Here is a 110829-nt window from a genome sequence, read left to right as displayed (position 1 = left end):
CCGCCCAGCTTGGTCACCATCTTGGTGGTCTCTTCCTCCAGCGACTGGCCGAAGGCGTAGTCGGCGGTGATGAAGTACCAGTTCTTCTTGCCCTGCTCGACCAGCGCGCGGCCGGTGCCGGCGGCCATGGCGTAATTGTCGTAGGCCCATTGGAAGCCGTAGGGGCTGCATTGCGCGCCGGTCAGCGCGGTGGCGCCGGGACCGGACATCAGGAAGATGCGCTTCTTCTCCTTGGTGATCCCCTGCACGGCGAGCGCCGCCGCCGAGTTCGGCACGTCGGCGATGACGTCGACGTTGCCGGTGTCGACCCACTCGCGCGCCTTGCTGGCGGCGATGTCGGCCTTGTTCTGGTGGTCGGCGACGACGATCTCGATGGGCGCGCCGGCGACCTTGCCGCCGAACTCCTCCGCCGCCATGCGCGCGGCGATGGCCGAGCCCTCGCCGGCCAGATCGGCGTAGATGCCCGACCGGTCGTTCAGCACGCCGATGCGGACGACGTCGTTCGACACCTGGGCCTGGGCCGCGGTGCCGGCGAGCGTGAGCAGCGCGGTGCCGGCGAGAAGAAGGGTGCGCATGGATGGTCTCTCCCTCTGGATTCTTCTGAGTGTGCGGGCGTGGTTTTGTTGTTCTTGGTGAAGCGCCGGAGCGGCGCCGCCCCTGCCCGGCGGGCAGGAAGCGGCGCCGCTCCGGCCGGCTTGCAAGGGCGGGCGGCCGGACGCCTCGAACGTTGGTTGCCTCACACGCCGAGATAGGTGTGGAGCTTGTCCATGTTGGCGTGGAGCTGGTCGTTGGGGATCATGTCGACGACATGCCCCTCCTCCATCACGTAATGGCGGTCGGCGATGGTGGCGGCGAAGCGGAAGTTCTGCTCGACCAGCACGATGGTGAAGCCGCGCTGCTTCAAGGCCCGCACCGCCACGCCGATCTGCTCGATGATCACCGGGGCCAGACCCTCGGTCGGCTCGTCGAGCAGGATCAGGTTCGCACCCGTGCGCAGGATGCGGGCGATCGCCAGCATCTGCTGCTCGCCGCCCGACAGCCGCGTGCCCTGCGTCGAGCCGCGCCCCTTCAGGTTGGGGAACAGCTCGTAGATCTGCTCCACCGTCATCCCGCCGTCCTTGATGACCGGCGGCAGCGTCAGGTTCTCGTCGACGCTGAGCGAGGAGAAGATGCCGCGCTCCTCCGGCACATAGCCGATGCCCAGGCGCGGGATCCGGTGCGGGGCCATGCCGATCAGCTCGGTGCCCTGGAAGCGGATCGAGCCGGTGCGCTTGGCCATGATGCCCATGATCGCGCGCATGGTCGAGGTCTTGCCGGCGCCGTTGCGCCCGAGCAGCGTCACCACCTCGCCCTGGCGGACCTCCAGCGAGACGCCGTGCAGCACGTGGCTCTCGCCGTAGAAGCCGTGCAGGTCGCGGACCTCCAGCATGGCGGTCCCGACCTGGTTGGTCTTGCTCTGCATCCCGTCAGGCATGTCCGGTCCCCATATACGCTTCCATGACCTGGGCGTTCTTCGACACCACCTCGTAGGGCCCCTCGGCGAGGATCTCGCCGCGCCGCAGCACGGTGATGGTGTCCGACAGATGCGCCACGACCGAGAGGTTGTGCTCGACCATCAGCACGGTGCGGTCGGCGGCGACGCGCTTGATCAGCGCGGCGGTGCCCTCGATGTCCTCGTGGCCCATGCCGGCCAGCGGCTCGTCGAGCAGCATGACCTCCGGGTCGAGGGCAAGCGTGGTGGCGATCTCCAGGGCGCGCTTGCGGCCGTAGGGCAGCTCGGCGGCCAGATGGTGCGCCCAGGGCGTCAGGTTGACGTCCTCGATCAGTTGCAGGGCGCGGCCGTGCAGGTCGTGCAGGCTGGCCTCCGACTTCCAGAAATGGAAGCTGGTGCCGAGCGGGCGCTGCAAGGCGACGCGGACATTCTCCAGCACGCTGAGGTGCGGGAAGACGGCCGAGATCTGGAAGGAGCGGACCAGCCCCATCAGCGCGATGTCGGCCGGCTTGGTCCGGGTGATGTCCTTCCCCTTGTAGAGGATCTGGCCGCGCGTCGGCGTCAGGAACTTGGTGAGCAGGTTGAACACCGTGCTCTTGCCGGCGCCGTTCGGGCCGATCAGCGCGTGGATGGTCCCCCGCCTCACTTGCAGGTTTACCTCCTTCACGGCCACGAAGCCCTTGAACTCCTTCGTCAGGCCACGCGCTTCCAGGATGATGTCGTCGGTCATCGGCGGTGCGATCCCCTCCCTGTCGTCCTTGTGGTTCCCGGCCGTTCCCGGTGGGACGTTTCACCGGCCTTCGTAAGCACGAGGCGTGCCAACAAACGGCGTTCGTGACGGAATGCTTGGGATTCCTGCCTTCCGTTCGCCGGACAGCCATTCGGCCTAATCCGTTTGTTCACGGAAGTGTCGGATTACCAGACACTCTGTCCAACGAACATGCCAAGATTCCCGACACTTCACAAGAGGTTGTCGAAAGACCGAACTGTTGAAAAAGCCAATGGTAACATACCCGTATTGGTTGGTGGCCGACCGCTGACCAGCGAAATGTGCGCCGCACAACGATGGGAGATTCGCACGAAGGTGCTCCTTGCCGACCTTGCCGGCGCTCTGGTGGCCTGCGTCATCCCGGCGCTGGCGATTCCCGCGCAGCGGGGCCGGAAAAGGCCGCCGGCGCGATGACGGCGCCGCGCGCGGTCATCGCAACCGCCTTCCCGGCGGCCCACGGCCTGCGTCTCCGCCGCGTCGCAAGGACGGGCTGAGCCGCCACGGGCGATCACGCTTGCAAAACCCCACCGCCGCTGCGAATGTGGCGGACCGACGGTGCCGTGGCGCCCGCAAGGCGTCGGGGATAATAGGGAATGCGGTTCGGAACCCGTTTCGGGATCCCATGCCGCGGCTGCCCCCGCAACTGTGTGCGGCGAGTTCCACTTCGAGAAAGCCACTGTCCCTCGGGCCGGGAAGGCGGAAGACGGAACGACGACCCGCGAGCCAGGAAACCTGCCGCCGGATCATGAACACCCTATCCAGCCCCGCCGGGTGTGGCGGGAGAATAAGGACAGCGAGAGCATGAGCACCCCTTCGATCCGGACCGCGTCCGCGCGAAACGCCGCCGCCACCTCGGCCCGCACCGCCGTCGCCGCCTTTGCCGCGATGCTGCTGGGCAGCTTCCTGCTGTACGGCGTCGGCTTCGCGCAGCCGCAGCAGATCCACGACGCGGCCCACGACGCCCGTCACTCCTTCGCCTTCCCCTGCCACTGAGTCCGACTCATGGCTCTGATTCGGCGGCTGTTCACAGCCGCCCTGGTCGCGGGCGTGCTCTCCGGCACGGCCGCTTCCGTCGTTCAGCAGGCGACCACCGTCCCGCTGATCCTGGAAGCCGAGAAGTATGAGGTGGTGACGCCTCCCCCGGCCGCCGCAACCGCGACGACCGCCGCTCCGGCAGCATCGGACCACGCCGCCCACGGCGCGCCCGTCCGTCAGCTCGGCGAGGCCGTTCCCGAATCGGCCGAGGAGGCGTTCCAGCGCCTGTGGCTGACCGTCGCCTCCAACCTGCTGACCGGCGTCGGCTACGCGCTGCTGCTCGCCGGCGTCATGCTGCTGGTGGGCGAGCGGGTGGACGCGCGGCGCGGCCTGCTGTGGGGCGTCGGCGGATTCGTCGCCTTCGCGCTGTCGCCCTCCTTCGGCCTGCCGCCGGAACTGCCGGGCATGGCCGGGGCCGATCTGGAGGCCCGCCAGCTCTGGTGGCTGGCGGCGGCGCTGTGCGCCGGCGGCGGCCTGCTCGCCGTCGCCTTCGCCCGCAATCGGGCGCTGGTCGCGGCCGGCGTCGTCCTCGCCGCCCTGCCGCATCTGGTCGGCGCGCCGCATCCCGAATCGCCGGAAGGCGCCTTCCCGCCCGAGCTGGCGGCGCATTTCGTGGCGGTTTCGCTGGGCGGCGCCGCGCTGTTCTGGGCGCTGCTGGGCGCCGTGTGCGGCGCGATGATGAGCCGGGTCGTCGGCTCGGCCGACGACGGCGACGCGTAAGGAAGACCGAACCATGTCCGCCACCCTCAGGGCGGCGGCCGGCAAGACGCCGGCCACCGTCATCACCGGCTTTCTCGGCGCCGGCAAGACCACGCTGATCCGTGGCCTGCTGGAGCGCGCCGGGGGCCGCCGCCTCGCGCTGATCATCAACGAGTTCGGCGACGTCGGCATCGACGGCGACATCCTGCGCGCCTGCGGCAACCCGACCTGCACCGAGGACGACGTCATCGAACTGGCGAACGGTTGCCTGTGCTGCACCGTCGCCGACGATTTCGTCCCGGCCATCGAGAAGCTGCTGGCCCGCCCGGATCCGCCCGAGCACATCGTCATCGAAACCAGCGGCCTCGCCCTGCCCAAGCCGTTGGTCCAGGCCTTCCACTGGCCGGCGATCAAGTCGCGGGTGACGGTGGACGGCGTGATCGCCGTGGTCGACGCCGCCGCCGCGGCCGAGGGGCGTTTCGCGCCCGATCCGGCGGCGCTGGCGGCCCAGCGCGACACCGCCGGCACGGTCGACCACGAGACGCCGATCGAGGAGGTCTTCGAGGACCAGCTGCTCTGCGCCGACCTGATCGTCGTCAACAAGACCGATCTGGTCGGGGCCGACGATCTCGTCCGCGTCGAGGGGATCATCCGCGAGGCGCTGAACCGCGACGCCAAGCTGGTGCGGGCATCGCAGGGGGCGGTCGACCCGCTGGTGCTGCTCGGCGTCGGCGCGGCGGTCGAGGACGACCTCGCCAACCGCCCGAGCCATCACGACGACGAGGACGGCCACGACCACGACGACTTCACCAGCTTCGTCGTCGAGCTGCCGGCGCAGCCCGACCCGGCCGCGCTGGCGAGGACGCTGGAGGAGGTCGCCGGCCTGCACGGCGTGCTGCGGCTGAAGGGCTTCGTCGACGTGCCCGGCAAGCCGATGCGCCTGCTGGTGCAGGGGGTCGGCACGCGGGTGCAGACCCATTACGACCGTCTGTGGAAGCCCGGCGAGGAGCGCCGCAGCCGTCTGGTGGTGATCGGCGAGACCGGCCTGGACCGCGACGCCGTGACCCGCGCGATCGCCGGGTAGCGTCCCATCCCCCTCCCGTCCCGGGAGAGGGTGGCCCGCAGGGCCGGGTGAGGGGCGATCGGGCGTGGAGCGCGTCCCGCCCTCACCCTCCCCGCTTCGCGGGTCCCTTCCCTCTCCCGGGGCGGGAGAGGGCATCACGCCTGGACATGTGTGGCAACCGATGCATCTGCTCGCCGCCCGTCAGGACGACCTCGACGCCGGCCCCCAGGCCGAGGATCTGGGGCAGTCGGCGGCCGACCTCGTCGTGCTGTCCTTTTCCGACAGCGACCTGACCGCGCTCGCCGCCGCGTGGCGGGCGAACCGCGACCGCCTGCCGTCCCTGCGGCTGGCCAACCTGAACCGCCTGGGGCATCCGCTGTCGGTCGATCTCCACGCCGATTCGGTCATCGCCGGGGCCAAGCTGGTGGTGCTGCGGCTGCTCGGCGGCAGCGGCTACTGGCGCTACGGGCTGGACCGCGTCGCCGCCGTCTGCCGGGAGCGCGGCGTCGCCCTGGCCGTCCTGCCGGGCGATTCGCGGCCCGATCCCAACCTCGACGGCTTCGGCACCGTTCCGGCCGAGGCCGCGCAGCGGCTGTGGCGCTTCTTCTGCGAGGGCGGGCCGGACAACAACGCCAGCCTGCTCGCCTACGCCGCAACCCTGGCCGGCCGGCCGCTGCCCTGGAGCGAGCCCGCGCCGGTTCCCCGATTCGGCGCTTATGACGGCTGGCGCGGAGTCGTACCCGACGGTGCCCCGGTGGCGGGGGCCCCGGTGGTGGCGGCCCCGGTGGCGGCGGTGGTGTTCTACCGCTCGCACCTGCTGGCCGGCGATCTGGCGCCGGTGCGGGCGCTGTGCGAGGCGCTGGCCGAACGCGGCATCGCCCCGCTGCCGCTGTTCGTGTCCAGCCTGAAGGAGCCGGACTGCGCCGCCTGGATGCGGGCCACCCTGACCGCACGCGACGTGGCGCTGGTCGTCAACACCACCGGATTTTCGGCCGCGCGCGAGGACGGCTCGCCGCTGGAGGCCAACGGCACGCCGGTGCTCCAGGCCATCCTGTCGACCACGCCGGAGGAGGGCTGGCGCGCCTCGACGCGCGGCCTCGCCCCCTCCGACCTCGCCATGAACGTCGTGCTGCCGGAGATGGACGGCCGCATCATCGCCCGCGCCGTCGCCTTCAAGGCGGCCGGCGAGCCCGACCCCGACCTGCAATTCGCCGCCCCCGTCCTGCGTCCGCTGCCCGACCGGGTGGCCGCCACCGCCGACCTCGCCGCCGCCTGGGTGCGGCTGGCGCGGACACCGCGCGGCGGACGGCGGGTCGCCCTGGTGCTCTCCGACTATCCCGGTCCCGGCGGCGGCATCGGCCACGCGGTCGGGCTCGACAGCCCGGCGAGCGCCGTGGCGATGCTGGCCCGCATGGCCGCCGAGGGCTACGCCCTGACCGATCTGCCACCCGACGGCGCCGCGCTGATGGAGACGCTGACCGGCCCGCCCGCCGCGACGCTGACGCTCGCCGCGTATGACCGGCTCGCCCCCGTCGGCGCGCGGGCGCGCATCGCCGCCGTCTGGGGCGAGCCGGATGCCGACCCGGCGCTGCGCGACGGGGCGTTCGCGTTCCGGCTCCGGCGCTGCGGCAACGCCCTGGTCGCCGTGCAGCCCAGCCGGGGCCACGGTCCGCTGACCACCGCCCAGCACCACGACCCGGACACGCCGCCCAGCCACGGCTATCTCGCCTTCCACCTCTGGCTCCGCCATGTGGCCGGCATCCACGCCCTGGTGCAGATCGGCGCGCACGGCACGCTGGAGTGGCTGCCCGGCAAGGCCGTCGCCCTGTCGGCGGACTGCTGGCCCGAGATCGTCGGCGGCGCCCTGCCGCTGCTCTACCCCTTCATCGTCAACAACCCCGGCGAGGGGGTGCAGGCGCGGCGCCGCTCGGCCGCCGTGCTGATCGGCCACCTCACGCCGCCGCCGGTCGAGGCCGGGCTGCACGGCGACCTCGCCGGGCTGGAAACCGCCATCGACGAGTATTCGCAGGCGACCGCGCTCGACCCGCGCCGGCTGGGTCTGCTGCGCCAGACGATCCTCGATCTGGCGTGGCGGTCGGGGGTGGCGGACGACTGCAACCTGCGCCCCGACGACGATCCCGACGCCATCCTCAGCCGGCTCGACGCCCATCTCTGCGACATCAAGGAGATGCAGATCCGCGACGGGCTGCACGTCTTCGGGGCCAGCCCGGCCGGCGAGCGGCGCGACCGGCTGACCGCCGCCGTCGCCCGCAACGCCGAGGCGGCGGAGGTGGCGCGGAACCTCGATGCCTGCGGCGAGGCGGAGATGCGGGCGCTGCTCGCCGGGCTCGACGGCCGCTTCGTCGCTCCCGGTCCCGGCGGCTCCCCGGCGCGCGGGCGGGCCGACACGCTGCCGACCGGGCGGAACCTCTACGCGCTCGACCCGCGCGGGGTGCCGACGCCGACCGCCTGGACGCTCGGCTGGCAGGCGGCCGACGCGCTGATCACCCGCTACCTCCAGGACCATGGCGACTGGCCGAAACGGCTGGTCGTCGATTGCTGGGGCACGCCGGCCATGCGCACCGGCGGCGACGAACTGGCGCAGGCGCTGGCCCTGCTCGGCGTGCGCCCGCTGTGGGAGAACGGCTCGGGCCGCGTCACCGGCTACGAGATCATGCCGGCCGGCGTGCTCGGCCGCCCGCGCGTGGACGTGACGCTGCGGATCTCCGGCCTGTTCCGCGACGTGTTCCCGCAGCAGATCGCTCTGTTCGACCAGGCGGTGCGCGCCGTCGCCGGGCTGGACGAGGACGGGGCCGCCAACCCGCTGGCGGCGTCCGCCCGCGCCGAGGCGGAGGCGCTGGCCTCGTCCGGCACCCCGCCCGACGAAGCCCGCCGCTGGGCGACGGCGCGGGTGTTCGGCTCGGCTCCCGGAGTCTACGGCACCGCCCTGCCGGGAATGATCGCGCGCGGCGACTGGACGGCGCGGGCCGATTTCGGCGCCGCCTATCTCGACGGCGGCTGCCACGCCTACGGCGCCGGGCTGGAGGGCGAGCCCCTGCCCGCCCTGTTCCGCCGCCGGGTCGGCGGGGCCGACGCGCTGGTCCACCACCAGGACCAGCGCGAGCACGACGTCCTCTCCACCGACGGTTTCATGCAGTATGAGGGGGGCTTCGCCGCCGCCGCCGCGTCGCTGGAGGCGGCGGAGCCGGCGCTCTACCATCTGGACAGTTCCGACCCGGAGACGCTCGCCGTCCGCACGCTGGCCGAGGAGATCGCCCGCACCCTGCGCGGACGGGCGGCGAACCCGCGCTGGATCGCCGGCATGATGCGGCACGGCTACCGGGGGGCGGCGGAGATGGCGGCGGGCGTCGACACGCTGTTCGCCTTCGCCGCGACCACCGACGCGGTGCGCTCGGCCCATTTCGACCTGCTGTTCGACGCCTATGTCGAGGACGCCGCCGTCTGGGACTTTTTGACCCATGCCAACCCGGCGGCCTCCCGGCACATTCTCGCGCGCATGGGCGAGGCGCTCGACCGTGGCCTGTGGCACCCGCGCCGCAACTCCACGGCCGAGGATCCGCGCCTGCGCCGGGAGAGAGCCGCATGACCAGCACCGTTCGGAGCACCGTTCCAACCCCTGTTTCCCCCCGCAACCCGCCGCGCCGCCGCGGCACCTGTCCGGGCGTCCTCGCCCCGATGGAGGTCGGCGACGGGTTCCTGCTGCGCGTGCGCGTCCCGGCCGGCGTTCTGCCGGCGGAGCACGCGCGGCGCATCGCGGCGCTGGGGGCGGAGCATGGCAACGGCCTGATCGACCTCAGCCATCGCGGCAACCTGCAACTGCGCGGCGTTCCGGCGCGCGGGCTGGAGCCGGTGACGGACGCGCTGCGGGCGATGGGCTACGTCGCGGACGACGCCGTCAGCGAGGCGGTGCGCAACGTGCTGTGCGCCCCGGCCGCCGGGCTGGACGGTACGGCGCCGATGGACGCGCGGCCGGTGGCCCGCGCGCTCGACGCGCGGTTGGCCGGGGACGCGGCGCTGCACCGGCTGCCGCCGAAATTCGGCTGGCTGGTCTGCGGCGGCGGGATCGCGCATCTGGCGTCGAGCGGCACCGACGTGCGCTTCGACGCGGTGGACGGCGAGCGCCTGCGGGTGTCGCTGGGCGGCACGCTGGCCGAGGCCGTGCCGCTGGGGCTGTGCCGGGCGGAGGAGGTGGCCGACGTGGCGTCGGCGCTCGGACGCGCCTTCCTGGAGCTGCGGGCCACCCTGCCGGAGCCGCCGCGCCGGATGGCCGGTCTGGTTGCGGCGGTCGGCGTTGAACCGTTCCGCGCACGCCTCTCCCCCCTGCTTCTCCCTCTCCCCCCCGGGGAGAGGGTCGGGGTGAGGGGGACGCACCTCATGGAGATCTTCGGTTGCGCCGAACCCCCTCATCCCGACCTTCTCCCGGGGGGGAAGAAGGAGCATGACGCGTGGCTGACGGTCGCCTTCCCGTTCGGCCGTCTGACCTGCGCCGCCCTGTCCGCGCTGTCCGATCTCACGCACGAAATCCGCCTCACCCCCTGGCGCGCCCTGCTGCTGGTCCGCCCGGCTCCCGAGGCCGCCGCCCAGGCCGCGGCGCTCGGCGCCATCCTCACGCCCGCCGACCGGCGGCTGAAGCTGACGGCGTGCAGCGGCCTGCGCGGCTGCGACGTCGGCACCACCGACACCCACACCACGGCGCTGGCCATCGCCGACCGCGCAGGCCCCTTGCTGGACCGGGTGCGGATGGTGCATGTGTCGGGCTGCGCCAAGGGCTGCGCCCATCCGGGGGCGGCCGATGTCACGCTCACCGCGCGTGACGGCGTGTACGACGTCGCCCTGAACGCCAAACCCGGCGCCGCTTCCCGGCACGCCGGCCTGTCACCCGACGACGCGGTCGCCTGCGTCGCCGGCCTGTCCCCCGAGGAGTTGCCCGGTGCCTGAGCCGCTCTACGACTACATCCGCGACGGAGCGGCCATCTACCGCCAGTCCTTCGCCACCATCCGGGCGGAGGCCGACCTGTCGGCCCTGCCCGACGACCTGAAGCCGGTGGCGGTCCGCGTGATCCACGCCTGCGGCATGGTGGACGCGGCGCAGGATCTGATGTTCTCCCCCGACGTCGGCACGGCCGCCCGCGAGGCTCTGCGCGCCGGCGCCGCGATCCTCTGCGACAGCGAGATGGTCGCCCACGGCGTCACCCGCGCCCGGCTGCCGGCCGGCAACCCGGTGGTCTGCACGCTGCGCGACCCCGCCGTTCCCGATCTGGCGAAGGCGGTCGCCAACACCCGCTCCGCCGCGGCGCTCGACCTGTGGGGCGACCGGCTGGCCGGGTCGGTGGTCGCCATCGGCAACGCGCCGACGGCGCTCTTCCGCCTGCTGGAGATGATCGCGGCCGGCGCCCCGAAGCCGGCGGCGATCCTGGGATTCCCGGTCGGCTTCGTCGGCGCGCTGGAAAGCAAGGAGGCGCTGGCCGGAAACCCGTTCGGCATTCCCCATCTGGCGATCCGCGGACGGCGCGGCGGCAGCGCCATGGCGGCGGCGGCGGTCAACGCCCTGGCGAGCGACGTGGAATGAGCGGCGGAACCGTCACCCCCGGCCGGCTCTACGGCGTCGGCGTCGGTCCCGGCGATCCGGAGCTGATGACGCTGAAGGCCGTGCGCACCATCGGCGCCTGCCCGGTCGTCGCCTATTTCTGCAAGCGCGGCACCAAGGGCCACGCCCGCCGCATCGCCGACCACGCCATCGTCGACGGGCAGGTCGAGCTGCCGATGGTCTATCCGGTGACGGTCGAACTGCCGCCGGACCATCCGGACTACGGCCGCCAGATCGAGGCCTTCTTCGACGAGTCCGCCGAGCGCATCGCCGGGCATCTCGCCGCCGGCCGCTCGGTGGCGGCGCTGAACGAGGGGGATCCGTTCTTCTACGGCTCCTTCATGCATCTGTTCCTGCGCCTGTCCACCCGCTTCCCGACCGAGGTGGTTCCCGGCGTCACCAGCATGGTGTGCAGCGCCTCGCTGCTGCCGCGCCCGCTGATGCTGCGCGACGACGTGCTGTCGGTCATCCCCGGCACGCTGGACGAGGAGGCGCTGGTCCGCGCGCTCACCGCCGCCGACGCCTGCGTGGTGATGAAGCTCGGCCAGAACCTGCCCAAGGTGCGCCGCGCCATCGCCGCCGCCGGCCTGGCGGAACGCGCCTGGTACGTCGAGCGCGCCAGCATGGAGGAGCAGCGCTTCATGCCCTTCCTGGAGGCGCCGGACAGCGCGCCCTACTTCTCGCAGATCGTCATTCCGGGCGACGGGCATCGCGGTGGAAAAGCGGGAGGCGGGGCGGCGGAATGACCGGCTGGCTGAAGGTGGTCGGGCTCGGTCCCGGCCCGGAGGATTGGCTGACGCCGGAGGCCCGGCGCGATCTGGCCGAGGCGACCGACCTCGTCGGCTATTTCCCCTATGTCGAGCGCGTGCCGCCGGGGCCGCAGGTGCGCCACGCCTCGGACAACCGGGTCGAGCTGGACCGCGCCCGCTTCGCGCTGGATCTGGCGGCGCAGGGCCGGCGGGTCGCGGTGGTGTCGGGCGGCGACCCCGGCATCTTCGCCATGGCGGCGGCGGTGTTCGAGGCGCTGGACGATCCCGGCGCCCCGGCGGCGTGGCGGGACGTGCCGCTGGCGGTCGATCCCGGCCTGTCGGCGATGCAGGCGGCGGCGGCGCGGGCCGGGGCGCCGCTCGGGCATGATTTCTGCGCGATCTCGCTGTCCGACAACCTGAAACCGTGGGAGGTGGTGCTGAAGCGCCTGCGGCTGGCGGCCGAGGCGGATTTCGTCATCGCGCTCTACAACCCGATCTCGCGCGCCCGGCCCTGGCAGTTGGGCGCCGCCTTCGACGCTCTTCGGGAGATCCGCGCTCCGGAAACCCCCATCGTGCTGGGCCGCGCCATCGGCCGCCCCGACGAGGCGCTGACGGTGACGAGCCTGGGAACGGTGGATCCGGCGCAGGCCGACATGCGGACGCTGGTGATCATCGGCGCCTCCCACACCCGGCTGGTGGCGCGCGCCGACGGCCAGCCCTGGGTCTACACGCCCCGCCATTACCGGGGGTGAGGATGGAGACCTCGATTCCCGCGAGGGAAGGTTCAGCCCATCGCCTCCAGCCACGCCACCGCCGCATCGACGTCGCGCAGCTCCTCCACGCCGTTGCCCGGCGGGCGCCCGACCATCACGACGGTCAGGCCCAGCCGCCGCGCGGCCTCCAGCTTGGCGTCGGTGGCGCTGCCGCCGCTGTTCTTGCTGACGATGGTGGCGACGGCGTGCTCCCGCATGAGGGCGATCTCGCCCTCATGCGTGAAGGGGCCGCGGTCGAGGATCAGCGTCGCGCGCGGCAGGGCCGGCATCGGTTCCGGCGGGTCGACGGCGCGGATCAGATAACGCCGGTCGGGCGCCGCCTCGAAGGCCGCGACCTCCTGCCGGCCGATGGTGAGGAACACGGTGCCGTCCATCCCCGGATCGGGATCACGCACCGCCTCGGCCGCCGCCGCCATGTCGGGCACGCCGATCCAGCGGTCGCCCGGCCCCGCCGTCCAGGGCGCGCGGGTCAGAACGCGCAGCGGCACCCCGGCCCGCGCGCAGGCCGCCGCCGCGTTGGCGGAGATTTGGTCGGCGAAGGGGTGGGTGGCGTCGATCACCGCCTGGACGCCGGCCTCGCCCAGATGGGCCGCCAGCCCCTCGACACCGCCGAAGCCGCCGATGCGGGTCGGCAGCGGCGGCAGCACCGGATTCCTGGTGCGCCCGGCCAGCGACACCGCCGCGTCGATGCCGGGATGCCCGGCCAGCCGCCGCGCCAACGCGGTCGCCTCCGTCGTTCCGCCGAGTATCAGGACCTTGAGCACCGTTTCCCCCCTCATCCGGACCGCCGCCATGCTCCTTCGGAGCACCGCCATGGATAGCACACCGCCACCGCCCTGGCTGTCCCCCTGGCTGTCGGTCGTCGGGCTGGGCGAGGATGGCTGGGACGGGCTGCCGCCCGCCGCCCGCGCGCTGGTCGAGCGCGCCGAATGGCTGGTCGGCGGCGCCCGCCACCTGTCCCTGGCGCCCGCCGTCGCCGGGCAGGAGCGGATGGCGTGGCCCTCGCCGCTGACCGACGCCTTTCCGGCGCTGCTGGCCCGGCGCGGCCGGCCGGTCTGCGTGCTGGCGAGCGGCGACCCCTCCTGGTACGGAATCGGCGCCACCCTGTCGCGGATCGTCCCGGCGATCGAAATGACCGTCCTGCCCGCCCCTTCCGCCTTCAGCCTCGCCGCCGCCCGGCTGGGCTGGCCGTTGCAGGAGGCGGCCTGCCTGACGGTCCATGGCCGCCCGCTGGAGCTGGCGATCCCGCATCTCCTGCCCGGCGCCCGCCTGCTGCTCCTGTCCTGGGACGGCACCACCCCGGCGAAGCTGGCGGCCCTGCTGCGGGCGCGCGGCTTCGGCGCCTCCCGACTGACCGCGCTGGAGGCGATGGGCGGCCCGCGCGAATCCCGCACCGCCGCCACGGCCGAATCCTGGAGCGTCGAGCGCGTCGCCGACCTCAACACGCTGGCGGTGGAGTGCGTCGCCGCCCCCGGCGCCCGCATCCTGCCCCGCGCGCCCGGCCTGCCCGACGACTGGTTCGCCCATGACGGCCAGATCACCAAGCGCGAGGTGCGCGCCGTCACCCTGTCGGCGCTGGCGCCGCGCCGGGGCGAGCTGCTGTGGGACGTCGGCGCCGGCTCCGGCTCGATCGGCATCGAATGGATGCTGGCCGACCCGGCCAACCGCGCCGTCGCCGTCGAGCATCGCGAGGAGCGCGTCGCCCGCATCCTCGCCAACGCCGCCGCCTTCGGCGTGCCGGGGCTGGAGGTCGCGCGCGGCAAGGCGCCCGACGCGCTGGCCGGCCTGCCGGCGCCGGACGCGGTGTTCATCGGCGGCGGCGTCACCGGCGCGGGCGTGCTCGACCGCTGCTGGGACGCGCTGAGGCCCGGCGGCCGGCTGGTCGCCAACGCGGTCACGCTGGAAAGCGAGGCGGTGCTGTTCGACGCCCACAAGCGCCTGGGCGGCGAGCTGTCGCAGATCGCCGTGAGCCGGGCAAGTCCGGTCGGCGGCTTCAGGGGCTGGAGACCGTCGATGCCGGTCACGCTGTGGCGGGTGGAGAAGCCATGATCGTCGTCGGTCTGGGCTGCCGCCGGGGCTGCGGCTGGGAAGAGATCGCCGGCCTCGCCGCCGCCGCCTTCGACGAGGCCGGGCTCGACGGCGGCGCCCGCGCGTCCGCCCGGCTGGCGGCCCCGGCGCTGAAGCGGGACGAGCCCGGCATCGCCGAGGCCGCGCGCGCGCTCGGCCTGCCGCTCGACTTCGTCGGGGAGGAGGCGATGCTCGACGCGCAGCCGCGCGTCCACACCCGCTCCGCCACCGTGCTGGCGGCGGTCGGGCTCGCCTCCGTGGCGGAGGCCGCGGCGCTGGCCGCCGCCGGACCGGACGCGCGGCTGATCCTGCCGCGCCGCTCCAGCCCCCGCGCCACCGTCGCCATCGCCGCACTTCCCGCCGTCATTGCCGCCCTTCCCGCAGCCGACGCCGTTCCGGAGACCCGCTCATGACCGTCCATTTCATCGGCGCCGGGCCGGGCGCGCCCGACCTGCTGACCCTGCGCGGGCGCGACCTCATCGCCGCCTGCCCGGTCTGCCTCTACGCCGGCTCCCTGGTGCCGAGGGAGATCATCGCCCACGCCCCGCCGGGCGCCAGGATCGTCGACACCGCGCCGATGACGCTCGACGGGATCGTCGCCGAGTTCCAGGCGGCGCACGCCGCCGGACAGGACGTGGCGCGGCTGCATTCGGGCGACCTGTCGGTCTACAGCGCGCTCGGCGAGCAGACCCGCGCGCTGCGGGAACTCGGCATCCCCTACACGATCACGCCAGGGGTGCCGGCCTTCGCGGCGGCGGCGGCGGCGCTCGGGCGGGAGCTGACCCTGCCGGAGGTCAGCCAGACGCTGATCCTCACCCGCACCGGCGGCCGCGCCTCGGCCATGCCGGCCAACGAGACGCTGGAGGTGCTGGGCGCCTCGGGCGGAACGCTGGCGGTCCATCTGTCGATCCACGTCATCGGGCAGGTGGTCGAACGGCTGACCCCGCTCTACGGCGCCGACTGTCCGGCGGCGGTGGTCTACCGCGCGAGCTGGCCCGACGAGCGGGTGCTGGAGGGCACGCTGGCCGACATCGCCGCCAAGGTGGCGGCCGCGCCGATGGAGCGCACCGCCCTGATCCTGGTCGGGCCGGCGCTGGCGACCGAGGATTTCCGGTGCAGTGCGCTCTACGACGGCAGCCACGTCCGCCGCTACCGGGGGTTGGGCGAGTGAGGACGATCACCGGGAGGCTTTTCCCTCTCCCGCCCCGGGGCGGGAGAGGGACATCACCACCCCTTGGCCTCGCCCACGATGTGTCCCTGCCGGTCGGTGACCAGAACCTCGACCGCCACCGGGGCGCCCTCCAGCGTGTCGAGCGCCGCCTTGCGCGCCAGTTCGGCCACCCGGTCGCCGAGCGGCAGGCCGGCGGCCTGCGCCATGCCCAGCGCATGGGCCGCCGTGTTGGCGCCGCGCGCCCGCGCGACCAGTTCCGGGCCGGCCCCCAGTTCCGCCAGCCGCTCCGCCAGCCAGTCGAGATCGACGCCGCCGCGCTTGGAGTGCAGATCCATCAGCCCGCGCGCCAGCTTGCCGAACTTGGCGAAGCCGCCGCACAGGGTCAGCCGCGCGACCGGGTGGCGGCGCAGGTACTTCAGCGTCCCGCCGGCGAAGTCGCCCATGTCGATCAGCGCCTGCTCGGAAAAGCCGTGGCGCGCCGTCGCCGCCTTCTCCGAGACGTCGCCGGTGCAGGCCGCCACATGGGTCAGCCCGGCGGCCCGCGCCACGTCGATCCCCCTCTGGATCGAGGCGATCCAGGCCGCGCAGGAATAGGGCACCACGATCCCCGTCGTCCCCAGGATCGACAGCCCGCCAAGGATGCCCAGCCGCCCGTTCATCGTGCGCCTGGCCAGGATCTCGCCGTTCTCCACCCCGATCTCGACGACCAGATCGGCCGGCCGGCCGGCGGCCTCGGCAACCGCCGTCACCGCCGCGCGGATCATCGCGCGCGGCACCGGGTTGATCGCCGGCTCGCCCACCGGCAACGGCAGGCCGGGCAGCGTCACCGTGCCGACCCCCGGCCCGGCGCGGAAGGCCACGCCGCTTCCCGCCGGCCCGCGCCACACCCGCGCGCGGACCAGCGCGCCGTGCGTCACGTCCGGGTCGTCGCCGGCGTCCTTCACCACCCCGGCCGCCGCCCAGGGGCCGTCGCCGCCCTCGCCGCGCGCCGTCCAGGCGAGCGCGAAGGCCGGCGTCTGGCCGCCCGGCAGCATCACCGTCACCGGATCGGGAAACTCCCCGCCGAACAGGGCCGCCGTCGCCGCCGTCGCGGCGGCGGTGGCGCAGGTCCCGGTCGTCCAGCCGCGCCGCAAGGGTGTAGGATCCTCGCCCGCGCCCTTCTCCCCGCCTTCCCCGTCGCCTGAGCCTCGAGTCCCGTCCATGCCCACCGAGCAGTGTCTGCCCGACTCCCTACTGGTTCCCTTCACCCCCGGCAGCGTCTGGCTGGCCGGCGCCGGCCCCGGCGATCCCGGCCTGCTGACCCTGCTGGCGCTGCAAGGTCTAAGGCAAGCCGACGTCATCGTCCACGACGCGCTGGTCGGTGAACGGATCCTGGAGCTGGCGTCGAGGACGGCAAGGCTGGAATTCGCCGGCAAGCGCGGCGGCCGGCCCTCGGCCCACCAGGACGACATCACCGGCCGCCTGATCGAGCTGGCGAAGGAGGGGCACCGGGTGCTGCGGCTGAAGGGCGGCGACCCCTTCGTCTTCGGGCGCGGCGGCGAGGAGGCCCAGGCGCTGGCCGAGGAGGGCATCCCCTTCCGCATCGTGCCGGGCATCACGGCGGGCATCGCCGGCCCGGCCTACGCCGGCATCCCGGCGACCCACCGCAGCGCCAACCAGGCGGTGATCCTGGCGACCGGCCATTCGCTGGGCGGCGGGCCGGACTGGCGGGCGCTGGCGGCGACCGGCGCGCCGCTGATCCTCTACATGGCCTGGAAGGCGCTGCCGGCCATCGCCGCCGAGCTGACGGCGGGCGGCTTGGCCCCCGACACGCCGGTCGGCGTGGTGACGGAGGCGACCACCCCCAACCAGAAGACGCTGGTGACGAGCCTGGGATCCTGCGTCGCCGATCTGGCGGCGAGCGGGCTGGAGCCGCCGGCCATCATCGTCATCGGCGAGGTGGTGCGGCTGCGCCCGGCGCTGGACTGGCTGCCGCGCCATGGCTGAGGGGGATGGGATGGCCCACGGGGGCGGGGCGAGGGGGCTGATCGTCGCGGCGCCGGCCTCGGGCACCGGCAAGACCACGGTGACGCTGGGTCTGCTGGTGGCGCTGCGCGGGCGCGGCCTGCGCGTCGGCGCGGTGAAGTCCGGGCCGGACTACATCGACCCGGCCTTCCACCAAGCGGCCACCGGGCGCCCCAGCGTCAACCTCGACACATGGGCGATGGGGCCGGATCTGCTCGACGGGCTGGCCGCCCGCGCCGGACGTGGCACCGACCTGCTGGTCTGCGAGGCGCTGATGGGGCTGTTCGACGGCGTCGCCGGGATCGGCGCCACCGGCACCGGCTCGACCGCCGAGATCGCCGCGCGCACCGGCTGGCCGGTGCTGCTGGTGGTCAACGCCAAGGGCCAGTCGCAGTCGGCCGCCGCCCTGGTCAAGGGCTTCGCGACCTACCGCGACGACGTGCGGATCGGCGGGGTCGTGCTGAACAACGTCGGCAGCCCGCGCCACACCGCGCTGGCCGGCGGCGCCATCGAGGCGCTCGGCATTCCGGTCCTGGGTTCCCTGCCCCGCTCGCCCGACATCGTGCTGCCGGAGCGCCACCTCGGCCTGATCCAGGCCGGCGAGACCGAGGGGCTGGCCGAACGGCTGGCGGCGCTCGGCCGCTTCGTCGCCGCCCATGTCGACATCGACCGGGTGGCGGGGCTGGCGGCCCCGTCGCTGGCCGGGGCGGGCAGCGACGCGCCGGCCATGCCGCCGCTCGGCCAGCGGATCGCCATCGCCCGCGACGCCGCCTTCACCTTCGCGTACCCGCATCTGCTCGACGGCTGGCGCGCCGCCGGGGCCGAGATCCGGACCTTCTCCCCGCTGGCCGACGAGCCGCCGCCGGAGGACGCCGACGCGGTCTATCTGCCCGGCGGCTATCCCGAGCTGCACGCCGGCCGCCTCGCCGCCGCCGGCCGCTTCCGCGCCGGGCTGGTCGCGGCGGCGGCGGTCAAGCCGGTCTATGGCGAGTGCGGTGGCTACATGGCGATGGGGGAGACGCTGGAGGACGCCGACGGGGTGGTCCATGCGATGGCCGGGCTGCTGGGGGTGCGCACCTCATTCGCCAAGCGGCGGCTGCATCTGGGCTACCGGCGGGCGACGCTGCTCGCCGACGGGCCGCTGGGGCCGGCGGGCACGGTGCTGATGGGGCACGAGTTCCATTACGCCTCCACGATCACGCGCGGCGACGACGAACCGCTGGTGACGGCGCGCTCGGCCGACGGCGGGGATCTGGGCGCGCTCGGCGGGCGGCGCGGCCACGCGATGGGGTCGTTCTTCCATCTGATCGCACGGGGGTGAGCATGGACGGCGGCTTCACCGGGCCCTTCACCGGGCCCTTCACCGGGCCCTTCACCGGGGTGGAGCGCGAGGCGCTCTACAAGGCGATCTTCTCGCGGCGCGACGTGCGCGGCCAGTTCCGCCCCGACCCGGTGCCGGAGGAGGTCCTGCGGCGCATCCTGCTGGCGGCCCACCACGCGCCGTCGGTCGGCTTCATGCAGCCCTGGAACTTCATCGTCGTCACCGATCCCGACGTGAAGGCGCGCATCCACGCCGACTTCGCCCAGGCCAACGAGGAAGCCGCCGCGCTGTTCGACGGCGAGCGCCGCGCCCTCTACAGCCGGCTGAAGCTGGAGGGCATCCGCGACGCGCCGGTCAACCTCTGCGTCACCTGCGACCGCGAGCGCTCGGGCCCGGTGGTGCTCGGCCGCACCCACATGCCGGCGATGGATCTCTACAGCTGCGTCTGCGCCGTGCAGAATCTCTGGCTCGCCGCGCGGGCCGAGGGGCTGGGGGTCGGCTGGGTCAGCATCCTGCACGAGCAGGCGCTGAAGGCGACGCTGGGAATTCCCGAACGGATCGTCCCCATCGCCTATCTCTGCATCGGCCATGTCAGCCATTTCGAGCCGGCGCCGGAGCTGGAGACCAAGGGATGGCGGCGCCGGCTGGAGCTGGACGAGCTGGTCTTCCGCGACCGCTGGGAGCGGCGCTGATTCTGCGGCCTGGACGGAGAATCCGGGCAAAGAAAAAGGGCCGCGGGAGAACCCGCGGCCCTGAAGTCTAGGGAGGAAACGCCCCGAGAATGGGCAAGGGCAGGATATGCTGCGCCGCACACTAAGTGGTATTACCATTGCTGAATGGGAGCTTTGCGCCCCATGCATGGCAAGGGGCCTTCATATGCGTACCCCACAAACCGTTCCGTCGCTGTCGCAAAAGCGTGATCCTTCCGACCTTCCGAATCGGCTTTCAATCCGGTAATATCGTCCCACCAAACGGTGTCGAATGTTGCGAAGCGGCAACCGGACCGGACGGCAGCCGCGTTTCACAACGGCACGGAAGCGTCGCATGATGGACGAGCGGTATCTGCGGGCGGTGCGCGACGCGCTGGTGCGGCACCAGCAGTGGCTGCTCCGCGACCCCGCCGGCCAGGGCCGCCGCGCCGACCTCAGCTTCCACGACCTGACCGGGCTTGGCCTGAACCGCATCAATCTGTCCGTCGCCAAGCTGACCGGCGCCCGCCTGACCCGCGCCCGGCTGGTCGGCACGGTGCTGAGCCGGGCCGACCTCTACGGCGCCGACCTGTCCAAGGCCGACCTCAGCGGCGCCCAGTTGCAGAGCGCCGACCTGCGCGGCGCGCGGGTGGACGGCGCCAAGCTTCAGAACGCCAACCTCCAGGGCGCCGACCTGCGGCGCGGCATGGTGCTGGAGGGCGGCGAGTTCCGCGCCGCCGGCAACTCCGACGGGGCGACGACCTTCGTCGGCTGCTCGATGACCCGCGCGGTGCTGACCAGTTGCCGCATGGCGCAGTGCGATTTCTCCGGCAGCGACCTGTCGGGGGCCGACTTCACCGACAGCGACCTCAGCGGCGCCATCCTGATCGGCGCCGACCTGTCCGACGCGACGATGCGGCGCGCCACGCTGGACGGCGTGCTGATGTGCGGCGCCCGGCTGAACGAGGAGCTGCGGACGGCGCTGGAGCGCAAGGGCATCGACGTCGACGGCACCGGCGCCACCACCACCGCCGCCCGCATGTCGGAGCTGATCTCCGCCCACCAGCTCTGGGTCGACAAGGGCGGCAAGGGCGGCGAGCGGATCGAGTTGCAGCGCGTCGACCTGCGCGGCTACTCCTTTGCAAACCAGCTCCTGTGCGGGTCGGTGATGCGGTTCTGCGGGCTGCGCGGGGCCGATTTCTCCGGCGCCCGGCTGATGATGGCGGATCTGTCCTACAGCGACCTGCGCGACGCCGACTTCACCAGCGCCGACCTGTCCGGCTGCAACCTGGAGGGCGCCAACCTGACCGGCGCCAAGCTGTGGCGGACCCGGCTGCGCGAGGTCGATCTCAGCGGCGACGGCACCCGCCTGTGGCCGACGAACCTCTCCCGCGCCCGGCTGACCGGCGCCGACCTGCGGGACGCCAGCCTCGCCGGGGTGCTGCTGCGCGGCACCGACCTGACGGCCATCAAGACCAGCTTCGCGACCCTGAAGGGCGCCGACCTCACCGGCGTGCTCGGGCAGCAGGCGGTGGCGCAGCCGGCCTGATCCGGCCGGGTCCCGTCACTCGGCCGGCTGCCGGTCCTCGACATAGCCCTTGCGGCGCTGCTCCTCGTACCAGCTCCGGTGATGCTCGATGGCCCAGTTCTCGTCGACCTCACCGCTGCCCATGGCGTCGAAGGCGCCCTCCATGCCGACGGTGCCGATGTAGATGTGACCGATGATGGCGGCGATCAGCAGGGCCGCCAGCAGGCCGTGGATGACGTGAAGGATCTGCATCCCGCCGATGCCGACGCCGGTGAAGGGCACCATCAGCCAATAGCCCGTCACCGCCATCGCCGCCCCGCCGAGCACCACCGTCCAGAACACCCCCTTCTGTCCGGCGTTGAAGCGGCCGGCGTCGGGGTGATGGCCGTTCCTCGACATCAGCCCGCCCATGCATTTCAACCACACCCAGTCGGCCCGGTTGGGAATGTTGTCGCGCGCCCACAGGGCGACGATCAGCAGCAGCCCGACGATGAAGGGGACGCTGACGAAATTGTGGATCGACTTCGAGGTCTCGGCGAGGCTGGTGAAGGCCGGATGGCCGATCAGCGGAATCAGCAGCGTCCGCCCGAAGGTCAGCACCACCCCGGTCAGCGCCATCGTCAGGAAGCTGACCGCCGTCGTCCAGTGGGCGAAACGGTCGAGCCCGTTGAAGCGCAGCACCTGCCGGCCCGACCAGCCGGCCGAGATGCGGATCTTGCCCCGGTAGAGGTAGAACAGCGCCAGCACGACCACCATGCCCAGCGCCAGCCCGCCGACCACCAGCTTCAGCGTGTGGGAGCGGAAGCTCCGCCATTCGCGCCCCTCCGGCTGGATCAGCACGGCGGAGCGCGCGTCGGGGATGCTGACCCGGCCGATCAATTGATCGGTCTGCGGCGTGTAGAGCGGCACCTGCTCCTTCGAGGTCGGCGAGGCCGGGCCGGGGGTCTGGTAGAGCTGGGCGCCGGCCTGGGTGAAAGCGACCGGCGTCAGCAGGACGGCCAGCAGGAGAAGGCGGAGGATCCTGCGCATGGTGGTGGTCTCCCGGATAGTCTCTTGGCCCCGCCCCGACCCTCCGCCGCGAGAGCGGAGGGGGGCCGTCTCCGCTACGCCCCGCCCGTGCTCGGCCCGCCCGGCGCGAAGGGGCTGCCGCGATCGTGCTGGCCATAGGCCACCGACCAGCCGGCGGCGCCCGAGCCGTAGCCGCGCCGCGCCGACCGTTCCTGGTAGATGTCGGCCAGCACCTCGCCGTCGCCGGCCATCAGCGCGCGGGTCGAGCACATCTCGGCGCAAAGCGGCAGCTTGCCCTCGGCCAGCCGGTTGGAGCCGTATTTCTGGTACTCCTCGACGCTGCCGTCGGCTTCCGGGCCGCCGGCGCAGAAGGTGCATTTGTCCATCTTGCCGCGGCTGCCGAAATTGGTGGTCTGCGGGTATTGCGGCGCCCCGAACGGACAGGCGTAGAAGCAGTAGCCGCAGCCGATGCACAGATCCTTGCTGTGCAGCACCACCCCGTCGGCCGTCTGGATGAAACAGTCGACCGGGCAGACCGCCGCGCAGGGCGGGTCGTTGCAATGCATGCAGGCCATCGAGATGGAGCGCTCGCCCGGCACCCCGTCGTCCAGCGTCACGACGCGGCGGCGGTTGATGCCCCAGGGGACCTCATGCTCGTTCTTGCAGGCGGTGACGCAGGCGTTGCACTCGATGCAGCGCTCCGCGTCGCACAGGAATTTCATCCGGGCCATGGCGATCCTCTCTCCTCCCCGTCACGCCGGCTCGACGCGGCACAGCGTGACCTTGGTCTCCTGCATGAAGGTCACCGGGTCGTAGCCGTAGGTCGTCACCCCGTTGACCGGCTCGCCCAGAACGATCGGATCGGTGTCCGGCGGGTAGTTGCGCCGCAGGCTGTCGCCCTGCCACTGGCCCGAGAAATGGAAGGGCATGAACACGGTGCCCGTCCCCACCCGGTCGGTCACCAGCGCCCGCACCTTGGCGCGGCCGGCGTTCTCCGGCCCGTGCACCCAGATCCAGGATCCGTCCCTGATCCCCAGCCGCTCGGCGTCCTTGCGGTTGATCTCGGCGAACATGCTCTGCTGCAACTCGGCCAGCCACGGGTTGGAGCGCGTCTCCTCGCCGCCGCCCTCGTACTCGACCAGCCGGCCGGAGGTCAGGACCATCGGGAACTTGCCGCGCAGGTCGCTCTCCGCCGCCTTGAACTGGAGCGAGCGGGCGAGCTGCACCAGCCGGAAGTCGCGTCGGTCCTCGATGGCGGGATAGGCCTTCACCAGATCGGGGCGCGGGGAATAGATCGGCTCGCGGTGGACCGGCACCGGGTCGGGCAGGCTCCAGGCGACGGCGCGGGCCTTGGCGTTGCCGTAGGGCACGCAGCCATGCTTCAGCGCCACGCGGATGATTCCCATGGACAGGTCGGTCTGCCAGCTCACCTCGTCGGTCTTGCCGCCGCCGACCGCCTCGACGACGCGCATCTCCTCGGGCGTCAGATCCTTGTCCCAGCCCAGCTTCCTCAGCACCGCCATGGTGAATTCGGGATAGCCGTCCTCGATCTCCGACCCCTTGGGGTAGGAGCCGTCGGCCAGCAGCGACACGCCGTTGCGCTCCACCCCGAAGCGGGCGCGGAAGCCGCCGCCGCCGTCCATCACCGACTTGGAGGTGTCGTAGAGGATCGCGGAGCCGGGGTGGCGGATCTCCGGATGGCCCCAGCAGGGCCAGGGCAGCCCGTAATAATCCCCGGCGCAGGGGCCGCTGGTGGCCCGCATGGTGATCTTGTCGAAATCGGCCTGATGCTTCATGTGCATCTTCAGCCGCTCCGGCGACTGGCCGGTGGCGCCGATGGCGAGGCAGCCGCGATTCATCTCGCGCAGGATGTCCTCGGGCACCGGGCGGGTTTCTTCGACCGTGATGTGCTTGAACATCTCGTCCGCGAAGCCGAGCTTGCGGGCGAGCAGATACATGATCGTGTAGTCGTCCTTCGATTCGAAGATCGGCTCCACCACCTTCTCGCCCCACTGCATCGAGCGGTTGGAGCAGGTGCGCGAGCCGTCCGTCTCGAACTGGGTGCAGGTCGGCAGGATGTAGGTTCCGTCGCGCCGCTCCTTGATGGCGGCGAAGGTCGTCGGGTGCGGGTCGGCGATCACCAGCAGGCTGAGCTTCTCCAGCCCCTTGATCATCTCCGGCATGCGGGTGACGGTGTTGCCGCCATGGCCGAAGCAGACCATGGCGCGCAAGGGGCTCGGCTGGTCGATCTGGTCCGGCCGGGCCAGCACGGCGTCGAACCAGCGGGTCGTCGGGATGCCCTTGGCCTCCATCAGATCCTTCGATCCGAAGCGGCCCTTCAGATAGTCGTAATCGACGTCCCAGACCCGGCCGAAATGCTTCCACGCCCCCTCGGCCAGCCCGTAATAGGCCGGCAGGGTGGTGACGTCCAAACCGAAGTCGGTGGCGCCCTGCACGTTGCAGTGGCCGCGGTAGATGTTGGCGCCGCCGCCCTCGACGCCGATGTTGCCGAGCGCCAGTTGCAGGATCGACAGCGCCCGGACGTTGGCGGTGCCGACCGTGTGCTGGGTGATGCCCATGCACCAGATGACGGTGCTCGGCTTGTTCCTCGCGATGGCCTCAGCCACCCGGCGGACCTGGGAGCCGGGGACGCCGGTCACCCGCTCGACCTCCTCGGGAGTCCATTTCCTCACCTCGGCGCGGATCTCGTCCATGCCGTAGACGCGCTGGCGGATGTACTCCTTGTCCTCCCAGCCATTCTCGAAGATGTGCCAGAGCAGCCCCCAGGCGATCGGGATGTCGGTGCCGGGGCGGATGCGGACATATTCGGTGGCGTGGGCGGCGGTGCGGGTGAAGCGCGGGTCGATGACGATGAAGGGCGCGCGGTTGTGCTCCTTGCCGCGCAGCATGTGCTGGAGCGAGACGGGGTGCGCCTCGGCCGGGTTGCCGCCGACGATCAGCAGGGCCTTGGAATTCTGGATGTCGTTGTAGCTGTTGGTCATGGCGCCGTAGCCCCACGTGTTCGCCACCCCGGCGACCGTGGTCGAATGGCAGATGCGCGCCTGATGGTCGACGTTGTTGGTGCCCCAGAAGGCCGCCAGCTTGCGGTAGAGATAGGCCCCCTCGTTGGAGAATTTCGCCGAGCCGAGCCAGAACACCGCGTCGGGGCCCGACGCCTGCCGGATCTCCAGCAGCCTGGTCCCGATCTCCTCGATCGCCTGGTCCCAGGACAGGCGCTTCCACTCGCCGTCGACCAGCTTCAGCGGGTATTTGACCCGGCGCGTGCCCTTGGTCAGCTCGCGGACCGAGGCGCCCTTGGCGCAGTGGGTGCCCTGGTTGATCGGGCTTTCCCAGCCGGGTTCCTGGCCGACCCAGACGCCGTTCTGCACCTCGGCGATCACCGTGCAGCCGACCGAGCAGTGGGTGCAGACGTTCTTGCGCGTCACCAGCTCGACATCGGGCAGGACGGGGCCGGCCTCGCTGCGGCGGATCATCGCGGCGGGCAGCGCGCCGATGGCGGCGATCCCGCCGGCGGCGAGGCCCGAGCGGCGCAGGAAGCCGCGCCGGCTGACGCCGGACTCCAGGTTTCCCGCCCCGTTGAAATCGCCGGACAGCGCCCGCAGCAGCGACCCGCGCGGCGCCTTTCCGGAGGAGCGTTTCACGAGCATGGCGGCGGCCCTCCCCCGACTCATCACAGGCGGTTCAGCGCGTAGAAGCGCTTGACGTGATCGGTCTCGCGATACCGCGCCTTGACCTGATCCCGCGGGGACTCGGCCGCCTGCGCGGTGCCGTGGGGCATCACGGTGGCCGCCGCCGCTCCGGCGGCGCCCAGCCCCAGGCTCTTCAGGAGGTCGCGGCGCTCCAGGCCCGCTTTCTGGCGCGGCCCCGCCTTTTGGCCCGGTTCTTCCGGCTTCATGGTTCGGCTCCCTCAAGCATCGCGAAGGCGTTGGATTCGATCGACAGGAACAGCCGCCCGATGGTTCCGACCGGACGGTAAAGGCTGGCGGATTCGGCTTTTTCGAGATCGCCGAAGAAGCGCTCGGCCCAGGGGAGGATGTGGCTGGCGAACATGTGCCGCTGCACCGCGTCGTCGGCGCCGTCGAGCACCAGCGCGGCCATGAGGTCGCACAGGCCGGCGATGTGGTCCTCCGGCTCCGACACGCCGGGGGCACGCTCGAAACCCAGCGCCTGGAGGTCGGCGCGCAGCGCCGCGAGCGGCCGGTCGCTGAGGAAGCCGGTGCGGTAGTAGGAGGCGTAGGGCACCAGCTCGCCCTGGACGACGCCGATGAACAGCGCGTTGAACTCCCGCTCGGCCGTCTCCGCGTCGCCGGCCCCCGCGCGCGCCGCCAGGGCGTCGAAGGCATCGCCAAGCGGCGTTCCGTCGCCTTGCAGGCCGGCGAGCAGGGCCAGCAGGCCGGCGTCCGGCGGTCTGGCCAGGGTCAGCGCCAGCAAACGGTAAACGTGGGCGCGCAGCCGGTCGGCCTCGTCCCCTACCGTCGCGTCATCATCCAGATCAAGGGCCGGAACCGTCATCGGCTGTCCGCGTGCAACTCGGCTGAACCAGGGAAACAACCCAAGCGAAGGATGGTTTCGCCGGCCGGCCGGGGTCATCCGGAAGCGAAGGCTACCCCGACCGCGCGGGCCTCCTTCCATAGTATAATTTACCGTCCCCCTCCCCCGGTGGCTGAATGGCTCGGACAAACGCGCTGGGCCGGAACCTTGACCGGCCTGCCACTTCGAGAGGAACGGCCCAATGCTCCACCAGGCACTCGACACGCTTCAGAAGCAAATCGCGCTCCGCCCCCGCTACGACAACTATATCGGCGGACAGTGGGTGGCCCCGGTGGACGGCCAATACTTCACGAACCTGACCCCGATCACCGGCAAGCCGCTGTGCGAGATCGCCCGCTCGACCGCCGCCGACGTCGAGCTGGCGCTGGACGCCGCCCACAAGGCCAAGGACGCCTGGGGCCGCACCTCGCCCACCGAGCGCTCGAACATCCTGCTGAAGATCGCCGACCGGATCGAGGAGCGGCTGGAGATCATCGCGCTGGCCGAGACGCTGGACAACGGCAAGCCGATCCGCGAGACCCGCGCCGCCGACATCCCGCTCGCCATCGACCATTTCCGCTATTACGCCGGCTGCATCCGCGCCCAGGAAGGCTCGATCGCCGAGATCGACCACACCACCTACGCCTACCACTTCCATGAGCCGCTGGGCGTCGTCGGCCAGATCATTCCCTGGAACTTCCCGCTGCTGATGGCCGCCTGGAAGCTGGCCCCGGCGCTCGCCGCCGGCAACTGCGTCGTGCTGAAGCCGGCCGAGCAGACCCCGATGGCGATCCTGGTGCTGGCCGAGATGATCGGCGACCTGCTGCCGGCCGGCGTGCTGAACATCGTCAACGGCTTCGGCATCGAGGCCGGCAAGCCGCTGGCGACCAACAAGCGCATCTCGAAGATCGCCTTCACCGGCGAGACCTCGACCGGCCGCCTGATCCTGCAATACGCGTCGGAGAACATCATCCCCTCGACGGTCGAGCTGGGCGGCAAGTCGCCGAACATCTTCTTCGAGGACGTGATGGCGGCGGACGACGAGTTCCTCGACAAGGCGCTCGAAGGCTTCGCGATGTTCGCGCTGAACCAGGGCGAGGTCTGCACCTGCCCGAGCCGCGTGCTGATCCAGAAGTCGATCTACGACCGCTTCATCAAGCTGGCGGTCGAGCGCGTCGCCAAGATCACCCAGGGCCACCCGCTCGACGGCGCCACCATGATCGGCGCCCAGGCCTCGCAGGAGCAGCTCGAGAAGATCCTCTCCTACATCGAGATCGGCAAGGCCGAGGGCGCCAAGGTGCTGATCGGCGGCGGCCGCGCCCATCTCGGCGGCGAGCTTGAGGGCGGCTACTACGTGCAGCCGACCATCCTCGAGGGCCACAACAAGATGCGCATCTTCCAGGAGGAGATCTTCGGGCCGGTGGTCGCCGTCACGACCTTCGAGACCGAGGAGGAGGCGCTCGCCATCGCCAACGACAGCGAATTCGGTCTCGGCGCCGGCGTGTGGACCCGCGACGGCAACCGCGCCTTCCGCATGGGCCGCGGCATCCAGGCCGGCCGCGTCTGGACCAACTGCTACCACCTGTATCCGGCCCACGCCGCCTTCGGTGGCTACAAGAAGTCGGGTATCGGCCGCGAGACGCACAAGATGATGCTCGATCACTACCAGCAGACCAAGAACCTGCTGGTCAGCTACAGCCCGAAAGCACTCGGCTTCTTCTGAGTGTGCTCCTCCCTATCGGGCAGAACTGGGCCGGGGGTGCGAACCCCCGGCCTTTTTTCTTGACGATCCCTGGAGAACGGTGATGACCGACCGCGTGACCGCCACCCCCGAGGCGCTCGCCCTGCTCGACCGGCTGTCGGCGAAGCACGGGCCGCTGCTGCTGCATCTGTCGGGCGGCTGCTGCGACGGCACGGCGCCGCTCTGCCTGCCGCTCGGGGAATTCCGCATGGGCGGGGGCGACCTCTGCCTCGGCGCGGTCGGCGGCACGCCCTTCTGCATGGCCGACGGCACCTTCGCCTATTGGGAGCACAGCCAGGTGATCCTCGACGTCATCCAGGCGCGCGGCGGCGGTTTTTCCCTGGAGGCGCCGGACGGCGTGCGCTTCACCGTGCGGGCCAGGCTGTTCAGCGACGAGGAATTGCCGCATCTGTTGCCCCCGGTCCCGGCCGGCACGCTCGCCGTTCCCCATTAGGAGCCCGAATTCGACGATGGTCGCACTCACCCGCTCGCGCAACGGGCTTGCCCACCGCCATCCCTGGAGTACGCTGGCCGGAGAGAATCTGCGGACGGAAGGGGCCGCCATGTCCGAACCCAGTCCAGCCCCCCGGCCCGGCGACGGGATGCCGCGCGCGATGTCGCACGCCGAGCGCCCGGCCGACGCGGCGCGCGAGCTGCGCGAGGGGCTGGGCGACACCCCGCTGGAGATGGTCGTCGTCTTCTGCGCGCCCCATTACGACCTGACCGCGCTGGCCGACGCGCTGGCCGTGCAGTTCGGCACCGTCCCCGTCATCGGCTGCACCACGGCGGGCGAGATCGGCCCCGGCGGCTACAGCGTCGGCGCGGTGGTGGCGGTCGGCTTCCCGTCGGAGGATTTCACCGTCGTCACCGCGCTGGTCGACCATGTCGACCGTTTCGAGATCGCCGACAGCACGGTGATCGCCCGCTCGCTGCTGACCCGGCGCGACCGGGCGCTGGCGGCGCGGCCGGTGCCGATGGGCGAGACCGGCAGCTTTGCCATGCTGCTGATCGACGGCCTGTCGATGAGCGAGGAAACCGTCGTCAGCGCCCTGCACAACGCGATGATCGACATCCCGCTGTTCGGCGCCTCGGCCGGCGACGACATGCATTTCGAGCGCACCTTCGTCCTGCACGAGGGCGCCTTCCACCCCAACGCGGCGGTGGTCGCGCTGTTCACCACGACGCGCCCCTTCACCGTCTTCCGCACCCAGCATTTCGTCAGCTCGGACCGCAAGATGGTGGTGACCGGCGCCGACCCGCAGCGTCGCATCGTCACCGAGATCAACGCCGAACCGGCGGGCCGCGAATACGCCCGGCTGGTCGGGCTGGAGGGGGAGCCGCTGACGCCGATGATCTTCGCCTCGCACCCCGTCGTGGTGCGGGTCGGCGGCCAGTACCATGTCCGCTCGATCCAGAAGGTCAACGACGACGAGAGCCTGACCTTCTTCTGCGCCATCGACGAGGGGATCGTGCTGACGGTGGCGGAAGGGGTGGATCCGGTCGCCAACTTCGACGCGCTGATGGACGGCATTGAATCGGAGGTCGGGCCGCCCGACCTGATCCTTGGGTGCGACTGCATCCTGCGCCGGCTGGAGATGGAACAGCGCCAGCTCGGCGCCGTCATGGCGGAACGCCTGACGCGGCACCGGGTCGTCGGGTTCTGCGCCTACGGCGAACAGGTGAACGGGATGCACGTCAACCAGACCTTCACCGGCGTGGCGATCGGGGGACGCTGACCATGAGCCGCGAGAGCGACCGCATCGCCGAGCTGGAGCGCGAGAACGCCAAGCTCCAGCGCATCAACAAGGTGCTGATGGACCGCGTCGAACGGTCGATGGATTTCCAGGGCGGCGCCTTCTCGCTGTTCCAGACCGCCATCGTGCTGGAGCAGAAGATCCGCGAGCGCACGCTGGAACTCGAACGCGCGCTCCACAAGCTGGAGGACAGCAACCGCGACATCGCGCGCGCCAAGGAGCTGGCGGAGACCATGCGGACCCGCCTGTTCGAGGCCATCGAGTCGGTGAACGAGGGCTTCGCCCTGTTCGACTCCTCCGACCGGCTGGTGCTGTGCAACCGCAAATACTTGTCCTACTGGCCGGCGGTGGCCCCGCGCATCCAGGCCGGCATCCGCTTCGGCGAGCTGGCCGCCATGGTGGCGGAGGCGCGCGCGGTGATCGAGCCGCCGCCCGACCTCTGGCTGAAGGAACGGCTGGACCACCGCCACGACCTGAACGGCGTCTTCATCAACCGGCTGGCCGACGGGCGCTGGGTGCAGGTGAACGAGCGGCGCACCCGCGACGGCGGCATCGTCGGCGTCTACACCGACATCACCGACATCAAGCAGGCCGAGGAGAGGCGACGCGAATCCGAGCGGGCCGAGAAGACCGGCCTGATGCTGCTGAACGACCAGCTTCACCAGGCCAAGGCGGAGGCCGAGCAGGCCAACCTGTCCAAGACCCGCTTCATCGCGGCGGCCAGCCATGATCTGCTGCAACCGCTGAACGCCGCCCGCCTGTTCGTCTCGGCGCTCGCCGACCTGGAGAAGACCGGCAGCGTCGGCGAACTGGTCGAGAACATCGACGTGGCGCTCGCCTCGGTCGAGGATCTGCTGTCGGCGCTGCTCGACATCTCCAAGCTCGACGCCGGGGCGGTGACGCCGGAGGTCAGCGACTTTCCGCTGCGCGGCATCCTGGCACCGCTCGCCACCGAATACGCGGCGGTCGCGGCGGAGCGCGGCATCGCGCTGCGGGTGGTCGGATCGGGCGCGGTGGTGCGCAGCGACATGCGGCTCCTGCGGCGGATCGTGCAGAATTTCCTGTCCAACGCGCTGCGCTACGTCCGCAGCGGCCGGGTGGTGGTCGGCTGCCGCCGCTGCGCCGAGGGGGTGCGGATCGAGGTGTGGGACAACGGCCCCGGCATCCCGCCCGACAAGCTCGCCGAAATCTTCCAGGAGTTCCGCCGCCTCGACACGCCGGTCGTCCATGGCCGCGACCGTGGCATGGGGCTGGGGCTGGCCATCGTCGAGCGCGTCGCCCGCATGCTGAACCACCCGATCACCGTGCGGTCGGAGCCCGGACGCGGCTCGGTCTTCGCCGTTACCGTGCCGCGCGGCACCGAACGCCGCGCCGCCCGTCCGCCGAGCGCCGCCGCCGTGCGGCCGCTGACCGACCGGCTGGCCGGCACCTCGGTGCTGGTGCTCGACAACGAGCCGGCCGTGGTGGCGGGGATGGAGGCGCTGCTGCGCGGCTGGTCCTGCGCGGTGGTCTCGGCGACCTCGGGCGAGCAGGCGCTGGCGCTGCTGTCGGGCATGCCGCGGCCGCCGGACCTGCTGATCGCCGACTACCACCTCGACGACGGCGCCCTTGGTGTGAACGAGGTGGCCCGGCTGCGGGCGGCCTGCGGACGCATCCTGCCGGCGGTGATCGTCACCGCCAACCGTACCCCCGAGCTGGCCGACGAGGCCAAGGCCGCCGGCTGCCTCGTGCTGAACAAGCCGGTGAAGCCGGCGCAGCTCCGCGCGGTGATGTCCGGCCTGGTCGGGTGACGCTTCGGCCGCCTCGCTGTTGTCGGCTGCATGACCGACCTTTTCACCGACCCCGCCGCGCTGCGTGCCAAGGCGCTTGAGATCCACCGGCTGCTGTGCAGGATCCACGGCTGCCCGGTGCCCTATTTCCACAGCCTGGATCCGCTCAGCGAGCTGGTGTCCTCGCTGCTGTCGCACCGGACGCGCAACGCCGCGTCGGGCGCCGCCTTCAAGGCGCTGCGCAAGCGCTGGCCGGGCCAGCCACTGGGGGACCAGTCATCGGGGGGCCAGTCGGCAACGGATTGGGCGGCGGTGCGCGACGCGCCGACGACGGAGGTCGAGGCGGTCATCGCCGGGGTGACATGGCCGGAGCAGAAAGCGCCGCGCATCCAGGCCATCCTGCGCCGCATCACCGAACGCACCGGCGGCCTGTCCCTCGACATCCTGAACGGGCTGTCCGTTCCCGAGGCCCGCGCGTGGCTGGAGGAGCTGCCGGGCGTCGGGCCGAAGACCAGCGCGGCCGTCCTCAGCTTCTCCACCCTGCGCCGGGCCGCCCTTCCGGTGGACAGCCATCACCACCGGGTGGCGGTGCGCACCGGCCTGATCCCGGCCTCGCTGGCGGTCGGTCCGTCCCACGCCGTGCTCGCCGCGCAATTGCCGCCGGACTGGGACGCCCAGCGGGTCTACGACAACCATGAGGTCATGATGCTGCACGGGCAGCGCTGCTGCTATCACCGCGACCCGGCCTGCGACCGCTGCGTGCTGCTGGATCTCTGCCCGACCGGGCAGGCCCGCCGGGAACCGGAGCGGGCGCGGGCGTGAAGCCTCGTCACGCGGTCAGCGCCATGCCCCCGGCGCGCGCGAAGGCGCCCATCACCATCGCCTCGGCCGCGTCGGCCGACAGCGGCCGGGAGATCAGGTAGCCTTGCAGGCAGTTGCAGCCGGCCTCGGCCAGCCAGCGCTGCTGCTCGACCGTCTCCACCCCCTCGGCGACGGTGGACAGGAACAGCCGCTGCGCCAGCCCGATGACGGTGGAGGCGATGTCCGGCGCGTGCGGCAGGTCGGTGACGAAGCTGCGGTCGATCTTCAGCACGTCGACCGGCAATTGCCGCAGATAGGCCAGCGAGGAATAGCCGGTGCCGAAATCGTCGATGGCGATCCGCACCCCCAGCGCCCGCAGGCGGTTCAGCGTCGGCAGATGGTGGCGGACGTCCTTCATGATGACGGTCTCGGTGATCTCGATCTCCAGCAGCTCCGGCCGGGTGCCGTGGCGGGCCAGCGTCGCCTCGACCAGTTCGGCGAAGGCCGGGTCGGCGAGCTGCCGGGCGGAGACGTTGACCGCGATCGGAACCGGCCCGTGGTCGAGCGCCCAGCGCGCCGCCGTGCGGCAGGATTCGTCGAGCACCCAGGCGCCGATGTCGATGATCAGGCCGGTGTCCTCGGCGACCGGGATGAACTCCATCGGCGGGACCATCGCCCCCTCGTGACGCCAGCGGATCAGCGCCTCGAATCCGGTCAGCCGGCTGTCGTTGGCGTCGATCTTCGGCTGGTAGACCAGTTCGAAGGCGCGCTGCGCCGTCGCCTCGCGCAGGCTGGCCTCCAGCCGCAGGCGGGCCAGGGCACGGTCGGTCATGTCGCGGGTGTAGAAGACGAACCGCCCGCCGCCGTCGGCCTTGGCCACCTGCATGGCGGCGTCGGCCATCCGCATCAGCCCCTGCCCGTCGGCCCCGTTCTCCGGGTAGAGCGCGATGCCGACGCTGGCGCCGATGTGGACGCGGTGCTCCTCGACCAGGGTCACGCCGGCCAGGGAATCGAGCAGCCGCCCGGCCACCGCCGCCGCCTCGTCGGAGTCGGCGACCCGCTCCAGCACGATCATGAACTCGTCGCCGCCCAGCCGGGCCACGGTGTCGGAGCGCCGCACCGTCTCGCTCAGCCGATCCGCCACCCGACAGAGCAGCGCGTCGCCGACCGTGTGGCCCAGGCTGTCGTTGATGCGCTTGAAACGATCGAGATCGACGTAGAGCAGCGCCAGCCGCCCGCGCGACCGCCCGGCCAGCGCGATGGCGTGCGACAGCCGGTCGATCAGCAGGGCCCGGTTCGCCAGCCCGGTCAGGGTGCAGCGCGTCGCCATCCGCCGCAGTTCGGCGTGCTCGCGCTCAAGCTGGCTCAGCGTCTCGTTGAAGCGGGCGACGACGTAGCCCAGCTCGTCGTCGGCGTGGCCGCGCGGCATCGGCAGCGGCTGGCTGTGCGGCCGCTCCGGGTCGATCCGCGCCACCGCGTGGCCGATGCGGACCAGCGGCCGGGTCAGCAGCCGGTGGAACACCACCGCCATCGCCAAGCCGATCATCAGGTTGCGCAGCAGGCCGACGAGCAGCGTGCGCGCCGCGTAGTCGAGGAAGCCGTCGGCGGCCTCCGCCGTGTCCACGCCGATGCGCAGATGGGCGAAGGGCTGGCGGCCACGCCGGGTGTCGAGCGGATACAGCGCGCGCGCCACCACGGGTTCGTCGACGAACAGCATGGCCTGGGCGGTGCGCTGGACGAGGGTCTGTTCGGTCGGCGGGCGGGTGCGCCGGCTCGTCACCGTGCCGTTGTCGAGCCGGATCTCGGCCCAGGCGGCGGTGCGCACCGCCAGGATGCCGTCGAGCACCTGTTCGCCCAGGTTGCGGTCGAGCGTCCAGGCCGCCGTGGTGGCGGCGCCATCCATCAGCATGGCGACCTCGCCGATCCGGTCGAGCGCGATGGCGCGCTCGCGGGTCGCGGTCCAGGCAAACTCGACCGCCGTGATGGCGAAGCCGATCACGAAGGCGGCGAGGATCGCGTGGATCGCCTGCTTCAGCGTGAGGCTGCGCAGGAGGGAGATCGCCATCGGGTCGCACCTTGATCGAGGGAAATCGGGGTCGAGGGAAATCGGGATCGGGGGATGCCGGGAAGCCGGCCCGAAACGCCGGCAGCCTCCTGGAGAGGTTGTGGCAAATTGCAGCATAATGGGACGGCCGGTGACTCCGACGCTGCGGTTCCATGAAACTTTTGTTAACGCGTCCGCCCGCCGTCCGGTCACAAGTGCGTGAGCGGGGTCGCCCCGGTCCTGGGAAACGGACAAGACCGACCAATATGATGGGCCAATCCGCCAACGATCCCATCAGGAGAGGCCCCGGCATGACCGGCACCGACAAGACCCAGCCCCACAAGTCCGACGTCGACTGGAAGCAGGAGCTGTCGCCGACGCAGTACCGCGTCCTGCGCGAGCACGGCACCGAGCGCCCCGGCTCCAGCCCGCTGAACGACGAGAAGCGCTCCGGCACCTTCCTGTGCGCCGGCTGCGGACAGCCGCTCTACAGCAGCGCCACCAAGTACGAGAGCGGGTCGGGCTGGCCCAGCTTCTGGGAGCCGCTGCCGGGGGCCGTCGCCACCTCGACCGATTACAAGCTGGCCTACCCGCGCACCGAGGTGCATTGCGCCCGCTGCGAGGGGCATCTCGGCCATGTGTTCGAGGACGGGCCGCAGCCGACCGGCCTGCGCTATTGCATGAACGGCGCGGCGATGAGCTTCGCGCCGCGCGGCGAAGAGTAGAACGGCGCGACCAGAGAGTCGCGGGCGTCGCGGCGTGAGCACGGAAAGACGAAGGCCATGACGCGAATGCGACCGCGTGTCGTCCCCGTCATGGCCACACTCCGAAAACGGTCCGCGCTCCCCGGATTTCATCAAAAATTACAACCCGGACACACGCCCCCGATGCTATGATCCGGCCGGGGCGGTCGCGGTGTCCGGCGCCCCGGAAAGAGCATCCGTCGCAGCGGCAAGTGGGGGCGGCAGGTGGGCGAATGGTGATTTCCGGCGAATTCCTGGGCATGCTGCTTCTGATCACCAGCGCCGCCGCCCTCGGCCTGTCCATCGTCATCGACGTCGGCCGCGTCAGCGCGGAGAAGACGCGCGAGGCGATGAACCAGCGCCTCTACGACAAGAGGCGCGCGGCCCTCGCCGAATGGCGGCAGAAGAGCGAGCGCAAGCGCGGCGAGCTCATCGACCAGCAGGCCCGCTTCACCGAGTTCAACGCCCGCCGCCAGAAGGCGCTGACCGAGCTGCGGGCCCTCGAATACGCCAAGATCGAACTGGTCCACGAGCTGGGCGAGCCCGAGGGGAACAACGACATCTATTGGGCGCAGGTCGTGCCGGCGCCGAACTTCGCGGAGCTCGACCGCAAGGACATCGTGTTCTCCCGCCAGATCTGGGAATTCCGCAACGTCGCCCACATCTCCGCCGCGTCGGCCGACCAGGCGCACGCGATCGTCCGCGGCAGCTTCGGTCCGCGCAACGGCCTCGCGGTCTCGCCCGTCGTGCCCCTGGCGCTCGCCCCCGATCCCGAGGCGGAGGCCGTTCCCGCATGACCGGGATGATGCTGTACATCGCGTTGGGACTGATGGTGCTGACCGTCCTGTCCAACCGCTATTGGCGCCGCCAGCTCGTGCTGACGCGCATCGCCATGAGCAAGCTGAAGGACAAGGTCGACGACGCCGGCAAGGAGCTGACCGACGCCGCCGCCGACCACGCGCATCTCGCCCAGCAGCACGCCGACATGGAGAAGCGCGTCCAGAAGGCCGAGGTCGATCTCCAGGCCGCCCTCCAGGAACTCGACCAGAAGAAGGTGGCGCCGCTCGACCGCTACTTCATCTTCGACCGGCTGGAACCGCGCCCCGGCCGCTTCTGGGAGGTGGCGGTGCGCCACAGCGCGGCGGGGATGCATCTCGGCGACATGCGCGGCTTCCGCGGCTGGTCCGGCATCCGCCGCTACATCCTGATCGCCGACAGCGAGCGCGACGCGCGCGACCGGGCGTCGTCGCGCTTCCCCCGCAAGGTCGGATTCGAGGTGGTCGAGGTGGCCGGCTGCCGGGTGAACGGCCTGTCGGTCAGCCGCATCGCCGAACTCAGCACCTTCCGCAAACCCGGCAAGGACGAGGAGGACGGCGCCGCCAAGGCGCCGCGCAAGGCGTCGGTCGCCCGGTCCTGACCCCGTATGCAAGTCTCGAAACGGTCACGCCGATTTCCGCTGTTTTTCCGTCGGTTATAATGCTTCCCTGCGGAGGCGTGTCGGCTGGGACGGAAACGGGGTTCGCCGGGGATGGATGCTGTCGGTCGATCGGGGGCGCTGCCGGTCATCGCGAGCCTGCTGCTGTTGGGTCTGTTCACCGCCGCCGGGTTGTCGGCCCTGCCCCTGCGCGGGGCGCCGCCCAGCCTGTTCTTCACCCCGGCGGTCCCGGACCCGCTGCCCGCCCTGTCCGGCGGCATCCCGGTCCTGACCCTGCGGGCCGACCGCACGACGATCCGCTCCGGCTACGCCACCCGCGAGTCCACCGGCCAGCCCGGCGGACGCCTCCGCGTCACGCTCTACGACCCCTACGAGCCGCTGCTCGCCCAGGCGAGCGAGGGCGTGCTGTTCTCCGCCGACCTGCGGACGCTGTGGATGCTCGCCACCGACGAGGAGCGGACCCGGCTGCGCGAGGGGTTCACCGAACTGGCCCAGTCGCTGCGCCGGTCGGCCGACGCCATCCTGCATTCGCCGGAGTTCAACGCCGACTACCGCCCGGCCCTCCAGGAGGCCGCGCGCAACGCCATCGAGGCGGCGTGGCGGTCGCCGCGCACCCGCGCCGCCTATGACGAGATGATGCGCGGGGCCGAGCCGGTGCTGCGCGACACCGCGCTGCGGGAGATCCGGCCGATCCTGCTGCGCCGGGTCGACGGGCTGATCTGGGACACCGTGCAGGCCAACATCGGCACCGTCCTCGACGTGTTCAACGCCCGCCCCTGGAACACCGCGCCGATCGAGCAGGCGCTGGAGGGGGCGTTGCGCGACATCCGCGACCAGGGCGTGATGGAGCGCATGGTCGCCAGCATCTTCGAGACCCGCCAGACCAAGGCGTTCCTCCAGGTCTTCGCCGGCACCACGATGGACATGCTGGCCGCCGACCGGACGGTCGAGAGCACGCTGGTCCGGCTGGCCACCGACCCGCGCATGACCGCCTACCTGACCCCGATGGCCCAGCCGGCCAACGCCCTGTCGCTGGCCGCGCCCCGCATCCTGTTCGGGGTGCGCGACGGCAGCGACCTGAACGCCATGGCGGCCTACACCTTCAACGGCCTGATCGCCGGACGTCCCGGCCCGGTGGTGATCCTGATGAGCCCCCAGCAACGCGACGAGATGCTGCGCCTCGATTCCCGCGCGCCCAAGCTTCTGGTGCGGAGCCTCACGCCGTGACGCCGATGGCCTCCGACGACATCCTCATCGAGAATCTCACCATCGACCGCCCCGGCGGCGGCCGCGTGCTGAACGACACGACGCTGCGCATCCGGGCCGGCGAGGTGGTGCTGCTGATCGGCCCCAGCGGCGGCGGCAAATCCACGCTGGTCAAGCTGCTCGGCGGCCTTCTGGAGGTCGGCGAGGGAGGCTGGACGGTGGGTGGGCGCCTGCGCCACGGCGACCGCGGCATCGACCTCGCCACCGAGCGCAGCGACATCGGCGGCATCGTCTTCCAGGAACACGCGCTGTTCGACGACCTGTCGGCGATGGAGAATCTGCGCATCGCCGCCGACCACGCGCCGGGCCGCCACCCGGCCCCGATGGGCGACGCCCAGGGGCTGCTGGCCGACATCGGGCCGGACAAGCGCATCGCGTCGTGCAGCGGCGGCCAGCGCCAGCGCCTCGCCATCGCCCGCACCGTGCTGGCCGACCGCCCGGTCCTGCTGTTCGACGAGCCGAACTCCGGCCTCGACGTCGTGTCGGCCCGCCGGCTGGGCGAGCTGATCCGCGGCCTGTGCCGGGGCATGGGCAAGCCGGCGCTGATCGTCGCCCATCATGTGAAGGATCTGCTGCCGATCGCCGACCGCGTGCTGCTGCTCGACACACGCGGCCGCCGGCTGGTCGAGGTGCCGCCCGACGCCGATCTGGTGGAAGCCGAGCTGCTGAAGACCGACAGCGGCGACGCCATCCCGGCCGCCGCCATCCGGCCCCAGGGCCAACCGCCGGCCGCCGTCGCGGGCAACCCCTGGCCGGCGACCATCCGCCGACGGTCGCGGGCGCACTGGTTCCTGCGCTATCTCGCCGAGTATTTCTGGGCGCTCTGCGTCTCCCCCCTGATGCTGATCTACATGGGGATGGGGGCGCTGATCATGGGCTTCGTGTCCATGTGGTTCGGCTTCAACTACAATTCCTTCGGCGGTTTCCTGAAGTCGGTGCTGCACGACGAGACGCTGACCGGGGTCGGGCTGGTGCAGGGCACCATCGCGGTGCCCTTGATCAGCAGCATCCTGTTCGTCGCCCGCAACAACGCCATCATCGCCGCCGACATCGGCAACCGGGTGCTGTCCTCGCAGTTCAAGGCGATGGAGAATCTGCGCATCCCGGCGCGCGGCTACATCTTCACCGCCATCATCCTGAACATGGTGGTGGGCTCCGGCCTGCTGCTGCTGGTGTCGCTGGCGGTGGCGAGCTGGGGGTCGATGGAGACGTGGCACCTGCTGTTCCCCCAGCAGCACCGCGAGCTGTGGCAGGAGCATTTCTTCCGCAAGCTGCTGACCGAAGGGCTGACGCCGTCGCCGAAGATGGGCTGGGTGCTGCTGAAGGTGGCGCTCAGCGGGCTGCTGGCCGGGGCGATCGCCATCGCCATCGGGATGGGGCGCAAGGATTCGGTCATCGCCATCAACACGGCCATCGCGCAATCGATCATCGCCGGCGTGACCGTGACGCTGCTGGTCCATGCGCTGGTGTCGGTGCTGACGCTGACCTTCTGAAACCGTGGCGGAGGCGCCCGGACCAGGACGTTATGCGACGCCGCATACGGCCTTGCCGGGTTTTCTCTTCGGATGTACTTACAATGGGCCAGTCGAGCGAGGTGATGCATGTCGGGTGACCAGGATTCCTCCACACCGAACACGGTCTCCCAGGCCGTTTCCCCATCGGCGTCCGCATCCGGCACGGGCTATCGCGCCGCCGGCGGAACCACGACGATGGCGGCGGTGGCGCTGGTCGCCGCCATCACCTCGGCCTTCTGGGCGCCGCCGCTCTTCAAATTCATGCACCTGCGCACGCCGGCCGCCACCGCCCAGGCCCGGCAGGACGTCGAGATCGGCCGCCTGAACCAGTCGGTCGCCGATCTCGAACGCAAGCTGGCGGACACCAGCGCCACGCTGGCCAGGGCCCAGCAGGACGCCGCCGCGGCCAAGGCCGCGCAGTCCGCCGCCGAGACGCGGGTCGGTCTGGTCGCCCTGGTGCAGCTCCAGTCGGCGTTGCGCCGCCCCGGCCCCTTCGACGTCGAGCTGGCGCTGGCCCGTGCCTCCAACCCGGACCTCGGCGCTCTGGAGCCGGCGCTGGCGGCGGTGGAGAAATACGCCGCGACCGGCATCCTGGTCGGCTCGCAACTCCGCCAGGAGTTCCGCGACCTCGCCGACGAGCTGGGCCGCCGCGACTTCAAGGTGATTCCGGTCGCCTGGATCAACTCCCTGCTCGGCCGCCCGGCGCCCGGAGAGGAACCGCAGAGCGTCGTGCCGCCGATCGAGCGCGCCTCCGTCGTCGCCGACCGGGTCAAGGAGCGGCTGGCCGGCGGCGACCTCGACGCGGCGGTCCACGAGCTTTCGCCGCTCAGCGGCGAGGCCGCCGCCCTCGTCGAAAGCTGGGTTCAGGAGGCCCGCGCCCGCATCGCCGCCGACGCCGCCATCGCGAAGCTGGCCGACCGCATCGGCGGCAAGCTGGCCCGCCCGTGAGGCTGCGGCCGCTCCTCGCCACCGGCCTGCTGGCGCTGACGGGCTTCGCCGTCCCCGCGGCGGCCGAGGGTGTGTCCGTGCCGGCGGAAGCCCCGCCCCACTCCGCCGCGCCGGTACCGGCCGGCGGCATCCTCGACGGCTACAGCCGCTTCATGTTCGACGCCAACCGGGCTTTGTACGCCAGGCTGGACCAGGCGTCGGCATGGTGGTCGGGCACGCCGGCGGGGGCGGCGAATCCTCCCGCCGCCCCCGCCGCCGGGAGCGGCGGACTCGGCAACGTCGTCGCCAACCTCGTCAACGAGCCGGTCACCGCCGTCACCGCGCTGGCGGTCGGCGAGTTCGGCGGCAGCTGGCGGTCCGTGGAACGCTTCGCCATCAACAGCACGGCGGGCGTGCTCGGCTATTACGACACGGCGACGGCCTGGGGGTACGAATCCACCCACACCGACCCCGGCCTCAGCCTGTGCAAGGCCGGGGTCGGCGAGGGTCCCTATCTCGTCCTGCCCTTCATCGGCCCGCGCACGATGCGCGACGCGGTGTCGGACGTGGTGCTGACCAACGCGGTGCTGTGGATCGCGGCGGGCAGCCTGTTCGGCACCGGGGCCAGCGTGCAGACCATCGTCATCGCCGAATCGGTGGAGGTGGTCGCCGACATCGTCGCCACCCGCCAGATCGACCCGCAGGCCAAGGCCCTCGGCTTCACCGACTACGACGCCACGCGCGACCGCTACCTGGCCCAGCGCCGCGCCCGCTGCGCCGCCCTGCGCGGCGCGGCCGCCAGCCAATCCTGAGCGTGCGCTACTCCACCTCGGCCTGGAACAGATACCCCATGCCGTGGACCGTCACGATCCGCGTCGGTTCCGCCGGATCGGGCTCGACGACCCGGCGCAGGCGGCGGACCAGACGGTCGATGGAGCGGTCGTAGGGCACGCTGTCGCCGCGCAGGGTCAGATCCAGCAGGTCGTCGCGGGTCAGGACCCGGCCGGGATTCCCGACGAAGGCGGCCAGAAGTTCGAACTCGGCCGAGGTCAGGCGCATCTCCTCCCCCGCCGGGTCGCGCAGGCGCCGCTTGTCGAGGTGCAGTTCCCACCCCTCGAACCGCTTCACCCGGCCGGTGGGCGCCGCGGCCGGCTTGGCGGCGACACGGCGCAGCAGGCTGCGGGTGCGGGCCAGGATCTCGCGCGGCTCGAACGGCTTGGTGATGTAATCGTCGGCGCCCAGTTCCAGCCCGACGATGCGGTCCATCCGGTCGGAGCGGCCGGTGATCAGAATGATGCCGATGTTGGAACTCGCCCGCAGCTCGCGCGTCACCATCAGCCCGTCCTTGCCGGGCAGACGGATGTCGAGCAGCAGCAGGTCGATCCGCCCGCGCGCCAGCAGGGCCGACAACTGGTCGCCGTCGCGGGCCAGCATCACGCGGTAGCCCTCGCCCTCCAGATAGGATTTCAGGGTTTCGCGGGTGATGGGGTCGTCGTCGACAACGGCGATCGTGTGCATCGTCCCCCACGGCTGCGGCATGGCCGGCCGGGGGTCCGGCGCCGATGGCCGGGCGCCGGTGGCCCGGCTGAGAAATTATCGGGTCGCCGGTGCCGGCACAACCCGTTCGTGTCCTCCGCAAGGCGGGACGGATTGTCGGCGTCCGGCGCTGTTCCGCATGGTGACAATTCCGCCCCACTGGACAATTCGGGCGGAGAATGTCATCTTTGTATCCATGACAAGTTGGACACCGGATCTGAACGGCCGCAGCGGCCCGCTGTACCGCGCCATCGCCGACGCGCTCGCCGAGGGCATCGCGGACGGCTCGCTCGCCGTGGGCACCCGGCTGCCGACCCACCGCGACCTCGCTTTCCGGCTTGGCGTCACCGTCGGCACCGTCACCCGCGCCTACGCCGAGGCGGAAAAGCGCAGCCTGATCGGCGGCGAGGTCGGGCGCGGCACCTTCGTGCAGGGACAGCGGCCGCCCGCCGCTCCGTTGCCGCTGAGCTGGACTCCCCCGTCCGTTCCCGGCGGGACGGGGCCGATCAACATGACGACGATCCGGCCCGAGCACGCGGTCGCCGTCCAGTCCCTGGGCACAACGCTGAACGCCATCGCCGCGTCGGGACAGGCGGCTGACCTGCTGGGCTACGCGCCGCACGCCGGCCTGCCCCACCACCGGGCCGCCGGAGCGGCGTGGCTGGAACGTCAGCACCGGGTGTCGACGACCGCCGGTTCGGTCCTGATGACCACCGGAGCGCAGAACGCCATGGCGGTGGCGCTCGCCGCCGTGGCGCGGCCGGGCGACGTCATCCTCGCCGAGCGGCTGACCAACATCGGCTTCAAGACCCTGGCCGGAACCCTCGGCTACCATCTGGAAGGCGTCGCCCTCGACGAGCACGGGATCATGCCCGACGCCTTCGACAGCGCCTGCCGCCGGTTGGGGCCGAAGGCGCTGTATCTGGTGCCGACCATCCATAATCCGACCGCCGTGGTGATGCCGCAGGCGCGCCGGGCCGAGATCGCGGCGATCGCGCGGCGCTATGGCGTCATTCTGATCGAGGACGACGTGTTCGGCTTCATGGTGCCCGACGCGATGCCGATCCAGACCATCGCGCCGGACATCACCATCTATGTGACCAGCCTGTCGAAAAGCGTGTCGGCCGGCCTGCGGATCGGCTACGCGGTGGTCCCGCCCGATCTACAGCCGCGCGTCGAGGCGGCGATCCGATCGCTGCAATACTCCGCCCCCACCCTGCCGGCGGAGGTGGCGTCGCGCTGGATCCAGGACGGCACCGCCGACCGCGTCGCCGAAACGCAGCGCGTCGAGGATCTGGCCCGACAGCGCCTCGCCCGCTCGATCCTGCCGGTGGAGACGGTCTACGGCCACCCGGCGGCGCAGCATCTCTGGCTGGTCCTGCCGGAACCGTGGCGGCGCGAGGATTTCGTTCTGGAGACCCGGCGGCGCGGCGTGATCGTCACCGGAGCCGACGCCTTCGCGGTCGGCCGGGCCAGCGCGCCGCACGCGGTGCGCGTCGGCCTGTGCATGCCCGGCACCCGCGACGAGGCGGCGCGCGGCCTGCGCGCCATCGCCGATTCGCTGGAGGCGCCGGCCTCGGCGATGATGTCCATCGTCTGAGCGGACAGCCGGACGGAACGGCGGATACGGAACGGTCCCCGCCCAGGGTCGGGACGGGGACTGTCCGGGCGATCAGGCGGCGACCTTCTCGACCTGCCCGTCAAGGCCCATCAGCAGAAGCTCGACCTCCAGATCCGGGTGGCGCTCCGTCACCATCGCCTTCAGCCTGGCCAGATACTGGCCATGCACGTCGGCTTCCTTGGCCGCGTCGCCCTTCAGATCCAGGCCGAGGAACACCTTGTAGGCGCCGCAGTCGCGGTGGTCCATGACGACCAGCTTCTTGATGTGGTGCAGGTCCTTGGCCACCGCGACATGGTCCCAGAAGGCCTCGCCCCAGCTCGGCTTCTTGTCGGTCAGGGCGCCCAGGCTGGCGCCGGCCAGCACGATGTGGTCGTAATTGGCCTGGAGGTTGCGCGACTGCATGTAGCTGGCGACATGCCCCATCAGGCGGTAGTCCATGCAGGACAGCAGCAGCGTGTCGACGCCGCCGCCGGCCCGCGCCACGCCCGGCATCACCGGCGCCAGCAGCGACACGCCGGCACCCAGCGCCGCCAGCTTCAGGAACGAACGCCGCGAATTCCGCTCGCCTTGGCAGCAGCCCTGCCCATGCTCTTGATCCATGCTCGACACCCCTTCCGTCAACGCGTCGGTGACTTCCCGTCGCATCATCGCAGGGAGCAGGAAAATTTCAATATCGCGGCTTATACGAAGCGAAAAAGCAATAAAAACTTAAGAGAGAGCGACACAATCGGAACAGCCCCGTTTACGCTTGCTGCTCGGAACGGGGCGGGGGGAGCGGATCGGGGAACGGCCGCGAAACGAAACGGGCCGCCCCCGCGAGGGGACGGCCCGTCTCATGACATGGCGGCGTGCCGGTCGTCAGCCGGGCGTGCTGCTCGTCGCCGGGGTGCCGCTCGAACCCGTGGTGCTGGTTGCGGGCGGCGGCGAAGCGCTCGCGCTGTGACTTGGCGAACAATCCGCGTTGGCGATCCCCGCCGTCAGGAGAGCGGCGAGACCGAACAGGGCGGCAACGACCGGACTTGCTCCATGAGACATTGGATCACCTCCTTTCTGAAATGTTGCGACACGGCAGAGATTGCCACAGCGGCGCGCTGGGTCAATCCCCCTCTCCCAAACGAACAGGAGGGGGCTGGAGAGCCGGGCCGTCAGCCCTGCGTTTCCAGCAGGCCGCTCATCGTCGCGAACAGCTCCGACTTGGCCTCGAATCCGACGCCCGGCAGGTCGGGCAGGCGGACGCGCCCGTCCTCCACCGCGATGCCGTCGGCGAAGCCGCAGAAGGGCTTGAAGACGTCCGGGTAGGATTCGTTGCCGCCCAGATGCAGGCCGGCGGCGATGTTCAGCGACATCTGGTGGCCGCCGTGCGGCACCACCCGGCGGCTCGACCAGCCATGCTCGGCGAGCATGTCGAGCGTCCGCAAATACTCGACGAGCCCGTAGCTGAGCGCGCAGTCGAACTGCAACCAGTCGCGGTCGGGCCGCATCCCGCCATGGCGGATCAGGTTGCGGGCGTCCTGGTGGGAGAACAGATTCTCGCCGGTCGCCATCGGGCCGTCGTAATGGTTGGCCAGCTCGGCCTGGAGCGCGTAGTCGAGCGGGTCGCCGGCCTCCTCGTACCAGAACAGGCCATAGGGCTTCAGCGCCTCGGCGTAGGCGACGGCGGTCTTCAGGTCGAAGCGGCCGTTGGCGTCGACGCAGAGGTTGGCGCCCTCGCCCACCACCTCCAGCACGGCGTCGATGCGGCGCAGATCCTCGTCCAGCCCGTTGCCGATCTTCATCTTCACGACCTTGTAGCCACGGTCGCGGTAGCTGCGCATCTCGTCCTGGAGCGCCTTGGTGTCCTTGCCGGGGTAGTAGTAGCCGCCGGCCGCGTAGACCCACACGCTGTCGTCGGCCACCCCGCCGCGGTAGCGGTCGGCCAGCAGCCGGTAGAGCGGCTTGCCGGCGATCTTCGCCACGGCGTCCCACACCGCCATGTCGATGGTGCCGACGGCGACCGAGCGCTCGCCATGGCCGCCCGGCTTCTCGTTGGTCATCAGCCGCGCCCAGATGCGGAACGGGTCGAGGTTCCCGCCCGACTCGTCGAGCAGGCTGTCGGCCGGCGCGCTCATCAGGCGCGGGATGAAGCGCTCGCGCAGCAGCCCGCCGGCGGCATAGCGCCCGTTGGAGTTGAAGCCGTAGCCGATCACCGGCTTGCCGTCGCGCACCACGTCGGTCACCACCGCGACGACGCTGCACGTCATCTGGCTGAAGTCGATGTAGGCGTTGGCGATGTCGGACTTGATGCCGGCGGTCTTCTCGCGGATCTCGACGATGCGCATGGCGGTTCCCTGGGGCTGGCGGTGGAGAGCGGTGATGGCAGTTGCCACACTCTAGGGATGGACGGCCCCGCCCGGCCAATGCCAGAGTCGGAACGCGTTATGTCCGTTCGGCATGGTGATGGAACTTTCCTGGCTCGACGATTTCCTGGCGCTGGTCGACAGCGGCAACTTCTCCCGCGCGGCGGAGGCCCGCCACCTGACCCAGCCGGCCTTCAGCCGCCGCATCCGCGCGCTGGAGGACTGGGTGGGAACGCCCCTGTTCGACCGCGCCGGCCAGCCGGTGGCGCTGACCGAGGCCGGACGGCGCTTCCGCCCCTTCGCCGACGAGACGGCGCGCCGCCTGCTCCAGGGCCGCGAGGAGGCGCGGCTCGCCGCCCAGACGGAGGCCGCGACCCTGCGCTTCGCCGCCACCCACGCGCTGTCGCTGACCTTCTTCCCGCATTGGCTGCGGACGCTCGAATCGCGGGCGCGGCTGGGCGCGATCACGCTGGCGTCGGACAGCCTGGAGGCCTGCGAGCGCATCATGCTGGCCGGGCAGGCGCAATTCCTGCTGTGCCACGCGCACGCCCAGTCGGCCGCCGCCGGACGACTCGACGCCGACGCCTTCCGCTCGGTGGTGGTCGGGTCGGACCGGCTGGTCCCGGTGACCGCTCCCGACGGCGTGGGCGCGCCGCGTCACCGCCTGCCGGGCGGCGACTCGGCGCCGCTGCCGCATCTCTCCTACAGCCGCGAATCGGGCATGGGCCGCATCCTGGAGGCGGTGCGGGCGTCGTCGCCGGTGCCGGCGGTGCTGGACACGGTGTTCACCTCGCACCTCGCGGCGGTGCTGCGGACGCTGGCGCGCGACGGGCGGGGCGTGGCCTGGCTGCCGGAAAGCCTGATCGCCGAGGATCTCGGGCGCGGCGCGCTGGTGCCGGCCGGGGAACCGCACTGGAGCGTTCCCGTGCAGATCCGCCTGATCCGCCCCCGCTCGCGCCAGAGCAAGGCCGCCGAGAATTTCTGGACCCTGGCGGTGGAGGCGGCGCTGTGGCGCAACGCCGATCCAGCCGCCGACAGCGCTCCGGTTGCCCATCCAGAGCCGGTTGCCGAAAAAGAGTTGTGATCGTTGCGGTTCCCGGTGAAACGGCGGTTGACAAACCGGAAAACCGACGTTCAGGGAGTCGATTTCGGTGGCGCTTCCCCTTTCGATCGGGCAAAATTTGCCTATTGAAAAAATCAGGGCTGCCCCGGCAGCCGGAGGAAGCATCATGGGCGTCAGCGGCATCGGCGGTATCGGCGGCTACCAGCAGCCCTACACCACCCCGCTCAGCAGCGGTCCAGCGGCCGCGCAGCGGTCGACCTCCCCCGTGGAGACCGCGCAGGAGGAGGAGGCGGAACGCACCCGCCGCACCCAGGAGGCGCAGACCAGCACCCAGAGCGGCTCCTCGGGCGGCAACACGACGCCGACGCGCGGCCAGAACCTGAACATCACGGTCTGATCGGCAGGGATCCGTTTCCAGCGCTCTGCCGGGGACCGGCGGCGACCACCGACAACCACCACAATGGCCAAGGCGGGAGGCACCGATGGACATCCGCAGCGTTTCCGGCGCATCGGCAAGCCGGCCGGCGGCTTCCCAGACGCCCGAGGCCGTGGTGGAAACCGCCGACCGGGCGGAGTCCGACTCGCCCTCCCCCGCCATCACCGGCGCCAAGACCAGCGGCGTCGGCGGCTACATCAGCCCCTTCCTGCGCTACGACCAGGGGGCGCGGGTCGCCGTTCTGCTGTTCCGCGACATCGACACCGGCGAAACCCAGGACCAGATCCCCTCCCAGCGCGTGGTCGAGGAATACCGCCGCACCGCCGGCCGTCTGTCGCCGTCCACCGAGAGCGACGGCCACATGGCGACCAATGCGGGGGCAGCCGATGCGGGAGGGGCGGGCCGCGATGGAGCCGCATCCGCTTTCGGGACTGGAGGCACGGGAACCGGCACGGCGGCGAGCCGCGGAATATCCTTCGCCTCGTTCGGTGCGTCCGCTTCCGCCGGCGCCAGCCTGGGAATCTCCGGGACCGGCGGCTCCGCCCCCGGTCCTGCGGCTTCCGGCGCCGTCCCGCCGCCGCTGGCGGGAGGCGGCGGGGGAACGGCCTCGCCGGGCGGTCTGGTTTCGGTGACGGTGTAGGCGAACCGCCCGGCTCTGCATAAGAGCGCCTGACAGAAGCTTGGGTCGTCTCTGGACTCGTCATCCCCGCGAAGGCGGGGATCCAGAGTTATCCGAGCGGAACCCATGGGAAAAGCCTGGATCCCCGCCTTCGCGGGGAGGACGGTTCCATTGGGCACCGATGGCGAAAACGGAATTCTGTTCGGCGCTCTGAGTCGGCCCGGAAAAAAACCCGGCCGTGCGACCGCTCACCCCCGCGTGGCCCCCTCGGAGGGCTGCTCGGATGCCGCGATGGCGGCCTTTTCCTGCTCGACAACCTCCAGAATGCGGCGCAGCGCGGCGGCCGAGATCGGCGACTCCATGGTCAGGCTGTCGGCGAACTTGCGCAGGGCGCCGATGCTGCGGCGCTTGACGACGTGATCCTCGTCACCGTCCCGGATGGGCTCGACCACCGGCCCCTTGTAGAAGCTGCCGCGAAAACCCCATTGCCGCCGGCCGTCGGCCCGCCATTCGGTTCCGTCGGACAACACCATGCAGCGATTGTCATGGGTGTAGCGCTCCACCGTCGCGATGGATTGCGGGCCGGACTGTCCGCTGTGGATGGTCACGCGGTCGCCGACACGGAAGCTGGCGGCTGTGGTGGTCAAAATGATTGTCTCCCGACTTAAGGTCAGGTCGCGCGGGGCAGCCGCACGCCGGGGCGAAGCCCCCTGTCGTATCCCACATCCGGGGCGGTTTCGGGAAGCGCCCGCTGGGTTTCGACCGCCGCCCTCAGGCGATCCTTCGCGGCGTCCCGGCTGTCGGGCGCCGCGCCGCCGGCCACCTTCGGGCCGCTCTTCACACCCGTGGGCCGCAACCCGTTGAGCGCGGCGAGAAAACTGGAGCCCGCCGCCTTCACCGTCCTGACCGTCGGCCGGGCGGAAGGCGCCGGCGTGTCGAGCGCCGACAGATCCAGGGCTGGAATTTCCAGGGTCGTGGCGTCGGCGCGGCCGGCGCGAACCTGTGCGTGAGCCTCCGCCTTGGCGCGCTCGACGATGCGCACCCGCAGTTCCGGCTCCAGGGTCTTGAAGACGCGGGCGGCCTCGTTCAACTCCCGCTCCGACCGGGAATCGGCGGCGCGGTTCAAGGCGTTGGTCAGCAGGCGGAACTCCAGGACGCCGGGAACCCGCTCGCGCTCGACGGCGCGGGCAAGCACGGCGATGGCTTCCAAGGTGTGGTGGTCGAGTGTCGCGGAAGCCATCGATGGGGGGCCGGTTGTTCGTGGACGCAGTATCGACAGGCACGGATCGCCGTTCAACCCATCTTTGCAGCGGGGGGCCGGGTTCTATCTTCCCGACGAGGCGTTCTTGACCGACAGGACGGGCCGCGCCCGGCCCGTCGACTCATCTCCCTCCGCGCTCTCATGGCCCCGGTCCTGCTCGACGGCGCCCCGCCGTTGCAGCCATTCGGCGACGATCCAGCACAGCGCCGCCCAGGCGGCGCCGATGCACCAGCCGGCCAGCACGTCAGTCGGCCAATGGACCGCCAGATAGACCCGGCTGGCGCCGATCAGCAGGGTCAGCAGCATGGCCCAGACCAGCAGATAGGCCTTCACCCGCCGCCCGGCGACGAACTGGGCCAGCAGGGCGCCGATCGTCAGGTAGACGATCGCCGACAGCATGGCGTGGCCGCTGGGGAAGCTGGCGGTGACGACGAGGTCGCCATGCGGCACCAGATCGGGCCGCGCCCGCCCGATCATCGCCTTCAGGCTCGAACTCAGCGCCATGCCGCCGCCGACCGACACGAGCACCAGCAGCGCCGCCGCCCGCTTGCGCAGCAGCAGCAGGAAGCCCAGCGCCGCCACCGTGGTCAGGGTGAGGATGGTCGTGCTGCCGAGCGAGGTGAGGTCCCGCGCCATCCGCGCCAGCCACCAGGGGCCGCCGGGCTGGTCCGGGTCGGCCGCGTCGCGCATCGCCAGCAGCAGCGCCTTGTCGAAGGCGAGCGTGTCGCCCTCCACCACCTCGCCGGCCAGTTCGACGAAGGCGAAGAGAAGGCCGGCGATGAGGGAGAGCCCGAGAAGAAGGCCGAGCTGATGCCGGCCGAGCCGCGCCCAGAACCCGTTTTCCAACCGATCCTTCCAGCCCACCGGCGCCCTCCCTGCGTGTCGGTCTATCCCGCCGTCAGCAGGCGCCGCGGCGTCCCGGCGCTCCAGGCCAGGATGTCCTCCAGGGCGTCGCGGTAATAGACCGCGTAGTTGTCCTGGGTGACATAGCCCAGATGGGGCGTCAGCACCGTGTTGGGAAGATCGAGCCAAGGGCTGTTCGCCGAAAGAGGCTCGACGGGAAAAACGTCGAGTCCGGCACCGGCGATGCGTCCGTCGCGCAGCGCCGCCATCAGCGCCGCCTCGTCCACCAGCCCCGCGCGCGATGTGTTGACGAACAGGGCGGTCGGCTTCATGGCGGCGAACTCGTCGGCGCCGATCACCCCGCGCGTCCGCTCGCCCAGCACCAGATGGACGGAGACCACGTCGGCGGTGGCGAACAGGTCGCGCTTCTCCAGCCGGGCCGCGCCCGCCGCCGCCGCGCGCTCGTCGGTGAGGTTGGGGCTCCAGGCCGCCACCTCCATGCCGAAGGCCTGCCCGACTCGGGCGACCTGCGTGCCGAGCTTGCCGAGCCCGACGAGCCCGAGCCGCCGGCCCTCCAGGCTGCCGGTGAGGCCGGTCTGCCAGCGTCCCTCGCGCAACGCCCGGTCCTCGGCGGGGATTCGCTTGACCAGGGCGAGGATCAGGCCCCAGGCCAGCTCGGCGGTGGGGGCGCCGACCGCCCCGGTGCCGCAGACGGTCACGCCGCGCGCCGCGCAGGCGGCGAGGTCGATGGCGTTGTTGCGCATGCCGGTGGTGACCAGCAGCCTGAGGTTCGGCAAACGCTCGACCAGCGCCGCCGGGAAGGGCGTGCGCTCCCGCATGATCACCAGCGCGTCGAAGGGCGCCAGCGCCGCCGCCGCCGCGTCGAGATCGCCGAGCGGACGGTCGAACACGGTCAGGCCGCTGCCCGCCGGCAGCCGCGACCAGTCGGCGAGATCGCGGGCGACGTTCTGGTAGTCATCGAGAATGGCGACGGAGAGGGACATCGGCGCGACCTCGTGCAGGGGGAGACCAATCGGTGCGGGTGGAGCGGGCCGGCCCCCTGGCCGCCGCCCTTCTCCCTTCCGTCATGGCCGGACCCGCCCCAAACCATCCACGGGCGAACCCGTCCCGGCGGTTCGCGGCCGTGGATGCCCGGCGCGGGGCCGGGCATGACGTCGTGTGGAGAAGGCGGGGCGCCGCCGGTCGGACAGGCGCCGGAACCGCGTCACTTCGTGAAGTAGGGCGCCAGATTCGCGCGGATGCGCTCCAGCACCGGCACCGCTTCCGCGGGAACCTCGAAGGGGCGGCCGGTGATGGTCTCGCCCGCCTCGATGTAGACCTTGGCGGCCTGGAGCACCACCTCGCCGGGGATCTCCGGCAGTTCGTCGGCGTAGGGGTCGCAGCGCGCGGTCACCCAGCTCCGCACGAAATCCTTGTCGAAGCTCTCCGGCCGCTCGCCGGCGGCGAAGCGCTCCGGGTAGCTGCCGGCGAACCAGTAGCGCGAGCTGTCCGGCGTGTGGATCTCGTCGGCCAGCAGGATGTTGCCGTCCGCGTCGAATCCGAACTCGTACTTGGTGTCGACCAGGATCAGGCCGCGCTCCGCCGCCATCGCCTGGCCGCGCGCGAACAGGGCGAGCGCCTTGTCCGACACCTCGTCCCACTGGGCGCGGGTCAGCAGCTTCTGCTCGACGATGGCGGCGGCGGTCAGCTCCTCGTCGTGGCCGGCGTCGAAGGCCTTGGTCGTCGGGGTGATGATCGGCGCGGCGAGCTTCTGGTTCTCGCGCAGCCCGTCGGGGAAGCGGTGGCCGTACATCTCGCGGCGGCCCTTCTTGTACATCGACCAGATCGACGTGCCGGTGGTGCCGGCCATGTAGTCGCGGACGACGACCTCGACCGGCATGATGGTCAGCCGCTTGGCGACCACGACGTTGGGGTCGGGATACTCCAGCACATGGTTGGCGCAGATGTCCTTCGTCGCCTCGAACCAGAAGCGGGCGGTCTGGGTCAGCACCTGGCCCTTGAAGGGCAGCGCCGTCAGGATGCGGTCGAAGGCCGACAGCCGGTCGGTGGTGATCAGAATGCGCCGCCCGTCGGGAAGGTCGTAGTTTTCCCGCACCTTCCCACGGTAATGATTGGGAAGCTCCGGAATGGAGGCGTCCTTCAGGACGTTGGTCAGGTGCGGGGCAAGCAGGGCGGTGTCAACCATGGGGCACGGATCCGGCAGAACAAGAGGGCGGCATGATACCCGAAACCTCGCCGGGAGCCAGGACGCTAATTTCCAAGGGAGGAACGCTTCGCATGCATGACGAGGCCTATGGCGGCTACGACCTGCCGCCCCGGACCATCCGGGTGTGGTTCGCCGACCTGCGCGCGCTGGACGGCCGGCTCGCGCCGCTGCGCGCCCTGCTGAGCGACGACGAGATCGAACGGGCCCAGCGCTTCACCATGGAGCGGCTGACCAACCGCTTCATCCTGCGGCGCGGGCTGCTGCGCGTCCTGCTCGGGCGCTGCGCCGGCCGGGCGCCGGAAAGCCTGCGCTTCGACTATGGCAGCCACGGCAAGCCCTCGCTGCCCGGCGGCCCCAGCTTCAACCTCGCCGACAGCGAGGATTCGGTGGCCATCGCGGTGGCGGCGGAGGGCCGGATCGGCGTCGACATCGAGCGGCTGCGCGAGGTCGAGAGCGCCGACGGCATCGCCGACCGCTTCTTCCACGCGTCCGAGAACGCCGCCCTGCGCGCCCTGCCCCCGGAGCGGCGCGACGAGGGCTTCCTGCTGGCCTGGACCCGCAAGGAGGCCTTCATCAAGGCGGCGGGAATCGGCCTGTCGATGCCGCTCGACCAGTTCGCGGTGTCGGTGACGCCGGACGCCCCGGCGGCGGTGCTGGCGGTCGACGAGGCCCTGCGCGGCGACGCCGGCCGGCCGGAGGACTGGTCGCTGTTCGACCGCCGGGTCCTGCCCGACACGGTGGCGGCGGTGGCCGCGCACGGCACCGGCTGGACCGTCGAAACCCGGCTGGTCGGAGAGGCGCTCTTCACGGGCGCGGCCGCGCCGCAGGTCAGCGCACCGTCCTGACCTCCCAGCCGATGCGGGCGGGCTGTTCGCCGAGGTCGAGCGAACCGATGACGATCTCGCCCCGTCCGGACAGCGGCGCCTCCTCCCCCTGCTTGAGCAGGCGGGTGTCGCCGCCGGCCGGCATCAGCCGGGTGCCGTTGCGGCTGAGATCCTCGACCACGCAGGCGCCGTCGCGGATGCGGATCGCCGCGTGCCGACGCGACGCCGAGGCGTGGTCGAGCACGATGGCGCAGTCCGACGCGCGGCCGACGACGATCTCCGCCCCGTCCTCCGCCAGGGTCGCAACGCGCCCCTGGTAGCTCACCGTCACGACGGGCCGGCCCGGCCGGGGGGCGCGGATCTCCAGCGTCTCGTTCTGGCGCAGCCCCGGCGGCAGGGTCAGCGCCCGCTGCTCGTCCGGGATGGCGGCGATCTTGGCGATCAGGCCTTCCGCCAGCGCGCGCGGAATGCCGGCGGCGCGCAGCCGCCGCCCCAGCCCGTCGCGGACCTCCTGGACCGAGACGCCGGGCGCCGCCAGCTCGGCGGCCGACTTCACCCGGCCGAACTCGTCGGCGACGCGCTGGATGAGGAAGCTGATCTTGCGCCGGCCATAGTCGCCGGTCGCGAGATCCAGCAGGTAGCCCAGCCGCGCCGCCGTCGAGTCGAGCCGGCCGGCCAGACGCAGCACCGTGTCCTCGAACGGACAATCCTGGCCGCCGACGCCCCAGACGGTCTTGCCGCGCTTGGTCAGCGCCTCCGCGATGCCGGGGCCGCCCAGGAAACCGTCGAAGGACACCATGCCGTCGGCGATGGCCTGGAACGCCCTGGCCTCGCTGGCCGGACCGGTCTTGGTCAGAGGGTTCAGCCCCTCCAGCCCGCCCCGGACACGGCGCAGCAGGGCGTCGCGCACCTCGCGGAAGCCGCCGCCGCCGACCGCGCCGGACAGGGCCAGAAGCGGATCGGTGTTGGGCAGACGGTCGTCGAGATCGCCGCGCAGCACCGCCAGCAGCGACAGCAGCGCCGAACCGAGATCGGGCGCGTAGCCGATCAGGGCGCGGATCGGCTCGCGGCCGTCGATGATCTCCGCCAGGAACTCGTCGGCCAACCGCGTGCTCTCGGCGTCGCCCTCCTGGTGCAGGCGCAGGATGGCGGCGGTCTTGGCGCCCCATTCGCGGTGCGGCTCCAGCAGCGCGCCCACGGCGTGGGTGACGATGCGGTCACGCTCCTCCGGCGGGCGGCCGACCAGCGCCGCCAGCAGCCCGCCGACGCCGCCGCGCGCCAGCGCCTGGTCGTAGGGGGCGAGGCTGTCGCCCTGCTGGGCCAACGCCTTCAGCGCCGTGAACAGGCGCAGGAGCTGGTCGTGGCGATCCTGCGGCTTCTGCCCGGCCATCGGTGCCTGGAGGGTCGCCAACCGGCTGACCGCCGGGTTGAACAGCAACGCCTCGCGCTCGAAATGGCGCAGCGGGTAATAGCGGTGGAGCTGCTCCGCCGGGATGACGCCCTGGTCGTCCCAATAGCCGCGCAGCAGCCGCAGCAGGGTCATCCGGCTGTCGAACGAAAAGACCTGGAGAACGTCGGTGCAGAGATTGGCCTCGCTGATCGGCGAGATCGTCGTCAGCCTCTCGCCGCCGGCCGATGCCTTCTGGAAGATGGTTTCCTCCCGGCCGGCGCCATTGACGCGGACGATGCGGACCACCGGGAATTTCGCGAGCCGCAGCAGATAGTTCGCGCGTTCCGTCGCGGCCTTCTCATCGTCGAAGACGCCGTCGATGTTGGGTTTTCCGCCCTGCTCGACCACCACCTCGAAGCGCGTCTCGCGCCGTTTGGACATCGCCATAGCGCCCCCTCGGCCGGCGTGGCACTCCGGCTACGTTCCCTGCCCCGTTTTCCAGCGCCATATCCTTTGAAACTTTATGGCACGCCGGATGAAGCGACGGCAAGTCTCCGTCCCAGTTCCGGCCCGGGGCGGCGCATCGGAAACGCGACGCCACCCGCCGCCGCCGCCCGGGGCGAGAAGCCGGCGCAAGAAAAATGCCGGCGGATGGACAGGAAATACAACATTGGCGGGTGTAAATTCTCCCGCCGCAGCCGGAACGGGGCTTGAGTATATCCATGATTCAGATCCGGGAATAACCTGGATTGGCAAAGACGCCGTTCCGCCATAGGTTGATGTCGACACTCACCGAACCCGCCTGCCTTCATCAGACCGCCGAAGCCGAGGACCGTTGCCCCGATGCCGCCCGACCCGTCCCGGACGTCACACCCCGCGCGCAGTTTCCTGCGGCGATCCCTGGAACGGCAGGACATCGCCGCCAACCGCTACCACGACCACCGGCTGGGCGCCGAGATCGTCAACATCGTCGTCGGCGGCTGCGTGGTCAGCGACGATCCCAAGGTGATCGTGACCACCACGCTCGGCTCCTGCGTCGCCGCCTGCCTCTACGACCCGGTGGCGGGGATCGGCGGCATGAACCATTTCCTGCTGCCCGACGCCGGGCTCGACACGCTGTCGCTGGCGTCGCGCTACGGCAGCGCCGCGATGGAGCAGCTCATCAACCGCCTGCTCTCGGCGACGGCGCGGCGCGAACGGCTGCGCGCCAAGATCTTCGGCGGCGCCAACGTCAACCTGATGACCCTGCCCGGCTCCAACATCGGCGAGCGCAACGTCGAGTTCGTCATGGAGTATCTGGCCACCGAAGGCATCCCGACCCTGAGCTGGGACGTCGGCGGCTCCACCCCGCGCGCGGTGCGCTTCTTCCCGACCACCGGGCGCAGCCAGCGCCGGCTGATCGGCGGCGAGACCCTGCGCGACGTCGCCCGCAGCGAATCCTCCTTCATCGAACATCTGCGCCGCAGCGAGATCGAGGGCGAGGTCGAGCTGTTCTGACCGGGGGTGCCTCACGGAGGCGTCGTGGAGAGACCGACATGGCCGAAACCCTGTTCCGCATCGCCAGCTTCAATCTGGAGAATCTCGACGACGACACCGCCGATCCGCCCTTCGAGGCGCGGATCGCCACCCTGCGGCCCCAGCTGGAGCGGCTGGCCGCCGACATCCTCTGCCTTCAGGAGGTCGACGCCCAGCACCCGGTGAAGAGCGAGCCGCGCGTCCTGCGGGCGCTCGGCCGGCTGCTGGAGGGCACGCGCTACGCGGATTTCCACGTCACGGCGGGCGACGGCGCCACCCCGGCCGACCGCCACAACCCGGTGGTGGTCAGCCGCTGGCCGATCAGGGCGGCGCGCCTGCTGCGCCACGATCTGGTGCGGCCGCCGCAAATCCGCTTCGCCACCGCCGACCCGGCGCAGGACGCCCCGGCGGAGGTCGAATGGGACCGCCCGGTCCTGCACGCCGAGGTGACGCTGCCCGACGGGCGGGCCCTGCACGTCTTCGACCTGCATCTGCGCTCGCCGCTGGCCGCTCCGGTGCCGGGCCAGAAGGCGGGCGCCTTCACCTGGAAGACGGCGGGAGGCTGGGCCGAGGGCTTCTACCTCGCCTCGGTCAAGCGCGCCGGACAGGCGCTGGAAACCCGGCTGGCGGTGGATCGGCTGTTCGACGCCGATCCCGACGCGCTGGTGGTGGTGGCCGGCGACTGCAACGCCGAGCTGGAGCAGACCCCCGTGCGCATCCTGCGCGCCGACCCCGACTTCACCGGCAACGAGGAGCTTGCGGCCCGCGCCCTGATCCCGCTGGAACAGCAGCTTCCCGAGGAGCGCCGCTTCTCGGTGCTGCACGGGGGCACCCCGGTGATGCTCGACCATCTGCTGGTGTCGCGGGCGCTGGCCGGCTGGTTCCGCGAGGCCGAGATCCACAACGAGGCCCTGCGCGACGAGGTTCTCCAGGCGACCGACACGCCGACGCCCGAGAGCCACCACGCCCCGCTGGTCGCCAGCTTCGCACTGCCGGGGTGAAGGCTCCCCGTCACGCCCGCATGTAGCCCCAGCCCTCGGCCTGCGCCTCGGCGATGTCGAGCACGCCGGCCTCGACCACCGTCAGGCCCGACGCCGGCCGCCCCAGCTTGGCCAGCGTGTTGCCGCACAGCCGCAGCAGCGGGTCGGTGTCGGGATCGGGCCGGTCGAGCGCCGCCGCCACCGCCTCGGCGTTGGCGACGATGCGGATGGCGCCGTCCGGCCGCGCCTTTCGCAGGTTGGCGGCGTTGCGCCGCGCCCGCTCCAGCGCGGCGGCGGTGGGGGCGTGGATGACCAGCCGAAGGGGAACGCCGGCCATCGCTCAGCCCGCCTTCGCCGCGTCGTGGAAGGAGAAGTCGAACAGCGCGTCGATGTCCACCGGGTCGGTGATCTGCCCCAGCCCCTGCTGGAACGCCTGCATGCGCTTGGTCGAATCGACGATGGAGCGGGGATCGTCGACGAAGTTCGTCGCCTCGGAGGTCAGGGCCGCCCGCATCACCGCCGGTTCGATCAGCCCCTTGCCGATGGCGGCGGTGACATGCTCGGCGGTGCGGTCCGGATTGGCCCTGGCGAAGGCGGTGGCGCGGATGTGCAGCCTGACCAGCGCGGCGACGGCGGCGCGGTCGCGGGCGATCGCCGCCTCGGTCACGGCGAGGACGGCGCCGGGCTGGCCGGGGAACATCGTGCCGGCGCGGGCGACGATCCGCGCGTCGGGCAGGCGGGACTGCACCAGGGTCAGGGTCGGCTCCAGGATCGAGGCGCCGTCGACCGCGCCCGACAGCAGGGCCTGCTGCACCTGCTCGTCGCCCATGCCGACCACCTGGATGTCGGCGGCGGGAATCCTGGCGACCTCCGCCGTCCAATGCCGCAGAACGAGGTCGGGCACCGAGCCGGCGGGCAGCGAGGCGATCTTGGCCGGGCGCCCCTGCGCGGCGCGGAACGCCCTGAAGCCGTCGGCCGGGCTGGCGGCGCCGGCGACCGTCTCGGCGAGCGGGCCGCGGCCGATCAGGGCGACCTGATCGATCACGTTGGCGGCGACCACCTTCAACGGAACCCCCTTCGAGCGCGCGATCATCGCCGGACCGATCCCGACATAGGCGACGTCGAGCGTGCCCGACGCGAGCGCCTGGATCATCGCCGGCCCCGACTGGAAGCCGGTCGTCGCCAGCTCCAGCCCCGCCTCCCTCGCCCAGCCCTCGCCGGACAGCACATAGAGCTGGGTCATCGGGATGATCGGGATGTAGCCGACCCGCAGCGTCGTCGCCGCGCGGGTCGGGTGCGGAAGGGCGGCGCTTCCGGCCAGGGCGGCGGCGGAAAGCAGCAGGGCGCGGCGGTTCAAGGGCATCGTCTGGTTTCCCGGTGGTCCATGGAAAACACCCTAGGACGGCGGCCTTGGGAAATCAATTCACGTCACGGACAAAAACACATCCCGGAAACAACACTGGAAGTCTGTTTTCCTACAACGCCGCGGATCCGGCTCCCCGCCGCACCAGCGACCGGTTCAGCGCCAGACTGACGACGGCGGAACCGCCGATCACCAGCGCCATCGGCATCGCCGTGCCGTCGGCCGTCAGACCCACCACCCAGCCCGCCAGCGCTCCCGTGCTGAACTGCAACATGCCGGCGAGCGCCGAGGCGGTGCCCGCCATCTGCGGGAAGGACTGCATGGCGCCGGCCATCGCGTTGGCGTTGGTCAGCCCGGTCAGCGCCATGAACAGGAACAGGCAGCCGACCAGCCCCCACAGACCGCCCCAGCCCTCCAGCGCGACCACCGCCAGCAGCAGGCCGCTCGCCGCCGACAGGGCGGTGCCGGCCCGCAGGATGCGGTCGGAACCGAAGCGCATGACGATGCGGCTGTTGACCGTGTTGACCAGGATCATGCCGACGATGTTGATTCCGAACAGATACCCGTAATTCTCCGGCCGCACCCCGAACAGCTCGATGTAGACGAAGGGCGAGCCGGAGATGAAGGCGAACATCCCCGCATAGATGAAGGACGACCCCACCGCGTAGCCGAGATAGGCGCGGTCGGTCAGCAACCGGCGGTAGGATTGCGCCAGCAGCATCGGGCGCAGGCTGGTGCGGTTGCCGGCCGCCAGCGTCTCCGGCAGGGTGAACAGCGCCAGCATGGCGACGGCGCCGAAGATGGCCTGCGCCCAGAAGATCCAGCGCCAGTCGGCCCAGACCAGGATCTGCCCGCCGATCAGCGGGGCGATGATCGGGGCGGCCCCCATCACCAGCATCATCATCGACAGGGTGCTCGCCGCGCGGTCGCGCTCGAAGACGTCGCGGATCATCGCGCGGACCAGCACCGGCCCGGCGCAGGCGCCGAGCGCCTGGACGAAGCGCCAGAGGGCGAGATGCGCGATGTCGCCGGTCAGCGAGCAGCCGACGCAGCCGACGGCATAGAGCAGGATGCCGGTCGCCACCGGCCCGCGCCGGCCGAAACGGTCGCCCAGCGCCCCCCACAGGAGCTGCCCGACGCCGAAGCCCAGGAAGAAGGCCGACAGGGTCCACTGCACCTGCCCCTGGCTGGCGCGCAGATCCGCCCCGATCGCCGGCATGCCCGGCAGATACATGTCGGTCCCCATCGGACCGAAGGACATCAGGACGCCGAGGGCGGCGATGAAGAAGGGGCTGTGCGCAGGCGACAGGGAACGGACGGCGGCAAGGCGCGCGAGCATGGTGTGTCCGGCTTGGATGCTTGGGGGGAGGACGGAAGGGTGGGAGTCCGAAGCGTTCAGGCTGAGCCTTTTCCGCAACCTCACAAAGCCCCGTCTCGGCATGGCTGATCTGCCGAACGGGCAACGGCCAGGCGGGTGGCGACCGCCCATGACGGTTGCGCCACGCGAATCACCTATGCGTCCAGAGGCTTTTCGCGTCTAGAATTCCACATTGACCGCCGAACCCGCCGAAGGCCGCTCCATGATGGCTTGCTCCCGCCGCTCGGTCCTGACGCTGGGTGCCGCCGCCCTCGCCGCGCGCGCCCTCCCGGCTCGGGCCGAGGGCTTCATCCCCGGCCTCGTCTACGCGGTCGGGCAGAAGTTCGACAAGAGCTTCAACGAGGGCGCCCATCTCGGGGCGGAGCGCTTCAAGGCCGCGACCGGCATCCCCTACCTCGAATACGCGCCGGCCAGCCCGGCCCAGTTCAACCAGGCGGTGGCGTCGCTGCTCCGCCGCAAGGCCACCGACGTGGCGGCCATCGGCTTCTACTACGCGACGGCGCTCACCGCCCTGGCCCCGAGCCATCCGCAAGTGCGCTTCACCCTTGTCGACGGGGTGGCGGAGGGGCCGAACATCCGCTGCGTCACCTTCAAGGAACAGGAGGGCGCCTTCCTGGTCGGGGTTCTGGCGGCGCTGGCCTCGAAGACGGGAACGGTCGGCTTCATCGGCGCCCTCGACATCCCGCTGCTGCGCAAGTTCGCCGCCGGGTTCGAGCAGGGCGCCCGCCACGCGCGCGGCGACGTGAAGGTTCTGGTCAATTTCGTCGGCACCACGCCCGCCGCCTTCAACGACCCGACGAACGGGGCGGAGGTCGCCCGCGCCCAGTTCCAGCGTGACGCCGACGTGGTGTTCGCCGGGGCCGGAGTGTCGAATTTCGGCATCTTCGCGGCGGCCAGGGACGGCGGCCGGCTGGCCATCGGGGTCGACGGCAACCAGAACCACCTCTATCCCGGCACCATCCTGACCTCGATGCTGAAACGGGTCGATCTGGCGGTGGAGGCCAGTTTCCAGGCCGGCCGGCAGGGCGTCTGGAGCGCCGGCGGCCGGGCGCTGGGCCTGGCGGACGGCGCCGTCGATTACGCCGTCGACGTGAACAACCGCGAGCTTCTGACCCCGGCCATGCTGGCCCAGGCGGAGGAGGCGCGCCGCGCCATCATCGCCGGCCGCATCCCGGTCGCCGACGGAAGCTGAATCCCGCGCCCTTCCGGCCGTCACCGGAATCCATCAGCGCTCCGCCTTCGAACGCCCTTCCCTGCCGGTGAAGTCGCGATGGGCGATCGACGCCTCCTCGCCGACGCGCACGCTTGAAGCGGCAAAGGCCTCGTCCGCCGAACGGTCCAGCAGTTCCGGCAGCACGACCCGCGCCCCGGCCGCCAGCACGACGATGGCCGCCAGGGCCGTGACGAAGGCTTTCATCCCCACCTCTCCTTCCAAGACCCGCGGTCCGGTCGCCGCGGGCTCCTGACGCTCCTGGACCTGACAACAGCCGGGCCGGGCGATTGTTTCCAGCCTCCGCGTTTTTCCCCTTGATATGCTCTGATAGAGCACATAGTCTTTTGCTCGAAACGAGCATTTTGGAGCGAACGATGCCCGACGCCGCCGGCCCCGCCCAAGCGCCCCGCGACCTCCGCGCCGCCCCCGGCGACCTCGCCTACACCCCCGCCGTCGCCGAGGCCACGGCGCCCATCTACGAGCGGATGAGGCGCGTCGTCCCCGCCATCGAATGGCCGTTCCACGCCCCGCTGATCCACGCCATCAACGCGCTGAAGCGCGAGCGGAACGCCGTCGTCCTCGCCCACAACTACCAGACGCCGGAGATCTTCCACGGCGTGGCCGACATCGTCGGCGACAGCCTGGCGCTGGCCGCCAAGGCGACGCAGACCGACGCCGACGTCATCGTGCTGGCCGGCGTGCATTTCATGGCGGAGACGGCCAAGCTGCTGAATCCGTCCAAGACGGTGCTGATCCCCAGCCGCAACGCCGGCTGCTCGCTGGCCGACTCGATCACCGCCGCCGACGTGCGGCTGCTGCGCGAGGCGCATCCCGGCGTGCCGGTCGTCGCCTACGTCAACACCTCGGCCGAGGTGAAGGCCGAGGTCGACATCTGCTGCACCTCCGGCAACGCGGTGGAGGTGGTGGAATCGCTCGGCGTCGACCGCGTGCTGTTCCTGCCCGACGAGTATCTGGCGAAGTACGTCGCCACCCAGACCAAGGTCGAGATCATCGCCTGGAAGGGCCATTGCGAGGTCCACGAGCGCTTCACCGGCGCCGAGATCGACGAGTTCCGCCGGCGCTTCGACCGGCTGACGGTGATCGCCCACCCGGAATGCCCGCCCGACGTGCTGGCCGCCGCCGATTTCGTCGGCTCGACCGCCCGGATGATCGATTTCGTGGCCGGGGAGAAGCCGCCGCGCGTCCTGATGGTCACCGAATGCTCGATGAGCGACAACGTCGCCGCCGCCTCGCCCGACACCGAGTTCGTGCGCCCCTGCAACCTGTGCCCGCACATGAAGACGGTCACGCTGGCCGGCATCCTGGACTCGCTGCAAACGCTGGAGCCGCGCGTCGAGATCGCCCCGGAGCTGGCCGACCGCGCCCGCCGCTCGGTGGAACGGATGCTGGCGGTCAAGCCGCGGTGAGCTTCGAGCCCTCGCCCGCCCCGGACGAGGGACACCACGCCCGTGCCGAGGATCGCCCATGACCTCACCCACATCGTCCATCCCCTACGAGGTCCGTGACGCCGACGTGATCGTCGTCGGCTCCGGGCTGGCCGGAATGACGGCGGCGCTCGCGCTGGCCCCGCGCGCCGTCACCCTGCTGACCAAGACCGCCGACCTGCCCGGCGGGTCGAGCCTCCACGCCCAGGGCGGCATCGCCGCCGCCATAGGTCCGGGCGACCGGCCGGAGGACCACGCCGCCGACACCGTCTCGGCCGGCGCCGGGCTGGTCGACGCGGCGATGGCGGCGCTGCTGACCCGCGACGGCGCCGAATGCCTGCGGGCGATGCTCGCCGACGGCCTCCCGTTCGACCGCGACGCGGACGGCGCGCCGCTGCTCGGCCGCGAGGCGGCGCACGGCGCGGCGCGCATCGTCCATGCCGGGGGCGACGCCACCGGGCGGACCCTGGTCACGGCGCTGGCCCGGCGGCTGCGCGCCACCCCGTCGGTGCGGGTCGGGACCGACGCCTTCGCCGTCGATCTCGCCATGCGCGGCGGCCGCGTCTGCGGCCTGCTGGCCTTCCAATCGGAGGGCTGGGTCCTGCACCGCGCGCCGCGCGTGATCCTGGCGACCGGCGGCATCGGCGCCGCCTTCGCACGCACCACCAACCCGGCCGAGGCGACCGGCGACGGGCTGGCGCTGGCGGCGCGGGCCGGCGCCCGGCTCGCCGACCTGGAGTTCGTGCAGTTCCACCCCACCGCGCTGGCCGTCGCCGCCGACCCGGCGCCGCTGCTGACCGAGGCGCTGCGCGGTGCCGGCGCAATCCTGCTCGACCGCGTCGGGCGGCGCTTCATGCCCGACGAGCATCCGCTGGCCGAGCTGGCGCCACGCGACGTCGTCGCCCGCGCCATCGGCCGCCGCGTCGCGGCGGGGGAAGGCGTCTTCCTCGACCTGCGCCCGGCGCTCGCCGCCAGGCCGGACGGTTTCCCGACCGTGCTGGCGCTCTGCGCCGCCCATGGGCTGGACCCGTTCCGGGAACCGATGCCGGTCGCCCCGGCCGCCCATTACCACATGGGCGGAATCGTCACCGACGCCGACGGGCGCACCAGCCTGGAGGGGCTGTGGGCCTGCGGCGAGGTCGCTTGCACCGGCGTCCACGGCGCCAACCGGCTGGCCAGCAACTCGCTGCTGGAGGCGCTGGTCTTCGGCGACCGCGTCGCCCGCGACGTGGCGGCCCGCACCCTGCCGCCGCCGCCGCCCTTCGCCCTGCCCGCTCCCCCCGCCGTGGTGACGGGGTTGGGCGACGCACTGCTCGACGCCATCGCGGCGGAGACGCGCGCCGTGCTCTACGAGGGCGCCGGGCTGGTCCGCGACGGGCTGGGGCTGCGGGCGGCGCGGCGCAAGCTCGACCGGCTGGCGGCGGCGCTCGACAGCCTGAGCGACGCCGGCAGCGGGCACCTCCCCACCCCGGAGGCGATCCGCCGCTGGGGCGAGGCGCGCAACCGGCTGCTGGTCGGCCGGCTGGTCGTCCACGCCGCGCTGTCCCGCGAGGAGAGCCGGGGCGCCCATTGCCGGACCGACCACCCCCTGCCCGACCCGGCCCTCGACCGCGACGCCGGCCGCAGCGCCGACCGCCGCACCCTGACCCTCACCGATCTGGCCGGCCCCGCCGGCCCCCTGCCCGGAGACGCCGCATGCTGCATCCCCTGACCGTCGAGCCCATCGTCCGCGCCGCCCTGGCCGAGGATCTGGGCCGGGCCGGCGACATCACCACCGACAGCATCATCCCCGCCGACGCCACCGCCACCGCCCGCATCGCCGCCCGCAGGGATGGCCGGGTCGCCGGGCTGGAGGCGGCGCTGATCGCCTTCCGCCTGCTCGACCCCGCCGTCGTCGTCACGGTGGAGCGGGAGGACGGCGGCGACGTCGCCCCCGGCGGCACCATCGCCACCGTCGCCGGCAAGGCCCGCGCCCTGCTGACCGCCGAACGCACGGCGCTGAACCTGATGGGCCGGCTGTCCGGCATCGCCACCGCCACCCGCGCGCTGGTCCGCGAGGTCGAGGGGACGCGCGCCCGCATCGTCTGCACCCGCAAGACCACGCCGGGCCTGCGCGTGCTGGAGAAGCACGCGGTCAAGCTGGGCGGTGGCTTCAACCATCGTTTCGGCCTCGACGACGCGGTGCTGATCAAGGACAACCACATCGCGGTGGCCGGCGGCGTCCGCGCGGCGGTGGAGCGGGTGCGCGCCCACATCGGCCACATGGTGAAGGTCGAGGTCGAGGTCGACACGCTCGATCAGCTCGACGAGCTGCTGGGGCTGCCGGTGGACGTGGTGCTGCTCGACAACATGGATCCCGACACGCTGCGCCGGGCGGTGCGGATGGTCGACGGCCGCCTGCTGACCGAGGCGTCGGGCAACGTCACGCAGGCCACCGTCCGCGCCATCGCCGAGGCGGGGGTCGACATGATCTCCTGCGGCTGGCTGACCCACAGCGCGCCCAACCTCGACATCGGGCTGGATGTCTGAGGGGTGTTAAACTCCCACCCTCCCACTCCCCTGCGAAGCGAGGGAGGGGGAGGGTGGGCACGGGTGCCGCCGCCTACGGGAAATCCTTCACCGTGTGCAGGTGGTTCAGCGGCCCGTGGCCATGGCCCAGCCCCGGCGCCGTCAGGATCGCGGTCTCGACATAGGCCCGCGCGCGGGCAACCGCGTCGCGGGTGCCCAGGCCCTGCGCCAGACCGGCGGCAATGGCGGACGCCAGGGTGCAGCCTGTGCCGTGGGTGTGCGGCGTGTGGACCCGCTCGCCCTGGAACACCGTCTCGCCCTCCTCCGTCAGCAGCAGGTCGTAGAGGCGGTCGTCCTCCAGATGCCCGCCCTTCAGCAGCACCGATTTCGGCCCGAAGGTGAGGATCAGTTCGGCGGCCCGGCGCATGTCGTCGAGATCGCGGATCGGCACGTCGGTCAGCGCCTCGGCCTCCGGCAGGTTGGGCGTCACGATGGCGGCGCGCGGCAGCAGCCGCTTGCGCAGGGTCAGCATCGCCTCGGGCTCCAGCAGATGATGGCCGCTCTTGGCGATCATCACCGGATCGACGACCAGCGGCACGTTGCCGCCGCGCATCTCGTACTCGGTCGCCACCGCGTCGATGACGGGGGCGTTGGCCAGCATGCCGATCTTCAGCGCGTCGGCGCCGATGTCCTCCAGCACCACCTTCATCTGGAGCGCCACGAAGGCCGGGTCGATCGGCAGCACGCCGTAGACCCCGGTGGTGTTCTGCGCGGTCAGCGCCGCGATGGCGGTCGCCGCGTAGGCGCCGAGCGCGCTCACCGCCTTGATGTCGGCCTGGATGCCGGCGCCGCCGCCGGAATCCGACCCGGCGACGATGAGGACGCGGCCCTTCATCGCGCGCCCTCCAGCGCGCTGGTCCGGATCGCCTCGGCGATGTCGCCGACCACCTGATGGACCAGCGCCTCGTCGTCGCCCTCGGCCATGACGCGGATCACCGGCTCGGTCCCCGATTTGCGGATCAGGATGCGGCCGCTTTTCGCCAGGCGCGCCTCGCCCTCGCGGATGGCGTCCTGCACCGTCAGATCGTCCAGCGGCTTGGAGCCGGCGGCGAAGCGGACGTTGGTCAGCTTCTGCGGCACCGGCGCGAAGACGCGGCAGACCTCGCTCGCCGACCGGCCGTTGGACTGGATCAGCACCGCCAGCACCTGGAGCGCCGCGATCAGCCCGTCGCCGGTGGTCGAATAGTCCGACAGCACGACGTGGCCCGACTGCTCGCCGCCGACGTTGTAGCCGCGCTCGCGCATCAGCTCGACGACGTAGCGGTCGCCGACCGGGGTGCGCGCCAGATGCAGGCCGAGCCCGTCGAGATGCCGCTCCATGCCGAGGTTCGACATGACGGTCGCCACCACGCCGCCGCCGCGCAGCGTCTGCGACGCCGCCCAGGAGGAGGCGATCAGGGTCATCAGCTGGTCGCCGTCGATCGGACGCCCGGCCTCGTCCACCATGATCAGCCGGTCGGCGTCGCCGTCCAGCGCGACGCCGAGATGGGCGTTGTGGGCGACGACCTGCTCCTGCAAGGTCTGGGTGGCGGTGGCGCCGCAGCCCTTGTTGATGTTGGTGCCGTCCGGCGCGACGCCGACCGGGATGACGTCGGCCCCCAGCTCGTACAGCACCTTGGGCGCCACGCGGTAGGCGGCGCCGTTGGCGCAGTCGACGACGATCTTCAGCCCGTCGAGCCGCAGGCCGCGCGGGAAGGTGTTCTTCACATACTCGATGTAGCGGCCGGTCGCGTCCTCCATGCGGCTGGCGCGGCCGAGGTCGGAGGGGGCGGCGAGATCGGCGGCGAAGGGCTGGCCCATCCGCGTCTCGATGGCGATCTCGACCTCGTCCGACAGCTTGTAGCCGTCCGGGCCGAACAGCTTGATGCCGTTGTCCTGGTAGGGGTTGTGCGAGGCCGAGATGACGACGCCCATGTCGGCGCGCAAGGACCGCGTCAGCATCGCCACCGCCGGGGTCGGCAGCGGGCCGACCAGCACGACGTCCATCCCCATCGAGATGAAGCCGGCGGTCAGCGCCGGCTCCAGCAGATAGCCCGACAGGCGCGTGTCCTTGCCGATCACCACGCGGTGGCGGTGGTCGCCGCGCCGGAACTGGAGCGCCGTCGCCATCGCCACGCGCAGGGCCGTTTCGGCGGTCATCGGATCGACGTTGGCGGTGCCGCGGATGCCGTCGGTGCCGAACAGGTGTCGCGTCATGAGAACCTCGGGAATGGACATGCCCGACGGCCGGCGACGCCGGCCGGGGGAAACCGTGAAATGACTTTTTCCACCGGTTTCCTCGGCGCGGTCAAGCATCCTTCCCACATCTGCGCGAAAGGGTTACGGCGGGCAAGGTTCATAGGCGGGATTGCAGGGGGTGCAGCCCCTCCCACAGGGCGCGGGCCTGCGCGGTCTCCGCCACGTCGTGGACGCGCAGGATCTGCGCCCCCTGGTTCAGCGTCTCCAGCCCGGCGGCGAGCGAACCGGCCAGACGCTCCCTCGGCGGCTCGCCGCGCGACAGGCGGCCGATGAAGGCCTTGCGCGACAGGCCGATCAGCACCGCGCAGCCGAGCGCATGGTACAGCGCCGTGTGGCGCAGGATCGACAGGTTGTGCTCCACCGTCTTGCCGAAGCCGATGCCGGGATCGACGGCGATGTGCTCCGGCGGCACCCCGGCGGCGGCGCAGCGGGCGACGCGCTCCTCCAGCCAGTCGAAGACGTCGAGGGCGGCGTCGGCGTATTGGGGGTTCGCCTGCATGGTGCCGGGCTCGCCCAGCATGTGCATCAGCACGACCGGCGTGCCCGATCGGGCGACCACCGGCAGGGCCAGCGGATCGCCCAGGCCGGCGACGTCGTTGACGATGCGCGCGCCGGCCCCGATGGCGGCGGCCATGACGCGGGCGTGCCGCGTGTCGACCGAGACGGTGGCGCCCCGGCCGGCGAAATGGCGGATGACGGGGAGGACGCGCCTCTCCTCCTCTTCCGGCGACACCGGGCTGGAACCGGGACGGGTGGACTCGCCGCCGATGTCGAGGATGTCGGCGCCGGCATCCAGCAGCGCCCCGCCATGGGCGATGGCGGCGGCGTGGTCGAGGAAGTCGCCGCCGTCGGAGAAGCTGTCGGGCGTGACGTTGACGATGCCCATGATGGCGGGCCGCCCCAGCTCGACGGCGCCGAAGGGGGAGCGGGCGCGGGTCAGCGCGCCGAGCTGGCGGTCCAGCGCCTCGGCCACCTCCCGCGCGCGCTCCCACCCCCAGGCGAGGATCTCGGAGAGCGGCGCGAAGGCGCGCTCGACGCGCCCTCCCTCAAGACCGCCCCCCTGGCGGACGATCAGCTCCGCCGTGGCGAAGGCGAAGCGCCCGCCGGCCAGCGGAACCGCCGCCCCCTTGGCCCAGGCGGCGATGGGCATCAGCCCGACCGGGCGCAGATAGACCCGCACGCCCGGCTCCGCCGCCCAGGCGCAGAAGGAGGCCAACGAGCCGGCGGCGGATTTGGGGGCGGATTTGGGGGCGGGGGGCATGGACGAACCTTCGGAACGGAAAGCGCTGCCCCGTTCCTAGGACGGGGGCGACCGGGGGGCAAGAGGAAGTCGCCCCCCGGCCGCGCCCCTCACTTCGGCAGCGGCGCCAGCCCGGCCATGATGTGGTCCTTGCGCTCGCCGTAGAAGCCGCCCAGCTCGGCGGCGCGGCCGTCGTCGAGAACGTCCTTGGCCTCCTCGAACAGCTCCTCCTCCTCCTCGTCGAGGTGGTGGCGGACCAGCTCGCCCAGGACCTGGAGCTTCTCCTTCCAGCCGCTGTCCGTCACCTTCATGGCGTTCAGCTCGTCGAGCAGGCCGTTGATCAGGTGATGCTCGTTCAGCCCCTCGACGGTCTCGGACTTGGCCTCCTTGGCCTTGGACAGCGAGGCGTAGAAGACGCCCTCCTCGACCTTGGCGTGGGCCCACAGCTCGCGCTGCAAATCCTCGAAGACGGCGCGGCCGTTGCCGTTGGCCTGCTCGATCTTGTCGAGCAGGGCGCGGATGGTGTCGTGGTCGGTCTTGATGCGGGCGAAGATGTCGGTCTTCCGGGCCATTGCGGCGTCCTTCCAATGAAATCCGTTGCTGGAAGAACCCCGGCGGCGGCCCGGTGTTCCTTGCCCCCTCCCCTTGAGCGCCGCCCCCGGCTCAGAACTGCTTCAGCAGCCGGTCGATGTACTCGCGCTCCGGCTGCGGCCGGTTGTACTGGCCGGAGCGGCGGCGCAGCTCGTCCAGGATCTCGCGGGCGCGCTGAAGCTCCGACTGCTCGGGGATCTTGACGTCGTTGGAATCCTGCATGCCGTAGCCGGACGGGCGGCGGCCCAGCGGGTCGCGGCCCCGGCCCTGGCGTTGCCCCTGCCCCTGCTGCCCCGGCTGCTGCTGGCCCATCATCGCCGGCCCCTGCCCCATCATCATCTGGTTGGCGAGCTGCTCGGCCATGCTCTGCATGCTCTGCTGAAGCTCGTCCATCGCCTGGGTCTGCGACGGCACGGCGGCGCCGGGGGAGCCCTGCTGCAAGGCCTGGGCGGCGTCGCGCATGGCGCGCTCGGCGCGGCCCAGCGGCCGGGGAATCTCGCCGCCGGACTGCTCGCCCATGCGGCGCATCAGCTCGCCGAGCTGGCGGCGCAGCGCCTCCTGCTGCTCGGCCTGCTTCTGGAGGGTCGGGCTGCCGGCCATGTTGCCCTGGTTGTTGCGCTGGCCCTGCTGCCCCGGCTGCTGGCGCCCGCGCGGAGACTGCTGCCCCGGCTGGCCCTGCTGCTGGCTGGGATCCTGGGCCTGGCGGAAGCTCTGGTCGAGAAGCTGCTGCTGCTGCTGGGTCAGCTTCTGCAAGTCCTGCATCATCCGCCAGGCGTCGTTCTGGTTGTTCTGCTGGCCCGACTGCGCCATGGCGCCGTTGCGCATGCTCTCCAGCATCTGCTGGAGCTGCGACAGCATCTGGCGGGCGGCGTCGCGCGAGCCCGTCTGCGCCATCTCGCGCATGCGGTCGAGCATCTGCTGGAGGTCGTTGCGGTCGGTCATGCGGTCGGCCATCTCCGGCGGGATGGTCGGGATCTGCTCGCCGCGCTGGAGCGCCTCCATCATCCGCTGCTCCATGGCGTCCATGAACTTGTCGAGCGCCGCCTGCAACTCGTCCATCAGGCGGTTCAGCTCCTCGTCGCTGGCGTTCTTGTCGAGCGCCTCGGACAGGCGGCGCTCGGCGTCGCGCAGGTCGCGCTCGGCCAGCGACAGCCCGCCGTCCTCGATGCGCAGCGCGGTTTCCCAGAGAAGTTGCTGGAGGGCCGGCACCGACTCCGCGCTGTCGTCCAGCATCAGCCGGGCGACGGCGGTGCGCAGCGCCAGGAAGGCCACCAGATCCTGCCCGTACTGGCCGGGCCGCGCCGAGATGTCGGCCAGGGCGCGGGCGACGTCGGTGCGGGATTCCGCCGGCTGGCGGGTGAAGATCCTGCGCTGCTCGACGATGGCGCGGGCGACCGGATGGTTGAAGACGCGCTCGGGCAGCACGATCGGGGCGTCCTCCGACTGGCCGGTCTGGCCGGCGCCGTCGGTGACGATCAGACGCACCGTGACCGGCAGACCCGCCCAGGGATGGGCGGTCAGGTCGTGGAAGGCGGTGTTGCGCGCGTCCTTCGGGCGCAGGCCGGGCAGGGCCAGCGGCAGATCGAGCGGCGGGGCGTTGCGCAGGGCCGGAGGCAGGGCCGAAGGGGTGGCGGGCGCCGGGGCGGCGCCGGGCGCGGCCTCGTTGGGGCCAGGGGCGGAAGCGGGGGCCGGCACGGCCGGCCGGATTTGCGCCTTCACCTCGGTCAGGCCGTAATCGTCGCGGGCGGCGTAGTCCAGCCGCAGGGCGCCGCGCTCGCCGGCCGTGGGCGGGTTGGCGTGGGCGACGATCGGCGGGCTGTCCGGCACGACGCGGACCGGCCAGCTTCCCAGCGTCCGTCCGCCCTGCGTCACCGCGATGCGGCTGCCGGCGGTGATCGGCTGCTGGATCTGGAAGGTGGTGGCGTCCACCGTCTCGAAGCCGGCGGAGCGGTCGCCCGCCTCCAGGGTCGGAACGCCGCCGCCGCCGCTGACGCGGGCCATCACCTGGCTGCCCGAGGGCACCGGCACCGGCTGGTCGGCCGGGGCGTTGACGGTGGCGCCGGCCTTCAGGAAGACCGGCGGCAGGCCGGTGTAGTCGGGCGGCGTCACCCACAGGTCGAGCGTCGCCACGGCGGTCGCCGGCCCGCCGTCGAAGCGGGGCGACAGCGCCGCCATCAGGCGCGGGCGCCAGTCGCCCCAGCCGGCGGCCCCGGCCACCACGAGCAGCAGGATCACCAGCGCCCGCAAGGCGAAGCGGTCGTGCGCCGGGACGGTCGCCTCCGGCCACGCCACCCGCAGCCGGCGCATCGCCGCGCGGGTGCGCTCCTGGTGCAGGCGCCACAGCGCCTCGGCCAGCGGGTCGTTGCCCGACGGACGGTCGCGCAGCGCTGTCAGCGGGCGGTGGGGGATGCCGCTGTCGCGCTCCAGCCGGCGCCGGGCGTCGCCCTCGTCCGGCAGGCGGAGGCGGCGGACGCCGGCCACGACGGCCAGCGCGAAGGCGCCGGCCAGCAGCACCAGCAGCGCCGCGTGCAGCCAGCCCGGCAGATGCGGCAGCAGATTGAACAGGGCGAGCGCCAGGAAGACGCCGAGAATGGTCAAGGGCGCCCACAGGGCCGGCCCGAGCCGCTCCCACAGCAGCGCCGAGCGGGCCTGCCACAGCCGGGCGCGCGGTTCGGATGGGGGAAGGGAATTGGCGGAGGCGCCGCCCTGGTCGCCGCCCTGGTCGCCGCCGCGCGCGTCCGTCGCCGGGTCGGTCCGCCGTGCGTCCTGCCTCATCCCGTACCCCACTTCCGCGTTCGTGGCCGTGCGCCATCCACCATATAAGGCGCCGCCGCCGGTTTTGCCCACCGGCGCGATGGTACAGCACACCATCGCCGGATGGCGAAACTGTGACGGGCGGAGCCGCCTGGAGGCGGGTCAGTCGCCGGAGCCAGGGGGAATCGCGCGGGTCACGGCGACACGGCGGCGGGTCTCGCGGTGCAGGATGTAGAGGCCGCTCGCCATCACCACGGCGGCGCCCAGCGCCATCGTCCCGGTCGGCACGTCGCCCCACAGCGCCCAGCCGAACAGCACCGCCAGCAGCAGCGACGAGTAGTTCAGCGGCGCCACCACCGCGGCCGGGGCCAGCGAATAGGCCCGCGTCACCAGCATCTGGCCGCCGCCGCCGAGCAGCCCCATGGCGACCAGCAGCGCCCATTCGGTCGCGGTCGGCGTCACCCAGTCGAAGGGCAGCGCCAGCCCAAGCGCCAGCGTGGTGATCAGGGTGAAGTAGAAGACGATGGTGTTGGGCGGCTCGGTCCGGCTCAGCTGGCGGATGGCGATGACCGCGAAGGCGTTGCCGAAAGCGCCGCCCAGCGCCACCATGGCGCCGAGATTCAGCACGTCGCCGCTCGGTTGCACGATGATCAGCACGCCGGCGAAACCGACCAGCACCGCGCTCCAGCGGTGGATGCCGACCTTCTCGGCCAGCAGCGGGACCGACAGCGCGGTCAGGAACAGCGGCGCCGCGAAGTTCAGCGCGATGGCGTCGCCCAGCGGCAGCAGATGGAACGACCAGAACATGGCGACCATCGTCGTCAGCCCGATCATCGACCGCCCCAGATGCCCCCAGGGATGACGGGTGCGCAGGGTCCGCGCGAATCCGTCGCCGAGATGGATGGCGACGCAGACCGGGATCAGCGCGAAGAAGCTGCGGAAGAACGAGACTTCGGCCACCGGGAAACGCTCGGTCAGGAGCTTCACCAGGACGTTCATCATCGAGAAGAGGAACACCGACCCGAACATCGCGGCGATGCCGAGCGGCGTGTTGTCCACCCGCCGGTGAGGCTTGGACGTCGTCTGGGGGGGGGAGGTCACGATGGCCGGCAGTCTATCAAAGCGCAACCGCCCGCGTCACGGTGTCGCGACGCGGGCGGTCATGTCCCGACGGAATGGCGGCCCTGCGGCCTTAACGGCTTGCCCGCGTTGCGGCTTTCAGCCGCTTCAGGCCTTCAGCTGGCCGGTCACCTCGGCCTCGGCGCGCAGCCAGTGGTCCTGCTCGCGGCCGTGGGGCCGTCCCTCCTCCTCCCAGATCTGATAGGCGCGGTCCTGGATCAGCTTGCTCTGCTGGCCGCCCAGCAGCCCCTCGGCGATTCCCATGTTGAGGCGGGCGAGCGAAACCAGGCGCCGCTCCTCGATCGAGCCGCCGGTGGCCTCCATGGTGGTGCCGACGACATACTGCGCCAGGTTGCGCAAATTGGCCTTCGCCTCCGGCTCGATCGGGCTGTCGCCGTTGAGCAGGACGGCCTTGATCGCGATCCAGAGCTTCAGATTGTGGTCGAGCGCGACGTTGACCTTTTCCGGCGTGTCGGCGTCCAGCAGCAGGCTGGCGGCGTGCAGCAGCGCGACGCTGTCCTGTTCCGCCACGGCGAAGTTGGTGCGCAGGATGACCTCGGCCCCCGAATCGGTGGCCGCGGACGGCAGTTCGGTCGCGGGGGTCGCTTGCGAAACCTGGGCGGGCGGAGCGGAGGCGGCGGTCTTGCGCTTGGTGGCCATGGTCGTTTCCCCGGGAGCGTTCAATCCGCGTCCACTAGAACCAACCATGTTTAAGATGCGGTTAAGGGCGAGTGGAACCGTTCGTCGCACCACCGGAAGGTTCCGGCCGGAATCGTCGTCGTCCCTCGCGCCCTCACGGCCCGCCGAACGGCAGGCGGTAGTAGAGGCCGAACACGTTGTTCGGCGCCGACGCCGCATCGGCCGACCCGCCGTCGGTGGCGATGCGGCTGTAGCCCAGGCTGAAGCGCGACTTGTTGTCGAACTCGTAGCCGAGTTCCAGCTGGGACCGGAACTCCGTGGTCGCCCCGCCGTCGCGCGGCGTGCGCGGCAGGGTGCCGGCGCCGAAGCTGGGGGTGAAGACGAAGGAGCCGAGCGGCACGTCGATCAGGACACCGCCCATCAGCCCGGTCGTGCCGCCGGCCCCGGCCAGGGATCCGGCCATGGAGGCGCGCGCGCTGCCGTCGAAGGACTGCGCGCCCGGTCCGATCCACGGCCGCACGCTGGCGTAGCGCTCGATCTGCGGCAGCAGCGAGGCGCCGCCGATGCGCACCTTGCTGTTCAACCCGGACAGGGTGTTTTCCGGCGGGGTCTGCACCGTGTAGGCCAGCCCGCCGACGGTCCAGTTGCCGATGCGGTCGCCGGCCCCCACCGTCTGCGCGTTCGCCGCGAGCCCCGGCAGCAGGGCGCCCAGGGCGGCGGACAGGCACAGGATGAAGGACCGACGGCTCACGGGCTGCCCCTCCGACGACACGGCGATCCACCATAACGAAGGGCACCGCCCTCCGTCCTCCGGCGTATCGGCGCTACCTCCAACTATGTCGGACCTGACACACGGCGATTCAACCATCAATGCGGCATGGAAGCGAGCGCGAAAGCGCAAGCGACGCCACGGGCCGGAGACTGCTAGTCTGGACGGATGCCGCCGATCGACGCCGCCCCGTCCACCGACAGGAGTCAGGCCGGAACGCTCGCCTTCCTGGGCGATCCGCGCAGCCACGGCGGCCGTCCGGTGGAGCGCGTCGACACCCACGCCGCCGTGGTCTTCCTGGCCGGCGGGCGCGCCTACAAGCTGAAGCGCGCGGTGCGCTACCCCTACCTCGACTATTCGACGGTGGAAAAGCGCGAGGCCGCCTGCCGGGCCGAGCTGACGATCAACCGCCGCACCGCCCCCACGCTGTACCGCGACGTCCTGGCGATCCGACGGCGGCCCGACGGCGGGCTGTTCCTCGACGAGGCCGGCGACGGCGCGCGGAGCGGCCCGGCGGTGGATTGGGTGGTAGCGATGCGGCGCTTTCCCGCCGACGCCCTGTTCGACCGGATGGCCGAGCGCGGCGCGCTCACCCCGGCGATCATGCGGGCGCTGGCCGGACGCGTCGCCGCCTTCCACGCGGCGGCGGAGGTCCGGCGTGACGGCGGCGGCGAGGCGGCGCTGCGCGCGGTGGTGGACGGCAACATCGCCGAGATGGCGGAATCGCCGGCGCTGTTCCCCACGAAGCGCCTGGGCCGGCTCGCCGCCCGTTCGGCGGCGGCGCTGGACCGGCTGAAGCCCCTGCTGGAACGGAGGCGGCGCGACGGCTTCGTCCGCCGCTGCCACGGCGACCTGCATCTGCGCAACATCCTGCTGCTGGACGGCGTCCCGACCCTGTTCGACGCCATCGAGTTCGACGAAACCCTGGCCGTCACCGACCTGCTCTACGATCTGGCCTTCCTCCTGATGGATCTGGAGCGGCGCGGGCTGCGCCCGCTCGGCAACGCGCTGCTCAACGGCTGGCTCGACGAGACCGGCGACCGCGCCGGGCTGGCGGCGCTGCCGCTGTTCCTGTCGGTGCGCGCCGCCGTGCGCGCCAAGATCGCCGCCGCCGCGGCCGCCCTGTCACCCGGCAAGGCCGAGGAGCTGGCGGCCGAGGCCCGGCGCGGATTCGATCACGCCGTCGCCGCGCTGGAACCGCCGCCGCCGCGCCTCGTCGCCGTCGGCGGGCTGTCGGGCACCGGCAAATCGCTGCTCGCCCATGCCCTGGCCCCCGCTCTCGGACCGGCTCCGGGGGCGGTGATCCTGCGCAGCGACGCGCTGCGCAAACGGATGCGGGGGGTGCCGGAAACCGAGCGGCTGCCGCCCGACGCCTACGATCCAGCGGTGACCGCGCGGGTGTACGCCGCGCTGCTGGACGGCGCGCGCACCGTTCTGGAGGCCGGCCACGCCGTGGTCGTCGACGCGGTCTGCGCCCGGCCGGAGGAACGCGCCGCCCTCGAATCGCTCGCGGCCGCAGCATCGGTGCGCTTCGACGGGATCTGGCTCGACGCCGCCCTGGAGCTGCGCGCCCTGCGCGTGACGAATCGTCGCAACGACGCCTCCGACGCGACGGCGGAGGTGGCGAAGCGGCAGGAATCCTACGATCTGGGAGACATCCGCTGGGCGCGCCTGGATTCTGGCAGGGTTGCAGCGGATGTGCTTGCCGACGCTCGGGCTACGCTGGCGTAATTCCAAAACGACGGGCGGCGAAGCGCCACCCGGTCGGCTACACTGACGGAACAGAGCGGCGGCGCCCGCCGCCGCCCGGTCCCTCGCACCGGCCGGGTCCGGCCAGACAGCAACCGCTGGCCCGGCCCCGGAAACCGTCCAAGAGGACCGAACGAACCGGTCCGGGAGGAGTCCATGACGTACAAGACCATCCTCGTTCCGCTCGGCGGCGGCGACAACGACCCCGTCGCCCTGAAGGCCGCCCTGGCGGTGGCGCGCGATTTCGACGCCCACATCGTCGCGCTGTTCGTGTCGCTCGACCCGCGCGACGCCGTTCCGATGCTGGGCGAGGGCATGTCCGGCGCCATGGTGGACGAGATCATGCGCGCGGCGGAGGGCGAGTCGAAGAACCACCGCGCCGTCGCCCGCCGCCATTTCGACGACGCGGTGCGCGAGTCCGGCATCGAGCTGCGCGACGTTCCCGGCGGGGTGGAAGCCCCGTCGGCCGCGTGGCGCGAGGTCGTCGGCCGCATCGAGGACGTGGTGCCCGCCGAGGGCCGGCTGGCCGACCTGATCGTCTTCGCCCACACCTCGCTGGACGCCGACACCCAGGGCTACGCCACCATGGAAACCGCGCTGCTGGGGTCCGGCCGGCCGCTGCTGCTGGTGCCGAAGGTGCTGCCGGCGGAAATCGGCCGCACCGTCGCCATCGCCTGGAACGGCAAGATCGAGGCCACGCGCGCCGTGGCCGCCGCCCTGCCCTTCCTGCGCGGCGCCGACCGGGTCCTCACCCTGACCGCCGAGACCTCGGCGACCGAAGCTGCGGCAGGACGCCGCATCGCCGATTATTTGGCTTGGCAAGGCGTTAACCCTGAGTTAACTATTCTCAAGCCTGGATCGGAACCCGTCGGCGAGACGGTCACCAAAAAGGCCGCGGAACTCGGCGCCGACCTCCTGGTGATGGGGGGCTACGGGCACAGCCGGATGCGGGAAATGATTCTGGGCGGAGTCACCCGATACGTACTCAATCACGCCGGGTTGCCGGTGCTGATGGCCCATTAGGCCGACACGGCGACGCCCCCGCCTCTTTTCCGCGGGGGCGCCCTCCCGGCTGGACGATGGTCCCCCATCCCGGCTTCCCACTCCAGGGAGCCCGGCGGTTCCGGGAGGAACGCGCCATGTTGACGATCAAGGATTGCATCGCGTTGAGCGATCTGACCGAAGCGCAGATCGACGCGATCGCCGAACACGAGCATGTGCCGGAGATGGTCGCGGTGGAATTGGGCTGCTGCCTGGCCCACAGCCCCGCCGGCCACGCGCGCATCCTGCACATTCTGGCCGACGACATCGCCGTGGCGCGCGCCCACGGACGCACCGGCCACGCCGCCGACCTGGTGGCGGCGCTGGTGGATTTCGTCGCGACCCATCCGGCCGCCGGGCTCCACCCGTCCCAGTGATCCGCCTCGGCAACGATAAAGACAAGGCCAGACGACGAGGTCAGCGGCCGTCCAGCGTCACCGTCACCTCGGCGACGGCGCCGGGATCGGGCTGGCTGTGGTGGAAGGTCGTCACCTCGCCGGGACGCAGGGTGGGGGCCGAAGCCTCCATGGTCCAGCTTTGCAGCGTCTTGTGCTCGGCGTCGCGCGACGTGGCGCGCAGGCGCGGCACCGGGCGGTCGCTGTCGGATTCGTTGAGGATCTGGCCCTCGATCAGCAGGAGTGTGGCGCCGTTCTCGCTCTTCTGCTCGGACCGGACGCTGCGCAGTTGCAGCCCGGCGCCGGGCGGCTCGGCGGGCAGGCCGACCGTCTCGAACAGCAGTGCCAGCGGCGGCCACGCGCGGACCAGCGTGTCGCGCGTGGCGAAGCCACCGCCGGCGACCCCGGCCAGCACCAGCCCCAGCACCGCGAAACCGATCACCGTGCGCCGGGTCGGGCGGGAAAAGCCGAGCTTGTGGAAGGCGAAGCCGCCGTTCCCCGTGGATTCGGCCGGGCGGGAGGAGCGGATCTCGGTCGGCGCGTCGGCCAGCATCCGGGCGAAGTCGGGCTCATCCTCCGGCCGCTGCCACCAGAGGTGACCGCATTTGGCGCAGCGGACCTTGCGCCCGCCGGGCCCGAGCGACGCTTCGGACAGGGTGTAGCGCGTGGAACAGCTCGGGCAGGAAACGATCATCGCGCCTTCGGGGACGGTTCACCCCCTGCCTTATAGATAGCCGCGCCTGCCGGCGCAACGGCGGCGCGCTCGCGGGCGCCGCCGTGCAGGGTATCGCTTAGGATTTGCCGACCAGCGGGCAGTTCCCCTGGTCGAGCGGCCGGAACGCCTCGGCCGCCGGGATGGTCTTGACGTGGGTGTAATAGTCCCAGTCGGCCTTCGATTCGGACGGCTTCTTGACCTGGAAGAAGTGCATGTCGTGCACCGCGCGGCCGTCGACGCGGACGTTGCCCTTGCCGAACAGCACGTCGTCGATCGGCAGTTCGCGCATGGCGCCGGCCACCTTGGCGGCGTCGGTGGTGCCGGCCGCCTTGACCGCCTTCAGGTAATGCAGGGCGCCGCTGTAGACGCCGGCCTGGTTGCCGGTCGGCCGGCGGCCCTTCATCTTGGCGGCGAAGCGGTCGGCGAAGGCGCGGGTGCCGTCGTTCAGGTCCCAATAGAAGGCTTCGGTCAGATACAGCCCCTGGGCCGATTGCAACCCCACCGCGTTGACGTCGGTGAGCTGCATCAGCAGCGCCGCCAGCTTCTGCTGGCCGCTGGCGGTGACTCCGAACTCGACCGACTGCTTGACCGAGTTGATGGTGTCGCCCACCGCGTTGGCCAGCCCGATGATCTGCGCCTTGCTGGCCTGCGCCTGGAGCAGGAAGGAGGAGAAGTCCGGCGCGTTCGGCGGGTGGCGGACGCTGCCGACCACGGTGCCGCCGGCGCTGGCGACGACCCCGCTGGCGTCCTTCTCCAGCGCGTGGCCGAAGGCGTAGTCGGCGGTCAGGAAGAACCAGCTCTTGCCCCCCTCCCCCACCACGGCGCGGGCGGTGCCGTTGGCGAGCGCGTAGGTGTCGTAGGTCCACTGCACGGTGTTGGCCGAGCATTTCGGCCCGGTCAGCTCGGTGGTGCCGGGGCCGGACGCGATGAACATGGCCTTGGAGTTGCGCGTCACCTCGTTGACCGCCAGCGCCACCGAGGAGAAGGGCACGTCGAGGATGGCGTTGACGTTCTCCTGGTCCAGCCATTGCCGGGCGATGGAGGAACCCAGGTCTGGCTTGTTCTGGTGGTCGCCGAGCACGACCTCGATGGTGACGCCGGGCAGCTCCTTGGCGAAATCCTCCGCCGCGAGCTGGGCCGCGACGACGGAGCCCATACCGGTGGAATCGGCGGCGAAACCGCTCATGTCGGTCAGCACGCCCAGCTTGACCTTGTTGCCGGCGATCTCCGCCGAGGCCGGGGCGGCGGTGGCGAGCAGAAGCGCCGCGCTGAGAATGGCGCCCGAAAGGGCGGAACCGCCCAGAAGCCCACGCTTGATCATCGTTTCCTCCGTTGTGTCTCTTTTCGTTCGGCGGAGTGGTGCCCCACCCTGACCCTTACGCCCCGCGCAGTTCGCCCAGCACCGCCTGCGCCACGTCGATGCGCACGGTGCCGCGCTCGACCAGGGCGCGGGCCACCCGCTCGATCTCCTCGCCGACCGCGCCGGCCATCATGGCGATGTTCTGGGCGTGCAGGGCCATGTGGCCCTTCTGGATGCCGGTGGTCGCCAGCGCCTTCAGCGCCGAGAAGTTCTGCGCCAGCCCGACCGCCGCGATGACACGCGCCAGCCGCTCCGCCGAGGTCGCGCCGACGATCTTCAGGCAGGTCTGCGCCGTCGGGTGCAGCTTGGTGGCGCCGCCGATCAGGCCGACCGCCATCGGCAGCTCGATGGAGCCGCTGAGATGCCCGTCCTTCGTCACCTCGTATCGGGTCAGGCTGCTGTAGGAGCCGTTGCGGGCGGCGTAGGCGTGGGCGCCGGCCTCCACCGCGCGGGTGTCGTTGCCGGTGGCGAGCACGACGGCGCTGACGCCGTTCATGATGCCCTTGTTGTGGGTCGCCGCGCGGTAGGGATCGGCGGCGGCGAACTGGTAGGCGCTGACGATGCCGTCGCGCACCGCCTCGCCGCCGCCCTGGCCACCGATCGCGTCGAGGTGCCAGACCGCGTGGGCACGGGCCAGCCGGCGGTCGGCGAGGTTCGACAGGATGCGCAGATAGACCCGGCCGCCGGTCCATTCCTCGATGCGCGGCGCCAGCTTCTCGGCCATGGTGTTGACGGCGTTGGCGCCCATCGCGTCGCGGGTGTCGACGATCAGGTGGGTGATCAGCATGGTGCCGCCGGCCGTCTCCAGCACCCGCACCTCGACGTCGCGGAAGCCGCCGCCGAGGCCCAGCAGGATCGGGTCGCAGCCGTCGCAAACTTCCCGGATGGCGTCGCGACGGTCGAGGATGCGCAACCGCGCCGCGTGCGGGTCGGCGACGCCGACCGCCTGGATCTGGGCGATCATCAGCGTGCCGGACAGCGAGGTGGTGAAGCCGCCGGTCTCGTAGCATTGCCGCCCGGCGTTGCAGACCGCCGCGACGACCGAGGATTCCTCCGTCGCCATCGGGATCAGCACGTCCTCGCCGTCCACCTTCATGTTGGTGGCGACGCCGAGCGGGATGTTCATGGTGCCGACGACGTTCTCGATCAGCCGGTCGGCCAGCCCCGCGTCGAGGTTGCCGGTGTCGGCGAGCCGCTCCACGGCGGCGGCGTCCAGCCCGGCGAAGCCGGCGACCGTGTCGCGCCGCTCCTGCGGCGACATGCGGTGAAAGCCCGAGATCCGGGAATTCCGGGGCGTGTTGGGCACGGGGACGATCTCCTCTGGGTACGCAGCCATTTTGTTTGTGGTGGCAATGGTCTGTGATACGAAGGGACGGAGCAAGGGACAGTTCGGCGGTTTTTTGGTCCGACTGTCCCAGCTGTTCGACGGGGACAGTCAGGAGCAGCCGATGAGCCGGATCACCGACATTGTCGACCGGATCACCGAACAGATCGACCGTGGCCTGCTGAAGCCGGGCGACCGCCTGCATTCGGTGCGCGCCGGGGCGCAGGAGCACGGCGTCTCCAAGAACACGATGGCGGAGGCCTACGACCGGCTGGTGTCGATGGGCCGGCTGGAGGCCAAGCAGGGCTCCGGCTATTACGTCGCCCGCGCGGAAACGCCGAAGAGGGGGCCGCGCGGGCCGCATCTGGCCGAGGCGATGGACCATGTCTCCCTGCTGCGCGAGCAGCTGGAGCGGCAGTACAGCGTGCGGGTCGGCGACGGCCGCCCGCCCCCCTCCTGGCTGGAGCGGCTGGAGGTCGGCGCCCACGCCCGGCTGGTGCGGCCGGCGGGAGGCAGCAGCCTCGACCACGGCTACGGCAACCCGTGGGGTTACGCTCCCTTGCGGGAGCGCATCGCGCTGACGCTGGCGGAGCGCTCGATCGCGGCGGCGCCGGAACGCATCCTGCTGACCCAGGGGGCCAACCACGCGCTGGATCTGGTGTGCCGACAGCTTCTGGAGCCGGGCGACACGGCGCTGGTCGACACGCCCGGCTATTACCCGCTGTTCGGCAAGCTGAAGCTGGCCAAGGTGACGGTGGCCGGGGTGCGGCGCCAGCCCGACGGCCCCGACCTGGAGGAGTTCGCGGCGAAGATCGAGGCGCTGAAGCCGAAGATCTTCTTCACCCAGTCACTGGCCCACAACCCGACCGGCGGGTCGATCTCCATCGCGGTGGCGCACCGGCTGTTGCAGATCGCCGCCCAGCACAACGTCACCATCGTCGAGGACGACCCCTTCGCCGACGTGCTGCCCGCCTCCGCCCCGCGCCTCGCCGCGCTCGACCAGCTGGAGCGGGTGATCTACATCGGCACCTTCTCGAAGACGCTGTCGGCCAGCCTGCGCGTCGGCTACATCGCCGCCGCGCCGGCCCTGGCGCAGACCCTGTGCGACCTGAAGATGCTGACCGTGGTCAGCACGTCCGACTATGTGGAGCGGCTGGTCTTCACGCTGATCGCCGGCGGGCAGTATCTGCGCCATCTGCGCCGGCTGAAGACGCGGATCGAAACGGCGAGCGCCGACGCTCTGGCGGCGCTGGAGCGGGTCGGCATCGCCGTTCCCGCCGCCCCGGCCGGCGGCTACTACATCTGGGGCAGCCTGCCCGACGGGCTGGAGGAGACGGCGCTGGTCCGCGCCGCCGCCGACCGGGGCATCTTCCTCGCCCCCGGCTCGGTGTTCTCGACCGGCAGGGCGGCCGGCCGGCTGTCCCTGCGCATCAACATCGCCTACGCCTGCGACCCGCGCTTCCTCGACTTCATCGCCGAACAGGTGGCCGGGATTCGCTGATGTCGCAACGGTCCGGTCACTGTCCGGTTTCGCAGGCGAGTTCCGCGCGCCGCGCGCCGGAGCGCGCCGTCACCACGAAGGCCAGCGCCAGCAGGGCGAAGCCGGCGCCGATCCAGGGAAGCTCCCCGTACCCCACCCCGGCGTTGATCGCCACGCCGCCGACCCAGGCGCCCAGCGCGTTGCCGAGGTTGAACGCCCCCTGGTTGAGGGTGGAGGCGAGGTTGGGCGCGTCGGTCGCCGAATCGACGACCCAGAGCTGGAGCGGCGACACCAGCGCGAAGGCCAGCGCCCCCCAGACGCCCAGCGTCGCCACCGCCGGCACCGCCGCCGGGGCGGTGAAGACGAACAGCACCAGCACGGCGACGACCGCCAGCAGGCTGCCGACGATGGTCGCCATGGCGCCGCGGTCGGCCAGCCGGCCGCCCGCGAAATTGCCCAGCGTCAGCCCGACGCCGAAGACCAGCAGCGCCCCGGTCACCGCCTGCGGGGTGAGGCCGCTGACATGCTCCAGCAGCGGGGCGATGTAGGTGAAGACGCTGAACAGGCTGACCGAGCACAGCGTGCTGACCAGCATCGGCAGCAGCACCGGCCAGCGCCCGAGCACGCGGAACTCCGACAGCAGCCCGCCCTTCGAGCCCGGCATGCCGCCCGGCACGTAGCGCAGGATCGCCAGCCACGCCACCACGCCGATGGCGACCACCGCGACGAAGGTCGAGCGCCAGCCCGCCGCCTGCCCCAGCGCGGTGCCCAGCGGCACGCCCAGGATGTTGGCGATGGTCAGGCCGGAGAAGACCAGCGCCACCGCCTGGGTGCGCTGGTGGCGCGGCACGAGGGTGCTGGCGACCACCGCGCCGATGCCGAAGAAGGCGCCGTGCGCGAAGGCGGTCAGCACCCGCGCCGCCATCAGCAGCCAATAGCCGGGCGCCAGCGCGCAGCCGACGTTGCCGGCGATGAAGATCGCCATCAGCGCCAGCAGCGCCGTCTTGCGCGGCAGACGCGCCGTCGCCATCGCCACCAGCGGCGCGCCGACCACCACGCCCATGGCGTAGCCCGACACCAGATAGCCGGCCCCCGGCACGCTGACGCCCAGGCTGCGGGCGACGTCGGGCAGCAGGCCCATGATGACGAATTCGGTGGTGCCGATGCCGAAGGAGGCGGCGGCAAGGGCCAGGATGGGAAGCGAGACCATGGCGGCGGGCTCCGGACCTCGGGACGGTGAAGAGGGGGACGGAGGCCGGGCATGCTCATGCTGCGGCGCAGCGTCGCACTCATAAGGCCGGAGGCCGGTAGCTTTGCATAGCTATGCAATGCGCGGGGCAGATCCGCGCGGGATGCGGGGCAACGGCATCGCGTGCCCCCACCCTGAACCCGCCCCCGCTGGGAGGGTTCAGGGTGGGGGCACGTAAATCCCCCCGTGCCCTTACTGCGCGGTCCAGCCGCCATCCATCAGCAGCGAGGCGCCGCGCATGTTGGCGCCGCCGTCCGAGCACAGGAACACCGCCAGATCGCCGAGCTGCTCGGGCGTCACGAAGGTCTTGGACGGCTGCTTCTCGCTCAGCAGCTCGCGGCCGGCCGCCTCGTTCGACAGGCCCTTGGATGCCGCCAGCGCGTCGATCTGCTTCTGCACCAGCGGGGTCAGCACCCAGCCGGGGCAGATGGCGTTGCAGGTGATGGCGGTCTCGGCGGTCTCCAGCGCGACCACCTTGGTCAGGCCGATGACGCCGTGCTTGGCCGCGACGTAAGCCGACTTGTTGGCCGACCCCACCACGCCGTGCGCCGACGAGATGTTGATGATGCGGCCCCAGTTGCGCGCCTTCATCCCCGGCAGGGCGGCGCGGGTGCTGTGGAACACCGCCGACAGGTTGATGGCGATCACCGCGTCCCAGCGCTCGACCGGGAACTCGTCGACCGGCGAGACGTGCTGGATGCCGGCGTTGTTGACGAGGACGTCGAGCCGGCCGAACTCGGCCTCGGTCGCGGCGACCATCGCCTCGATCTCGGCGGCCTTCGACATGTCGGCGCCGCTGTGGGCGACGCGGACGCCGAACTCCCTGGCCAACCCCTCGCGCAGCTCGGCGATGTAGGCGGCGTCGCCGAAGCCGTTCAGCATCAGGTCGGCGCCCTGCCCGGCCAGCTTGCGGGCGATGCCCAGCCCGATCCCGCTGGTCGAGCCGGTGACGAGGGCGGTCTTGCCTTTCAAAGCGGTCATGGTCTTCACCCTTCCAGCGGCATGGTGCGGAGATCCGGCGACACGATCAGCTCGGCCCCGGTGTTGGCGATCACCTGCTCGACGGTCACGCCGGGCGCGGTCTCCTTCAGCAGGAGGCCGGAATCGGTCGGCTCGATCACCGCGAGGTCGGTGACGACCAGATCGACGCGGCGGACCGAGGTCAGCGGCAGGGTGCAGCGCTTGACGATCTTGGACTCGCCCTTGGCGCTGTGCTGCATGGCGACGATCACCCGCTTGGCGCCGGTGACGAGATCCATGGCGCCGCCCATGCCGGGCACCATCTTGCCGGGCACCATCCAGTTGGCGAGATGGCCCTCCTCGTCGAGCTGGAGGCCGCCGAGCACGGTGACGTCGAGGTGGCCGCCGCGGATCAGCCCGAAGGACAGCGCGCTGTCGAAGGAGGCCGCCCCCGGCAGCGCCGAGATCGGCGAGCCGCCGGCGTCGGTCAGGTCGTTGTTCTCGGCGCCGGTGATCGGGCCGGACATGCCGAGGATGCCGTTCTCCGACTGGAAGAACACGTGGCGCCCGACAGGCACGTAGCGGGCGACCAGCGTCGGCAGGCCGATGCCCAGGTTCACGAGGTCGCCGTCGAACAGCTCAAGCGCGACGCGCTTGGCGATCAGGGTCTTTTCATCCATGATTCCGGTCTTCCCTCTCAGCGCGGCCGGGCGGTGACGATGTGGTCCACCAGGACCGACGGGGTCATCACCGCGTCGGGCGCGATGCAGCCGACGGGCAGGATGTCCTCGGCCTCGGCGATCACGGTGGCGCCGGCCAGCGCCATGATCGGGTTGAAGTTGCGCGCGGTCAGCGCGTAGGTCAGGTTGCCGTAGAGATCGGCCTGCTTGGCCGCCAGCAGCGCGAAGTCGGCCTTGATCGGCGTCTCCAGCAGGAAGGTCTTGCCGTCGATCTCGACCGTGCGCTTGCCCTCCTCCACCGTCGTGCCGACGCCGGTCGGGGTCAGCACGCCGCCCAGCCCGACGCCACCGGCGCGGATGCGCTCGGCCAGCGTGCCCTGCGGCACCAGCTCCACCTCGATGTCGCCGGCGATCATCTGCTTCTGGGTGTCGGGGTTCAGCCCGATGTGGCTGGTGATGACCTTGGCGACCAGCTTCTCCACCACCAGCTTGCCGATGCCCTGGTGCGGGCGGGCGGTGTCGTTGGCGATGATGGTCAGGCCGCTCTTGCGCTGGCGGATGATCTCGTCCACCAGCCGGGTCGGGCCGCCGACGGCCATGAAGCCGCCGAACAGGATCGAGGCGCCGTCGGGTATCCGCGCGACCGCGTCCTCCAGGGAGATGAGCTTGTTCTTCATGATCAGACGATCCCGGTCAGGTAGTACACGGCGATCACGAAGAAGACCGCCAGCGTCTTGATGCAGGTGATGGCGAAGATGTCACCGTAGGACTGGCGATGGGTCAAGCCCGTCACGCCCAGCAAGGTGATGACCGCGCCGTTGTGCGGCAAGGTGTCCATGCCGCCGCTGGCCATCGAGGCGACGCGGTGCAGGACCTCCATCGGAATGCCCGACGCGTTGGCGGCGGCGATGAACTGGTCGGCCATGGCGGCCAGCGCGATGCTCATGCCGCCCGAGGCCGAGCCGGTGATGCCGGCCAGCGCGGTGACGGTCACCGCCTCGTTGACCAGCGGGTTGGGGATGGATTGCAGGACGCCGGCGATGACCAGGAAGCCCGGCAGCGCGGCGATGACGGCGCCGAAGCCGTATTCCGACGCCGTGTTCATCGCCGCCAGCAGCGAGCCGCCGATGGCGGCCTTGGTGCCCTCGGCGAAGCGCTGCGTCACCGGCTTCCAGGCGAAGACCAGCACGGTCAGGATGCCGCAGAGCAGCGCGCCCTCGACCGCCCAGATGCCGGCGACCGACGAGACCGCCGTCACCAGCGGCTTGGCGCCGGGGGTGAGCGCCACCTCGTAGCTGGAGCCGTAGACCTTGGGGATCGCCAGGGTGAACACCTTGTTCAGCACGCCGACGATGACCAGCGGCAGCAGGGCGACGAGCGGGTTCGGCAGCGTCTCGGCGGCGACCGCCTCCGGCTCGTTGCTGTGGCCGGTGCCGTAGCCCTCGCCCCGGGCGATGGCGGTGCGCACGCGCCATTCCAGATAGACCAGGCCGACGGTCAGGATGAAGACCGAACCGATGATGCCCAGCCAGGGGGCGGCGTAGGCGTCGGTCTTGAAGAAGGTCGTCGGGATGATGTTCTGGATCTGCGGGGTGCCCGGCAGCGCGTCCATGGTGACGGTGAAGGCGCCGAGCGCCACCACGCCGGGGATCAGGCGCTTGGGGATGTCGCCCTGGCGGAACATCTCGGCGGCGAAGGGGTAGACGGCGAAGACCACCACGAACAGCGACACGCCGCCGTAGGTCAGCAGCAGGCAGACCAGAACGATGGAGGTCACCGCCCGCTCGCGGCCGATCATCTTGATGACGGCCGAGACGATCGACTTGGAGAAGCCCGACAGCTCGATCACCTTGCCGAACACGGCGCCCAGCAGGAAGACCGGGAAGTACAGCTTCACGAAGCCGACCATCTTGTCCATGAAGAGGCCGGTGAAGATGGGCGGCACGGCGGCCGGATCGGTCAGCAGCACCGCCCCCAGCGCCGCCACCGGCGCGAAGAGGATGACGCTGAATCCTCGGTAGGCGACGAACATCAGGAACGCAAGCGCTCCCACGCAGATCAGCAAACTCATTGGACGGGTGCTCCCTCGTTTTTGTTCTGGGCGCCGGTTGGTCGGTGCGCCGTGTTCCTAGAGCCGGAAGGGGGTCAGAAGGCCGCGCAGCCGTTCCACGCCCGCGTCGTAGAGATCGCGGACGAAGCGTTCGGTCCTGGCTTCGTCCAGCCCGCCGGGCAGGCCGAGCGGCTGGAACGTGGCGGTCCATGTCAGCGTCGCGTGTCCGTCGTCCCCCGGCTGGACGCGGATCTGCGCGAGCAGATCGGCGACCGGATAGGGGCTCTCGACCACGGCGTAGGTGTAGGCGTCGTCGATTCGGCTGATGTGCTCCAGCCGCTGGACCAGACGGGTTCCGTCCTTCAGCAGCAGGCGCCGCACGGCCCCCTTCTCCGTTCCGTCGACGCTCAGCGCGATCGCGCCGGGATACCAGTCGCACAGCCGGCCGTCCCAACGGACCAGCGGCCACAGGCGGCGGGCCGGATCGGGAAGCAGAATGGTGACGGCGATCATCGGCATGTCGAGTCGGGCTTCGACCGGGTGGGGTACCCCGTGGGGCGTGGCCCTTCGAAAGCAAACCCCATGCCAGCATTGCGTGTGATGGGAGATTGCTTGAAAAGCCTGGACAATTTTTGATGGAACTACAGACGGTTTTTCTGACCAACATCTCGAAATCGAGATATTCTTAGCGCACTTTGTCTCAAAAATGAGAATAGTGTCGAAATCGAGAAATTTTCCTGATTCGCGGGAACCGGCCGGCCGCCGGCCGCGGCGCCCCCCGAAAGAGCGCTGGATTTCCCGCGCTCAAGCGCCCATCTCCCGTTCAGGAGCGGGTTATACCGCCAAAGAGTCGTTGCTGGATGTTGCGGCCGCCGGTTTCATGGATATGGAACCGAGAAACTGTTGCACCTATATGATGGTTGCTGTTAAAGGGCGGCGTGGTTCGGTCGCCCTCGGCGACATCGTTGCCGTTCGGGCATCGTGCTTCCGGCCGGCGCATCCAAGGAGATGGTCATAGCAAAGCTTTACGATCAGGACCCCGTCCGCGAAGGCCCGCGGCTCAATCGCGAGATCACGGCCCGTCAGGTGCGTCTCATCAACGCCGATGGCGAGATGGTGGGCATCGTCCCGTTGCATCAGGCGTTCACGGCTGCCGCCGACGCCGACCTCGACCTTGTCGAGATCGTGCCGAATGCCGATCCGCCCGTCTGCAAGGTCCTCGATTACGGCAAGTTCCGGTTCGAGGAGCAGAAGAAGGCCAACGAGGCGCGCAAGAAGCAGAAGATCGTCGAGATCAAGGAGCTGAAGCTCCGTCCGAACATCGACGACAACGACTACGACGTGAAGATGCGCGCCGCGCGCCGCTTCCTGGAGGAAGGCGACAAGGTCAAGATGACCATGCGCTTCCGTGGCCGTGAAATGGCCCACCAGGACCTTGGCATGAACGTGCTGCTGCGTGTCCGCGACGAGTTGGAGGCGATGGCCAAGGTCGAGCAGATGCCGCGCCTGGAAGGGCGCCAGATGATCATGGTCCTCGCACCGAGGTGATCGGCGCGCGTCCGGCCGTTCCTTCCCGCATGACGGACCCGTCATGATGGAAAGGCGGCCGTTTGGCGTTCACGAAAAAGGCCCATCCCTCGCGGGACGGGCCTTTTTCGTTGAAGCGTCCGGAACAGCGGGGGGGCGCTCCCCCGCCCTCACTCGCCGCCGGCCGGCCGGGCCGCGCCCGACACATGGGCGTGGGTGCGGAACAGGACGCCGCCCTCCGTCTTCAGCACGGTCAGGACGGCCAGCACGGCCAGCACGGTGAAGCCGATGGTCATCGGCCGCACGGTGCCGTCGAAGGCCTGGCCGATTCCCCAGCCGAACAGGGCGCCCGCCGCCGTCGAATAGAAGCCGGTGAAGGACGACCCCATGCCGGCGATGTGGCCGAGCGGCTCCATGGTCAGCGCGTTGAAGTTCGGCGCGATCAGGCCGAAGCAGTAGAAGGTCGCGGCGAGGAAGCCGCCCAGCGCCAGCAGCGGCGGACGCTCGGGAAAGCCGAAGGCCGCCATCGCCAGGCAGGCCGCCAGGAAGCCGAGCATGGCCGCGTGCGACACCCGCCGCATCCCCAGCCTTCCGACCAGCCGGGCGTTGGTCAGCGAGGCGACCGCCATCACCGCCGCGATGGCGCCGAAGACGACCGGGAACAGGGTCCCCAGCCCGTAGATGTCGACGAACACCTGCTGCGCGCTGCCGATGTAGCTCAGCAGGCTGCCGAACATGAAGCCCATGGCGACGGTGTAGCCCACCGTCTGCCGCGTGGTGACGACCATGCGGAGGGCGTTGCCGAGCGCGGCCGGCGACAGGGGCAGCCGGTCCTCGGCGTGGCGGGTTTCCGGCAGGCGCAGCGCCGACCAGGCCAGCGCGCCGGCGGCGGCCAGGAACAGCGCCGCGAAGACCCACGGCCAGCTTCCGGCATGCAGGATCAGTTCGCCTATGGCCGGGGCGATGACCGGCACGATGATGAAGACCATCATGGCGAAGGACATGACGCGGGCCATGTCGCGGCCGGCGAAGCGGTCGCGCACGATGGCGACGGCGACGATGCGCGGGGCGGCGGCGCCGAAGCCCTGGATCGCCCGCGCCGCCAGCATGACCCCGAAGCTCGGCGCCAGGACCGCCGCCAGCGAGGCGACGGCGAAGACGACCAGCCCGGCGGCCAGCACCGGCTTGCGCCCGAAACGGTCGGAGAGCGGGCCGGCGAAGGGCTGTCCGGCGGCGAAGCCGAGCATGTAGGCGGTGATGATGAGCTGGCGGTCGTTGGCGCCGTCGCCGCCCAGCGCGTGGGCGATGTCCGGCAGGGCGACCAGCATGATGTCGATGGACAGGGCCGTCAGCGCCATCATCGCGGCGATGAGCGTGACGAATTCCACGAAGGAGATGCCGCCCGACGGCGGCGGTGACGACGATTGGGATGTGTTCAGCATGCCCGAAGTCTGGGGCAGCCCGCCGCCTTCGGCAAGCGGCGCGGAATCCCGCGACACCCCCGGAAACAGCGCTTGACCTTCCCACCGCTGGAAGGTGCAGGCTGATTCCCATCGACCCAGTCCATCACGCGACGGAGGATCCCATGGTGACGTTGAAGGTGTCGGGCATGACCTGCGGCCATTGCGCCCAGACCGTGACCAGGGCCGTGGAGGCCCTGCCCGCGGTCGAGCGCGCGCTGGTCGACCTCAAGGCCGGCGCGGTCTCGGTGGAGGGGAACGCCGACATGGCGGCGGTCCGCAAGGCCATCGAGGACGCCGGCTACGAGGTGGAGGGCACCGCCTGAGAGGCGGCGTCCCGCCTCTCCTACTTGGTCAGGATCAGCTTGTTGGCCCGGGTCACCCGCAGGCGGTAGCTCTGGCCGGCGTGCTGGATGACGATCTCGCGGCCGCCGGCCATCAGACGGGCCGACTCCACCACGGGAAGGGACAAGGCGGCGACACCTTGCCACGGCATGGCTTGCGAAGCGGCGGGACCGGCGAGGGTGGCGGTGACGGCGTTCTGCTGCATGGCCTTGGCTTTCTGGTTGGAAAGACGGTTGGTCGCGAAGACGGCGGCGGTCGGGGGTGCGGCGATCTGCCATCCCGGCCGGCCATGAGCAGACCCTACAAAAGCTCTTATGCGATTGCAAGTCATTCTCATCTAGTTTTGCTCTTTGGGTGGGCAGACGCCGCGCCGGGCGCATGGACGCCGTTCCGCGCGCTCCCTATCATCGGCGGGGACGCCGCGGGGACGCGAAGAGGGGGAAGGCCGCCACCATGACGCCGGGCAAGCGATACGCATCCTCGACCGACGTGGCGCGGCTGGCCGGCGTGTCGCAATCGGCGGTCTCGCGCACCTTCACGCCGGGGGCCAGCGTGTCGGCGGAAACCCGCCGCAAGGTCCTTGAGGCGGCCGAGGCGCTCGGATTCCGGCCGAGCATCATCCCGCAAATCCTGCTGACCGACCGGTCGGGCCTCGTCGCCGTCATCGTCGGAGGCTTGCAGAACGCCTACCACAGCGCGGTGCTGGAACGCTTCGCCACGCGGCTGCGCGACGCCGGCAAGCAGGTGCTGCTGGTACCGGTGGACAGCGACTACGCGCTCGACGCCGTGCTGGCGCAATTGTCGAGCTACCGCGTGGACGCCATCGTCAGCGGTCTGGCGGTGCTGTCGCAGGAGGTCGCCGACGCGCTGTCGGCCTTCCGGATTCCCATCGTCTCCTTCAACGCCGGGGTGACGAGCGAGCGGGTCGCCTCGGTCGAATCCGACAACCGCGCCTCGGCCGCCACCGCCGCCGCGCTGCTGCGCCGGCGCGGCGGCCGGCGCTTCGCCTTCCTGGCGGGGCCGGAGGAAAGCCCGGCCAGCCGCGACCGTCTCGCCGGATTCCGCGACGGGCTGGCGGCGCTGGGGCTGGAGGAACCGCGCGTGATGGCCGGCGACTACAGCTACGCCGGCGGGCAGTCGGCGGCGCGGCGGCTGTTCGCCCGGAGCTCCGCCGGGGAGCCGGCCGACGCGCTGTTCTGCGCCAACGACCTCATCGCCTTCGGCGCCATGGACGTCATCCGCCGGGAGCTGGGGCTGCGGGTGCCGGAGGACGTGATGCTGGTCGGCTACGACAACATCCCCTCGGCGGCGTGGGGCGCCTACGACCTGACCAGCTTCGACCAGGACGCCGAGGCGCTGGTCACGGAGGCGCTCGCCCTCGTCGAGGAGATGACCGCCCGCCCGCCGGCGCATGGCCCGGTGCGGGTGGTGCCGGCGCGCTTCGTCGAGCGCGGCAGCACGCGGCGGCCTTAGCCGCGCCGAACAGAATTCCGTTTTCGCCATCGGTGCCCAATGGGGCCGTCATCCCCGCGAAGGCGGGGATGACGGGGCGAGAGACGACCCAAGGTTCTGTTGGGTGCTCTTAGCCGCGCCGACGCCCTGGCCGCGGCCTTCCGGCCGACCGTCGTCATCGCAGCCATGCGGAACGCGCTTGTCACCCCGCGACGAATCCGTCTTGCCGGATTTAGATAGCAAAACTATTTAATAGCCATGCTAGACAATGATCCCCCCCGCTTTCCGGCCAGCTTCGGCCTGCATCTCTTCCGCGCCGCGCACCTGTGGCGCCGCGCGGTGAACAAAATCCTGGCGGATTGGGGGTTTTCCTCGTCGGTCATCACGCCGCTGATGCTGCTGAACGAACTGGGGGACGGGATGCGCCAGCGCGAGCTGGCCGAGGAGATGGGGGTCGAGGGCCCGTCCCTGGTGCGGCTGCTCGACAGCCTGGAGGCCGGCAAGCTGGTCGAGCGCCGCGAGGATCCGGCCGACCGCCGGGCCAAGACCCTCCATCTCACCGACCAGGGGCGCGAGTTGCTGGCGCGGGTCAACGCGGTGCTCGGCGACGTCCGCAGCCGCCTGCTGACCCAGGCCAGCAAGGACGACATCGACGCCTGCTCCCGCGTCCTCTCGATCATCGAAACCAACGCCAAGCGCGAACAACCGTGACCGGCGCCGCTTCGGCCGGTCCGTGAGGACACTCCCTTGAAACTCCTGTCCGTCCTGTCCCGCCTCAGCGTCACCCTGCTGGTGACGGCCGCCGCCGCCGTCGGCGGCTGGTGGATGTGGGACCACTACATGAACGAGCCCTGGACCCGCGACGGCCGCGTGCGGGCCGACATCGTGCAGGTGTCGGCCGACGTCGCCGGCCTCGTCGCCGAGGTCCGCGTCGCCGACAACCAGACGGTCCGCCAGGGCGACGTCCTCTTCGTCGTCGATCCCGCCCGCTACCGGCTGGCGATCGAGCAGGCGGAGGCCAACCTGGATAGCGCCCGCGCCGAGATGGCCTTCCGCAGCGCCGAGGCACGCCGCTACGAGCGTTTGTCCGAGGGCGTGGTCTCCACCGCCCAGCGCCAGGAGGTCGCCTCGGCGATGGCCAAGGCGTCGGCGGCGGCCAAGCAGGCGGAAGCCTCGCTCGACCTCGCCCGCTTCAACCTGGAGCGGACCGAGGTGCGGGCGACGGTGGACGGATACGTCGCCAACCTCCAGCTCAAGGCCGGCAACCACGTGTCGGCCGGTCAGGCGGTGGTGGCGCTGATCGACCGCCGCTCCTTCCATGTGATGGGCTATTTCGAGGAGACCAAGCTGCCGCGCATCCACGCCGGCGACCCGGTGGCCGTCACCATCATGGGGATGGACGGCAGCCTGTCCGGCCATGTCGACAGCGTCGCCCGCGCCATCGTCGACCGTGACCGCACCGAGGGCAGCGGCCTGCTCGCCAACGTCAACCCGACCTTCAACTGGGTGCGGCTGGCCCAGCGCATCCCGGTGCGCATCGCGCTCGACCCGGTGCCCGACACGCTCGACCTCGTGGCCGGACGCACGGTGACGGTGCGCGTGCTCGGTCCCGACGAACGCGCGCCCCACGGCACCGCCCAGAGCGCCCCCCAGAGCGCCCCCCAAAGCGCGCCCCAAAGCGCCGACGCAAGTTCGGCGCGCACGGCGGGTCTGTAAGGGGGCCCGTCATGCCGAAGCCGCCCAACGCCGCCGAGATGATCTTCTCGGTCAAGTCCTTCGCCGCCGCCATGCTGGCGCTCTACATCGCGCTCGGCATGGGGCTGCCGCGCCCCTTCTGGGCGATGATGACCGCCTATGTGGTCGCCGGCCCGCTGTCGGGGGCCGTGCGCTCCAAGGCCGTCTACCGCGTCGCCGGCACCATCCTCGGCAGCGTCGCCGCGGTGGCGCTGACCGTCGCCCTGGTCGACGCGCCGGAACTGATGGTGCTCGGGGTCGGGTTGTGGGTGGGGCTGTGCCTGTTCGTCTCGCTGCTCGACCGCACGCCGCGCAGCTATCTGTTCATGCTGGCCGGCTACACCGCCGGGCTGATCGCCTTCCCGGCCGTCACCAGCCCCGACACCATCTTCGACACCGGACTGGCGCGGGTCGAGGAAATCCTGCTCGGCATCCTCTGCGCCACGGTGATCCACAGCGTCGTGCTGCCGCGCGGCATCGGCCCGGTGCTGCTCGCCAGGCTGGACGGCACGCTGTGCGACGCGGAGCGCTGGACGCTCGACGCGCTGTCCGGCGCCGATGACGCCGCCCGCGCCGCCGACCGCCAGAAGCTGGCCCGCGACGTCACCGAGCTGCGCGTGATGTCCGCCCACCTGCCCTACGACACCTCGGACGTCCGCTGGATGACGCGGTCGGTGCGCGCGCTGACCGACCGCATGACCTATCTGCTGCCGGTGCTGGCCGCGGTCGGCGAGCGGCTGGCCGCGCTCCGCGAAGCCGGGGACCGGGACGGGAGCGGCGGTCTGCCTCCCGCCCTGCTGTCGGTGCTGGAGGACGTCAGGCGCTGGATCGCCGACGATTCCGGCACGCCCGCCCAGGCCGACGCCCTGCGCGCGGCGCTCGACCGGCTGGCCCCGGTCCTGGGCGACGATCGGGACGATCCGTCGCCCTGGCACCGCGCCACCCTGCTCGGCCTGGTGACGCGGCTGCGCACGCTGGTCGGCATCCACCGCGACTGCCGGGAACTGCGGGCGCACATCCGCTCGGGGAACCACAGCCTGCCGGCGCATCTCGATCCGCTGACGCGCGGCCGGTCGCGCGGGGTCTTCCACCTCGATTGCGGCATGGCGCTGTGGTCGGGGGCCGCCGCCTTCCTCGGGATCGTCCTGGTCTCCGGCTTCTGGATCGCCACCGGCTGGTCCTCGGGGTCGGCGGCGGCGATGATGGTCGCCATCTTCTGCTGCTTCTTCGCCTCCTTCGACGACCCGGCGCCGGGAATCCGGATGTTCCTGGTCTTCACCCTGCTGTCGATGCCGATCGGCGCCTTCTACCTGCTGGTGGTGCTGCCCTCCACCGACAGCTTCCCGATGCTGGCGCTCTCCCTCGCCCCGACCTTCCTGCTGCTGGGCTGCTTCATCCCGCGCCCGGCGCTGATGGGGCAGTCGATGGCGCTGCTGTTCGGCGTCGCCGGCTCGCTCAGCCTGCTCGACACCAACACAGCCGACTTCGCCTCCTTCCTCAACAGCAGCAGCGGACAGGTCGTCGGCATCGTCGCGGCGTTGCAGGTGACCCGCCTGTGCCGCTCGGTCGGGGCCGCCTGGAGCGCGCGCCGCCTGCTGCACGCCGGCTGGCGGGAGATCGCGGCGCTCGCCGCCGTGCGCGCGCCGTCGGCGGCGACCGGCTTCGAAAGCCGGATGCTCGACCGCGTCGGCCTGCTGTCGGCCCGCTTCGCCCAGCTCGGCTCCCAGCCCGGCCGGCGCCTGGATCCGGCCGCCATCGACGCGGTGGCCGACCTGCGGGTCGGACTGAACGTCGTCGAGCTCCAGCGGGTGCGCCCGGCGCTCGGCCACGCGGCGGCCCCGGCGATCGAGCGGCTGCTGGGCGGCATCGCCGGCCATTTCCGCGCCCGGATAACCAAGGATACCGCCAGGCACCCCTCTCCCCCGCCGGAGGAGCTGCTCGGCAGCCTGGACGGGGCGCTGTCGAGCGTCGGCGCCGCGCCGCCGTCCCCCGAGCGCGACCGCGCCGTGGTGGCGCTCGCCGGCCTGCGCCGCAGCCTGTTCCCCGCCATCGCGCTCCAGGCGCCCGCCCATCCGGAAGGTGTACTCGCATGATCGGTGAAATCGACGTCCAAGGCCTGTTCCTGCCGCCCCTGCTGATCCTGGCGGTGGTGGCCTGGATCCTCTCGGGCCTGCTCCGGCGCGGCCTGCGCGCCGCCGGATTCTACGGCTGGGTCTGGCACCCTCCGCTGTTCGACCTGGCGCTCTACGTGGTCGTGCTGAGCGGCTTGGCCGCCTTGTCCTCCACCGTCTGAGCGCCGACCGGGCAGCGGGCTCACCGGCCGGCGGCGTCGGCGCCGAGCCAGGCCATTGCCTCGCGGAAGCGCCGGCAGTGGCGGAAGACCGGCTCGCCGATGCCGGCGGCCACCGCCAGCGGAACCGGCCGGTAGGGCAGACAGTGGCTGGGCGGTTCCCCCAGGGTCCGCACCAGATCGGCCATCGCCAGTTCGCCGGGCGCTCCCAGCCGGTTGAGCACGGTCATCACCCGCGCCCCCGGCCTCGACGGCGCGGCGGCGCGCAGCCGCACCAGATCGCGCAGGCTCGGCCGGCTGGCGTCGCCGACCAGCACGCGGAGCGACGCCGCCTCCAGAACGGCGCGGGCGGCCCGCCCCTGCGGACGGCCGACATCGACGACGGCGTAGTCGTGGCGGAGTTGCAGACGGTCCAGAAGCGCCTGCACGGCCGGACCGCCGACCTCGACGGCGTCCTTGATCGGCTCCTCGGCGGCCAGAACCGCCAGCCGTTCCGAGGCGGCGACCGTCGCCCGCTCCATGAACAGGTCGTCGACGCGGTCGGGGGCCTCCACCGCCTCGCGCGGCATGGGGCCCGGCTTGAGGCGCAGCGCCAGGGCGACGGTGCCGCCCTGCAAGTCGAGATCGACCAGCGCGGTGCGCCCGCGCGCCTCCGACAGCCAGGCGGCCAGATGGACGGCGACCGTGGTCGCCCCCACCCCGCCGCGCGCGCCGACGACGGCGATCAGCTTGCCCGGCCGGGTCCGCCCATCCCCGGCCGGGCTGGCCGGATCGGCGGCATCGGCGAGCGGGCGGGGGGCAAACGGACGGCGGACGGGCGTGCGGGAGGCGGCGTCGGAACGCGCCGTCGGCCCGCCCAGGATGGGATCGAGAAGATTCATCGGACGTCCTGGGTTCGGGAAGTGGCGGGGGTGTGGGTGCTGGAGCCGCTGCCTGTGGATGGGCCTTCACCCGGTCGATGCGCCGCCGCCTGCGGGCCGCTCCGTCGCGATTTTGCGGATCGGAAAAAGGGGCCGGCCAGGATAGGAGACCACAGTCATCGCAACTCTCCGACAATCCCGTGGAAACAGGAGCCCGGCATCAAGGAAACAGGAGCGCTCGTCGGTGGACTGCCCTCGGCCTGCCCGGCGCTTGATGTCGGTGAGGCGATGGTGGCCAGATCGGATTTTGAAATAAACCTATCGATGGTGATAGGCCGCCGACCCTGAAATTGTAAGATCACAACGGCCCTGCAATTGAATGCATTTTATGAAAATGCATTCAAAGGTGTGCGACGGCCATCTCCAGTCGTCGCAGGCCCCGGCCTTCAAAGAAGGGCCGGGGAGAAGGCGAAGAGGCCGCGCACCTGTTCGCATGGGCAAAGAAATACGCCGCCAATACAGAATTCTCCGAAATCGCGGGAAAGAAGAGACAGAGGAAGCAGGGCCGGCCCGGCCTTTTCGTGTTGCCGCTACCCCCAACACATCCGGCGCGGGGCAAAAGGGGTAATGCGGAACGCCGGATCGTCCAAAGGATCGAACGAGGAAGGGCCGGACAGCGCCCGCCTCTCCCGCGCCGTCACACCGGAACGGACGGCACACCGGAACGGACGGCTGTCCTTGAAAGCCGCGCCCTAGCGGCTCTGGGTGACGCCGACCCGCGCGCACATCGACAGCAGCGGGCAAGCCGAACAGCGCGGCCGCTCGCCGGTGCAGACCCATTTCCCGAAGGGAACCAGCCGCTCGTTGATCTCCACCCAGTAATGGCGCGGCAAAACCGCCAGCAGGGCCGCCATCGTGCGCTCGGGAGTGCGGGTGGCGACATAGCCCCAGCGGTTGGTGACGCGGTGGACATGGATGTCGACCGCCAGAGCCGGGATGCCGAAGCCGACCGCCAGCGTCAGCGCCGCGATCTTCGGGCCGACTCCGTGGAAGGCCATCAGAGCGTCGGGCGTGTCGGGCACGGCCCCGCCATGCTCGGCCAGGATGCGGCGGGACAGCGCCAGGATGTCGCGCGCCTTCGGCTCGGGAAAGGTGGCGCCGTTCAGCAGCGCCACCAGCCGTTCCTCCGGCAGGGCGGCCATCGCGGCGGGGGTGCGGGCCTCGGCGAAAAGCCGCTCGCTGACCGCCAGCGTTGTCTCGTCGCGCGTGCGGGCGGAGATCAGGCTGGCCACGAGCTGCTCGAAGGGGGAGCGGTAGCCTCGGTCGCGCAGCTCGAACATGGCCGCCTTGGGCCGCCCGGCCAGCGCGATCCGCAGGCGCCGGAACACCTCGTCGATGTCGAAGGAAGCGAGGGCGGCGTCGGGATTCAGGGCGGGACTCCGGGGCGGGAGGGCGGCCGAGGAACAACGCCCCCGCCGCCCGTTTCGTTCCCGGAAAAAGCCTGCCGGACCGCCGTCTCCGTTCCCCTGTCCGCCCCCCCGATGACGGCGGTCAGGGCGGGAAGGTCAGAGCGCGCGGATCTGCATCTTGATCGGCCCCTCGGCCCGGCCATGCACGAACTGGTCGACATGGGCGTTGCCGGACTGGTCGATGTCGCGGGCGTGGCCGGTCCAGATGATGCGGCCCTGGTAGATCATGGCGACACGGTCGGCGATCTTGCGGGCCGACGCCATGTCGTGGGTGATGGTGACGGCGGTCGCCCCCAGATCCTTCACGCACTGGACGATCAGTTCGTTGATGACGTCGGCCATGATCGGGTCGAGGCCGGTCGTCGGCTCGTCGAAGAAGATGATCTCCGGCTCGTCGGCGATGGCGCGGGCAAGGCCGACGCGCTTCTGCATGCCGCCCGACAGCTCCGACGGCGACAGCTCGGCCACGTCGGGGGTCAGGCCGACGGCGCCGAGCTTGGCGATGGCGATCTCCTTGGCCTGGGCGCGCGGCATGTGCTCGCCCTGGATCAGGCCGAAGGCGACGTTCTCCCACACGGTCAGGCTGTCGAACAGGGCGGCGCCCTGGAACAGCATGCCGAACTTGTGCAGCAGCTTCTCCCGCTCGCGCGGGCGCAGCCTCGTCGTCTCCTCGCCGTCGACGCGGATCGAGCCGCTGTCCGGCTGGAGCAGGCCGAGGATGGATTTCAGCATCACCGACTTGCCGGTGCCCGAGCCGCCGATGACGACCAGCGACTCGCCCTTGCCGACCTCCAGATCGACGCCGTTCAGCACCCGCTTGGAGCCGAAGCTCTTGTGGACGCCGCTGAGGGCAATCTTCGGCGCAATCGTTGGCAGGGGCATGGCGGTCGCGCTCACTTGGTCGAGAAGAAGAGGCCGGTGATCAGGTAGTTCCACACCAGGATCAGGATCGAGGCCGACACCACCGCGTTGGTGGTCGCGGCGCCGACGCCCTGGGCGCCGCCCTTGGAATGGTAGCCGTGGTAGCAGCCCATCAGCGCGATCAGGAATCCGAACACCGCCGCCTTGACGAGGCCGGAGATGACGTCGATCGGCTGGAGGAACTCCCAGGTGCGGTTGATGTAGCTGCTGGCGTTGAAGTCCAGCCGGTAGACGCCGACCAGGAAGCCGCCGAAGACGCCGATGATGTCGGCGACGACCACCAGGATCGGCAGCATCGTCAGCCCGGCCAGCAGGCGCGGCGCAACCAGATACTTGAACGGGTTGGTCGACAGGGTGGACAGCGCGTCGATCTGCTCGGTCACCCGCATGGTGCCGATCTCCGCCGCCATGGCGGCGCCGATGCGGCCCGCCACCATCAGCCCGGCCAGCACCGGCCCCAGCTCGCGCGTCACCGACAGCACGACGACGGTGGCGATGGCGCCCTCCGCCTGGAAGCGGGAGAAGCCGCTGTAGCTCTGCAACGCCAGCACCATGCCGGTGAACAGCGCGGTCAGCCCGACCACCGGCAGCGAGTAGTAGCCGATGTCGATCATCTGCCGCAGGATCTGGCGCGGGTAGAAGGGCGGGCGCACGCAGTGCGACAGGGCCGATCCGGTGAACATGGCGAGGCGGCCGGTGGCTTCCAGGAAGACCAGGAAGGCCCGGCCGGTGGCGGCGAGGAAACCCATCAGAAGGCCCGGATCGTTGTCGTGGTGGTCATGATGGGCATGGTCGTCCCGGCGACCGCCTGCACGGCACGGATGGTCATGGAGCGGCGTACACCCGGTGATAGCGGCGGCCGAGCGAGGTCAGCACCTCGTAGCCGATGGTCCCGGCCTCCGCCGCGACGGTGTCGACCGGGCGGTTGGGGCCGATCAGCTCGACCAGCCCGCCGGGGCGGACCGCGCCGTCGGGCAGCCCGCTGACGTCCACCGTGATCAGATCCATGGAAATGCGCCCGACGATCGGGGCCGGCACGCCATCGACATGCACATGACCGCGCCCGCTGAGCGAGCGCAGGTATCCGTCGGCGTATCCCACGGCGATGGTCGCAATCTTGGCAGCCCCTTCCACGCGGTGGGCGGCACCGTAGCCAACGGTCATAGGGCTGTCAACGCTGCGCAGCTGAAGCACGCGGGCGTCGAGCCGCACCGTGCCGGCCATCGGGTTGGCGCGGTGCGGCGTCGGGTTCACCCCATAGAGCGCGCAGCCCGGCCGCGCGAGGTCGAAATGGAAGGCCGGGCCGTGGAAGACGCCCGACGAGTTGGCGAAGCTGGCCGGCGCCCTGGGCAGCCGGGCCAGCGCGTCCTGGAAGCGCAGATGCTGCTGGGCCGACATCGGCGACTCGAACTCGTCGGCGCAGGCGAGGTGGGTCATCCAGAGCTGGACGTCCACCCCCCGCAAGCGGTCGAGGTCGCCGGCCAGCGTGTCCAGCTCGTCGGGGCCGAGGCCGAGCCGGTTCATCCCGGTGTCGATGTGGACGACCGCCGGCAGCGCCCGCCCCTGGCCGCCGGCGAAGGCGCGCCACGCGGCGATCTCGCCCAGATGGTTCAGCACCGGCAGGATGCGGTTGGCGAGGAACTCCGCCTCGCTCCCCTGCGGCAGCCCACCCAGCGACAGCACCCGCGCGTCCGATTGCGGCCCCAGCGCGGCGCGGACCGCCAGCGCCTCCTCGAACTGGGCGACGACGAAGGTCCGGCAGCCGGCGTCGCGCAGCGCCGGCACGACGCGGGCGACGCCGAGCCCGTAGGCGTCGGCCTTGACCACGGCGGCGCACTCGGCGGGCGCCACGCGGTCGCGCAGCTGGGTCCAGTTGGCGACGACGGCGCCAAGATCCACGGTGAGAATGGCGGCGGCCTGCCGCAGGGGATCCGTCATCGTCCTGCTCACTCGTCGTCCTGGTGGCGTTGGTCGAGGTCGCCGAACTTGGTGAACTGGCCGTCGAAGTAGAGACGGACGGTGCCGATCGGACCGTGGCGCTGCTTGGCGATGATGACCTCGGCGGTGTTGTGCACCTCGCCGAGGCGCTGCTGCCAGCGCTGGTAGCGGTCGTTGAACTTGTCGTCGCTCTCGTCGGGCCGGCGCGAGGGCTCGGCGCGCTCAAGATAATACTGTTCGCGGAAAACGAACATCACGACGTCGGCGTCCTGCTCGATGGAGCCGGATTCGCGCAGGTCGGCGAGCTGGGGGCGCTTGTCCTCGCGCAGCTCGACCGCGCGGCTCAGCTGCGACAGCGCGATGACCGGGACCTCCAGCTCCTTGGCGATGGCCTTCAGGCCGCGCGTGATCTCGGAGATTTCCTGCACCCGGTTCTCCGAGCCGCGCGCCGACGAGCCGCGCAGCAGCTGGAGATAGTCGACCACCACCATGTTCAGGCCCGAGGTGCGCTTCAGCCGGCGGCAGCGGGTGCGCACGGCCGAGACCGAGAGCGCCGGGGTGTCGTCGACGTAGAAGGGGCAGCGCGCCAGATCCTGGCTGGCCTGGACGAATTTCGGAAAGTCGCTGTCGCGGATCTCGCCGCGCCGGATCTTGTCGCCGGGCACCTCGACCACCTCGGCGAGGATACGGGTGGCGAGCTGCTCGGCCGACATTTCCAGCGAGAAGAAGCCGACGACCCCGCCCTCCTGCCCGGTTGAGCGCATGTGGGCGCGGGCGGCGTTGAAGGCGATGTTGGTGGCCAGCGCCGTCTTGCCCATCGACGGGCGTCCGGCGAGGATGACCAGATCGGACGGGTGCAGGCCGCCCAGCTTGCGGTCGATGTCGATCAGGCCGGTGGTGACGCCGGTGACGTGGCTGGAGCGGCGGAAGGCCACCTCGGCCGTCGCGATGGCGTGCTTGACCGACTCGCCGAAGGCGACGAAGCCGCCCTGCACGTCGCCGGTCGAGGCGAGGTCGAACAGCTGCTTCTCGGCCTCGCCGATCTGGTCGAGCGCGGTGACGTCGAGGTCGTGGCGGTACGCCTCGTTCACCATGTCGGTGCCGACCTCGATCAGCTGCCGGCGGATGAACAGGTCGTGGATGGTCTTGCCATAGTCGCCGGCGTTGACCACGGTGACGACGTTGGCCGCCAGCTCGGCCAGATAGGCGCTGCCGCCCTCGACCGCCAGCTCGGGATCGTTGTCGAACAGCGACTTCAGAGTCACCGGGTTGGCGATCTGGCCGCGGTCGATCATCTTGGTGATCGCGGCGAAGATGCGCTGGTGCGCCGGGTCGTAGAAATGCTCCGCCCGCAGGAACTCGCCGACCTTCTCGTAGGCCTTGTTGTTGACCAGGATCGCGCCGAGCAGCGCCTGCTCCGCCTCCTCGTTGTTGGGCGGGGTGCGGTACTCCGCCGTCGGCTTCACGGCGGACTGCGGGCGGGGATCGAACAGCGAGGAGGTCTGGTTGCTCATGCGGGACACTGTAGCAGAAACGGAACGGGAACGCTGTGCGAAGGGGGGAGCCCCTCCGCAAAAGCTGTGCACAAAAGTTATCCACAGATTGGGAAGTCCGGGGATAACTTCCCTGGGACGGGTTTGACCCCCGGCGTCAGAGCTTGCGGGGCTGGGTCGGCAGCGCCGCGGGGGGCGAGGCCTCCAGCGCGTCGAACACGCCGTCGATCTGGTCGGCGACGGCGTAGAGCTTCTTCTGGTCGATGCGGGCGAAGCCCTGCGCCACCATGTGGTCGACCAGCCCGAGCAGCGGCCGCCAGTAGCCGTCGACGTCAGCGATGACGATCGGCTTGTCGTGGAGCTGGAGCTGCTTCCAGGTCAGGATCTCGAACGCCTCGTCGAGCGTGCCGAGGCCGCCCGGCAGGACGACGAAGGCGTCGGACTTCTCCACCATCATCCGCTTGCGGGTGTGCATGCTGTCGACGACGTGCAGCTCGGTCAGGCCGGTGTGCTCGACCTCGGCCGACTGGATGTGCTCGGGGATGATGCCGACCACCTCGCCGCCGGCGGCCAGCGCCGCGTCGGCGGCGATGCCCATCAGCCCGACCCGGCCGCCGCCATAGACCAGACGGATGCCGCGGCGCGCCAGACCGTCGCCCAGCGCGTGCGCGGCCTGCTTGTGGATGTCGGCGACCTGGGAGGACGCCCCGCAATAGACGCACACCGACGACAGGGTCTTCATCGCGACTCAACCTTTCTCGTGCCCGGAACCGGAACCGCTCGCTTGACGGGACGCGGGGCGCGGACGAATTCTTTGTTGGACCGACGGAATAACCGGCCGGCACCCGGCGTCATCACCGGAGCCGGCCGGTCATGGCCATGGTATCACCGGGAGGGACCACATGAACAACCGCGTCGTCAACGCCCTTGCTGCCGCCTGCGTGTCCGGGCTGCTCTTCGCCGCCTTCGGCGGAACGGCCGGCGCCGCCGATCCGGCGGAGCAGGTCAAGGACCGCCAGCAGACCATGAAGAAGCTGGGCGGCGGCATGGGCGCCGTCGCCAAGTTCGTGAAGAACGAGGGCGCCACGGCCGAGGACGCCGCCAAGGGCGCCGACGCCGTGCTGGCGGTCGCGAAGATGGACCCGAAGGCGATCTTCCCCGAGGGCACCGCCGTCGGCGTGTCCGACAGCGCCGCCAAGCCGGAGCTGTGGGCGAGCTGGGGCACCGCGCAGGAGCGCTGGAGCGCGATGCGGCCCGCCGCCGAGACGCTGGAGGCGGCGATCAAGGGCGGCGACCGCGCGCAGATCGCCCAGGCGCTGGGGGCGACGTCGAAGACCTGCGGCGGCTGCCACGAGGATTTCCGCGTCAAGAAGCAATGAGCGCCATGGTTCATTCTCCCGTGCCCCCACCCCAACCCTCCCCCGCTGGGCGGGGGAGGGAGCTTTGCCGGCGTGCAGCGGCAGTCCCCTCCCCTGCGAAGCGGGGGAGAGTCGGGGTGGGGGCAGGTCTGGCCGCCCTCCTCTGGGCGGGCAACGCATGGGCGGCGCCCCCCGACGCCGGCACCGTCGCCCGCGGCGCCTACGTCTTCCAGGCGGCGGGCTGCCTCGGCTGCCACACCGCCCCGGAGAAGGACGGCGCGCCCGCCGGGGCTCCGCTGGCCGGCGGGCGGGCGCTGGCGACCCCGTTCGGCACCTTCTTCACCCCGAACATCACGCCCGACCCGGCCAACGGGATCGGGCGCTGGTCCGACGCCGACTTCGTCCGCGCCTTCCGCGAGGGCAGGCGGCCGGACGGGGCGGCGCTGTTCCCGGCCTTCCCCTACGCCAGCTACACCCGGATGACCGACCGCGACCTGCTGGACCTGAAGGCCTACCTGTTCAGCCAGCCCGCCGTCCCCATCGCCAACAAGCCGCACGATCTGACACCGCCCTTCTCCTGGCGGTTCCTGCTGCCGGCCTGGCAATGGCTGTACCTGACGCCGGGACCGCTGCCCGACGATCCGGCCAAGCCGGCGGCCTGGAACCGCGGGCGCTATCTGGTCGACGCGCTCGGCCATTGCGCGGAGTGCCACAGCCCGCGCTCGATGCTCGGCGGGCTGGACGGCGACCGCTACCTCGCCGGCAACCCGCGGGGGCCGGACGGCGGCAAGGTGCCCAACATCACCCCGCACCCCAAGGGACTCGGCGACTGGTCGGACGGCGATCTGACGCTGATGCTGGAAACCGGGCTGCTGCCCGACGGCGACGTCGCAGGCGGGGCGATGGCCGAGGTGGTGCGCAACAGCACCTCCAAGCTCACGGCGGAGGACCGCGCCGCCATCGCCGCCTATCTGCGGACGGTGCCGGCGCTGGAGTGACGCCCGTTCCCGCACTCATCCTCCGGCACTCCCCTTTCGGCCCCCCCTTTCGGAACGCTGGGGGATGATGCGGACGCCCCGTCGGCGCTGTTCTTTCGGCGCATCTCCTTCTGCTATAGTTGACGGCAACGGCCAGACGCGGCCGGTCGCCGGAAGGGTGTCCAAGGTGAAGCAAAGCGCGCTGTTCGGTGGTTCCGCCCTGGCCCTGCTGGCGGCGGTCGCCGCCTATGGCCTGTGGCCCCGGGAATCCTCCGTTCCCCAGCCAGCCACGATCGCCCTCAAGCAGGCGCCCCCGCCGCCGGCCGCCGCCCCTGCCGCTCCCGCCACGGCTCCGGCCGCGCCCGCGCAGCCGGCGGCCCCCAGCTTCGACGTGGTGCGGGTGGCGCCCGACGGCGCGACGGTGATGGCCGGGCGCGCCGCCCCCGGCGCCTCGGTGACGGTCCAGGACGGCGACCGGACGCTGGGCTCGGCCAAGGCGGACGGGCGCGGCGAATGGGTGATGCTGCCCGACCAGCCGCTCGCCCCCGGCACCCGCGAACTGAATCTCAGCGAGAGCCGCCCCGGCGCGGAGGCCCCGGTGCCGGCCGAGAAGGTCGTCGTCGTCGTCGTGCCCGACCCGCCGGCCCCCGCCACGGCCTCGGCCAACGCCATGGCCAGCCCGCCCGCCACGGCGCTGGCGGTCGCGGTGCCCCGCGACGGCCTGACGCCCGGCCCGACCCGCGGCGTGGGCGGCAACATGGGCGGCAGTTCGCTGCTCCAAGCCCCGCCGGTTCCGGACCAGACGTCGGGCCAGGGCGCCCCGGCCCCGCCGGGCGGCGTGTCGGTGGAGACCATGGACTACGACCCGGCCGGGCGCGTGGCGCTCGGCGGACGGGCGAAGCCCAACAGCGCGGTGCAGCTCTATCTCGACAACATCCTGGTCGGCCGCGCCCACACCGACCCGCAAGGGCAGTGGCGGCTGAGCCCGGAGAAGCTGATCGACCCCGGCCTCTACACCCTGCGCGCCGATCAGGTGAGCGACAGCGGCAAGGTGCTGGCCCGCGCCGAGCTGCCGGTCCAGGTCTCGCCCCTGCCGGCCGACCTGACGGACGGGCGCAAGCTGGTGGTCCAGCCGGGCAACAGCCTGTGGCGGCTGGCCCGGCGCACCTACGGCGACGGCATGCTCTACACGACGATCTACACCGCCAACCGCGAGCAGATCCGCGACCCCGACATGATCTATCCGGGCCAGATCTTCTCGTTGCCGCCGGTGAACTGAAGCGGCGGCGCCGCGCGGAGGATCAGCCCGGCGGAGTCCGCCCCGCCGCCGCCCAGCCGGCCGGCGTCAGGCGCAACGTTTCCGGCCCTTCCCCCGCCGGGTTCGGTTCCAGCGTGACCAGCTCGCGGTTCTCGAACCAAGCCCAGCGGGACACCTCCGCCGTGGTCCCGGCCCAGCCGTCGGCCAGCCGCCTCAGCACGTCGAGATCGGCGGCGGCGATGGGGAATTTCGGCCGTGGCGCCGCCGGACGGGCGGGCGGGCCCGCCGCCGGCAGGGGCGGCGCGTCGGCCCCGGCGCGCGCGCGGATCCAGTCGGTCTGGTAGGCCCCGAGCGCGCTGTCCAGCTCGGCCCGCGCCGCCTCGACCGGGCAGCGCAGATAGGTGTCCAGCAGCGCGCGCAGCGTGTCCTTCGGGTCGCTCATCCTCGCCCCATCCTTCACAGCCATCCCTTCAAAGCCAGCCCTTCAAAGCCAGCCCGTCCGCCGGAAGCGGACGAACAGCGCGCCGCAGACCACCGCGATGACCGCCAGCACCGCCGGATAGCCGTAGCGCCAGTGAAGCTCCGGCATGTGCTCGAAGTTCATGCCGTAAAGGCCGGCGATGGCCGTCGGCACGGCGAGGATGGCGGCCCAGGCGGCCAGCTTGCGCGTCACGTCGTTCTGCCGCGCGGCGGCCAGGATCATACTGGTTTCAAAGGCGAAGGACAGCACTTCGCGCAGCGAGCCGATCTGCTCGTTGACGCGGATCACATGGTCCTGCACGTCGCGGTAATAGGGCCGGATGTCGGCGTCGATCATCGGCAGGTCGAAGCGCTCCAGCCGCGAACAGACCTCCAGCAGCGGCGAGGCGGCGCGGCGCAGCCGCTCCAGGTCGTGGCGGAGCTGGTGGATGCGCTCGATCTCCGCCACGCTGGGCGGGCGGGTCATCAGCAGCGCCTCCAATTCGTCCACCACCCCGGCCATCTGGTCGAGCGCCGGGAAATAGCAGTCGACCACATAGTCCATCACCGCGTAGACGACGAAATCCTCGCCGTGCTTCAGCAGATGCGGGGAGCTTTCGCAGCGCGCCCGCACCGGCGAATAGCTGCTCGAGGCACCGTGCCGCACGGTGACGACATGGCCCTGCCCGGCGAAGACATGGGTCTCGCCGAGCACCAGCGCCTCCTTCTCCAGCCGGGCGGTGCGCAGCACCATGAACAGGCTGTTGCCGTAGATTTCCACCTTGGGGCGCTGGTGGGCGTGCAGGGCGTCCTCGACCGCCAGCTCGTGCAGGCCGAACTGGCGCTTGACCTCCATCAGCAGGGCCTCGTCCGGCTCGTGCAGGCCGATCCAGACGAAATGCCCCTCACGCGCCGCCCAGGCTCCAGCCTCGGCGACCGGGACGTCGGCGACCCGGCGGCCGTTGCAATAGGCCACGCTGGCGACCACGGCGGGATTGGAAGGAGCGGGCGTGGTCATGGGTCAGCACACAGGCGGCACCGTGGATGGGCGGACAGTTTAGGCCGTGGGCATCGTGCCGTCGATGGAGGTCACTCCGGATCCCGCTCCATCCCCGGCCCGGCGCTGAGAAAGCAGCGGTAGGCCGGGTTGTCGGACTCGTCCCAATAGGGATAGTCGAGTTCGTCGAGGCTGCGCGCCAGCTGATCCCGCTCCCCCGCCGGCACCTGGATGCCGGCCAGCACCCGCCCGTAATCGGCGCCGTGGTTGCGGTAATGGAACAGCGAGATGTTCCACTGCCCCGACAGGCTGTCGAGGAACCTCAGCAGGGCGCCGGGCCGCTCCGGGAACTGGAAGCGGTAGATCACCTCGTCCTGCAAGCCGGCCACCCGGCCGCCGACCATGTAGCGGACGTGCAGCTTGGCCATCTCGTTGTCGCTCATGTCGAGCACGGGATAGCCCCGCTCGCGCAGCAGGGCGATGATCTGGGCCTTCTCGCGCTCGCCGTCGGACAGGCGGACGCCGACGAAGATCTGGGCGGCGGAGGAATCGGCGTAGCGGTAGTTGAACTCGGTGATCGCCCGCGTCCCCAGCAGCCGGATGAAGGCGCGGTAGCTGTCCGGCTTCTCCGGGATGGTGACGGCCAGCAGCGCCTCGCGGTGCTCGCCGATCTCGGCCCGCTCGGCGATGTGGCGGAGCCGGTCGAAATTCATGTTGGCGCCGCTGTTGATGGCGACCAGGGCGCCGCGCTCCCCGCCCATCCCGTCCTCGACATACTTCTTCAGGCCGGCGAGGCTGACGGCGCCGGACGGCTCGGCGATGGCGCGGGTGTCCTCGAAGATGTCCTTCACGGCGGCGCAGATCTCGTCGGTGCCGACGGTGACGACGCCGTCCAGCAGTTCGCGGCACAGCCGGAAGGTCTCCTCTCCGGCCTGCCGCACGGCGACGCCGTCGGCGAACAGGCCGACCTGGTTCAGGATCACGCGGTCGCCGGCGGCGATGGCGGCGGCCATGCTCGCCGCCTCCTCCGGCTCGACGCCGATCACCTTCACGTCGGGGCGCAGGAACTTGACGAACAGCGCCACCCCGGCGGCCAGCCCGCCGCCACCGATCGGCACGAACACCGCCTCGATCGGGTCGGGGTGCTGGCGCAGGATCTCCATGCCGACGGTGCCCTGGCCGGCGATCACGTCGGGATCGTCGTAGGGATGGATGAAGGTCAGGCCCTGTTCGGCCTCCAGCCGGCGGGCGTGGGCGTAGGCCTCGTCGAAGCTCTCGCCGTGCAGCACCACCCGACCGCCCCGGCTCTTGACCGCCTGGACCTTGATGTCGGGGGTGGTGCGCGGCATGACGATGGTCGCCGTGGCGCCGAGCGACTGGGCGGCCAGCGCCACGCCCTGGGCGTGGTTGCCGGCCGAGGCGCAGATGACGCCGCGGTCGAGGTCCGCCCGCTCCAGCCCGGCCATCTTGTTGTAGGCGCCGCGCAGCTTGAAGGAGAAGACCGGCTGGAGATCCTCCCGCTTCAGGGCGATGGCGCAGCCGAGACGCTCCGACAGGCGGGGCATGGAATCGAGCGGGCTCTCGATCGCCACGTCGTAGACGCGGGCCGAGAGAATCTTCCGGATATAGTCCTGCACGTCCGACCAGCCTGTCTCGAGTCATGGATGTTCGCGGGCGCCCTGGCCGAACCGGCCCGACCGCGCCGTCGACGTGCGGCGTGCCGACGGGCGGTCCGCGAACCGGAGAGGCGTCAGGTCTAGCGGCGGGCGGCGGGCTGTCAAGACTCTCCTGCGTCGGGGCAGGGTCCCGCCGGCCGGGCCGGGAACGGTCCAGGCCGGATTCACCGGTCGGGCATGGCGATGTGCCAAAGGGAACCGCGGTGCACGAGACGGCACACAATATGGTTTAAAATCATAATATTACCGCCTTACATGCGAACATTACGGCACCGTGCCGCACCCTGACAAACACGCCTTTTGTTACCCGCCTTGTTACCCGCTCTGTTACCCTGGCCGCATCTGGCCGCCCCCTCCGAACCAGAGGATGATATGCCAAAGGTCAAGCTCACCGCGAAGACGGTGGAAAACGCAACACCTCCAAGTCCTGGCCAGCGCCTTGAGCTGTTCGACGCCTCCCTACCTGGCTTCGGCTTGCGGGTGGGCGACAACAGCAAGTCGTGGTTCGTCTTCTACCGCTTCGAGGGTAAGCAGAAGCGGTTAACGCTCGGTCACTACCCTACCCTGAAGCTCGGTGAGGCGCGGGAGAAGGCGAGCAAGGCCCTGGAGTTGGTGGAGGCAGGTAGCGACCCTGCGGCAGAGAAGCAGGCAGCGAAGGATGAGGCCCGCTTGGCAATCGAGCACAAGGCCGCCACGGGCTACGCTCCCGGCACCTTCGGCCAACTGGCATCCCTCTACATCAAGCTGGAATGCCCCACCCTCCGAAGAGGGCCTAACATCGTATCGATGATCAATCGTGAGATCATGCCGGCCTGGAAGGATCGGGTGGCGGCTGATTTGCGGCGGCGAGATTTGGTCGCCCTCCTAGATCCTCTCGTTGAGGTTGGAACGATCCAAAAGGCCCACAAGGTCCGGGAAATCGCCCTCCGCATTGTGAATTGGGCAATCGATCGAGGCGACTTGGAGGCTAACCTTCTGGCGAGCCCCAGCCGAGGGAGGAAGCGCTCCAGCGTCATCCAGCGGCATGACTGTCAATCGGCCTCGAAAAACCAGCCATCATCGGCGTCCAATTTCCAGCCACGCTTCCAGTTGCAGAAGCCCGTTGTCCAGGGAGTCCACGGGA

At 71.2% G+C, this 110829-nt stretch carries 106 protein-coding genes and 1 riboswitch (1 of these 107 only partly in view); of the genes, 53 read left to right on the top strand and 53 right to left on the bottom strand.

Annotated features, from left to right (window positions below; translation table 11 throughout):
• The 3 genes from J2847_RS26815 to J2847_RS26805 all read right to left on the bottom strand — a co-directional run.
• Window positions 1-575, bottom strand: partial view of an ABC transporter substrate-binding protein gene (locus J2847_RS26815; protein WP_209781834.1) — the 5' end (the start) only. It extends 628 nt beyond the left edge of the window; 575 of the gene's 1203 nt are visible here — the first part of the coding sequence; it begins with the start codon at window positions 573-575; the stop codon falls past the left edge of the window.
• 161 nt (window positions 576-736) lie between these two features.
• Window positions 737-1474, bottom strand: coding sequence for an ABC transporter ATP-binding protein (locus tag J2847_RS26810; RefSeq protein ID WP_209781833.1), 738 nt, complete (start codon window positions 1472-1474; stop codon window positions 737-739).
• Window positions 1467-2222 (bottom strand): ABC transporter ATP-binding protein, encoded by a 756-nt coding sequence (locus J2847_RS26805; RefSeq protein WP_209779946.1) that lies wholly within the window; start codon window positions 2220-2222, stop codon window positions 1467-1469. The genes J2847_RS26810 and J2847_RS26805 overlap by 8 nt, the downstream gene beginning before the upstream one ends.
• Before the next feature lie 575 nt (window positions 2223-2797).
• Window positions 2798-3015: riboswitch (cobalamin riboswitch) on the top strand.
• Between the two features lie 47 nt (window positions 3016-3062).
• Between J2847_RS26805 and J2847_RS26800 the strand changes: the two genes are divergently transcribed.
• The 8 genes from J2847_RS26800 (at window position 3063) to cobJ (ending at window position 12167) form a co-directional block, all read left to right on the top strand.
• Window positions 3063-3254 (top strand): CbtB domain-containing protein, encoded by a 192-nt coding sequence (locus tag J2847_RS26800; RefSeq protein ID WP_085552731.1) that lies wholly within the window; start codon window positions 3063-3065, stop codon window positions 3252-3254.
• A 9-nt stretch (window positions 3255-3263) separates the two neighbouring features.
• Window positions 3264-4016 (top strand): CbtA family protein, encoded by a 753-nt coding sequence (locus tag J2847_RS26795; RefSeq protein ID WP_209781832.1) that lies wholly within the window; start codon window positions 3264-3266, stop codon window positions 4014-4016.
• A gap of 13 nt (window positions 4017-4029) precedes the next feature.
• Window positions 4030-5079, top strand: a complete 1050-nt coding sequence (gene cobW / locus J2847_RS26790; RefSeq protein WP_209781831.1) for a cobalamin biosynthesis protein CobW — start codon at window positions 4030-4032, stop codon at window positions 5077-5079.
• A 160-nt stretch (window positions 5080-5239) separates the two neighbouring features.
• A complete protein-coding gene (cobN, locus tag J2847_RS26785) occupies window positions 5240-8665 on the top strand; it encodes a cobaltochelatase subunit CobN (RefSeq protein ID WP_209781830.1) in 3426 nt (1141 codons plus the stop codon).
• The gene (gene cobG / locus J2847_RS26780) at window positions 8662-10017 is read left to right on the top strand and encodes a precorrin-3B synthase (protein ID WP_209781829.1); all 1356 of its coding nucleotides are present in this window, start codon (window positions 8662-8664) and stop codon (window positions 10015-10017) included. The genes cobN and cobG overlap by 4 nt, the downstream gene beginning before the upstream one ends.
• Window positions 10010-10648: a precorrin-8X methylmutase gene (locus tag J2847_RS26775; RefSeq protein WP_209781828.1), complete on the top strand. Its 639-nt coding sequence runs from the start codon at window positions 10010-10012 to the stop codon at window positions 10646-10648. The genes cobG and J2847_RS26775 overlap by 8 nt, the downstream gene beginning before the upstream one ends.
• The gene (locus J2847_RS26770) at window positions 10645-11412 is read left to right on the top strand and encodes a precorrin-2 C(20)-methyltransferase (protein WP_209781827.1); all 768 of its coding nucleotides are present in this window, start codon (window positions 10645-10647) and stop codon (window positions 11410-11412) included. The genes J2847_RS26775 and J2847_RS26770 overlap by 4 nt, the downstream gene beginning before the upstream one ends.
• Window positions 11409-12167, top strand: coding sequence for a precorrin-3B C(17)-methyltransferase (cobJ, locus tag J2847_RS26765; RefSeq protein ID WP_209781826.1), 759 nt, complete (start codon window positions 11409-11411; stop codon window positions 12165-12167). Before J2847_RS26770 ends, cobJ begins: the two co-directional genes overlap by 4 nt.
• A gap of 32 nt (window positions 12168-12199) precedes the next feature.
• Here cobJ and J2847_RS26760 read toward each other — a convergent pair whose 3' ends face one another.
• Window positions 12200-12952: a cobalt-precorrin-6A reductase gene (locus J2847_RS26760; protein ID WP_209781825.1), complete on the bottom strand. Its 753-nt coding sequence runs from the start codon at window positions 12950-12952 to the stop codon at window positions 12200-12202.
• A gap of 49 nt (window positions 12953-13001) precedes the next feature.
• Between J2847_RS26760 and cbiE the strand changes: the two genes are divergently transcribed.
• The 3 genes from cbiE to cobM are packed head-to-tail and all read left to right on the top strand — an operon-like array spanning window position 13002 to window position 15426.
• Window positions 13002-14237: a precorrin-6y C5,15-methyltransferase (decarboxylating) subunit CbiE gene (gene cbiE, locus J2847_RS26755; RefSeq protein WP_209781824.1), complete on the top strand. Its 1236-nt coding sequence runs from the start codon at window positions 13002-13004 to the stop codon at window positions 14235-14237.
• Window positions 14234-14668, top strand: a complete 435-nt coding sequence (locus tag J2847_RS26750; RefSeq protein WP_209781823.1) for a cobalamin biosynthesis protein — start codon at window positions 14234-14236, stop codon at window positions 14666-14668. Before cbiE ends, J2847_RS26750 begins: the two co-directional genes overlap by 4 nt.
• Window positions 14665-15426: a precorrin-4 C(11)-methyltransferase gene (gene cobM, locus J2847_RS26745; RefSeq protein ID WP_209781822.1), complete on the top strand. Its 762-nt coding sequence runs from the start codon at window positions 14665-14667 to the stop codon at window positions 15424-15426. Before J2847_RS26750 ends, cobM begins: the two co-directional genes overlap by 4 nt.
• Before the next feature lie 53 nt (window positions 15427-15479).
• On the opposite strand, the gene J2847_RS26740 is transcribed toward cobM, so the two are convergent.
• Window positions 15480-16628 carry a cobalt-precorrin-5B (C(1))-methyltransferase gene (locus J2847_RS26740; RefSeq protein WP_209781821.1) on the bottom strand — a complete coding sequence of 383 codons (1149 nt, stop codon included), beginning with the start codon at window positions 16626-16628 and terminating at the stop codon, window positions 15480-15482.
• Between J2847_RS26740 and cobA the strand changes: the two genes are divergently transcribed.
• The 4 genes from cobA (at window position 16627) to J2847_RS26720 (ending at window position 20989) form a co-directional block, all read left to right on the top strand.
• Complete coding sequence (gene cobA, locus J2847_RS26735) at window positions 16627-17412, top strand: uroporphyrinogen-III C-methyltransferase (RefSeq protein WP_209781820.1); 786 nt, start codon at window positions 16627-16629, stop codon at window positions 17410-17412. The two genes, J2847_RS26740 and cobA, sit on opposite strands and share 2 nt — an antisense overlap.
• Window positions 17413-17422: 10 nt before the next feature.
• Window positions 17423-18751 carry a cobyrinate a,c-diamide synthase gene (locus J2847_RS26730; RefSeq protein ID WP_209781819.1) on the top strand — a complete coding sequence of 443 codons (1329 nt, stop codon included), beginning with the start codon at window positions 17423-17425 and terminating at the stop codon, window positions 18749-18751.
• A gap of 2 nt (window positions 18752-18753) precedes the next feature.
• Window positions 18754-19443: a 5,6-dimethylbenzimidazole synthase gene (gene bluB, locus J2847_RS26725; RefSeq protein WP_209781818.1), complete on the top strand. Its 690-nt coding sequence runs from the start codon at window positions 18754-18756 to the stop codon at window positions 19441-19443.
• A gap of 352 nt (window positions 19444-19795) precedes the next feature.
• The gene (locus J2847_RS26720) at window positions 19796-20989 is read left to right on the top strand and encodes a pentapeptide repeat-containing protein (RefSeq protein ID WP_209781817.1); all 1194 of its coding nucleotides are present in this window, start codon (window positions 19796-19798) and stop codon (window positions 20987-20989) included.
• Window positions 20990-21004: 15 nt separating this feature from the next.
• On the opposite strand, the gene J2847_RS26715 is transcribed toward J2847_RS26720, so the two are convergent.
• The 5 genes from J2847_RS26715 to J2847_RS26695 all read right to left on the bottom strand — a co-directional run bounded on the left by J2847_RS26715 (window position 21005) and on the right by J2847_RS26695 (window position 26509).
• A complete protein-coding gene (locus tag J2847_RS26715) occupies window positions 21005-21997 on the bottom strand; it encodes a formate dehydrogenase subunit gamma (protein WP_209781816.1) in 993 nt (330 codons plus the stop codon).
• Window positions 21998-22071: 74 nt separating this feature from the next.
• Window positions 22072-22707 (bottom strand): formate dehydrogenase FDH3 subunit beta, encoded by a 636-nt coding sequence (fdh3B, locus tag J2847_RS26710; protein WP_209781815.1) that lies wholly within the window; start codon window positions 22705-22707, stop codon window positions 22072-22074.
• Between the two features lie 21 nt (window positions 22708-22728).
• Window positions 22729-25644 (bottom strand): formate dehydrogenase subunit alpha, encoded by a 2916-nt coding sequence (locus J2847_RS26705; RefSeq protein WP_209781814.1) that lies wholly within the window; start codon window positions 25642-25644, stop codon window positions 22729-22731.
• Between the two features lie 23 nt (window positions 25645-25667).
• Window positions 25668-25892 (bottom strand): twin-arginine translocation signal domain-containing protein, encoded by a 225-nt coding sequence (locus J2847_RS26700; protein WP_209781813.1) that lies wholly within the window; start codon window positions 25890-25892, stop codon window positions 25668-25670.
• Entirely contained in the window at window positions 25889-26509 is a 621-nt protein-coding gene (locus J2847_RS26695) for a TorD/DmsD family molecular chaperone (protein WP_209781812.1), read from the bottom strand. The genes J2847_RS26700 and J2847_RS26695 overlap by 4 nt, the downstream gene beginning before the upstream one ends.
• Before the next feature lie 220 nt (window positions 26510-26729).
• On the opposite strand from J2847_RS26695, the gene adh reads away from it, so the two are divergent.
• The 5 genes from adh to J2847_RS26670 all read left to right on the top strand — a co-directional run bounded on the left by adh (window position 26730) and on the right by J2847_RS26670 (window position 32613).
• A complete protein-coding gene (adh, locus tag J2847_RS26690) occupies window positions 26730-28250 on the top strand; it encodes an aldehyde dehydrogenase (RefSeq protein WP_085552751.1) in 1521 nt (506 codons plus the stop codon).
• A gap of 82 nt (window positions 28251-28332) precedes the next feature.
• Window positions 28333-28722, top strand: a complete 390-nt coding sequence (locus J2847_RS26685; RefSeq protein WP_209781811.1) for a DUF779 domain-containing protein — start codon at window positions 28333-28335, stop codon at window positions 28720-28722.
• 16 nt (window positions 28723-28738) lie between these two features.
• Window positions 28739-30004, top strand: coding sequence for a nitric oxide-sensing protein NosP (nosP, locus tag J2847_RS26680; RefSeq protein ID WP_209781810.1), 1266 nt, complete (start codon window positions 28739-28741; stop codon window positions 30002-30004).
• A gap of 2 nt (window positions 30005-30006) precedes the next feature.
• Window positions 30007-31812: a NahK/ErcS family hybrid sensor histidine kinase/response regulator gene (locus J2847_RS26675; RefSeq protein ID WP_209781809.1), complete on the top strand. Its 1806-nt coding sequence runs from the start codon at window positions 30007-30009 to the stop codon at window positions 31810-31812.
• Between the two features lie 30 nt (window positions 31813-31842).
• A complete protein-coding gene (locus J2847_RS26670; RefSeq protein WP_209781808.1) occupies window positions 31843-32613 on the top strand; it encodes an endonuclease III domain-containing protein in 771 nt (256 codons plus the stop codon).
• Between the two features lie 7 nt (window positions 32614-32620).
• On the opposite strand, the gene J2847_RS26665 is transcribed toward J2847_RS26670, so the two are convergent.
• Window positions 32621-34657 carry a putative bifunctional diguanylate cyclase/phosphodiesterase gene (locus tag J2847_RS26665; protein WP_209781807.1) on the bottom strand — a complete coding sequence of 679 codons (2037 nt, stop codon included), beginning with the start codon at window positions 34655-34657 and terminating at the stop codon, window positions 32621-32623.
• Window positions 34658-34947: 290 nt separating this feature from the next.
• Between J2847_RS26665 and msrB the strand changes: the two genes are divergently transcribed.
• The 7 genes from msrB (at window position 34948) to J2847_RS26630 (ending at window position 41333) form a co-directional block, all read left to right on the top strand.
• Window positions 34948-35361, top strand: coding sequence for a peptide-methionine (R)-S-oxide reductase MsrB (gene msrB, locus J2847_RS26660; RefSeq protein WP_209781806.1), 414 nt, complete (start codon window positions 34948-34950; stop codon window positions 35359-35361).
• 278 nt (window positions 35362-35639) lie between these two features.
• Window positions 35640-36176 carry a hypothetical protein gene (locus J2847_RS26655; protein ID WP_233474805.1) on the top strand — a complete coding sequence of 179 codons (537 nt, stop codon included), beginning with the start codon at window positions 35640-35642 and terminating at the stop codon, window positions 36174-36176.
• Window positions 36173-36796, top strand: a complete 624-nt coding sequence (locus J2847_RS26650; RefSeq protein ID WP_209781804.1) for a hypothetical protein — start codon at window positions 36173-36175, stop codon at window positions 36794-36796. Before J2847_RS26655 ends, J2847_RS26650 begins: the two co-directional genes overlap by 4 nt.
• A gap of 111 nt (window positions 36797-36907) precedes the next feature.
• The gene (locus J2847_RS26645) at window positions 36908-38041 is read left to right on the top strand and encodes a hypothetical protein (RefSeq protein ID WP_209781803.1); all 1134 of its coding nucleotides are present in this window, start codon (window positions 36908-36910) and stop codon (window positions 38039-38041) included.
• Between the two features lie 5 nt (window positions 38042-38046).
• A complete protein-coding gene (locus J2847_RS26640; RefSeq protein ID WP_209781844.1) occupies window positions 38047-39573 on the top strand; it encodes an ATP-binding cassette domain-containing protein in 1527 nt (508 codons plus the stop codon).
• A gap of 108 nt (window positions 39574-39681) precedes the next feature.
• Window positions 39682-40542 (top strand): MICOS complex subunit MIC60, encoded by an 861-nt coding sequence (locus J2847_RS26635; protein WP_209781802.1) that lies wholly within the window; start codon window positions 39682-39684, stop codon window positions 40540-40542.
• Window positions 40539-41333, top strand: a complete 795-nt coding sequence (locus J2847_RS26630; RefSeq protein WP_325169492.1) for an MlaA family lipoprotein — start codon at window positions 40539-40541, stop codon at window positions 41331-41333. The genes J2847_RS26635 and J2847_RS26630 overlap by 4 nt, the downstream gene beginning before the upstream one ends.
• Window positions 41334-41340: 7 nt before the next feature.
• Here J2847_RS26630 and J2847_RS26625 read toward each other — a convergent pair whose 3' ends face one another.
• The gene (locus J2847_RS26625) at window positions 41341-42060 is read right to left on the bottom strand and encodes a response regulator (protein WP_233474804.1); all 720 of its coding nucleotides are present in this window, start codon (window positions 42058-42060) and stop codon (window positions 41341-41343) included.
• A 193-nt stretch (window positions 42061-42253) separates the two neighbouring features.
• On the opposite strand from J2847_RS26625, the gene J2847_RS26620 reads away from it, so the two are divergent.
• A complete protein-coding gene (locus tag J2847_RS26620; protein WP_209781801.1) occupies window positions 42254-43657 on the top strand; it encodes an aminotransferase-like domain-containing protein in 1404 nt (467 codons plus the stop codon).
• Window positions 43658-43729: 72 nt separating this feature from the next.
• Here the strand turns inward: J2847_RS26620 and J2847_RS26615 are convergent, their stop codons facing one another.
• Entirely contained in the window at window positions 43730-44278 is a 549-nt protein-coding gene (locus J2847_RS26615) for a carbonic anhydrase (protein WP_209781800.1), read from the bottom strand.
• Between the two features lie 545 nt (window positions 44279-44823).
• Window positions 44824-45996: a mandelate racemase/muconate lactonizing enzyme family protein gene (locus tag J2847_RS26610; RefSeq protein WP_209781799.1), complete on the bottom strand. Its 1173-nt coding sequence runs from the start codon at window positions 45994-45996 to the stop codon at window positions 44824-44826.
• Window positions 45997-46108: 112 nt separating this feature from the next.
• Here J2847_RS26610 and J2847_RS26605 point away from each other — a divergent pair, with 112 nt between their 5' ends.
• The 3 genes from J2847_RS26605 to J2847_RS26595 all read left to right on the top strand — a co-directional run bounded on the left by J2847_RS26605 (window position 46109) and on the right by J2847_RS26595 (window position 48153).
• Window positions 46109-47098, top strand: coding sequence for a LysR family transcriptional regulator (locus J2847_RS26605; protein WP_233474803.1), 990 nt, complete (start codon window positions 46109-46111; stop codon window positions 47096-47098).
• A 145-nt stretch (window positions 47099-47243) separates the two neighbouring features.
• The gene (locus J2847_RS26600) at window positions 47244-47474 is read left to right on the top strand and encodes a hypothetical protein (RefSeq protein ID WP_209781798.1); all 231 of its coding nucleotides are present in this window, start codon (window positions 47244-47246) and stop codon (window positions 47472-47474) included.
• A gap of 85 nt (window positions 47475-47559) precedes the next feature.
• Window positions 47560-48153, top strand: coding sequence for a hypothetical protein (locus tag J2847_RS26595; protein WP_209781797.1), 594 nt, complete (start codon window positions 47560-47562; stop codon window positions 48151-48153).
• 227 nt (window positions 48154-48380) lie between these two features.
• On the opposite strand, the gene J2847_RS26590 is transcribed toward J2847_RS26595, so the two are convergent.
• The 5 genes from J2847_RS26590 to J2847_RS26570 form a co-directional block, all read right to left on the bottom strand.
• Window positions 48381-48779: a hypothetical protein gene (locus J2847_RS26590; protein ID WP_209781796.1), complete on the bottom strand. Its 399-nt coding sequence runs from the start codon at window positions 48777-48779 to the stop codon at window positions 48381-48383.
• A 23-nt stretch (window positions 48780-48802) separates the two neighbouring features.
• A complete protein-coding gene (locus tag J2847_RS26585; RefSeq protein ID WP_209781795.1) occupies window positions 48803-49372 on the bottom strand; it encodes a hypothetical protein in 570 nt (189 codons plus the stop codon).
• A gap of 84 nt (window positions 49373-49456) precedes the next feature.
• Window positions 49457-50257 carry a phosphatase PAP2 family protein gene (locus J2847_RS26580; RefSeq protein WP_209781794.1) on the bottom strand — a complete coding sequence of 267 codons (801 nt, stop codon included), beginning with the start codon at window positions 50255-50257 and terminating at the stop codon, window positions 49457-49459.
• 23 nt (window positions 50258-50280) lie between these two features.
• Window positions 50281-51240, bottom strand: coding sequence for a D-2-hydroxyacid dehydrogenase family protein (locus J2847_RS26575; protein ID WP_209781793.1), 960 nt, complete (start codon window positions 51238-51240; stop codon window positions 50281-50283).
• Window positions 51241-51461: 221 nt separating this feature from the next.
• Window positions 51462-52442, bottom strand: a complete 981-nt coding sequence (locus tag J2847_RS26570; protein ID WP_209781792.1) for a phosphoribosylaminoimidazolesuccinocarboxamide synthase — start codon at window positions 52440-52442, stop codon at window positions 51462-51464.
• Window positions 52443-52534: 92 nt separating this feature from the next.
• On the opposite strand from J2847_RS26570, the gene J2847_RS26565 reads away from it, so the two are divergent.
• Entirely contained in the window at window positions 52535-53308 is a 774-nt protein-coding gene (locus tag J2847_RS26565) for a 4'-phosphopantetheinyl transferase family protein (protein ID WP_209781791.1), read from the top strand.
• Here J2847_RS26565 and J2847_RS26560 read toward each other — a convergent pair.
• Entirely contained in the window at window positions 53292-55124 is a 1833-nt protein-coding gene (locus tag J2847_RS26560; RefSeq protein WP_209781790.1) for an FHA domain-containing protein, read from the bottom strand. The two genes, J2847_RS26565 and J2847_RS26560, sit on opposite strands and share 17 nt — an antisense overlap.
• A 396-nt stretch (window positions 55125-55520) precedes the next feature.
• On the opposite strand from J2847_RS26560, the gene J2847_RS26555 reads away from it, so the two are divergent.
• On the top strand, window positions 55521-56174 hold the full coding sequence (locus tag J2847_RS26555) for a chemotaxis protein (protein ID WP_209781789.1): 654 nt from the start codon (window positions 55521-55523) through the stop codon (window positions 56172-56174).
• 38 nt (window positions 56175-56212) lie between these two features.
• Entirely contained in the window at window positions 56213-57193 is a 981-nt protein-coding gene (locus J2847_RS26550; RefSeq protein ID WP_209781788.1) for an endonuclease/exonuclease/phosphatase family protein, read from the top strand.
• A 10-nt stretch (window positions 57194-57203) separates the two neighbouring features.
• Here the strand turns inward: J2847_RS26550 and J2847_RS26545 are convergent, their stop codons facing one another.
• The 3 genes from J2847_RS26545 to J2847_RS26535 all read right to left on the bottom strand — a co-directional run bounded on the left by J2847_RS26545 (window position 57204) and on the right by J2847_RS26535 (window position 59874).
• Window positions 57204-57509, bottom strand: a complete 306-nt coding sequence (locus tag J2847_RS26545) for a hypothetical protein (protein WP_209781787.1) — start codon at window positions 57507-57509, stop codon at window positions 57204-57206.
• A 3-nt stretch (window positions 57510-57512) separates the two neighbouring features.
• Window positions 57513-58535, bottom strand: coding sequence for an ABC transporter substrate-binding protein (locus J2847_RS26540; protein ID WP_209781786.1), 1023 nt, complete (start codon window positions 58533-58535; stop codon window positions 57513-57515).
• Between the two features lie 112 nt (window positions 58536-58647).
• Window positions 58648-59874 carry a Bcr/CflA family multidrug efflux MFS transporter gene (locus J2847_RS26535; protein WP_209781785.1) on the bottom strand — a complete coding sequence of 409 codons (1227 nt, stop codon included), beginning with the start codon at window positions 59872-59874 and terminating at the stop codon, window positions 58648-58650.
• Window positions 59875-60115: 241 nt separating this feature from the next.
• Between J2847_RS26535 and J2847_RS26530 the strand changes: the two genes are divergently transcribed.
• Entirely contained in the window at window positions 60116-61105 is a 990-nt protein-coding gene (locus J2847_RS26530) for a BMP family lipoprotein (protein ID WP_209781784.1), read from the top strand.
• Between the two features lie 33 nt (window positions 61106-61138).
• Here J2847_RS26530 and J2847_RS26525 read toward each other — a convergent pair whose 3' ends face one another.
• Window positions 61139-61330, bottom strand: coding sequence for a hypothetical protein (locus tag J2847_RS26525; protein ID WP_209781783.1), 192 nt, complete (start codon window positions 61328-61330; stop codon window positions 61139-61141).
• 170 nt (window positions 61331-61500) lie between these two features.
• Between J2847_RS26525 and nadA the strand changes: the two genes are divergently transcribed.
• From nadA to nadC, 3 genes are read left to right on the top strand one after another with little or no spacing between them, the layout of a single operon-like run.
• Window positions 61501-62553 carry a quinolinate synthase NadA gene (nadA, locus tag J2847_RS26520; RefSeq protein WP_209781782.1) on the top strand — a complete coding sequence of 351 codons (1053 nt, stop codon included), beginning with the start codon at window positions 61501-61503 and terminating at the stop codon, window positions 62551-62553.
• Between the two features lie 58 nt (window positions 62554-62611).
• A complete protein-coding gene (locus J2847_RS26515) occupies window positions 62612-64282 on the top strand; it encodes an L-aspartate oxidase (RefSeq protein ID WP_209781781.1) in 1671 nt (556 codons plus the stop codon).
• Complete coding sequence (nadC, locus tag J2847_RS26510; protein WP_209781780.1) at window positions 64267-65100, top strand: carboxylating nicotinate-nucleotide diphosphorylase; 834 nt, start codon at window positions 64267-64269, stop codon at window positions 65098-65100. Before J2847_RS26515 ends, nadC begins: the two co-directional genes overlap by 16 nt.
• Window positions 65101-65173: 73 nt before the next feature.
• Here the strand turns inward: nadC and thiD are convergent, their stop codons facing one another.
• The 8 genes from thiD to J2847_RS26470 all read right to left on the bottom strand — a co-directional run bounded on the left by thiD (window position 65174) and on the right by J2847_RS26470 (window position 74471).
• Window positions 65174-65974, bottom strand: coding sequence for a bifunctional hydroxymethylpyrimidine kinase/phosphomethylpyrimidine kinase (gene thiD / locus J2847_RS26505; protein ID WP_209781779.1), 801 nt, complete (start codon window positions 65972-65974; stop codon window positions 65174-65176).
• Window positions 65971-67335, bottom strand: coding sequence for a phosphoglucosamine mutase (gene glmM / locus J2847_RS26500; RefSeq protein WP_209781778.1), 1365 nt, complete (start codon window positions 67333-67335; stop codon window positions 65971-65973). Before glmM ends, thiD begins: the two co-directional genes overlap by 4 nt.
• Before the next feature lie 139 nt (window positions 67336-67474).
• On the bottom strand, window positions 67475-68638 hold the full coding sequence (gene folP / locus J2847_RS26495) for a dihydropteroate synthase (protein ID WP_209781777.1): 1164 nt from the start codon (window positions 68636-68638) through the stop codon (window positions 67475-67477).
• A gap of 89 nt (window positions 68639-68727) precedes the next feature.
• Window positions 68728-69189: a hemerythrin domain-containing protein gene (locus tag J2847_RS26490; protein ID WP_085552786.1), complete on the bottom strand. Its 462-nt coding sequence runs from the start codon at window positions 69187-69189 to the stop codon at window positions 68728-68730.
• A 91-nt stretch (window positions 69190-69280) separates the two neighbouring features.
• Window positions 69281-71983: a TIGR02302 family protein gene (locus J2847_RS26485; protein ID WP_209781776.1), complete on the bottom strand. Its 2703-nt coding sequence runs from the start codon at window positions 71981-71983 to the stop codon at window positions 69281-69283.
• A 141-nt stretch (window positions 71984-72124) separates the two neighbouring features.
• Complete coding sequence (locus tag J2847_RS26480) at window positions 72125-73063, bottom strand: DMT family transporter (RefSeq protein WP_325169491.1); 939 nt, start codon at window positions 73061-73063, stop codon at window positions 72125-72127.
• Window positions 73064-73189: 126 nt separating this feature from the next.
• A complete protein-coding gene (locus J2847_RS26475) occupies window positions 73190-73741 on the bottom strand; it encodes a DUF2934 domain-containing protein (protein ID WP_209781775.1) in 552 nt (183 codons plus the stop codon).
• A gap of 133 nt (window positions 73742-73874) precedes the next feature.
• Window positions 73875-74471, bottom strand: coding sequence for a hypothetical protein (locus J2847_RS26470; RefSeq protein ID WP_325169490.1), 597 nt, complete (start codon window positions 74469-74471; stop codon window positions 73875-73877).
• A 186-nt stretch (window positions 74472-74657) separates the two neighbouring features.
• On the opposite strand from J2847_RS26470, the gene J2847_RS26465 reads away from it, so the two are divergent.
• From J2847_RS26465 to J2847_RS26455, 3 genes are all read left to right on the top strand, one after another.
• The gene (locus J2847_RS26465) at window positions 74658-76220 is read left to right on the top strand and encodes a bifunctional aminoglycoside phosphotransferase/ATP-binding protein (protein WP_209781774.1); all 1563 of its coding nucleotides are present in this window, start codon (window positions 74658-74660) and stop codon (window positions 76218-76220) included.
• Between the two features lie 174 nt (window positions 76221-76394).
• A complete protein-coding gene (locus J2847_RS26460; RefSeq protein WP_209781773.1) occupies window positions 76395-77261 on the top strand; it encodes a universal stress protein in 867 nt (288 codons plus the stop codon).
• 116 nt (window positions 77262-77377) lie between these two features.
• Window positions 77378-77656, top strand: a complete 279-nt coding sequence (locus J2847_RS26455; protein WP_209781772.1) for a hypothetical protein — start codon at window positions 77378-77380, stop codon at window positions 77654-77656.
• 40 nt (window positions 77657-77696) lie between these two features.
• On the opposite strand, the gene J2847_RS26450 is transcribed toward J2847_RS26455, so the two are convergent.
• The 3 genes from J2847_RS26450 to J2847_RS26440 all read right to left on the bottom strand — a co-directional run bounded on the left by J2847_RS26450 (window position 77697) and on the right by J2847_RS26440 (window position 81055).
• On the bottom strand, window positions 77697-78368 hold the full coding sequence (locus J2847_RS26450; protein ID WP_209781771.1) for a DUF3426 domain-containing protein: 672 nt from the start codon (window positions 78366-78368) through the stop codon (window positions 77697-77699).
• A 97-nt stretch (window positions 78369-78465) separates the two neighbouring features.
• Entirely contained in the window at window positions 78466-79710 is a 1245-nt protein-coding gene (locus J2847_RS26445; RefSeq protein ID WP_209781770.1) for an ABC transporter substrate-binding protein, read from the bottom strand.
• Between the two features lie 55 nt (window positions 79711-79765).
• Window positions 79766-81055, bottom strand: a complete 1290-nt coding sequence (locus J2847_RS26440; RefSeq protein ID WP_325169489.1) for a hydroxymethylglutaryl-CoA reductase, degradative — start codon at window positions 81053-81055, stop codon at window positions 79766-79768.
• 142 nt (window positions 81056-81197) lie between these two features.
• Here J2847_RS26440 and J2847_RS26435 point away from each other — a divergent pair, with 142 nt between their 5' ends.
• Window positions 81198-82574 carry an aminotransferase-like domain-containing protein gene (locus J2847_RS26435; protein ID WP_209781768.1) on the top strand — a complete coding sequence of 459 codons (1377 nt, stop codon included), beginning with the start codon at window positions 81198-81200 and terminating at the stop codon, window positions 82572-82574.
• Window positions 82575-82590: 16 nt separating this feature from the next.
• On the opposite strand, the gene J2847_RS26430 is transcribed toward J2847_RS26435, so the two are convergent.
• From J2847_RS26430 to J2847_RS26405, 6 genes are all read right to left on the bottom strand, one after another.
• A complete protein-coding gene (locus J2847_RS26430) occupies window positions 82591-83763 on the bottom strand; it encodes an MFS transporter (RefSeq protein WP_209781767.1) in 1173 nt (390 codons plus the stop codon).
• Between the two features lie 231 nt (window positions 83764-83994).
• The gene (locus J2847_RS26425; RefSeq protein WP_209781766.1) at window positions 83995-84783 is read right to left on the bottom strand and encodes a 3-hydroxybutyrate dehydrogenase; all 789 of its coding nucleotides are present in this window, start codon (window positions 84781-84783) and stop codon (window positions 83995-83997) included.
• A gap of 5 nt (window positions 84784-84788) precedes the next feature.
• On the bottom strand, window positions 84789-85442 hold the full coding sequence (locus tag J2847_RS26420) for a 3-oxoacid CoA-transferase subunit B (protein ID WP_211114862.1): 654 nt from the start codon (window positions 85440-85442) through the stop codon (window positions 84789-84791).
• Window positions 85443-85459: 17 nt separating this feature from the next.
• Entirely contained in the window at window positions 85460-86119 is a 660-nt protein-coding gene (locus tag J2847_RS26415; RefSeq protein ID WP_209781765.1) for a CoA transferase subunit A, read from the bottom strand.
• Window positions 86120-86121: 2 nt separating this feature from the next.
• A complete protein-coding gene (locus J2847_RS26410; protein WP_209781764.1) occupies window positions 86122-87513 on the bottom strand; it encodes a GntP family permease in 1392 nt (463 codons plus the stop codon).
• Between the two features lie 57 nt (window positions 87514-87570).
• The gene (locus tag J2847_RS26405; RefSeq protein WP_209781763.1) at window positions 87571-88011 is read right to left on the bottom strand and encodes an SRPBCC family protein; all 441 of its coding nucleotides are present in this window, start codon (window positions 88009-88011) and stop codon (window positions 87571-87573) included.
• 489 nt (window positions 88012-88500) lie between these two features.
• Here J2847_RS26405 and infC point away from each other — a divergent pair, with 489 nt between their 5' ends.
• Window positions 88501-89040 (top strand): translation initiation factor IF-3, encoded by a 540-nt coding sequence (gene infC / locus J2847_RS26400; protein WP_085552801.1) that lies wholly within the window; start codon window positions 88501-88503, stop codon window positions 89038-89040.
• A 149-nt stretch (window positions 89041-89189) separates the two neighbouring features.
• Here the strand turns inward: infC and J2847_RS26395 are convergent, their stop codons facing one another.
• Window positions 89190-90461 carry a multidrug effflux MFS transporter gene (locus J2847_RS26395; protein ID WP_209781762.1) on the bottom strand — a complete coding sequence of 424 codons (1272 nt, stop codon included), beginning with the start codon at window positions 90459-90461 and terminating at the stop codon, window positions 89190-89192.
• A gap of 143 nt (window positions 90462-90604) precedes the next feature.
• Here J2847_RS26395 and J2847_RS26390 point away from each other — a divergent pair, with 143 nt between their 5' ends.
• Complete coding sequence (locus J2847_RS26390) at window positions 90605-90805, top strand: heavy-metal-associated domain-containing protein (RefSeq protein WP_209781761.1); 201 nt, start codon at window positions 90605-90607, stop codon at window positions 90803-90805.
• Window positions 90806-90825: 20 nt separating this feature from the next.
• Here J2847_RS26390 and hemP read toward each other — a convergent pair whose 3' ends face one another.
• A complete protein-coding gene (gene hemP / locus J2847_RS26385; RefSeq protein ID WP_223677570.1) occupies window positions 90826-91029 on the bottom strand; it encodes a hemin uptake protein HemP in 204 nt (67 codons plus the stop codon).
• A 248-nt stretch (window positions 91030-91277) separates the two neighbouring features.
• Between hemP and J2847_RS26380 the strand changes: the two genes are divergently transcribed.
• From J2847_RS26380 to J2847_RS26360, 5 genes are all read left to right on the top strand, one after another.
• Window positions 91278-92297 carry a LacI family DNA-binding transcriptional regulator gene (locus J2847_RS26380; RefSeq protein ID WP_209781760.1) on the top strand — a complete coding sequence of 340 codons (1020 nt, stop codon included), beginning with the start codon at window positions 91278-91280 and terminating at the stop codon, window positions 92295-92297.
• Window positions 92298-92534: 237 nt separating this feature from the next.
• On the top strand, window positions 92535-92987 hold the full coding sequence (locus J2847_RS26375; RefSeq protein ID WP_209781759.1) for a MarR family winged helix-turn-helix transcriptional regulator: 453 nt from the start codon (window positions 92535-92537) through the stop codon (window positions 92985-92987).
• A 36-nt stretch (window positions 92988-93023) separates the two neighbouring features.
• On the top strand, window positions 93024-93992 hold the full coding sequence (locus tag J2847_RS26370; RefSeq protein WP_233474802.1) for an efflux RND transporter periplasmic adaptor subunit: 969 nt from the start codon (window positions 93024-93026) through the stop codon (window positions 93990-93992).
• Window positions 93993-94003: 11 nt separating this feature from the next.
• Entirely contained in the window at window positions 94004-96103 is a 2100-nt protein-coding gene (locus tag J2847_RS26365; protein WP_209781758.1) for an FUSC family protein, read from the top strand.
• Entirely contained in the window at window positions 96100-96303 is a 204-nt protein-coding gene (locus tag J2847_RS26360) for a DUF1656 domain-containing protein (protein WP_209781757.1), read from the top strand. Before J2847_RS26365 ends, J2847_RS26360 begins: the two co-directional genes overlap by 4 nt.
• A gap of 20 nt (window positions 96304-96323) precedes the next feature.
• On the opposite strand, the gene J2847_RS26355 is transcribed toward J2847_RS26360, so the two are convergent.
• From J2847_RS26355 to J2847_RS26325, 7 genes are all read right to left on the bottom strand, one after another.
• On the bottom strand, window positions 96324-97181 hold the full coding sequence (locus tag J2847_RS26355; RefSeq protein ID WP_209781756.1) for an AAA family ATPase: 858 nt from the start codon (window positions 97179-97181) through the stop codon (window positions 96324-96326).
• A 731-nt stretch (window positions 97182-97912) separates the two neighbouring features.
• Window positions 97913-98548 carry an endonuclease III domain-containing protein gene (locus J2847_RS26350; RefSeq protein ID WP_325169488.1) on the bottom strand — a complete coding sequence of 212 codons (636 nt, stop codon included), beginning with the start codon at window positions 98546-98548 and terminating at the stop codon, window positions 97913-97915.
• 177 nt (window positions 98549-98725) lie between these two features.
• On the bottom strand, window positions 98726-99511 hold the full coding sequence (locus tag J2847_RS26345; RefSeq protein WP_209781755.1) for an ABC transporter ATP-binding protein: 786 nt from the start codon (window positions 99509-99511) through the stop codon (window positions 98726-98728).
• Between the two features lie 11 nt (window positions 99512-99522).
• Window positions 99523-100299 carry an MlaE family ABC transporter permease gene (locus J2847_RS26340; protein WP_209781754.1) on the bottom strand — a complete coding sequence of 259 codons (777 nt, stop codon included), beginning with the start codon at window positions 100297-100299 and terminating at the stop codon, window positions 99523-99525.
• A 76-nt stretch (window positions 100300-100375) separates the two neighbouring features.
• Entirely contained in the window at window positions 100376-101488 is a 1113-nt protein-coding gene (gene alr / locus J2847_RS26335; RefSeq protein WP_209781753.1) for an alanine racemase, read from the bottom strand.
• Window positions 101489-101496: 8 nt separating this feature from the next.
• Entirely contained in the window at window positions 101497-103002 is a 1506-nt protein-coding gene (locus J2847_RS26330; RefSeq protein ID WP_209781752.1) for a replicative DNA helicase, read from the bottom strand.
• A 136-nt stretch (window positions 103003-103138) separates the two neighbouring features.
• Window positions 103139-103723 (bottom strand): LOG family protein, encoded by a 585-nt coding sequence (locus tag J2847_RS26325; RefSeq protein ID WP_209781751.1) that lies wholly within the window; start codon window positions 103721-103723, stop codon window positions 103139-103141.
• Window positions 103724-103883: 160 nt separating this feature from the next.
• Here J2847_RS26325 and J2847_RS26320 point away from each other — a divergent pair, with 160 nt between their 5' ends.
• The 3 genes from J2847_RS26320 to J2847_RS26310 all read left to right on the top strand — a co-directional run bounded on the left by J2847_RS26320 (window position 103884) and on the right by J2847_RS26310 (window position 106595).
• On the top strand, window positions 103884-104360 hold the full coding sequence (locus tag J2847_RS26320; RefSeq protein WP_209781750.1) for a c-type cytochrome: 477 nt from the start codon (window positions 103884-103886) through the stop codon (window positions 104358-104360).
• A 116-nt stretch (window positions 104361-104476) separates the two neighbouring features.
• Window positions 104477-105337 carry a cytochrome c gene (locus J2847_RS26315; RefSeq protein WP_325169487.1) on the top strand — a complete coding sequence of 287 codons (861 nt, stop codon included), beginning with the start codon at window positions 104477-104479 and terminating at the stop codon, window positions 105335-105337.
• Between the two features lie 166 nt (window positions 105338-105503).
• Entirely contained in the window at window positions 105504-106595 is a 1092-nt protein-coding gene (locus J2847_RS26310) for a LysM peptidoglycan-binding domain-containing protein (protein ID WP_325169486.1), read from the top strand.
• Between the two features lie 22 nt (window positions 106596-106617).
• On the opposite strand, the gene J2847_RS26305 is transcribed toward J2847_RS26310, so the two are convergent.
• The 3 genes from J2847_RS26305 to ilvA form a co-directional block, all read right to left on the bottom strand.
• On the bottom strand, window positions 106618-107016 hold the full coding sequence (locus tag J2847_RS26305; protein WP_209781748.1) for a hypothetical protein: 399 nt from the start codon (window positions 107014-107016) through the stop codon (window positions 106618-106620).
• 42 nt (window positions 107017-107058) lie between these two features.
• Window positions 107059-108051 (bottom strand): magnesium/cobalt transporter CorA, encoded by a 993-nt coding sequence (gene corA / locus J2847_RS26300; protein ID WP_209781747.1) that lies wholly within the window; start codon window positions 108049-108051, stop codon window positions 107059-107061.
• A gap of 71 nt (window positions 108052-108122) precedes the next feature.
• Window positions 108123-109667: a threonine ammonia-lyase, biosynthetic gene (ilvA, locus tag J2847_RS26295; RefSeq protein WP_209781746.1), complete on the bottom strand. Its 1545-nt coding sequence runs from the start codon at window positions 109665-109667 to the stop codon at window positions 108123-108125.
• Window positions 109668-110078: 411 nt separating this feature from the next.
• Here ilvA and J2847_RS26290 point away from each other — a divergent pair.
• On the top strand, window positions 110079-110829 hold a 751-nt coding region (locus tag J2847_RS26290), incomplete at its 3' end, for an integrase arm-type DNA-binding domain-containing protein (protein ID WP_209781745.1).

Origin of the sequence: Azospirillum agricola, from assembly GCF_017876095.1 — a bacterium.
Lineage (GTDB): Bacteria > Pseudomonadota > Alphaproteobacteria > Azospirillales > Azospirillaceae > Azospirillum > Azospirillum agricola.
The sequence above is the reverse complement of the archived record's forward strand: the minus strand, read 5'-3'. Positions and strand labels throughout refer to the sequence as shown.

What these genes read in the sequence shown, in the direction of transcription:
- J2847_RS26810 (WP_209781833.1), bottom strand. Translation starts at nt 1,474, where the DNA reads ATGCCTGACGGGATGCAGAGCAAGACCAACCAGGTCGGGACCGCCATG.
- J2847_RS26805 (WP_209779946.1), bottom strand. Translation starts at nt 2,222, where the DNA reads ATGACCGACGACATCATCCTGGAAGCGCGTGGCCTGACGAAGGAGTTC.
- J2847_RS26800 (WP_085552731.1), top strand. Translation starts at nt 3,063, where the DNA reads ATGAGCACCCCTTCGATCCGGACCGCGTCCGCGCGAAACGCCGCCGCC.
- J2847_RS26795 (WP_209781832.1), top strand. Translation starts at nt 3,264, where the DNA reads ATGGCTCTGATTCGGCGGCTGTTCACAGCCGCCCTGGTCGCGGGCGTG.
- cobW (WP_209781831.1), top strand. Translation starts at nt 4,030, where the DNA reads ATGTCCGCCACCCTCAGGGCGGCGGCCGGCAAGACGCCGGCCACCGTC.
- cobN (WP_209781830.1), top strand. Translation starts at nt 5,240, where the DNA reads ATGCATCTGCTCGCCGCCCGTCAGGACGACCTCGACGCCGGCCCCCAG.
- cobG (WP_209781829.1), top strand. Translation starts at nt 8,662, where the DNA reads ATGACCAGCACCGTTCGGAGCACCGTTCCAACCCCTGTTTCCCCCCGC.
- J2847_RS26770 (WP_209781827.1), top strand. Translation starts at nt 10,645, where the DNA reads ATGAGCGGCGGAACCGTCACCCCCGGCCGGCTCTACGGCGTCGGCGTC.
- cobJ (WP_209781826.1), top strand. Translation starts at nt 11,409, where the DNA reads ATGACCGGCTGGCTGAAGGTGGTCGGGCTCGGTCCCGGCCCGGAGGAT.
- cbiE (WP_209781824.1), top strand. Translation starts at nt 13,002, where the DNA reads ATGGATAGCACACCGCCACCGCCCTGGCTGTCCCCCTGGCTGTCGGTC.
- J2847_RS26750 (WP_209781823.1), top strand. Translation starts at nt 14,234, where the DNA reads ATGATCGTCGTCGGTCTGGGCTGCCGCCGGGGCTGCGGCTGGGAAGAG.
- cobM (WP_209781822.1), top strand. Translation starts at nt 14,665, where the DNA reads ATGACCGTCCATTTCATCGGCGCCGGGCCGGGCGCGCCCGACCTGCTG.
- cobA (WP_209781820.1), top strand. Translation starts at nt 16,627, where the DNA reads ATGCCCACCGAGCAGTGTCTGCCCGACTCCCTACTGGTTCCCTTCACC.
- J2847_RS26740 (WP_209781821.1), bottom strand. Translation starts at nt 16,628, where the DNA reads ATGGACGGGACTCGAGGCTCAGGCGACGGGGAAGGCGGGGAGAAGGGC.
- J2847_RS26730 (WP_209781819.1), top strand. Translation starts at nt 17,423, where the DNA reads ATGGCCCACGGGGGCGGGGCGAGGGGGCTGATCGTCGCGGCGCCGGCC.
- bluB (WP_209781818.1), top strand. Translation starts at nt 18,754, where the DNA reads ATGGACGGCGGCTTCACCGGGCCCTTCACCGGGCCCTTCACCGGGCCC.
- J2847_RS26720 (WP_209781817.1), top strand. Translation starts at nt 19,796, where the DNA reads ATGATGGACGAGCGGTATCTGCGGGCGGTGCGCGACGCGCTGGTGCGG.
- J2847_RS26715 (WP_209781816.1), bottom strand. Translation starts at nt 21,997, where the DNA reads ATGCGCAGGATCCTCCGCCTTCTCCTGCTGGCCGTCCTGCTGACGCCG.
- fdh3B (WP_209781815.1), bottom strand. Translation starts at nt 22,707, where the DNA reads ATGGCCCGGATGAAATTCCTGTGCGACGCGGAGCGCTGCATCGAGTGC.
- J2847_RS26705 (WP_209781814.1), bottom strand. Translation starts at nt 25,644, where the DNA reads ATGCTCGTGAAACGCTCCTCCGGAAAGGCGCCGCGCGGGTCGCTGCTG.
- J2847_RS26700 (WP_209781813.1), bottom strand. Translation starts at nt 25,892, where the DNA reads ATGAAGCCGGAAGAACCGGGCCAAAAGGCGGGGCCGCGCCAGAAAGCG.
- J2847_RS26695 (WP_209781812.1), bottom strand. Translation starts at nt 26,509, where the DNA reads ATGACGGTTCCGGCCCTTGATCTGGATGATGACGCGACGGTAGGGGAC.
- adh (WP_085552751.1), top strand. Translation starts at nt 26,730, where the DNA reads ATGCTCCACCAGGCACTCGACACGCTTCAGAAGCAAATCGCGCTCCGC.
- J2847_RS26685 (WP_209781811.1), top strand. Translation starts at nt 28,333, where the DNA reads ATGACCGACCGCGTGACCGCCACCCCCGAGGCGCTCGCCCTGCTCGAC.
- nosP (WP_209781810.1), top strand. Translation starts at nt 28,739, where the DNA reads ATGGTCGCACTCACCCGCTCGCGCAACGGGCTTGCCCACCGCCATCCC.
- J2847_RS26675 (WP_209781809.1), top strand. Translation starts at nt 30,007, where the DNA reads ATGAGCCGCGAGAGCGACCGCATCGCCGAGCTGGAGCGCGAGAACGCC.
- J2847_RS26670 (WP_209781808.1), top strand. Translation starts at nt 31,843, where the DNA reads ATGACCGACCTTTTCACCGACCCCGCCGCGCTGCGTGCCAAGGCGCTT.
- J2847_RS26665 (WP_209781807.1), bottom strand. Translation starts at nt 34,657, where the DNA reads ATGGCGATCTCCCTCCTGCGCAGCCTCACGCTGAAGCAGGCGATCCAC.
- msrB (WP_209781806.1), top strand. Translation starts at nt 34,948, where the DNA reads ATGACCGGCACCGACAAGACCCAGCCCCACAAGTCCGACGTCGACTGG.
- J2847_RS26655 (WP_233474805.1), top strand. Translation starts at nt 35,640, where the DNA reads ATGCTGCTTCTGATCACCAGCGCCGCCGCCCTCGGCCTGTCCATCGTC.
- J2847_RS26650 (WP_209781804.1), top strand. Translation starts at nt 36,173, where the DNA reads ATGACCGGGATGATGCTGTACATCGCGTTGGGACTGATGGTGCTGACC.
- J2847_RS26645 (WP_209781803.1), top strand. Translation starts at nt 36,908, where the DNA reads ATGGATGCTGTCGGTCGATCGGGGGCGCTGCCGGTCATCGCGAGCCTG.
- J2847_RS26640 (WP_209781844.1), top strand. Translation starts at nt 38,047, where the DNA reads ATGGCCTCCGACGACATCCTCATCGAGAATCTCACCATCGACCGCCCC.
- J2847_RS26635 (WP_209781802.1), top strand. Translation starts at nt 39,682, where the DNA reads ATGTCGGGTGACCAGGATTCCTCCACACCGAACACGGTCTCCCAGGCC.
- J2847_RS26625 (WP_233474804.1), bottom strand. Translation starts at nt 42,060, where the DNA reads ATGCCGCAGCCGTGGGGGACGATGCACACGATCGCCGTTGTCGACGAC.
- J2847_RS26620 (WP_209781801.1), top strand. Translation starts at nt 42,254, where the DNA reads ATGACAAGTTGGACACCGGATCTGAACGGCCGCAGCGGCCCGCTGTAC.
- J2847_RS26615 (WP_209781800.1), bottom strand. Translation starts at nt 44,278, where the DNA reads ATGGATCAAGAGCATGGGCAGGGCTGCTGCCAAGGCGAGCGGAATTCG.
- J2847_RS26610 (WP_209781799.1), bottom strand. Translation starts at nt 45,996, where the DNA reads ATGCGCATCGTCGAGATCCGCGAGAAGACCGCCGGCATCAAGTCCGAC.
- J2847_RS26605 (WP_233474803.1), top strand. Translation starts at nt 46,109, where the DNA reads ATGGTGATGGAACTTTCCTGGCTCGACGATTTCCTGGCGCTGGTCGAC.
- J2847_RS26600 (WP_209781798.1), top strand. Translation starts at nt 47,244, where the DNA reads ATGGGCGTCAGCGGCATCGGCGGTATCGGCGGCTACCAGCAGCCCTAC.
- J2847_RS26595 (WP_209781797.1), top strand. Translation starts at nt 47,560, where the DNA reads ATGGACATCCGCAGCGTTTCCGGCGCATCGGCAAGCCGGCCGGCGGCT.
- J2847_RS26585 (WP_209781795.1), bottom strand. Translation starts at nt 49,372, where the DNA reads ATGGCTTCCGCGACACTCGACCACCACACCTTGGAAGCCATCGCCGTG.
- J2847_RS26575 (WP_209781793.1), bottom strand. Translation starts at nt 51,240, where the DNA reads ATGTCCCTCTCCGTCGCCATTCTCGATGACTACCAGAACGTCGCCCGC.
- J2847_RS26570 (WP_209781792.1), bottom strand. Translation starts at nt 52,442, where the DNA reads ATGGTTGACACCGCCCTGCTTGCCCCGCACCTGACCAACGTCCTGAAG.
- J2847_RS26565 (WP_209781791.1), top strand. Translation starts at nt 52,535, where the DNA reads ATGCATGACGAGGCCTATGGCGGCTACGACCTGCCGCCCCGGACCATC.
- J2847_RS26560 (WP_209781790.1), bottom strand. Translation starts at nt 55,124, where the DNA reads ATGGCGATGTCCAAACGGCGCGAGACGCGCTTCGAGGTGGTGGTCGAG.
- J2847_RS26555 (WP_209781789.1), top strand. Translation starts at nt 55,521, where the DNA reads ATGCCGCCCGACCCGTCCCGGACGTCACACCCCGCGCGCAGTTTCCTG.
- J2847_RS26550 (WP_209781788.1), top strand. Translation starts at nt 56,213, where the DNA reads ATGGCCGAAACCCTGTTCCGCATCGCCAGCTTCAATCTGGAGAATCTC.
- J2847_RS26545 (WP_209781787.1), bottom strand. Translation starts at nt 57,509, where the DNA reads ATGGCCGGCGTTCCCCTTCGGCTGGTCATCCACGCCCCCACCGCCGCC.
- J2847_RS26540 (WP_209781786.1), bottom strand. Translation starts at nt 58,535, where the DNA reads ATGCCCTTGAACCGCCGCGCCCTGCTGCTTTCCGCCGCCGCCCTGGCC.
- J2847_RS26535 (WP_209781785.1), bottom strand. Translation starts at nt 59,874, where the DNA reads ATGCTCGCGCGCCTTGCCGCCGTCCGTTCCCTGTCGCCTGCGCACAGC.
- J2847_RS26530 (WP_209781784.1), top strand. Translation starts at nt 60,116, where the DNA reads ATGATGGCTTGCTCCCGCCGCTCGGTCCTGACGCTGGGTGCCGCCGCC.
- J2847_RS26525 (WP_209781783.1), bottom strand. Translation starts at nt 61,330, where the DNA reads ATGAAAGCCTTCGTCACGGCCCTGGCGGCCATCGTCGTGCTGGCGGCC.
- nadA (WP_209781782.1), top strand. Translation starts at nt 61,501, where the DNA reads ATGCCCGACGCCGCCGGCCCCGCCCAAGCGCCCCGCGACCTCCGCGCC.
- J2847_RS26515 (WP_209781781.1), top strand. Translation starts at nt 62,612, where the DNA reads ATGACCTCACCCACATCGTCCATCCCCTACGAGGTCCGTGACGCCGAC.
- nadC (WP_209781780.1), top strand. Translation starts at nt 64,267, where the DNA reads ATGCTGCATCCCCTGACCGTCGAGCCCATCGTCCGCGCCGCCCTGGCC.
- thiD (WP_209781779.1), bottom strand. Translation starts at nt 65,974, where the DNA reads ATGAAGGGCCGCGTCCTCATCGTCGCCGGGTCGGATTCCGGCGGCGGC.
- glmM (WP_209781778.1), bottom strand. Translation starts at nt 67,335, where the DNA reads ATGACGCGACACCTGTTCGGCACCGACGGCATCCGCGGCACCGCCAAC.
- folP (WP_209781777.1), bottom strand. Translation starts at nt 68,638, where the DNA reads ATGCCCCCCGCCCCCAAATCCGCCCCCAAATCCGCCGCCGGCTCGTTG.
- J2847_RS26490 (WP_085552786.1), bottom strand. Translation starts at nt 69,189, where the DNA reads ATGGCCCGGAAGACCGACATCTTCGCCCGCATCAAGACCGACCACGAC.
- J2847_RS26485 (WP_209781776.1), bottom strand. Translation starts at nt 71,983, where the DNA reads ATGAGGCAGGACGCACGGCGGACCGACCCGGCGACGGACGCGCGCGGC.
- J2847_RS26475 (WP_209781775.1), bottom strand. Translation starts at nt 73,741, where the DNA reads ATGGCCACCAAGCGCAAGACCGCCGCCTCCGCTCCGCCCGCCCAGGTT.
- J2847_RS26465 (WP_209781774.1), top strand. Translation starts at nt 74,658, where the DNA reads ATGCCGCCGATCGACGCCGCCCCGTCCACCGACAGGAGTCAGGCCGGA.
- J2847_RS26460 (WP_209781773.1), top strand. Translation starts at nt 76,395, where the DNA reads ATGACGTACAAGACCATCCTCGTTCCGCTCGGCGGCGGCGACAACGAC.
- J2847_RS26455 (WP_209781772.1), top strand. Translation starts at nt 77,378, where the DNA reads ATGTTGACGATCAAGGATTGCATCGCGTTGAGCGATCTGACCGAAGCG.
- J2847_RS26450 (WP_209781771.1), bottom strand. Translation starts at nt 78,368, where the DNA reads ATGATCGTTTCCTGCCCGAGCTGTTCCACGCGCTACACCCTGTCCGAA.
- J2847_RS26445 (WP_209781770.1), bottom strand. Translation starts at nt 79,710, where the DNA reads ATGATCAAGCGTGGGCTTCTGGGCGGTTCCGCCCTTTCGGGCGCCATT.
- J2847_RS26435 (WP_209781768.1), top strand. Translation starts at nt 81,198, where the DNA reads ATGAGCCGGATCACCGACATTGTCGACCGGATCACCGAACAGATCGAC.
- J2847_RS26430 (WP_209781767.1), bottom strand. Translation starts at nt 83,763, where the DNA reads ATGGTCTCGCTTCCCATCCTGGCCCTTGCCGCCGCCTCCTTCGGCATC.
- J2847_RS26425 (WP_209781766.1), bottom strand. Translation starts at nt 84,783, where the DNA reads ATGACCGCTTTGAAAGGCAAGACCGCCCTCGTCACCGGCTCGACCAGC.
- J2847_RS26420 (WP_211114862.1), bottom strand. Translation starts at nt 85,442, where the DNA reads ATGGATGAAAAGACCCTGATCGCCAAGCGCGTCGCGCTTGAGCTGTTC.
- J2847_RS26415 (WP_209781765.1), bottom strand. Translation starts at nt 86,119, where the DNA reads ATGAAGAACAAGCTCATCTCCCTGGAGGACGCGGTCGCGCGGATACCC.
- J2847_RS26410 (WP_209781764.1), bottom strand. Translation starts at nt 87,513, where the DNA reads ATGAGTTTGCTGATCTGCGTGGGAGCGCTTGCGTTCCTGATGTTCGTC.
- J2847_RS26405 (WP_209781763.1), bottom strand. Translation starts at nt 88,011, where the DNA reads ATGCCGATGATCGCCGTCACCATTCTGCTTCCCGATCCGGCCCGCCGC.
- infC (WP_085552801.1), top strand. Translation starts at nt 88,501, where the DNA reads ATGGTCATAGCAAAGCTTTACGATCAGGACCCCGTCCGCGAAGGCCCG.
- J2847_RS26395 (WP_209781762.1), bottom strand. Translation starts at nt 90,461, where the DNA reads ATGCTGAACACATCCCAATCGTCGTCACCGCCGCCGTCGGGCGGCATC.
- J2847_RS26390 (WP_209781761.1), top strand. Translation starts at nt 90,605, where the DNA reads ATGGTGACGTTGAAGGTGTCGGGCATGACCTGCGGCCATTGCGCCCAG.
- hemP (WP_223677570.1), bottom strand. Translation starts at nt 91,029, where the DNA reads ATGCAGCAGAACGCCGTCACCGCCACCCTCGCCGGTCCCGCCGCTTCG.
- J2847_RS26380 (WP_209781760.1), top strand. Translation starts at nt 91,278, where the DNA reads ATGACGCCGGGCAAGCGATACGCATCCTCGACCGACGTGGCGCGGCTG.
- J2847_RS26375 (WP_209781759.1), top strand. Translation starts at nt 92,535, where the DNA reads ATGCTAGACAATGATCCCCCCCGCTTTCCGGCCAGCTTCGGCCTGCAT.
- J2847_RS26365 (WP_209781758.1), top strand. Translation starts at nt 94,004, where the DNA reads ATGCCGAAGCCGCCCAACGCCGCCGAGATGATCTTCTCGGTCAAGTCC.
- J2847_RS26360 (WP_209781757.1), top strand. Translation starts at nt 96,100, where the DNA reads ATGATCGGTGAAATCGACGTCCAAGGCCTGTTCCTGCCGCCCCTGCTG.
- J2847_RS26355 (WP_209781756.1), bottom strand. Translation starts at nt 97,181, where the DNA reads ATGAATCTTCTCGATCCCATCCTGGGCGGGCCGACGGCGCGTTCCGAC.
- J2847_RS26345 (WP_209781755.1), bottom strand. Translation starts at nt 99,511, where the DNA reads ATGCCCCTGCCAACGATTGCGCCGAAGATTGCCCTCAGCGGCGTCCAC.
- J2847_RS26340 (WP_209781754.1), bottom strand. Translation starts at nt 100,299, where the DNA reads ATGGGTTTCCTCGCCGCCACCGGCCGGGCCTTCCTGGTCTTCCTGGAA.
- alr (WP_209781753.1), bottom strand. Translation starts at nt 101,488, where the DNA reads ATGACGGATCCCCTGCGGCAGGCCGCCGCCATTCTCACCGTGGATCTT.
- J2847_RS26330 (WP_209781752.1), bottom strand. Translation starts at nt 103,002, where the DNA reads ATGAGCAACCAGACCTCCTCGCTGTTCGATCCCCGCCCGCAGTCCGCC.
- J2847_RS26325 (WP_209781751.1), bottom strand. Translation starts at nt 103,723, where the DNA reads ATGAAGACCCTGTCGTCGGTGTGCGTCTATTGCGGGGCGTCCTCCCAG.
- J2847_RS26320 (WP_209781750.1), top strand. Translation starts at nt 103,884, where the DNA reads ATGAACAACCGCGTCGTCAACGCCCTTGCTGCCGCCTGCGTGTCCGGG.
- J2847_RS26305 (WP_209781748.1), bottom strand. Translation starts at nt 107,016, where the DNA reads ATGAGCGACCCGAAGGACACGCTGCGCGCGCTGCTGGACACCTATCTG.
- corA (WP_209781747.1), bottom strand. Translation starts at nt 108,051, where the DNA reads ATGACCACGCCCGCTCCTTCCAATCCCGCCGTGGTCGCCAGCGTGGCC.